Source organism: Duganella alba (assembly GCF_009674495.1).
In the GTDB taxonomy this organism is placed as follows: domain Bacteria; phylum Pseudomonadota; class Gammaproteobacteria; order Burkholderiales; family Burkholderiaceae_D; genus Rugamonas; species Rugamonas alba.
The window spans coordinates 1-81,784 of record NZ_WKJN01000029.1 but is presented as its reverse complement, the minus strand read 5'-3'; the positions used below and the strand labels follow the sequence as shown (position 1 = coordinate 81,784).

Genomic DNA, 81,784 nt, shown 5'->3' with positions numbered 1-81,784 from the left:
CCGCCCCCGGCGGACGCTCCAGCGCCTGCCGCCACACCAGGGCCGACGCCGGCGCAAGCTGCCGCACCGCCGGCGGACGCCAAGCCGCCGGTGACGCCGGCCACCCGCTCGTCGCCGATCACGCGCGCGGCGCTGCTGGCCTATCTGTTCCTGATCATCTACGCCAGCTGGTTCCCCTTCTCCGGCTGGCACAACCAGGGCCTGTCGCCGCTGATCTTCCTGGAAACGACCAGCATGCCGCGCTACTGGACCAAGTTCGACGCCATCACCAACGTGGTCGGCTACATCCCGCTCGGCACGCTGATCGTGTACGCGCTGTACCCGCGCATCAAAAACCTGTGGGCGCTGCTGATCGCCGCCGCCAGCGGCCTGCTGGTGTCCGGCACCATGGAGGCGGTGCAGACCTACCTGCCGACGCGCGTCTCCTCCAACCTGGACTTCTACACCAACGCGGTCGGCTGCGCCATCGGCGGCCTGATCGGCGTGCTGACCGTGCGCCGCCTGCTCGACCAGAGCCAGCTGCAGCGCCTGCGCCAGGCCTGGTTCGCGCCGCACGCCAGCCAGGGGCTGGTGCTGCTGGCGCTGTGGCCGCTGGCGCAGATCTATCCGCAGAACTTCCTGTACGGCCTGGGCCAGCTGCTGCCGATTTTGTCGGACTGGCTGTCGCAGCTGCTGGACATGGACATCGACCTGGCCGGCCTGATCCGCCCGGACGTCGACCTGACGGTGGAGCAATACTGGCTGTCGGAAACCATCATCACCGCCTGCGGCATGGTGGGCGCCGGCCTGACCCTGCTGTGCCTGCTGCGCAAGCCGGCGCCGCGCGGGCTGATGGTGGCGGCCATGATCGCCGCCTCGGTGCTGGTCAAGGGCCTGGCGACGGCGCTGCTGTTCTCGCCGGAAAACGCCTTTGTCTGGATCACGCCGGGCGCCGAGGGCGGCTTCCTGATCGGCGCCATCATGCTGGCCGGGCTGGCCTACGCGCCGCACGTGGCGCAGCGGCGGCTGGCGATCACCACCCTGCTGCTGGGCCTGGCCATCATCAATATCACGCCGGCCAACCCGTATTTCGTGGCCACTTTGCAAACATGGGTCCAGGGCAAGTTCCTGAACTTCAATGGCGCGGCGCAGTTCCTGTCGCTGCTGTGGCCGTTTTTTGCCGTCTGGTTCCTCTGGCTGCCGTCCCACAAGCTGAACGCGGCCAAGGTATCATAGCGGTTACGACTTTCAAGAGGCACGGCCATGAGCGATACCCCCTACTTCAAGCACCACGTGTTCTTCTGCATGAACAAGCGTGACGACGGCCGCAACAGCTGCGGCGACCACGGCGCCGAAGTCGCGCAAAAACACGCCAAGAAACGCTGCAAGCAACTCGACATCAACGGCCACGGCAAGGTCCGCATCAACCAGGCCGGCTGCCTGGACCGCTGCGAAGAAGGCCCGGTGCTGGTGGTCTACCCGGAAGGCACCTGGTACACCTATGTCGACACCAGCGATATCGATGAAATCATCGACAGCCACCTGGTCAACGGCCAGGTCGTCGAACGTCTGAAGATCTGAACCCCATGAACAAGAGCGAAAAATTCACCCTGGCCGGCGGCGCCGGCCAAATGGAAGGCGTCATCGACTATCCGGAGAGCGAGCCGCGCGGCGTGGCCCTGGTAGCGCACCCGCATCCGCTGTACGGCGGCACCATGGACAACAAGGTGGCGGTGACGCTGATGCGCACCTTCGTCGGCCTCGGCTACGTGGTGGCGCGCATCAACTTCCGCGGCGTCGGCCAGTCCGAAGGCGTGCACGACCACGGCCTCGGCGAAACCGACGACATGGCCATCGTGCACCACTGGATGACGGAAAAATATCCGGCACTGCCGGTGGCGCTGGCCGGGTTCTCCTTCGGCACCTTTGTGCAAACCCACCTGGCAAAGCGCCTGGCCGCCGCCGGCACGCCGGCCGAGCGCCTGGTGCTGGTCGGCGCCGCCGCCAAGAAATGGGAAATGGCCGACATCCCGGCCGACACCATCCTGATCCACGGCGAACAGGACGACACCATTCCGCTGCGCGACGTGCTGGACTGGCTGCGGCCGCAGGACATTCCGGTCATCGTCATCCCCGGCGCCGACCACTTCTTCCACCGCAAGCTCGGCCACATCAAGCGCTGGGTCATGCAGCTGTGGGGCCGTGGCGGCTTAACCGAAGCTGAAACGGACACCGCAAGCGCGGATTAAGCCACTATAATCATCGGGCTTTTAACTTTTACACCAGATCACATGAAGAAAATTATCGCGGCACTGGCCACCAGTGTGATGTTGATGACCTCGGCCGTGGCGCAAACGCTGCCGGCCCCGACCATCGCCGCCAAGTCCTGGCTGCTGCTGGACGCCACCAGCGGCCAGATCATCGCCTCGCAAGATCCGAACGCCCGCGTCGAACCGGCCTCGCTGACCAAGATCATGACCGCCTACGTGGTCTTCGGCGCGCTGCGCGACAAGAAGATCGACCTCAAGCAGATGGTCAACGTCTCCACCAAGGCCTGGAAAGTCGACACCAGCAGTTCGAAGATGTTCATCGATCCGGCCACGCCGGTCAGCATCAACGACCTGCTGTACGGCCTGATGGTGCAGTCGGGTAACGACGCCGCCGTCGCGCTGGCCGAAGCCGTTGCCGGCGACGAGGCCACCTTCGTGGTGCTGATGAACAAGGAAGCCCAGCGCCTGGGCCTGACCTCGACGCACTTCGCCAATCCGCACGGCCTGCCGTCGCCGGAAAACTACTCCACCGCGCAAGACCTGTCGGTGCTGGCCAAGCGCGTGATCCTGGACTATCCGGAGTTCTACAAGATCGACTCGGTGAAGACCTTCACCTACAACAAGATCACGCAGCCGAACCGCAACCGTCTGTTGTGGCTGGACCCGACCGTGGACGGCATGAAGACCGGCCACACCGAAGCGGCCGGCTACTGCATGATCGCCTCGGCGCACCGTCCGAACGGCGCCGGCGAACGCCGCCTGATCTCGGTGGTGCTGGGCACCTCGTCGGACCAGGTGCGCACGCAGGAAAGCCAGAAGCTGCTGAACTGGGGCTTCCAGAACTTCGATACCGTCAAGCTGTACTCCAAGGGCCAGGCGATCGCCACGCCGGAAATCTGGAAGGGGTCGAAGAACGCGGTCAAGATCGGCTTTGCCAACGACGTGATGGTGACCGTGCCGAAGGGCGTGGCAGGCAAGATGAAGCCGGCGCTGGAACGCAAGGACCCGCTGGTCGCGCCGCTGGCCGAGAACAGCCGCGTCGGCACCCTGAAGATGGTGGTCGATGGCAAGCCGATGCTGGAACTGCCGGTGGTGGCGCTGGAGACGGTCGAACAGGCCTCGATCTTCGGCCGCGCCTGGGATTCGATCCGTCTCTGGCTGAAATAACTCAGTCGGCGCCGGTGTGATGCATCGACTCCTGCGCCCACTTGAAGGCTGCCTGGCCCACCTCGGCCAGGCGGTCGATATCGATCTCCAGCGTTTCCGCAATCGCCAGCGCCTGCTCCACCTTGTCGCGCTGTAGCAGCAGCACCATGGTCAGATACGGGCTGTAGACGCTCTCATTGCCCAGCAATACCTCGCGGATGTCGTCCGACAGATGCATCTTGTCCACCAGATTGGCCATCGGCACCCCCAGCAGCACATCAAACAGCGACAGCAAGCCCACCAGGAACAATTCATCGCGCTTGGCCTGCGGCAGCGTGCTGCAGGTTTCCAGGAAACGCGCGCGGGTCAGCGCCACTTCCAGCAGCGACTCGTCGCGGTCCTTGTTGGCGCTGGTGCCCATGCGGAACATCGACACCGTCAGCCCGCGATACAGCTGGTTGCGGCCCAGCACCATGAACGCCTGCTGCAGACTGGTCACCTTGGTGGCCTGGCCGTTGACCGGCGCATTCGCCCATTGCAGCACCTGGTAGGTCATGCCGGGATCGCGCTTGGCCACCTCGATCATGGCCGGCAGCTCGGCGTCGGTGCGCAGCAGATTCAGCAGCTCGATCGAGGTCATGCGGCTTTGATCGATCTTGGCGTCCGGATCGACCTCGTCGCTGGTGGTCAGGAACTGGCCCATGAAATAGCTGGCGCCCCACGAGGCGCACATGCGTTGCTCGTCCCAGGATTCGACGCCGTCGACCACCAGCTTCAGTTCCGGATGGCGCAGGTGCAGCTGCTTGCAGAAGCCCTGCAGTTCGGTCAGCGGATGCTCGCCCAGGTGCAGCAGCGCCATGTCGGCCTGCGACAGCAGGTCGGCGTCCGCCTCGCCCAGCGTGAAGCCGTGCAGCGCGATGCTGGCGCCGGCGGCACGCAGTGCCGGCACGGCGGCGGCGGCTTCGCGGTCCAGCAGGAAAACGGTATGCGGCGCGGCCAACGGCAGGTGCAGGCCGGCGGCCACGGCGCCGGCGCCGATCGGCACCAGCGCGATGCGGCCCTGGGCGAACTCGGGCACCTGGGCCGCCACCAGCGCATCGACCAGTTCCGGCGCCGGCAGCGCGGCATTGAAACGGTAGCCGGCCAGCCGCTGCTGGCTGTCGACGATTTCGGCACGGGTGATGATAACGGATGGCTGGGGCGGCTGCTCCTCGGCAGCGGCAGGGGCGCCGGCGGGCGCCGGGGCGGGCGATGGGTCAGGTTCGGACTTCGACTTCAGAAACGATAAAAATCCCACGTTGATCTCTCCGGTTTCGGTCTGGCGTACCTGCCGATCATACTATAATTCTTGCCTCTTACTAACCTTGGAAAGCTTTCACATGACCGATCTCTCCTGCCCTTCCCTCGTCACCTACCAAGGCGGCCTGACGCTGTCGCGCATCGTGGCCGGCATGTGGCGCATGAATGAATGGAACCTGACGCCGCAGCAGCGCGTCGAGTGGATCGAGCAGGCGCTGGCCATGGGCGTCACCAGCTTCGACCACGCCGACATCTACGGCGGCTACGGCGTCGAAGCCACCTTCGGCGAAGCGCTGGCCTTGCAGCCTGCGCTGCGCGACAAGATGCAGATCGTCAGCAAATGCGGCATCAAGCTGGTCAACGAGGCGCGCCCGGAGCACACCATCCAGCACTATGACACCAGCGCCAGCCACATCATCGCCTCGGCCGAGAACTCGCTGCGCCAGCTGCGCACCGACCACCTGGACCTGCTGCTGATCCACCGTCCGGACCCGCTGATGAACTTTGACGAGATCGCCGGCGCCTTCCAGCAGTTGAAAAAAGACGGCAAGGTCAAGCACTTCGGCGTGTCCAACTTCGCCCGCCACCAGTTCGAAAGCCTGAACCGCCGCATTCCGCTGGCCACCAACCAGGTGGAATTCTCGCCGCTGTACGTGGCGCCGATGTTCGACGAAACCTTCGACGGCCTGCAGGATTTGGGCGTGGCGCCGATGATCTGGTCGCCATTGGGCGGCGGCCGCCTGTTCAGCAGCGACGACGCCACCGGCGTGCGCGTGCGCGCGGCGATCCAGAAGGTGGCCGACGAACTGCAACGTCCGTTCGGCAGCGTGGTGTTTGCGTGGATTATGCAGCTGCCGAGCCGCCCGGTGCCGTTGACCGGTTCGGGCCGCATCCAGGCGGTGAGGGAAGCGGTGGAAGCGACCCAGTTCAGCCTGAGCCGCAGCCAGTGGTTCGAGATCCTGCGCGCGGCACGCGGCCACGAAGTGGCGTGATCAGGTTTCGTCGTCGTACACGACCGGCGGGGCGACACCCGTCCAGCCGGTCTTCCACGCCGCGTTCAGCGCCAGCGTGCCGACGATGTAGACCAGGAAGAACAGCACGAAGTACGACACCTGCAGCCATGCCAGCAGGCCCAGGTTAATCAGCAGCACCACCAGCGCGCCCCAGCTTTTCTTCTGCTTGGAGCTGGGGAAGCGCACGGTCGACACCATCAGGCTGCCGACCACGAACAGCAGCAGCACCACCAGCGCGCCGTGCAGCACCGTCGACGACGGATTCGGCCACGCCACCACCACCGAGGCCACGCAGGCCGCGCCGGCCGTGATCGGCATGCCGACAAAATAGCGCGGATCGGTGCGTCCCACATTCACATTGAAGCGCGCCAGCCGCAACGCGCCGCACGCCACGAAGAAGAAACTGGCGATGCCGCCCATGCGCAGCAGCGTCGGATGGTCCGCGCCCAGCAGCTGGAAACCGTAGCAGTACAGCAGCAGGCCCGGCGCACAGCCGAAGTTCATCACGTCGGCGATGGAGTCGAGCTGCATGCCGAAATCGGAGGTGGTGTTGGTGGCGCGCGCCACCAGGCCGTCCAGCGCGTCGAACACGCCGGCCAGCACCAGCAGCACGGCGGCCAGGCGGTAGTCGCCGGGATCGCCGACAAAGGCGTTGTCGACGGAAATGACGATGCTGCCGAAACCGCAGGCGATCGACATCAGCGTGACCATGCTGGGCAAAGCAAACTTGGCGCGCTGCATGCGCGGATGGTGTAATGGCTTCAAAGCGGTGCAATTCTAAATAAAGGGCAAGCTTACCATTTTTAGCACATCCCTAACGCGTGCGGCGGTTTGGAAAACTGGCATAAAATCCCCGCATGGCTTGGGAGTGGATCATGGAGAAATGGCGGCTAGCGCTGGCAGGGCTGTTGATCGCGTCGTTACTGGCCGCCTGCGGTGGTGGTGGCGGCAGCGACAATGTCGCCGTTACCGGCCCGACCACCACCATGCCGCCGCTGACGCAGGAGCCGGGCGCGCCCACCATGACGGGCAGTACCGCCACCGACGGTTTCAACTGGATCAACTACCGGCGTGCGCAGCTGGGCCTGTCGGTGCTGTCGCGCAATGACCTGATCGCCAAGGCGGCGCAGGCGCATTCCGACTACCAGCGCCTGAACAACACCATCACCCACGAAGAGACGCCGGGACTGCCCGGCTTTACAGGCGTCGGTCTGGTCGACCGCCTGAACGCCGCCGGCTACACGCTGGTCAACCGCACCTTCGCCGCCGGCGAGGTCATTTCCGCCACCAGCAACAACTCCGGCTTCTACCAGGCCGAGGAACTGATCACCGCCATCTACCACCGCTTCGTCATTTTCGAGCCGATGTTCCGCGAGCTGGGCACGGGCGCCGCGACGGCCAGCGGCGGCACCACCTATTTCACCGCCGACTTCGGCGTGGTCGACAGCTACAGCGGGCTGGGCGCCGGCCGCTTCGTCACGTATCCAAAAGACAAGCAAACCAATGTCCCGGTCAACTTCTTCAGCGACAGCGAATCGCCCGACCCGGTGCCGGGCCAGAACGAGGTCGGCTATCCGATCAGCGTGCACGGCGACGGCTACGGCGGCAACGCCGGCGCCGTGGTGGTGCAGAGCTTCACCGTGGCGCCACATGGCGGTTCCGCGCTGAGTACGCGCTTACTCAGCTATGCCGCCGGCACCGCCGGCACCACCCGGACCGCGGCCGCCATCGTGCCGCTGGCGGCGCTCAAAAGCGCCACCACCTACGACGTCAGCTTCAGCGGCTCGGTGGGCGGCGCGGCGGTCAGCTACAGCTGGTCGTTCACCACCAAATAAAGCAAGAGATGTTGCACAATTTTAACTGTGCATTCGGCCGCGTCTGCTATCTTAGCGGGTAATACCTTCAGCAGAACAGCGCCCGATGACCTCGACTCCTCCCCTGACCACGTCGCCCGCAGGCGGCCATATCCTGCAAGTGGAAACCGGCTTGCAGCAGCTGATGGGCGACCGCGAGCTGTATCTGCAAATCCTGCGCCGCTTCCGCCAGCGCTATCCCGACAGCGGCTGCGAGGCGCGCAAGGCGCTGGCCGAGGGCGAACCGGGCCAGGCGCAGCACATCATCCACACGCTCAAGGGCGCGGCCGGCATGATCGGCGCGCAGCAGGTGTATCTGCTGGCGGCGCAGCTGGAGCCGCTGTGCGCCGGACCGGACCGCGTATGGTCGGCGCCGCTGGCGCAGCTGGAACTGGCGCTGCGCGCCCTGGTGCTGGCCATCGACGAGGTGCTGGACGGCGATCCGCAGCAGACGCTGGCGGCCAACGCGCAGGACGCTGCGGCGGCGATGCCCGAAACGCGCATGCTGTTGCTGCATCTGGTACGACTGCTGGATGAAGGCGATGGCGCGGCGATCGATGTGCTGGAGCAATCGGCCACGGTGCTGGCGGCAAGCCTGGGAGTGGAGGTATTTCAGGAAGTGACGGAAGCGGCGCACCAGTTCGATTTTGAAACGGCGCTGGCGACCTTGCAGGCGACGCTGGACTGACAGTCCTGCCGCGCTAGCGGGTGAATTCCTTCTCTTCGTCAAACGCGTCGGCGCATTCCTTGTCGCAAAAACGACGCACATTATCCAGCGGTTTTTCGCAATACCAGCACGATCCCTTGGGCGGCAGCATCTGGCGTGTGCGCGCCGGTGGGGCGGACGCCGCCGCGGCGGGCGGCGGCATGCCGGCGCCGTCATCCGGGACGCTTTCTTGTATCGGTTCCACGATCCCCTCCTTCCAGGCCAAGCACAGGTAAGTTGCAAGATTACTTCAGCGGAATTGCCACGGACATGAGATTTCTCAACGGTTGCCTGAAACCGCACAGCCGTTTGCGACGATCAATAATAGCAGGTTAAATGCGACGGCCACATCCACCACCCGCTCCAATATTTTCAATGAAAAAGGGCGAAGCGATAGTGCTGCAAGGCTGACCGCTGCCCTTATAATCGTGACACGATTATTCTTCCCACCAGGAAATCAAGCATGTCAGAACACGCAAGCTCCCCGGTTAGCCCCCCGTTGTCCGCGCGCGTGCTCGGGCTGGCCCAACTGGGACTGATCGTCCTCGACACCGAGCATCGCATCGTCATGTGGAACCAGTGGATGGCCAGCCGTTCGGGCAAATCCGCGCACCGCGTGCAGGGACAGGATCTGTTCGACCTGTACGGCGAACTGCGCGGCCAGCGGCTGGAGCAGGCGGTGCACAGCGCGATGCAGAGCAACCTGCCGCAGCAGCTGTCGCCGGCGCTCAATCCGTCGCCGTTTCCGCTCTATCCGGCCGGCACCTGGGGCGGCGAGCGCGTCGAGCAGGCGGTGTCGGTGACACCGTTCAACGAGGGCAAGGAGCGCTACTGCCTGATCGAAGTGAGCGACATCAGCACCATCGTCGGCCGCGAGCGCCAGCTGCGCAGCCAGGCCGAACAGCTGCGCGCGCAATCGTATGTGGACGGCCTGACCGGCATCGCCAACCGCCGCCACTTCGACGTCGCGCTGGACCGCGAGCTGCGGCGCGCGCTGCGCAACGAAGGCCAGCTGTCGCTGCTGCTGATGGACATCGACTCGTTCAAGGCCTACAACGACCACTTCGGTCACCAGCAGGGCGACGCCTGCCTGACGCTGGTGGCCGAAGCCTTCGCCGCCACGCTGCAACGGCCGGCCGACCTGGCGGCGCGCTACGGCGGCGAGGAATTCGGCGCGGTATTGCCGGACACCAGCAGCGAGCAGGCGGCGCAGGTGGCCGAAACCATCCGCGCGCGGATCGGCGCGCTGGCCATCACCCACTCGCCGGCGGCGACGCGGCCACACGTCACCATGAGCATCGGCGTGGCCACCTTCGACAAGGACAAGCTGGCCGATGCCGCCGCCATGCTGGCCGCCGCCGACAGTTGCCTGTATGCTGCGAAAAAAGCCGGGCGCGACTGCGTCATCGTCTATCGTCATCAACAGGAGAATGCAGCATGATGTTACGCAGTAGCTTGATCTTGGCGGCCGTGCTGGCCGCGCCGTATGCGGTGTCCGCGCCGCTGGCGTGCAGCGGCAAGGCGCCGTCCGGTGAACTGACGGCGACGCGCATCGCCGCCGCCAATCCCACCCGCAGCGAGCCAGGCCTGTACGAGGGACCGGTGTGGGTCAAGGACGCGCTGTACTTCTCCGACTTCACCTTCGGTCCTGGCTTCCCGTCGCGTATCATGAAGCTGGACGCCAGCGGCAAGGTCAGCGTGGCGATCGAGGACAGCGGCAGCAACGGCCTGGCGACGGACGGCCACGGCAACATCATCGCCGCCACGCACAAGTGGAAGTCGGTGTCGCTGTTCACGCTGGACGGCAAGCGCAGCGACCTGGTCAGCAAGTTCGACGGCAATGTCTTCAACTCGCCGAACGACATGGCGCTGGCGGCGGACGACACGCTGTACTTCAGCGATCCGGACTTTCAGCGCACCGCCGCGCCGGGCGGCCAGGACAAGACGCGCGTCTACCGTGTCGGCAACGATGGCAAGATCACGGTGGTGGATGACACGCTGCAAAATCCGAATGGCGTATCGCTGTCGCCGAACGGTGATGTGCTGTACGTGAACGGCATGGTGGGCGACCACGGCGTGCTGCGCGCTTACCCGATCGTCAACGGCCAGCCGCAGCAGGGCAAGGACCTGGTCAGTCCGCTGGGCATCCCGGACGGCATGGCGGTGGACTGCTACGGCAACATCTACGTGAGCGAGCACACCGACAAGCGGCTGCGCGTGTTCACGCCGGCGGGCAAGCACATCGCCACGATCAAGGTCGACGCCAACGTCACCAACGCCGCCTTCGGAGGCGCTGACGGCAAGACCCTCTACATCACCGGCGCCGGCGCCGTCTGGCAACTCAAACTCGACGTCACGGGCTCGCCGTACTAAGCAACAGTGCCGGCAAATAAATGTCGGCATCAATCTTTGGGAAATATATGCCCTGTCCGTAGGGACTGATCTGCGCATCGATCAGATCCTCCGGCTGCGCTTTTTCAAGGCCACGAATAGCTGGCGGCGCTACAGCGATATGCTGGCCATTCGACAACAGGATAATCAGCCGCGCGCTGGCGCTGTCGTATCGTACGGCGACAGCGGCTGGGAATTTGGCAAGCATCTCGGCACCACGCCGGTTGGCTGCTTCAAACTCGCTATCAGTAATGTCCATGAATCACCCTCCATTTCACGCACAGCGCAGCGACAGAGGGCCGCCAGGGCAATGCAAGTCTATCACTGCTTTGTGATCAGGACCGAGGAGATGCGCGTGTGCCGGGCGATGGTCGTTCAGATAAATAACAACTCGCACCCCGGAAATTGACATTAAAGTTGGCATGATGGTTTGCGCTCCAAACCGCCAATTTGTCACGCAAAAGGCTGGCGCCCTTTGCGTGAACTCAACCATTACTTGCCTATGCAGAAGCGGCTGAAGATGACGCCCAGCAGGTCGTCGGAGGAGAAGGCGCCCGTGATGCTCGACAGCTGGACTTGCGCCAGGCGCAGTTCTTCGGCGAACAGGTCCAGCGACTGGTCGTTTTGCGCGGCATGCTCGCCGGCGCGCGCCAGGTGGGCGCCGGCGTTTTTCAGGGCGATCAGGTGGCGTTCGCGCGCCAAGTACAGCGACTCGCCCGTCTGCTGCCAGCCGGCGATGCGCAGCAGTTCCTTGCGCAGCAAATCAATCCCGACGTGGTCGTGCGCCGACAGGTAGATGTGGGTGGCGTCTTCCATCACGTCCACCGCCGGCTTGTGGCCCGACAGATCGATCTTGTTCCAGATGCGCAGCACCGGCACGCCTTCCGGGAAGGCGGCGGTGATGTTTTCGTCCGAACGCGACGGGCCGTGGTCGGCATCCAGCAGGTGCAGGATGACGTCGGCCTTGGCCACTTCGCTCCAGGTGCGTTCGATGCCGATGCGCTCGACCACGTCGATCGCCTCTTCTGGCGCGCGGATGCCGGCGGTGTCGATGATGTTGAGCGGAATGCCTTCGATCTGGATGGTCTCGGTGACCTTGTCGCGCGTGGTGCCGGCAATCGGCGTGACGATGGCGACGTCGTTGCCGGCCAGCGCATTCAGCAGCGACGATTTGCCGACGTTCGGCTGGCCCACCAGCACCACGTTCAGCCCTTCGCGCAGCAGCGCGCCTTGCGCCGCCTGCCTGAACACCTGCTCCAGCGCTTCGACGATGCCTTTCAGCTGGCCGCGCGCGTCGGATTTTTCCAGGAAGTCGATTTCCTCTTCCGGGAAATCCAGCGTCGCTTCCACCAGCATGCGCAGGTTGGTGACGCTGCCCACCAGCGTGTTGACGGTTTTCGAGAACGCCCCCGACAGCGATTGCGACGCCGATTTGGCCGCCGCTTCGGTCGAGGCGTCGATCAGGTCGGCCACCGCTTCGGCCTGCGCCAGGTCGAGCTTGTCATTGAGGTAGGCGCGGCGCGTGAATTCGCCCGGCTCGGCCAGCCGCAGGCCCAGGTCTTCACCGGCCTCCAGCACGCGCGCCAGCAGCATTTGCAGCACCACCGGGCCGCCGTGGCCCTGCAGTTCCAGCACGTCTTCCCCGGTGTACGAGTTCGGGCCCTTGAACCAGATGGCGATGCCCTGGTCGATGATGCTGCCGTCGGCCTGCTTGAACGGGATGTAGGTGGCGTGGCGCGGCTTGAGCGCGTCGCCGCCGAACAGCGCGCCGATCAACGCTTGCAGGTTTTTGCCGGAGGCGCGCACGACGCCGATGCCGCCGCGTCCTGGTGCAGTGGCGATGGCGGCGATAGGGGAAGAGTCGATGTTCATATGACAGATTGTATTAGATAAAAAAAGCCCGCGTTCAACGCGGGCTTTAAAAGCAACAGCTTGCGGCAATTAAGCCTTGGCAGGCGCCGGCGTACCGAATTTCTTGGAAATCACATACTGTTGAGCAATCGACAGCACGTTGTTCACCACCCAGTACAGCACCAGGCCGGACGGGAAGAAGAAGAACATCACCGAGAACGCCAGCGGCATGAACAGCATCATCTTCGCTTGCATCGGATCGGCAGGCGCCGGATTCAGCTTGGTGGTGATGAACATCGAAATCGCGTACAGCACCGGCAGGATCGCATACGGGTCATGTTGCGCCAGATCGGTGATCCAGCCCATCCACGGCGCGCCGCGGATTTCCACCGCCGACTGCAGCACGTAGTACAGCGAGATGAACACCGGCATCTGCACCAGGATCGGCAGGCAGCCGCCCAGCGGATTGATCTTCTCCTGCTTGTACAGTTCCATCGTGGCCTGGTTCATCTTGGCCGGATCGCCCTTGTAGCGCTCGCGGATGGCTTGCATCTTCGGCGTCACCAGCTTGACCTTGGCCATGCTGCGGTAACCGGCAGCCGACAGCGGGAAGAACAGCAGCTTGATCAGGATGGTGAAGGCGATGATGGTCCAGCCCCAGTTGCCCAGCAGCGAGTGGATGTAGTTGATCACGGCGAACATCGGCTTGGCAATCATCGCCAGCCAGCCGTAGTCGCGCACCAGCACCAGACCCGGCGTGACCGGCTCCAGCAGCGCGTTTTCCTGCGGACCGGAGAACAGCTTGGCGTCGTTGCTGACGGTCGCGCCCGGCGCGATGGTGCCCAGCGGCTGCTTGATCGCTATGCCGTAAAGGTTGGTGCCGATCTCGGTCGTCTCGATATCGTGCATCAGCTTAGGTTGCGGCACGAAGGCCGAGACGAAGAAGTGCTGCGAGATGGCGATCCAGCCGTTGTCCGCCTTGATAGCGTGATCCTGTACCATCGGCTTGCCCGTTTCGCGGGCAGCTTTGGCTTCCTTGGCGATCGACTCGAACTTCAGCTTCTCGTAGTGCTTTTCTTCGGTGTACAGCGTCGGACCGGTGTAGCTGCTGTTGAAGAACGAATCGCCAGCCGGTTTGTTGCCATCGTGCGCCAGCTGCAGATACAGCTGCGGCGCCACCGGCGCGGTACCGGTATTGGTGACGTCGTGGCGTACATCGATGACATAGTCGCCACGCTTGAAGGTGAAGGTCTTGGTCAGCTTGACGCCGCCCGATTCCGATTCCAGCACCAGTTGGACCTGGTTCGCGTCGTTCAGCATGCGCGCGCCCGGCTTGGCCACAAAGCCGCTGTCGTGGTTAGGCAGGCCAGCGCCGATCAGGCCGGTACGCGCCAGGTAGGTCTTGCCCGTGCCGGCGTCCACGTCGAACAGCACCACGTTCTTGCTGTTGTCGCCTGGTTTGCACCACTCGAACAGGCCGCCGCAGCCGCCGAACCAGCCTGGGTGGCCGTTTTCCTTGTACTTCAGCAGTTCCAGGCGCTTGATGACGCCGCCCTGGGTGTCGATGTCGGCGCGGATCACGTCGGTGGTGATGGTGATGCGCTCGGCCTTGAACGGCACAGCGTCGGTCGCGGCGGCAGCGCCCGCTCCTGGCACGGCGCCGGCGGCGTTGGCCGCGGCGGGTGCGTCGGATTTCTTCGCGTCAGGCGCCTTGGCGGCCTGGGCCGGAGGCGGTGGCGCGAACATCGATGGCTTCCCGTTCGAGACTTGCCAATTGTTCCAGAGCAGGAACGTCGACACCACGAACACGATCCACAGGATGGTTTTACGATTGATATCCATTAGGTATTTTCAGGAGTGGTTGCAACCGCAAGCGGTCGTTGAAGAATTCGATTTGGCCGGCGGCACCGGGTCGACCCCGCCGTCGTTCCACGGATGGCAACGGCAGACGCGCTTGACGGCCAGCCAGCTGCCCTTGCCGGCGCCGTGGACCTGCAGCGCTTCCAGCGCATAGTTCGAGCAGGTCGGATAAAACCGGCAGCTCGGCGTCATCATCGGGCTGATGGCCAGTTGATAAAAGCGCAAGAGGAAGCGGAGCACGGTTTTCATGGCGACCTAGGTGGAGGCGGCGGCGATGAAGGCAAGGCCAATTTGGCCTGCGCGGCGAACAGACGCGTCAATTCCACCCGCAAGGCTGCCTTCAGCTTTGCAGTGGTGGCTGGTCCGTCCTTGCTGTTGACCGGCTTGGCCAGACGCACCACGCAATCGATGGCCGGCAGGCCGGTGGTGCGGAACAGCTCGCGGGTCACGCGCTTGATCGTGTTGCGGGTGACGGCGCGCGGCGCAAAGCGCTTGGCCACCACGACGCCCAGCCGCGCATGCGGCAGTTGGTTCAGACGGGTGTACAGCACGAAGTGCGCGCTTTTTTGGCTGGGGCGCAAACGAAAAACGGATGAAAATTCATCCGTTTTAACGATACGCCGAGCGCGCGCGAAGTCGTGTGAACCTTCGCCTGTCGAGCCGCTGTTGATGCAGCTGTCCACGCGATCAGCTAACAAGCTAATGGCTTATACAGCCAGACGCTTGCGGCCTTTGGCGCGGCGTGCGTTCAGCACTTGGCGGCCACCACGGGTAGCCATGCGTGCGCGGAAGCCGTGGGTACGCTTACGGCGTACAACGGAAGGTTGGTAAGTACGTTTCATGTTGGTCTCGCTTAAAGCAGAAAAAAATGCAAAATCGGGTCAGACGGCCCGTCAGTTTTTGGTGCCAATGACACTTCGCGCACCTATGCCAACGCTATCCGGCACAAGCTGGGTCCATCTCATCGCCCGCTAAATCCTCGCTACTCCATATCGCTATCCATGTGAAGAAACAAGGAATACGGGCGGGGAACCCTGAATTATCAGCATTTCGGCCCTGCTTGTCAACAACCAACTGCCGCGCCTTGCCTGCCCGGGCTTGCCAAAAGACAGAAAAAATCCTGACGCGCCTGTGGATAACTTTGGCGAGCGAGAGTAGAATAGCGCGTTACGTGTGAAAAACTTCGAAGTTGCCCACACCCTTATACAGTACGAATACAGATAGTCGATTCATGGAAAATTTCTGGCAGACCTGCTCCGCCCAGCTGGAGCTGGAGCTGACGCCGCAACAATTCAGCGCCTGGATTAAGCCGCTTATCCCCCTCGATTACGAGGCGGGCAAGCTGCGCGTGGCCGCACCCAACCGCTTCAAGCTGGACTGGGTGAAGACCCAGTTCGCCAGCCGCATCACGGCGCTGGCCTGCCAGTACTGGGAGCAGCCGACCGAGGTGCAGTTCGTGCTCGACCCGCGCCTGTCGGCGCCGAAAAAGGTCGCGACCACCGCGCCGGTGCCGGACGTCAACGGCGGCGCGCCGACCAACAACGCGCGCATGGCGGTCGACCCGGCGCCGTCGGTGCCGGAAATGCCGGCCTCGGCCCAGCCGCGCCGCGAGCAGAGCCGCATCAACACCGACCTGACCTTCGACAGCTTCGTGACCGGTAAGGCCAACCAGCTGGCGCGCGCCGCCGCCATCCAGGTGGCCAACAATCCGGGCGTGTCATACAACCCGCTGTTCTTCTACGGCGGCGTCGGCCTGGGCAAGACCCACTTGATCCACGCCATCGGCAACCAGGTGATGGCCGATCAGCCGGGCGCGCGCATCCGCTACATCCACGCCGAGCAATATGTGCGCGACGTGGTGACCGCTTACCAGCGCAAGGGTTTCGACGATTTCAAGCATTACTACCACTCGCTGGACATGCTGCTGATCGACGATATTCAATTCTTCGGCGGCAAGAGCCGCACGCAGGAAGAATTCTTCTACGCGTTTGAAGCGCTGATCGCCGCCAAGAAACAGATCATCATCACCTCGGACACCTATCCGAAGGAGATCACCGGCATGGACGACCGCCTGATCTCGCGCTTCGACTCCGGCCTGACGGTGGCGATCGAGCCGCCCGAGCTGGAAATGCGCGTGGCGATTCTGCTGAAAAAAGCCAAGCAGGAAGGCGTGACCTTCTCCGACGACGTCGCCTTCTTCGTGGCCAAGCACCTGCGCTCCAACGTGCGCGAGCTGGAAGGCGCGCTGCGCAAGATCCTGGCGTATTCGCGTTTCCACGGCAAGGACATCACGATCGACATCGTGAAGGAAGCGCTGAAAGACCTGCTGTCGGTGCAGAACCGCCAGATTTCGGTGGAAAACATCCAGAAAACCGTGGCCGACTTCTTCAACATCAAGGTGGCGGACATGTATTCGAAGCGCCGGCCGGCCAATATCGCCCGTCCGCGCCAGATCGCCATGTACCTGGCCAAGGAACTGACCCAGAAGAGTCTGCCGGAGATCGGCGAACTGTTCGGCGGCCGCGACCACACCACGGTGCTGCACGCGGTGCGCAAGATTGCCCTGGACCGTACCAAAAACCCCGAGTGCAACCACGAGCTGCACGTGCTGGAACAGACGCTGAAAGGCTAGCCTGCGACAGGGATTGGCTTTATCATTTAGTCAAACCTGTGCGGCTGCTCACAAGGCAAAAAGTACTGAAAACATCGTTAATTTTTTTTGAGGATAATCTATGCAATTGGTCAAAACCACCCGAGATACGCTACTCCGGCCACTGCAGATCGTGAGCGGTATTGTCGAGCGTCGGCACACTATGCCGATTCTGGCCAATATCCTCATCCGCAAAGAGGGCGAGAGCGTATCCTTCCTGTCGACCGACACCGAAGTACAGATCACCACCAACGCTGAAATCGGCTCCGGCGCCGACGTCACCGGCACCACCGTGGCCGCGCGCAAGCTGCTCGACATCCTGCGCGCGCTGCCGGAATCGGGCGACGTCACTATCACGCTGCAAAACAAGCGCCTGGCCGTACAGTCGGGCAAATCGCGCTTCGCGCTGCAAACCCTGGCGGCCGAGGAGTTCCCGACCGTGCAGCAGGCCGACAGCTACAGCGCCACCGTGACCCTGCCGCAGAAGACGCTCAAGCACCTGTTCAACATGGTGCACTTCTCGATGGCCCAGCAGGACATCCGCTACTACCTGAACGGCCTGCTGCTGGTGCTCGACGGCCAGAACGTCATCGCCGTGGCCACCGACGGCCACCGCCTGGCCTTCTGCCAGGTCGAGACCGAGCAGACCTTCGCGCGCCAGGAAGTGATCATCCCGCGCAAGACCATCATCGAACTGCAGCGCCTGCTGGAAGAAAACGACGAGCCGGTGCAGCTCGACATCGCCGCCAACCAGGTCAAGCTGACCTTTGCCGACATCGAGCTGATCTCGAAACTGGTGGAAGGCAAGTTCCCGGATTACACCCGCGTGATTCCAAAGGGCTACAAGAACGAATTCACGATCGGCCGCGATGAACTGCTGCGCTCGCTGCAACGCGCCGCCATCATGACCAGCGACAAATTCAAGGGCGTGCGCTGCATCATCACGCCGGGCAGCATGAAGATCAGCTCGACCAATGCCGACCAGGAAGAGGCGGTCGAGGAACTGGAAATCGACTACGGCGGCGACAGCGTCGACATCGGCTTCAACGTCACCTACCTGCTGGACGTGCTGAACAACCTGAAATGCGACCAGGTCAACGTCGCGCTCGGCGATTCGAACTCGTCGGCGCTGATCTCGATCCCGGAAAATGCCGACTTCAAGTACGTCGTCATGCCGATGCGCATTTAAGCCTGACCCGCTCAGCACCTTAGTAATCGATTTTAGAGAAAGCAGCACATGTCCGAAGAGAATGCAGTCCCCGCGGTAAAGAACGAAGAATACGGCGCCTCCTCGATCCAGATCCTGGAGGGTCTGGAAGCAGTCCGCAAACGTCCCGGCATGTACATCGGCGACACCTCGGACGGCACCGGTCTGCACCACCTGGTGTTCGAGGTGTTGGACAACTCGATCGACGAATCGCTGGCCGGCTATTGCACCGAGATCCACGTCACCATCCACTCCGACAACTCGATCTCGATCACCGACAACGGCCGCGGCATCCCGGTCGGCCTGAAGATGGACGACAAGCACGAGCCGAAACGCTCGGCGGCCGAAATCGTGCTGACCGAACTGCACGCCGGCGGCAAGTTCGACCAGAACTCGTACAAGGTCTCGGGCGGCCTGCACGGCGTGGGCGTGTCCTGCGTCAACGCCCTGTCCAAACTGCTGCGCGTGACCATCCGCCGCGACGGCAAGGTGCACCAGATGGAATTCGTGCGCGGCGTGGCCCAGAACCGCGAAATTGAAATGCGCGACGGCGTGGCCGTCTCGCCGATCAAGGTCATCGGCGAAACCGACAAGCGCGGCACCGACGTGCACTTCTGGGCCGACGAGGAAATCTTCACCCACGTCGAATTCCACTACGAAATCCTGGCCAAGCGTATCCGCGAACTGTCGTTCCTGAATAACGGCGTCAACATCAAGCTGACCGACCAGCGCACCGGCAAGGAAGAACTGTTCGCGTTCGAAGGCGGCACCCGCGGCTTCGTCGAATACATCAACAAGGCCAAGACCGTGCTGCACCCGACCGTGTTCCAGGCCACCGGCGAACGCCAGTCGGACCAGAACACCACCATCTCGGTCGACGTGTCGATGCAGTGGAACGACGCCTACAACGAGCAGGTGCTGTGCTTCACCAACAACATCCCGCAGCGTGACGGCGGCACCCACCTGACCGGCCTGCGCGCGGCGATGACCCGCGTCATCAACAAATACATCGACGAGAACGACTTCGCCAAGAAAGCCAAAGTGGAAATCTCCGGCGACGACATGCGCGAAGGCCTGACCTGCGTGCTGTCGGTGAAGGTGCCCGAGCCGAAATTCTCGTCGCAGACCAAGGACAAGCTGGTGTCGTCCGAAGTACGCGGCCCGGTCGAAGAGATCGTCGCCAAGACGCTGTCGGACTACCTGCAGGAAAAACCGAACGACGCCAAGATCATCTGCGGCAAGATCGTCGAAGCGGCGCGCGCGCGCGAAGCGGCCCGCAAGGCGCGCGACCTGACCCGCCGCAAAGGCGTGATGGACGGCCTGGGCCTGTCGTCGAAACTGGCCGACTGCCAGGAACGCGACCCGGCGCTGTGCGAACTGTACATCGTCGAGGGTGACTCCGCAGGCGGCTCGGCCAAGCAGGGCCGCGACCGCAAGTTCCAGGCCATTCTGCCGCTGCGCGGCAAGGTGCTGAACGTGGAAAAGGCGCGCTTTGAAAAAATGCTGTCGTCGGAACAGATCACCACGCTGATCGCCACGCTGGGCACCTCGATCGGCCCGGACGAATTCAACGTCGAAAAGCTGCGCTACCACCGCATCATCATCATGACCGATGCGGACGTTGACGGCGCCCACATCCGCACCCTGCTGCTGACGCTGTTCTACCGCCAGATGCCGGAACTGGTGGAACGCGGCCACATCTACATCGCCCAGCCGCCGCTGTACAAGGTCAAGGCCGGCCGCGACGAGCGCTACCTGAAGGACGACGCCGAAGAAGCGACCTACATGATGAACGTGGCGCTCAACACCGCCGTGCTGACGCCGCGCGAAGGCGGCGAGCCGATCCAGGGCGAAGCGCTGGGCGAACTGGTACGCCAGTTCAACCTGGCCAACGTCATCATGACGCGCCTGACCCGCGTGATCGACCGCGCCGCGCTGACCGCCATCATGACCGGCGTAACGCTGGACATGAGCACGCAGGAAGCGTCGGAAGCCTCGGCCCGCGCGCTGGAAGAGAACATCAACGACATCGCCGTCAAGGTGACGGTGCGTTCGGACGAGCTCAACGAGAAGCACTCCCTGTGGATCGAGCGTATGCACCACGGTAACATCAAGGTCAGCTCGATCGACGCCGACTTCGTGCTGAGCGCCGACTACCGCGTGCTGGCCGAAGCCGCCGCCACCTTCACCGGCCTGATCGGCGAAGGCGCCTACGTCCGCCGCGGCGAAGGCGAGCGCACCAAGGAATCGGCCGTGACCGACTTCCACCAGGCGATGCAGTGGCTGCGTGACGAATCGGAACGTGTGGTGTCCAAACAGCGCTACAAAGGTCTGGGCGAGATGAATCCGGAACAGCTGTGGGAAACCACCATGGACCCAACCGTGCGCCGTTTGCTGAAGGTGCAGATCGAGGATGCGATTGCTGCCGACCAGATCTTCACCACGCTGATGGGGGATGATGTGGAACCGCGCCGTGCATTCATTGAGACCAACGCGCTGCGGGCGGGGAATATCGACGTTTAATAAATTAAAAGCCTAAGCATTTAAATGCTTAGGCTTTTAGTACTATTTCCCTCGGGGATTACAAACCATTTATCTCATCGTTAAACAGATTATCTTGCCCTAAAATATCAACGATTTCTTTCAGACTCCGACGTTCGCCGCCAAAAAACTGTTTCATAATTTCCCTTCCTACAACTGCCCCGAGCAATGGCGGCACTGCATTTCCTACCTGACGAATGGGATGGCGCGAGGTTCCTGAAAATGCCCACCAGTCAGGAAAAGTCTGCATCCGAGCTGATTCACGAGGTGAAACCTCTCATGGTTCGACGGGATGAACATGCCCCTTTCCACCACCTTTGTCTGACCCAACAATAAAACTAAAAAGCGGTGTCAAATTACTCAATTTTCAATGGGAAAGCCTATTCCATAGGATTAAAAATTAATTAGCATGGATGCGAACTAGCTCTGGTTTGGCTCAACGGTGGGTACCCTAACTGGAGGTGGAGGCTCTAGGCCCACGATAGGCTTACGCTCGCGGCGACGAACCATTAAGCTACCGCGTGGTACACGCGGTAGGTGCGTTTGCAATTAAGTTCCCAACCCTCTCGACGTAGCGGCACATGCAAATGCCGGTAGCGTAACGGCGTTTCTACTGCGCCAGTGCAGCCAGGCGCTCAAGCAATGGCCCGTCGTCCAGCAGTGTCGATGCTTACTGGAACAACGATCTGGAGATGCTGATTAGCCTACGAGTCCGCGCCACACCTAACTCATGGATAGTCATCAAATGCGTCACAGAGCTAGCCGCTTTGCTTGGGGGCTAATCATTTTCGGCCAACGACATCCCTGAGTGCAGCGTTGTCTAGCATCGCATTTGCCAACAGCAGCTTGAGCATCGCGTTTTCTGACTCGACTTTCTTCACATCCACCGAACTTTGCTTTCCAGTTGTAGAACGTCGGCTCTTCAATACCGTATTCCCTACTACAGTCCGACATTTGGCACCGGCTTCGGCCCCCTCTTTGAATACCGTAATAATCTGCTCCTCTGTAAATCGCTTTTTCGTGTCCGCCTCCCAGTTGGCAGACTCTAGCTTAACATCGCGCTAAACTGGGGTAGCAGGTCAGATACCTTGGTTTGCGCTAAAGCCGCATTTGACTTATTCAGACCAAGCGACTGGCTCGGCCAAAATTTTTGTGCATTGATCTTCAGTCTTTCCAGTCGCGGAGGATCTGCACGAGGTCCTGTTTCGTCGCACGCTTGGCCTTCAGAATAGCTGTCAATTCTGCGAGACTTACTGGATAGTCGGCAAGCAGTTTAGGTAGTTCGTCGCCAGGCACAGTTCTCATCCAGACTGGATCAATACCGGATGGCTGTACCATAGTGGCTCTGAAGTCGCCTTTGACATTGAAATAGACGTGATAGGTGCTGTGCCCCTCATCCCAGCTCTTATCATAATAAAGGACTGTGCCTTGAGGCAGTAATGAGTAGCTGTTCTGATCCTTGCCTTCAATCAGCAGCGGTTCTTCAAGGCGATACGCTTTCTTTCCGTCCATTTTCATAGCTCCTTTTCCCCAAAGAAAGACTATCAGAAACACGACACTAAACAGGGCGAACATATACAGCAGAATTTTCCTTTTCATTTCGCGCCCTTTGCATAGCTTTGAACTTTTGATGGTGTGTATTTTTTTTCTTTCTCTAACATGAGCTGGACATCCGCAGGCATAAAAATATGTGACGGCCAGAACCCAAAGTTGGAGGTGCGTGCCGCGATTTTTTCAACCTCACTCATACCTCTTCCTTCATTGTAAGGCCCCGGATTAGCATCCAAGCCCGGTAAGGCCAAACGTGCACCAGACAGCGACATTGTCACGCAGTTATTGGTTATTGCATGATAGTTCTTTGGCAACTTAAATTCTTCTTCTTTGGGATGAGCCGCACGACGCTTTGTTGCTCCGGCCGTCAAGGATTCGTAGTGCGAAAAGATCTTATTTGCTTGCTCCTCTGTGACGTTATACGAGAAGCCTTTCGTGATACGCCCAGTAGCGTTCTCCCCGTCGATGTATGCAGCAAAGTCACTCCAAACTCTAAGGATACCTTCCCCTTCTGCACTATATTCCCCATTAGTTCTGCCATATCTGCCAAAGTCATATATCTTTTCTTGCTTAGCAGTGGTCACTCTTAGTGCCATGTGGCCGTAGGTATGCATGCCATCGGGAGCCTTGTAGGGGCCACCGATCAGCAGCTCAATCTTTGGAGACATCAACTGAATAGTCGTGTGCTTCTCAGCAGGGATGTTGATTCCCTCCTTGAGGCTCTGAGGTGTCTGTTCGGTTTTTGGCATTTGGTCCTCACTGAAACGCAATCAGGCACTAAGATCGCTAACCTGACCGAGTTCAGGGAACTCCAATTTGCAGTGACCTGAAACTATCGATTCAATTCGAGCGAAGCCCTGTTCATCAAGCGATCCTTGATGCTTTACACCATCTGCGTCGGTCAGTATGTAAGCCTCTCCACTTGCGGGAAGTTCTCCATTAATGAGCGTGACTTCCACCCATGTTTTGTCTACAAGTAGTTTTGACAATTCAGGGAATTCGCGACGAAGATCTGAAGAAGCGCATTGCGCTCCAAATGCTTCGTGAACGGTTGCGTGCATCTCGTGCTTTCCATTCGTGTAGCCCTTGATGCCTTGCGCGTCAATGACTAACTCGCTACCACCACCGTTTATACGGATTCCCTGCTGAGCCCGAAGATTTATCCAGTCGCTTGTGCTGATGATGTCGAATACCTTTTTCGCCAGGAGTTCTATTCCGTCATTTTGGGCTTGCGTCACTATCCGGCCGGATGCCGCAGTTATCTTCGTTCCGCCTTCATTCGAAAAAAGGCTGATGCTATTTGCAGAACGAAGTGAGATCTGCCCTGCCGCACTGACGCGAGCATGTGCCCCACTGATAATGTCCGCGCCCGTTGAAGCATCCAATAAAAAATTCTGCGCAGTTCCCAAGACCAATCCTTCCGGTCCAAAGACGCCCACAATTGGTACTGGCTGATCTTCCAAGCTAAGAAGTTTCTTTATCAAATCCGATGAACTAACGGAGTCACCATCATCATGGGCATGCGTCGAAGCAAAGTGTGAGAGTTGCTCGGCAATCTTTTGAAGTCTTTGCGCCACATTACTCATAGCGGCACGATCTAAATGCGTACCTTTAGTTGAAAGCTCCTCGGCAGTAATTAGAACGCCTTCCACTCCTCGCACAGCCACTGCGTGATCACTGCATAGCTCAGCCCCTTGCCCTCTCGGCTGGCCACCCCCATCGAACCTCGGCTTGGTTAAAAATCCGAGGTTCAACTGCGAGTTTCCATGGTCGCTGGATAGTTGTGCACTGATTTGTCCGTTAGTATCGTCTAACCCAAGCTGATTTCCACGTGTGCCATTTATCTCACGACTTTTTATCCCCGAAATGTAACGATTCCCGGGAAGGCTACCCTTGCTACTCAATCCCGGAGGTTGTGCTTCTTGGTTGTAGAGCTGGGCAACTATTACAGGCTTTTCGGGATCTCCGCCAAGGAAGCTAACCAAAACTTCGCTGCCCACACGAGGCAATCCAATCGCGCCACATTGCTGGAAAGCGCCGGGACCATTGCCGGCCCAATTGGAGGCTACACGTACCCAGGCAGAATCAGTTTCAGTATCTGATGCGCCTGCGCCGGCGGCTTCTTCGTGGTCCGTAGTGCGCGTTCCGGGGAAGCGGATTTTTACTCGGCCGAGTTGGTCGCAATGCACTTCCTCGCCTTCGGGGCCAACGACGATGGCGCTTTGCATTTGGACTTGGGGCAGGTCGGTGCGCGGGTCGTAGGCGGGGACGATGGTCACGCCGCGCCGCACTGCGGTGAACTGGATGTGCATGCGCAGCGGGCCGGTGGCTACTTTGTCGCTGACGTCCTGCTGCATCTGCAGTGCTTGCGCGCCTTGCATCCAGCGGCTGCGGGTAAACAGGCGTTCGACGCGTGCAGCGAGTGCTTTGGGCAGGTTGTTCTGCGCGGTGACCTGCAAGGCGGTGACGACGAAGTCGCGGTCCTCTGGCGCGTGTTCGTCCACTTCCGGATGCTCGGCGAGCGTGAAGTATTCACCGGCGCACAGGTCGCGCACGCTGCCTTCGCCGTGGAAGCATTTGGACTCGTAATCGTGGCGGTACATGCTTACCTGGCCCAGGCGGCACAGGTCTTCGTTATCGTCGCCGGCGTGCGGCATCATGACTTGGTAGTCGTCAAGCGTGGCGGCCAGTTCGTTGCCGCTGGGGCCTTGATCGACGCCGCTGCTGGCTTGCGCCATCATGAAGTCGCGCCCTTGGGTGTTGCGGTAGTCCCAGCTGTGGCGCGTCACCATGCCCGGTTGCAGGCTGCGTACCGCGCTCCAGGAAGTGATGGTGTCGCGTTCCTCGGTCGCAGCGTCGCGGTGGTAGCGGATGGTGCCGGCGGCATTCTGGCGCAGGCTGTCGGCGCTGTTGAACAGTACCAGCGTGTGTGAAGGCGCTTCGGCCTCGCCATCGGCATGGATGTACCAGCCGATGCCGCGCCGCTTAAGCAGGCGGCGGATGAAGGAGGCGTCCGATTCGTTGTGCTGCATGGTGAATTCGCGCTGGGGATAGGTGCGCTGGCCGAAGGCTTCATCGGTCTCGTGCTTGAAACAGGTGCCGAGGATGGCGCTTTTCTGCCGCCATTCGTTGAGGAGGCGCTGGACGATTTCCACTTCGTTCATGTTGCGGAACACGCGGGTGTTGGTGCGTTTTTCCAAAATCGCCAGCGCGTCGCGTAGCACCAGCTGGTAGCTGGCAAGGCCGCCGTCGCTGTCGCCGGAAGCGGCTTCGGTGACGATGCCGCATACACTGCGCAATTCGCCACGGTCAGTGACGAATTGCAGTGCTGCCGGCACGGCGATCATTTCTTTCAGCGGCAGGTGCACATTGGAGGAGACGCACAACACGCGGTATTCGATACCGCCGCACAGCGTCTCGGAGCCGAACACGCGCTGCGGCAGCAGCATGTCGTCGTTGATCCCGCCCGGCAGGTCGAGGCGCAGCCGCAAGGGCCGGTTGCTGGTGACCAGTTCCTTGGCCAGGCCCATGAAGCTGAAGAAGTCGTTGTCGCTTTCCACAATCTCTCCCCTTAGCTATGCAGCAGATACATCAACTCGTCGCTATCCTGCGTGGTCGGTGCGGTCAGCAGCCTTGTGTTCACGCCCAAACGGCTACCGGCATCGAGGCTGGCGCCGTGCGCATCGGCGGCGCGCAGGATCAGGTGTACTTCGTAGGACATGCCGACGCCGCAGTGCAGGCCGAGCATGGATGCCAGGCTGCATGCGCCGCTGCGCTCCGGCAGGAAGCATTCGTATGCTTGTTTGTCCATGGGGCCGATGCGCAGGCGCGCGCGCGCGTCGCAGCGGTAGGTGCGTGCTCCCAGCATGACGCCGCCGCCCAGCGAGACGTTGACTTGTCCGAGACTGGCCTGGTCTTCGGCGGGAAGCGTTTGCCATTCGCCGATCAGCTGCTCCACCGTGAACGGCACGCCGAAGTATTCGGTGTAGACGCCGGCCATCATTGGCGCAGGCACTGCGCGGCTGCGAATCTGCATGGCGTAGAAGGCCAGCGTTTCGCGTTCGATGCTGTGGTCTACCGGATGCACGCCGGCGAGCGCGGTCAACGCAGTTAAAAAGTCCTCGCTTTCATCGGGCCGATAGTGAGCCCAGGCTTGGTGGAACAAAGACAGCGGCCGATGCGACAGCACATCCAGGAAGGCGCGCGGGCCGCCGTCGTTGCGTTCACGCTCATGCCGGTTGATACGTTCCGAGTAATGCAACGGCAGCACGCCCTGGCTGCCCAGCATGCCCATGAACGCGGGCGTCACGCGCACGCTGGCATCATCGCTGCTGATGTTCTCCAGCTGGTTCGGCGGGAATCCCATCGCCAGCCGGTTGCGGAAGCGGATGCTGCCCGGCCGCCAGCGCTCGATCAGCCGCACCGCCTGAAAGAATTCAAAGCGCTGCGGATCGGCCAGCAGGTGGCTGATCACGCCAGTGTCAGAGCGCCGTTGCGAGGTGCGCATCGCAGCAACTCCTTTCCGGTGACGTGGGACAGCACGATCAGTCGCGTAAAGCTGTTCAGGTGCACGTGCAGTCCAAACAGGTGGTCGAGGATCTGCGCAAACGCGTGGATGCCGGTGCCGGCGTAGGCTTCCTCGTCAAGCGACACTTGAACCTCGATTCCGCGCAGGTAGGCATTGCCCTGCGCCTGCCGCAGCCACGCCGTTGCGGGACGATGCGACAGCGCGGTGACGCCGTCGATCATGCGCTGGGATACGGTGCTGTCCTGCTGGGCGTAGAGGCGCAGCATGGCGCTCAACGCAGGCAGGCCCTCCTGTGTCAGCGAGCGGTGGTTCAGCGCCAGGTGCGCGATCAGTCCCCACTGCCGGCCGCCTTCCGATGACAGGCGGTGCGATACGGTCGGCCGGCGCAGCATGCGGATCGGGAAGCTGCCGATGGCGCTTTCGGTGCTCAGGTCGCCCATTGCGCGTCCGTACTGCAAGCCGTGCGGCAGGTTGCGGTTGGTGCAGGTGAGGCGTATGGATGCGGTGCCGCTGTTCATGCGCAGTGGAGAGAACGCGCGGTCGACCAGCGACAGTGAGTATTCAAGGCCTGCGGTCATCAGTTCATCGCGCTGCGCCAGCCAGTAGCGACCTTTCCTGTCGCCGGCGTCGCCATGGCGCAGCGAGTAGTAGGGGAAGAATTCGGTCACCTCGCTGCCATCCGGCGACTTGCGCGATAGCTGCACGCTGTCGATGCTGTAGATCTCGCAGGCGCTGCCTGCTATCTCGTCCGGCATCAACGGGTAGCTGCTGCGGGTGTGGGTGATGCGGATCGGCGTGGCGGGATGTGGGAAAAGGTTGACGATGGGTGTGCAGCCCAGCAGCGTGTTATCCGCCGTCAGTGAACGCAGGATACGGGCGGCAGGCGTGTCTGGCCGCACATCGGACAGCACCAGCCGCAGGGTCAGGCGGTTGCAGCTTTCTGGCACGGCGAGTGCGGTCAGGTCGATATCGAAGAAGTCGAACTTTTCCGGAAAGGCGAAGTACTCGCTCAACAAGCGGTAGGCCGCATGTTCGGACGGCGCGGCGGGCAGCAATGCCTCGTTGTCCGCGAAACCCACCGGTGCGAGCGGTATGCGCTCCAGCATGCGCCACTGCTCGTCCGCTTCGATGCACGCGCAGGCGGTATGCATGAACAGCGCGTCACGCAGCGTGGCGCGCAGCGATGCTTCGCCGTCGATGAAGACCCGCAGCGTGGAAAGCCCCAGGGCGGCCAGCGAACGGCCGGCGGTGGTACTTTCAATCGTGAAGCAGATGGCGGAGCCGGCGTCCGGCGGCAGCGGTAGCGACGTCGGTGTCTGGATGTACGGCTCGAACCATGCGGCGCTGATCAGCACCGGCGCCACGGTGGCGTCATACACGGTGCGGAAACGACACGCCACCGCGCCCTGCCCCAGCGCCTTCATGGCCGCGCCGCGCGGCAGCACGTTCACGCTGCTGATTTCATTGGCCCTGGCGCCGCTGTAGTCGATGTGCGCGATCGAGCACGCGGGAATCGGCCGCAGATAGTGCGGGTACAGCATGCCAAGCAGCGCTTCGGTAAAGTGGGAGTAGCCGTCGTCAAGCAGTTTGGCCACGCGCGCGTTGAGGAACGCGGAGGCCTGGATCAATCGTTCGACATGGGGATCGGCGCAGCTTTCGCCGCGGATTTGCAGGCTGCCCGCCAGCTTGGGATAGCGTCCCGCAAACTCGGCGCCAGCGCGCCGCAGCATGCTTAACTCGCGTTCGTAGTAGGGCAGCAGTTTTTCCATCGTGGGCATCCATCGGGGAAGCGCGCAACCGAACAGGCTGCGCAAGTCCCCGATGATGTCACGATGAATACTTCAGTTTTTGACCTTGAACAACCTTACTTCGTCACGCGGTCCCAGCCTTCCTTCACCGCCAGCTTGAACTTGTCCCAGGTCGACTGCGGGTGCTGCGTCTCCCACTGCGAGCGCAGGTGCGGTTCCGCTTCATCCCACGGCTTGTCCTGGTAGCCGGGATTGCCGGCCATCGATTCGCCGTAGCGGTAGGCCGGTTCCACCTCCTGGTAGGTGCCGCCGGTGTAGGTCTTTTCCCAGTGCGAGCGGAAATGGTCGTCTTCGGCGTCGTCGTTACCGGTCAGGATGTTCATGCTGTCCTGGTTGATGCCGGCGTCCCGCGGATAGATGCGCATGCCGCTGCGCTGCACGGTGTTCTGGATGTCGGCCACCGCTTCGGCGGCCGGCGTCACCGTGCCGCTGGCCACGGAGCCGCGCTGCATCGATCCCGGCGCCAGCACCACCTGTTCGGAACGCGCGAACACCACCGCGTCCTCGCGCGGACGGATGCCGTGCTGCTCGGGTGCTGCCTGCTGCGAGCCGATGCTGGTCTGCTGCATGCCGACGCCGCTGCGCAGCACGTCCGCGCCCCAGCCGCTGGCGCGCCACATGGTTTCGCTCTCGTCGATGTCGATCGGGTTGAAGTCTTCGATGATGTCGGCGGCGCGTTCGGATTCCTCCAGCGTCGCGGTGTCCAGCGCCAGCACGGTGTGGCCGCGGTTCAGCGCTTCGGCATACACGTGCTGGTCGGCGTGGTCGCGGCCCAGCATGTCGCTGAACATTTTCTTGACGTTGCCGAGGATGGACGCGTCGTCGTCGATGCGCGCGGTGCCGGCTACGCTGCCGGAGTCGTGGATCTGGATGCTGTCGCGGTCAAAGCCGTTGTGCACCAGTTCGTCCCGGGCCAGGCTGGCTTCGGCGCGGGTTTCAAATACGGCTGTGAGGGTATGTTGCATGATGATCTCCTGTGTTTTAGACGCATGAGCTCGATGTTCACCTTAGTCTACGATGGTCCTGCGCGACCGAGCGCCCGTTTGCCGCGCAGAAAGAGTTACGCCGCCAGCGCCTGCTTCAGCGCCTGGTTGAAGGCCGGGATGTCGTCCGGCTTGCGGCTGGTGATGAGTTTGCCGTCGGCCACCACTTCGGCGTCGCGCCACTGGGCGCCGGCGTTTTGCAGGTCCAATTGCAGCGACGGCCAGCTGGTCATCTGCTTGCCCTTGACCAGGTCGGCGTCGATCAGCGTCCACGGGCCGTGGCAGATGGCGGCGATCGGCTTGTTCTCGCGGCCGAATTCGCGGATGAAGGTGATCGCTTCGGCATGCAGGCGCAGCGCGTCGGGATTGGCCACGCCGCCCGGCAGCACCAGCGCGTCGAATTCGCCGGGACGGGCGTCGCGCACGTTCAGCTCGACGGTGAACTGGTCGGCCGGATCGGCGTGGTTGAAGCCCTGCACCTGCTCGCCCTTTTGCTTGGTCGAAATCAACGTTACCTTGGCGCCCTGCTGTTCCAGGAAGGCGCGCGGGCCGGTGTACTCCACCTGCTCGACGCCGTCGGTCATCAGCACTGCAATGCGTTTGTCTTGCAATTCCTTGGTCATGACGATACTCCTTGCTTGTGATCGAGGAGTTACAGCGTGCCACAGGCGCTTGGGCCTGCATGTGCGGGGTCCAACATACAGCGGCTATAATAAGCCATGCCTTCCCGATCCCGCCTATTTTTTCTGCCCCTGCCGATGCTGTGCGCCGCCGCGCTGGCCGGCCCCGGCGAGCTGGTGATGCTGGCGCCCGTGGACCAGGCCATGCCGATCGCGCGCTTCCAGAACGGCGCCATCGCCGGCGGCATCGTCAAGGATTTCGGCGACGTGCTGGCGCAGCGGCTGGGTCGCCGCCCGGTCTACCTCAACGCGGACGTGCCGGAAGTGACGCCGGCGCTGACCGGCGGCCGCGCCGACGCCATGTGCTATGTGATGCCGTTCTGGATCGACGGCGACTACAACTGGAGCCCGCCGCTGTTCCCGGATGCCGAAATGATCGCCGCCCGCAGCGATGCGCCGCGCCTGCGCTCCCTCAAGGACTTGCGCGACCGCCAGGTCGGCACGGTGCTGGGCTACCGCTACCAGCGCGTGGAGCTGGTGCTGGGCGCGCGCTTCAAGCGCACCGACGCGCCGAGCATGGAGGCCAATATCCAGCAGATGGTGGCCGGCAAGGTGCCGTACACGATGATCAGCGAGGCCACGCTGAACTACCAGCACCGCATCAATCCCGGCATGAAGGTGCGCGGCGACCTGGTGTTCTCGGCCTACAAGGCGCAGTGCGCGTTCTCGCAGAAATCCGCCATCCCGTTCGATGAAGTCAGCCGGACGATCGATACGCTCATCAAGGATGGCAGTATCGATCAGATCCTGGCGCGCTACCGCTGACGGTCAGTGGGCGTCGGCGGACGGCGCTTTCGGCGGCGTCACCTTGCGCATCAGCGGCACCATCGCGAAGGCGATCACGAAGCACGCCATTACACACAGGAACACGTCGCCGAAGGTTTGCGTCTGCGCTTCGCGCATGGTCAGCGTCCATAGCTGGCGCAGCGCGCCGGCCTGCGCGCTGCCGGCGTCCACGCCCCACGCCAGCAGGCTGCTGCCGGCGCCGGACAGCATCTGCCCCATCGCTTCATTGCCGGCGTTGAGGTGCTCGGCCAGCCGCTGGAAGTGCAGGTTGGTGCGGTCGTTGATCAGCGTGGCGCAGGCGGCGATGCCGATGGCGCCGCCCAGGTTGCGCATCAGGTTGAACAGGCCGGAGGCCAGCTTCAGGCGCTCCGGCGCCAGCCCGCCCAAGGTCAGCGTGACGGTGGGCGCCACGGCGAACTGCTGGCCCATGCCGCGCAGGGCTTGCGGCAGCATCAGTTGGTCCGCGCCCCAGTCGTGCGTGATCGGCGCGAAGTTCCACATCGAGACGGCGAACATCGCCAGCCCCACCATCATCAGCCAGCGCAGGTCGACGCGGTTGGCCAGCCACGAATACAACGGAATCGACATGATCTGGAATACGCCGGTGGACAGCACGGCCAGGCCGATCTCCAGCGCGCTGAAGCCGCGCACGCGGCCGAGGAACAGCGGCGTCAGGTAAATGGTGGCGAAGATGCCGATGCCGGTGACGAAGGAAAAGAAGCAGCCCAGCGCGAAGTTGCGGTCCTTCAGCGCGCGCAGGTCGACGATGGGATGCGCATACGTCATGCTGCGCCAGATGAAGCCGATGCCGGTCAGGCCGGAGATCCAGGCGGTGGCCAGGATCACGTGGTCGCCGAACCAGTCCAGGCGCGGACCTTCTTCCAGCGTGTATTCCAGGCAGCCGAGGAACAGCGACATCAGCACGATGCCGAAGTAATCGGCGTCCTTGATCAGGTTCAGGTTGGGCCGGTCGATCTTCACCAGTATCGGCACCACCACGGCGACAAACACGCCCGGCACCAGGTTGATGAAGAACAGCCAGTGCCAGTTGAAATGGTCGGTGATCCAGCCGCCCACCGTGGGACCGAGCGTCGGCGCCAGCGAAGCCAGCGCGCCGACGGTGGCGGCGGCGATCACGCGCTGCTTGCCGGGAAAAAAATAGAACGCGGTGGTAAACACCATCGGGATCATCGAGCCGCCGATGAAGCCTTGCAGTGCGCGGAAGGCGATCATGCTGTTGATGTCCCACGCCATGCCGCACAACATGCTGGCGACGGTGAAGCCGGCGGCCGAGCCGGCGAACAGCCAGCGCGTGGAGAACACGCGCGACAGCCAGCCGGACATCGGGATGACGATGATCTCGGCGATCAGGTAGCTGGTCTGTATCCACACCGTTTCATCGGCGCCGGCGGACAGGCCGCCGCCGATGTCGCGCAGCGAGGCCGAAACGATCTGGATGTCCAGCAGCGCGATGAACATGCCGACGCACATGGTGGCGAAGGCCAGCACCTTCTGCTGCATGGTCAGCTGCGACGGCGCCCATGCTGCTGCGGCGGGCGGCGGGGCAACCTCGGCAAGCGCTGCGGAGGCGCCGCTGCTCATGGCTGTCCGTCCGCGCGGCGCACGTCGATCTCGGCGTTGACCGACAGGCCGGGACGCAGCGTACCCAGGGCGCCGTCGCGTTCATCGAGCACAATCCGCACCGGCACGCGCTGGACGATCTTGGTGAAGTTGCCGGTGGCGTTCTCCGGCGGCAGCACGCTGAATTGCGCGCCGGTGGCCGGCGCCAGGCTGGCCACGGTGCCATGGAAGACATGGCCGGGCATCACATCGGCCACGATGGTGGCGCGCTGGCCGGGCTGGAAGCGCGCCAGCTGGCCTTCCTTGAAGTTGGCGTCCACCCACAGGCCGCGCGCCGGCACGATGGACAACAACTGATTGCCGACCGTGGCATAAGCGCCTTCGCGCGCGCGGCGGTTGCCGACCACGCCGTCGATCGGCGCGCGCAGCACGGTGTACTCCACATTCAGGCGCGCCAGATCGCGTTCCGCCATCGCCTGCTCCAGCGCTGCCTGCGCCTGCTGCTTGCGGGTGCCGATCACGTCCAGCTCGCGCTGGGCGGCGGTCAGCTGCGCCTGCGCTTTCTGGTCGCCGGCCAGCGCCTGCTTGTATTCGGCGTCGGCCTTCTGCGAGCTTTGCAGCGATACGGCCGCCTTGGCGGACAGGTTCTGGTAGCGCGTCTGGTCATCGCGGGCGCGCGCCGTCTCGGCGCTGCTGGCGTTGACGCCGGCGCGGGCCTGGCCGATCACCGCATCCTGCAACTGGCGCGTGGCGTCCAGGTTGGCCAGCGTGGCCTGGGCGGCGGCCACCGCGCCTTCGGCCTTGGCCAGCGCGGCGCGGTAGTCGCGGTCATCGAGGCGGGCGATCACGTCGCCGGCATGCACCAGCTGGTTGTCGCTTACCTCTAGTCTGGCGATGTAGCCGGCCACTTTCGGCGCGATCACCGTCACGTTGCCGCCGATGTAGGCGTCGTCGGTGTCTTCCACGAAGCGGCCGGTGCTCCACCAGTGGTAGCCGAAGCCCACGGCGCCGATGGCGATGGCGGCGATGACTGCGCGCGTGATCAGGCGCTTGCGATTGGGAGTCGTGGTCATGTTCATTCTCCCTTGGCGGCGGCGCGCCGTTCCGCTGCGCGCTGCATGCGCAGGTGGGTGGATGCGGTGGCGGCGGGGCCGGCGGCGGTGAAGTGGCGCGCCAGGTCGATGGGCAGGCCGGTATTGGCGTCCATCAGCACCGGATCGGCTTCCTCGCCGGTCACGCTGTCGCGCAGGATGATGGCCTTGCCTTCCGGCGCGAAGTGCTTGTTGCCCCAGGCGAGCATGGCCAGCATCACCGGGCGGAAATCGCGGCCGATATCGGTCAGCAGATATTCATCGCGCGGCGGTTTTTCCGAATAACGGCGGCGTTCCAGCAGGCCGGCGTCCACCAGATCGTTCAGGCGGCGGGTCAGCATATTGGGTGCGATGCCCAGGCTTTTCTTGAAGCCGTCGAAGCGCGTCTCGCCGTAAAAGCATTCGCGCAGGATCATGATGCTCCACCACTCGCCCACCCGGTCCAGACTGCGCGCGATCGGGCATGGCATGGCGCTCAGATTCGTCTTAAGCATGGTTCTCGTCCTTCAAAAATTTATTGATTGCAGTCGTCATCAAAACAAGCATATACTTGTTAGTATCAACTTGCAACAGACTTTTTAAGGGAGTGCAAAATGGACAAGACAATGCGGCTGGCCAGCGCCGGTCTGCTGGCCCTGACCGCGCTGACGGGATGCGCGACCGGGCCGGCGTACCAGCGGCCGGATGCGTCGCTGGCGGCGGCCTATCACTCGTCGGGCGCGCTGGCCGAACGCCAGGCGACCTTGCCGGCGCCGGCGCTGGACGCATGGTGGAACGGCTTTGACGATCCGGCCCTGCAGCGCATCGTGGCGCGGGTGCTGGCGCAGAACCTGGACTTGGCGGCGGCAATGGCGCGCGTGGATCAGGCGCGGGCGGCGGCGCGCATGGCGGATGCGCGGTTGCTGCCGGAAGGCGGCGTATCGGCCAGCGTGGCGCATCAGCGGCAGTCGGTAAACAGCCCGATCGGCAAGATCGCCAGCAGCTTCCCCGGGTATAACCGTGAGCAGTCGATTTACGACGCGGGGCTGGGCGCCAGCTGGGAGCTGGATGTGGCGGGCGGTCTGCGCGATGGCGCACAGGCTGCCAGTGCGGAAGCGCAGGCCGCGGAGGCGGATCGGCTGGGCGTGCGGGTGTCGGTGACGGCGGAAGCGGCTGATGCCTACTTCCGCGTGCGTGGCGCACAGCGGCGCATCGCTCTGGCGCAGGAGCAGATTGCCAACAACGGGCGCTTGCTGGAACTGGTGCGTTTGCGTCTGGCGGATGGGCTGGCGTCCAGCCGCGAGTCGGCGCAGGCCGAGGCGCTGGTGGCGCAGGCTCGCGCCACCGTGCCGCCGCTGCGCATCGAGCTGGAGGTGCAGCTGAATCGGCTGGATGTGCTGATGGGCGCTGCGCCAGGCACGTATGCGGCGGAGCTGGCGACGACAGCCGCCGGCGCGTCGGTGGCTGCCGATGCGGCGACGCCGATCGCGGGTCAGCCGGACGCCATGGTTGGCGCGACACCGCCGGCGGGTGCTCGCGGCGAGAACGCCACGGTGGCGCCGGAGACGCGTGTGCCGGCAATCGAGCTGTCGCAAGGGCCGGCGGACCTGCTGCGCCGGCGGCCGGACGTGATTGCGGCCGAGCGCCGCCTGGCCGCATCCAACGCGCAGATCGGCGCGGCGATGTCGGAGTACTATCCGAAGGTCACGCTGTCCGCCCTGCTGGGCCTCAGCAGCCTTGGCGCCAACGGTCTGCTGAGCGCCGCCTCGCTGCAGCCACAGGTGGCGGCCGGCCTGCGCTGGCGACTGTTCGACTTCGGCCGCATCGACGCCGACGTCGCCCGCGCCAGGGGCGCCAACGCGGAGGCACTGGCCGCCTACCGCAAGGCCGTACTGCGTGCGGCGGAAGATGTGGAGAACGCCGTCATCACCCTCACGCAACTGGAAGCCCAGCATGCCGAACTGTCCGACGAAGTGGACGCCCACATCCGCGCCCGCGACGCCTCCGAACTGGCCTACAAGGGCGGCGCCGTCAGCCTGTACGAAGTGCTGGAAGAACAGCGCCAGCTGCTCGCCTCCCGCGACCAGATGGCACGCGTGAACGCGGACAACGCCCGCGCCGCCGTCGCCACCTTCCGCGCAGCGGGAGGCGGCTGGTAAGTCAGGCGCCCAGCGTATCGGCCCAGATGTTGTGAGCCCAGTTCATCGCATACTCGCCTTCCAGCGCGCTGGGGCCGGACGATACGCCGCCGGAGCCGGAGACCACCAGCAGCGTCTTCTTCGCCGCGTCATACGCGTGGACCGAGGCGACGTGTATCACGTCATGGTCGGAGACAAAGCTGTAGCAGGTGTTGGTCAGCATGGGATGCGCATCGGGCGCGCGGCCGCTGAGCAGGTCCACCACGGCCGCCGCGCACACCTTGGCGTGCTGGTTGGCCATGTGCGCGGACTTGGGCATCAGCGGCGCGACGGCGATGGCGTCGCCCAGCACGTGGATGTTCTTCGCCTGTGTCGATTCGAAAGTGAGGAAGTCCACGCCGCACCAGTGCGCATTGACGTTGGCCAGGCCGCTCCGCACGGCGATGCTGCCGGCGCGCTGCGGTGGGATTACGTTCAGCACATCGGCCTGCACCTTGTCGCCCAGTTCGGAGATGGCGGTGCGGGCGGCGGCGTCCACGTCGGCGGTACGGAAGGATGGCCGATAGTCGATGATGCCGGCGTAGCGCTCGCGCCATACCTTCTTGAACAGCGGGCCTTTGGAGACCACGTCGTCATTGGCGTCCAGGATCAGCACCTTGGACTTGGGCTTGTGGCGGCTGAAGTAGAAGGCTATCTGCGATGCGCGTTCGTAGGGACCGGGCGGGCAGCGGTATGGGGCCGGCGGGATGGTCATGGCGTAGACGCCGCCGTCCGGCATCGCTTCCAGTTGCGCGCGCAGGGCGACGGTTTGAGCGCCGGCTTTCCAGGCGTGGAGGATGGTGTCCTGCGCGCCGGGTTTGAGCATGCCGGGCAACTGGTCCCACATGAAGTCGACGCCGGGCGAGACGATCAGGCGGTCGTAGCTCAGCGTTTCGCCGCCGGCCAGCGCCAGCGTGCGTTTGTCGGCGTTGATGTTGGTGACGGTGTCGCGCACGATGCGCACGCCGTGCTTGTCGGCCAGCGCGTTGATGGACATGGTCAGGTCGCCGATCTGGCGCGAGCCGCCCAGCACGAGGTTGGAGAGTGGGCAGGAAATAAAGCTGGCGTTGGGTTCGATCAGCGTGACGGCGATGCTGTTGTCGCTCCACATGCGGATATAGCGGGCGGCCGTGGCGCCGCCGTAGCCGCCGCCGATGACCACCACTTGCGGTTTGGCCTGGCCGGTGATGGTGGTGCAGCCGGCGAGCAGCGCGCTGGCGCCGGCTGCCTGGATGAATTGGCGGCGCTTCATGGGCGGCCTCCGGATTTTTGTGCTGCGAAGTAGGCGGCCAGCAGTTCGAGCTGTTCGTCGGTGTAGCCTTTGGCGATTTGCGTCATGATGGTGGATTCGCGTTGGCCGGTTTTGAAGGCGTGCAGGGTGGCGGATAGCGTTTGCTGCGACTGACCGGCGAGGCGGGGGAGCGTGCTGCCTTGGGTGTTGCCGGCGGTGCCGTGGCAGGCGGCGCAGGTGGCGGCCAGGCGTGCGCCGGTGGTGGGTTCGGCCCGCGTTAAACCCGGCGCGGTGGTTAAGGCAACAATCATCATCATTCTCAACATGCTCATCTCCTTACTATGATTGAGACGTGGACCCGCAGCCCGGACGCGGGGGTCTGACCCTGGACGGGGTCAGCCCCCTTTTTGCCGCAGTGCGGGTTGGCGGCCTGCTAGGGCCGCACCCCTGGCGATTCTATTTGCATTCCTTGGTCGCGTATCGCGAGCCAGGCTTCCAGCTCCGTCAGTTCCTGCGCGCCGAAGCGGGGTACTTCGGCGCGGACGCCGCTCATACAGTTGCGCAGGCGCCGCTGCAACGATCCCATCGCCTGCCATTCCAACCGATAGATCGGATACGCGCTCGCATGCGCCTGTGGAATCGTGCTGCCCGCCAGGCGCTTGCCCCATTGCTGGTCGTGGCACTGCGCGCACGACAGATTCAGCTGACCGATGCGCTGGTTGTACAACCGCTCCCCGCGCGCAGCGGCGGCGCGGGTTTCCACATCCTGCGGCGGCGTCACCGGCATGCCGCGCGACTGCATCGCCACATAAGCCTCCAGCCCAAGCAGCTCCTCGCTTTCCAAACGCAACGGCGTGGCATGCAGCTTCCGCTCAACGCAGATGTTGATACGCTGGCCCAGATTCACCACCTTGCCGCTACCCGCATCGAATGCCGGAAAGCGCGCGGCCACGCCGCGCATACTGCTGCGCGCGTCGCCATGGCATGCAACGCAGGACGTATTCCACTGCGCCTCACCACCGGCGATCCACAACATGCCCGGATTCTGCGCATCATCGCGCTGCATGGCTTGCGTGGCGGCGCTCATGAATTCCGCGCCGGAGCGACGGTCGTCGGCGGCCATCGCGGAAGCGGCAACCATGGCGAGGACCAGCGCCAGCTTCATGATGCGCTCACCGTCAGATTCGCCTTCTCGCTGTGCGCAAAGCCGTTGTCGCCCTCCCAGGTGAATTCCAGCGTGCCGCTTTCCGTGGCGACCGTGAAGAAGGCGATGTAGGGATTGGCCGATATGGCCTGATGCAGCTCGGCGCCGAAGACCTGCTCGCCGTTGTAACGGCAAACGAACTTGCGGATGATGTCACGCGCCAGCAGCTTGCCATCCGCGCCGACGCGGTAGCCGGTTTCCATCGGATGGCCGATCAGCGCGCGGATCTCGATAATCTCACCGCGCTTCGCCGTGGCCGGCATGTGGATCAGTGCGCGGGCCATCAGGGCGCCTCACCTTCCACGCACGCCGCCAGCGCGACGATAACGTCCACACCGTGCGACCAGTAGCTGCCGTCGCTCATGCGCGCCAAGGCCATCAACCGCTGCGAAGTGGCGAGGCGGATGCGGGTGGAGACTTCCGCCTTGCCGGCGCGCGGTCCCAGCGTGAAAATCGCCACATCGGTTTGCGGATTGCGCTCGGTGAAGATGGCGATGGCGCGGACGTGATCCGCCGCGCTCATCGGGCTGTCGACGGTGATGGTGACGGGAACAGCATTGCCGTTGTCGATCAGCTGCGCGACGTCGAAGGTGACTTTGCCTTCCTGCGGTTTGGCGCCACCGGTGAAGGTGTTGATGGCGGCCGCCATTTCCGCCGGCGTGGCGGAGGCAGGACGCACCAGCGCCAGCAGCGTCAGGCCGAGCAGGTCGCGGCGTTTCATGGCGCGCTTTCCTTCAGCGTTTGCAGCCAGGCGATGACGTCTTCGATCTGCTGCGCGGTGAGAATGGTTTTGTTCTGGTAGCCGGAGGCTACGCGGTTCAGGCCTTCGGTCTTGTAGTAGGAGGGCATGATGGTCGATGGGTTGAAGTGGCTGGCGTCCACGATGCGTAGCCGAAGCTGGGCGGCGGTCCAACGCTGGCCGGCGCCTTGCAGGTCCGGTGCGAGGTTGCCTTGAAAGCGTTCTTCCGCAATGGGACCGGTGTGGCACAGCAGGCAAAGGCCAACCTGGCGATTGGCCACGATGGCGCGGCCGCGCACCGCATCGCCGGCCGTTGCGCCGGGCAGCGGTGCCGCGATGCCGTCGCCGGCCACGACGAACGGCTTAACAGCAGACGAAGCGACTGCGAACGCGCCGGGCAGCAGCGCGGCCAGGGCCAACGCCCTCGCTACGCCACTGCGCCTGCGCGCCTTCATGCTAGGCCTTCTTCACCAGATTGTGGTTCTTCAGCGGCAGATCGCGCACGCGCTTGCCGGTGGCGGCGAAGATCGCGTTCAGCACCGCAGGAGCGGCCACCGCAATCGTCGGCTCGCCCACGCCGCCCCAGAAGCCGCCGGACGGCATGATGATCGATTCCACTTTCGGCATCTCATCCAGCTTCATCACCTGGTAGGTGTCGAAGTTCTGCTGCTCCATCTGGCCATCCTTCAGCGTGCACTCGCCGTACAGCGATGCGGACAAGCCATAGACGAAGGAACCTTCCACCTGCGCCTCGATCTGCTGCGGATTCACCGCGTAGCCCGGATCGGTGGCGGCGACGATGCGGTGGATCTTCACCTTGCCGGTCTTACGATCCACCGACACTTCGGCGCATGCGGCCACGTAGCTGCCGAAGCCCATGGTCTGCGCCAGGCCGCGATACACGCCCTTCGGCGCCGGCTTGTTCCAGCCGATCTTCTCGGCCACCGCGTTCAGCACGGCCAGGTGCTTGGGATGATCGGCCATCATCTTGCGGCGGAAGGCCAGCGGGTCCTGCTTGGTCGCATGCGCCAGTTCGTCCATGAAGCATTCGAGGTAAATCGTATTCTGGTTCAGGTTCACGCCGCGCCAGAAACCAGCCGGCACCGGCGGATTGCGCATCGCATGGTCCACCAGCAGGTTGGGGAAGCTGTAGCCGATGGACGCTTCCGGTCCCGGCGCGTTCAAGCCCTGGAACACCACCGGGTCCTTGCCATCCTTGAGCGTGGAACCGAGCGACGCCAGGATCGACTGGCCGGCGATGCGCATGTGCAGCGCCGTCACATTGCCCTTGGCGTCCAGGCCAGCCGTCAGCTTGCACTGCGTGATCGGGTGGTAGCGGCCGTGCAGCATGTCTTCCTCGCGCGTCCAGATCAATTTGATCGGCGTGCCGGGGAATTCCTTGGCGATCTTCACCGTCTGCGTCACCCAGTCATGCGTGGCGCCGCGCCGCCCAAAGCCGCCGCCCAGGTGCATCTTGTAGACGTCGCACTTGGCGGCCGGCAGACCGGCTGCTTCCGCCGTGGCGGCCAGCGCGGCCTCGCCGTTCTGCGTCGGTGTCCACACTTCGCAGCGCTCCGACGTCCAGATCGCGGTGGCGTTCATGGTTTCCATGGTGGCGTGATTCAGCCACGGGAATGAATACACAGCCTCGATCTTGCGCGGGGCGCTGGCGATGGCCGCCTTGGCGTCGCCGTTCGAGTTGCCCACCACCGCTTCCGGCGCATCCAGTGCGGCCTTCAGCGTGGCGGCGATGTCCTTGCTGGACAGCTTGGCGTTCGGTCCCTTGTCCCATTCGATGTTCAACGCGTCGAGTGCGGACTTGGCGCGCCACCAGGTATCGGCCACTACCACCACGGCGCTGTCGCCCAGCTTGAATACCTTCTTCACGCCGGGACGTTTCTCGATGGTGGAAGCGTCGAAGCTCTTCACCGTGCCACCGAACACCGGGCAATCCTTGATGGCCGCATTCAGCATGCCCGGCATCCTGATGTCCATGCCGTAGATCTGCGCGCCGGTGGTCTTGTCGACCGTGTCGAGACGCGCCAGGCGCTTGCCGGCCAGCTTCCAGTCCTTCGGATCTTTCAGCGCGATGTCGGTCGGCGCGGTCAGCTTGGCGGCGGCATCGGCCACCTTGCCGTAGCTGACGGTGCGGCCGGATGGCGTGTGCGTGATGACGCTGGCTGCGGCCACGCATTCGGACGCCGACACCTTCCACGCATCGGCCGCGGCCTGGACCAGCATGGTGCGCGCGATGGCGCCACCCTTCCGCACATAGTCGTGCGACTCGCGCACGCCACGGCTGCCGCCGGTGGAGAAGCTGCCCCACACGCGCTTGCGCGCCAGGTTCTGTCCCGGCGATGGATATTCGGTGGTGACCTTGCTCCAGTCGGCGTCCAGTTCTTCCGCCACCAGCTGCGCCAGGCCGGTCAGCGTACCCTGCCCCATCTCGGAACGGGCGATGCGGATCACGATGCTGTCATCGGGCTTGATGACCACCCAGGCGTTGACTTCCGGCGTGGACTCGGCCGCGCCCTTGGCGATTGGCTTCTGCTCCGCAGCCATGGCCTCGAACGGAATATGGAAAGCGACGACCAGGCCGCCGGTCATCTTCAGGAAACCGCGGCGGGAAAGCGGCGCGTTCATGCCTTGCTCCCTTCGATGCGTTGAATCGCCAGGCCGGCGCTGGCCGGATCGCCGCCGCGCACCGCGACGTGGATCGCCTTGCGCACGCGGTTGTAGGTGCCACATCGACAGATATTGGTCATCGCCGCGTCGATGTCGGCGTCGGTGCATTTGGGCTTGTCGCGTATCAGCGCGGCGGCGGCCATGATCATGCCGGACTGGCAGAAGCCGCACTGCGGCACATCCAGCGCCGCCCATGCTTTTTGAATGGGATGCGAGCCGTCCTTGGACAGGCCCTCGATGGTGGTGATCTTCTGCGTGGCGGTGACGGCCGACGCCGGATAGACGCAGCTGCGGATTGGCTGGCCGTCGATATGCACGGTGCAGGCGCCGCATTGCGCCATGCCGCAGCCGTACTTGGTGCCGGTGAGTTCCAGCTGTTCGCGGATCACCCACAGCAGCGGTGTATCCGCCTCTGCTTCGTACTCTCTTACCTCGCCGTTGATGTTGAGCTTAGCCATCCAAATCTCCTGTTTGTAGGTTGCCAAAATCGACCGCTGGTCATACTACCACTATTTCACTCTCGGAAAATTTTGACTTGGATCAATGTTTTTAGTGCGGTGCATCAATAGACTTTCCTACGTTACTAAACGACGACAAAGAGGGAAGTAAAATGAGTAAGACCGTAACAGCAGCAGTACTGGCAGCCCTGACCCTGATCACCGGTAACGCCATGGCCGAAGAAAGCCCATGGCTGGTGCGTGTGCGTGCTGTGCATATCGATCCCGCCGACAAGTCCGACCCCGTGGGCGGCACCGGCGCCTCCGATCGCCTGACCGTCAGCAGCAAGACCATTCCGGAATTCGACGTCTCCTATTTCTTCACCAAGAACATCGCGACCGAACTGATCCTGACCTATCCGCAAAAGCATGACGTGTCGCTGGACGGCGCCAAGATCGGCACCATCAAGCACCTGCCGCCAACGCTGACGGTGCAGTACCACTTCGCGCCGGACGCCACCTTCCGTCCGTATGTGGGCGCGGGCGTGAACTACACCACCTTCTCCGGTGTGAACCTGCTGAACGGCGCGGCCAGCCTGGAACATGACAGCTTCGGCCTCGCGCTGCAAGCGGGCGCCGATGTGGCGATCGACAAAAACTGGTCGATCAACTTCGACGTGAAGAAACTGCAGCTGCGCAGCGACGTGTTCATCGGCGGCGCCAAGGCCAGCCGCGTGAAAGTCGATCCGGTGCTGGTCGGCGTCGGTATCGGCTACCGTTTCTGATGCAGTGAAGATTCCCGCAGGGCAGCTATAATGTTACAAAACAGATAGCTACCCTATGGGAACTCCATGCGCAAAATCCTGATCGTCCTGATGCCTTTGCTGTTGGCCGCGTGCGTCGACGACAGCGCCTCGTATTATGCGGACGGTCCGGTCGGCAACCATGCGCTGACCATCCATCGGGCGCAGAAGCATTTCTGGAGCAAGGAAGCCAGGGTGGAATTGATCATGCAGCGCCTGCCGGACTGCATGCGCCGCATCGACCTGACCGAGATGCCGGCCGATGAAGTGGAAATCGAATTGCTGTCCGGCGGCGACAACGTCTGGACGCTGCGCGCCGGCAGCGAGATGTGGCAGATCGAAACGCAAACCTGCACGCTGTATCCCGACGTCAAAGGCGACGGCGGTGAATTGATGGGCGTGTTCCGCGACGACGGCGGCAAGTTCGTCTACGAAGCCGCCGTCATCGAAACCGTTCCTGCCGATACCAAATAGCAAACCGGGGTCAGTGCCGACATTCGGACACGGCCTCAACCGCAGGCGGTTGAGGCCGTGTCCGAATGTCGGCACTGACCCCGGTTTTTTTTAGCGCACCAACGCCATCTGGCGTTTGACCGGACGCGGTGCGGCGCGCGGCGCCGGCGCGATGGCGACCGGCTGCGGCTGCGGTTCGCCGCCCAGCTTGAAGCGCGCGACCAGCGTGGCCAGCATCGCCGCCTGTTCCTGCATGCTGCCCGCCGCCGCCGCCGCCTGCTCCACCAGCGCGGCGTTCTGCTGCGTCACCGAATCCATCTCCGTGATCGCCATGTTGACGTGGCCGATGCCCGTGCTCTGCTCGCTCGATGCGTCGGTGATCGCCGACATGATCTGCGTCACACGCGAGACGCTGTCCACCACCTGGTTCATCGTCGTGCCCGCCTCCGCCACCAGCGCGCTGCCGGCGCCGATGCTGTCGACCGATGCGTTGATCAGTTCCTTGATTTCCTTGGCCGCCGCCGCCGAACGCTGCGCCAGGTTACGCACTTCCGACGCCACCACCGCGAAACCGCGGCCCTGCTCGCCGGCGCGCGCCGCTTCCACCGCCGCATTCAGGGCCAGAATATTGGTCTGGAAGGCGATGCCGTCGATCACGCTGATGATGTCCACGATCCGCGTCGCCGAGGCGTTGATGGTGTCCATCGTCTGCACCACCTGCGACACCACCTTGCCGCCGCGCGCCGCCACTTCCGACGCCGACTGCACCAGCTTGTTGGCCTGCAGCGCGTTGTCGGCGTTCTGCGTCACGGTCGAGGTCAGCTCCTCCATCGACGCCGCGGTTTCTTCCAGCGAGCTGGCCTGCGACTCGGTGCGCGCCGACAGGTCCATATTGCCGGAGGCGATCTCGCCCGAAGCGGTGGCGATGGTGTCGGCGCTGCGGCGGATCTCGCCGATGGTCTCGGCCAGCCGCTGCTGCATCACCTTCACCGAATGCAGGATGCTGGCCTGGTCCGTCGCGTGCGTCTTGATCACAATGCTGAGGTCGCCGTCGGCGATCTTCTGGGTGATTTCACCGACGTATTCCGGCGCGCCGCCGATGGTGTGCCGCAGGCTCTTGTTGACCATGCTGACGATCACCCACAGCAGGGCGCACACCGCGGCCAGCCAGCCGGCCGACTTCAGCAGCGAGGCCTGGAAGGCGGCGTCGATATCGTCGATGTAGACGCCGGTGGTGATGTCCCAGTTCCACGGCGCATAGTGCACCACGCGGCTCATTTTCGGCACCGGTTCGGTCGCGCCCGGACGCGACCAGTAATAGTTGACGAAGCCGCCGCCTTCCGGCTGGCCGCCGGCCGCCGCGATGGCGCGGTAGACGTAGGTGCCCTTCGGATCCTTGAGGTCGGCCAGGTCCTTGTTGTTGTTCTCGGGTTTGATCGGATGCATCAGCGACATGGTGCCGCTGCTGATGGTGAAGTAGCCATCCTTGGCGTAGCGCAGGTTCTTGATGACCTCCATGGCCTGCTTCTGCGCGTCCTCCTTGCTCAGCGTGCCGGCGGCGGCCTTGTCGCCGAACTGCTTGACGAGGTTGAGCGCCATGTCGTCGACATTGCGCAAGTCGTTGCTGCGCTCTTCGATGCGCACGTTACGGGTCTGGATGGTTTCAAACAGGAAGATTGCGGTGATGCACAGCAGGCTGCAAATCAGCGGCACCCACAATTTCTGCTGGAAGGACAATTTATTCATAGGGAGGTCTCCTATTGTCTTATGGAAACCAGAATACCCGCAAAGTTCCTTGCAGCGTGAAACAAATTTCATGCTTGTGGTTTATCCGCAAAAACCAAAAAGGGCGCAGCATTGAGCGCTGCGCCCTTCTTGCGGAAACGATGTTGCTTAGTGGGCAGTGTTGCCCTGCGCAGGCTTGGCGGCCAGTTGCGCTTTCACGTCAGCGCTCTTCGAACGTGGCGCCATGTAGGCGATGTCCTGATACGCTTCGTTGGTGTCCAGCAGGCCGGCCTTGCGGGCGGCGATGGTCTGCGCTTTCACCTGGGCGCGGGTGACGGTGCTTTTGCCGCTGTCGCGGAAGGTCTGGTCGAAGCTCGCTTCGCTGGTGTCGGCGGCGAAGCTGCTGCCGGCGGCGGCCAGCAGGGCGAGGGAGGCGAGGATGGCTTTGGTGTTCATGGTGATGCTCCTGGTAGGAAGTTCGATGGAGTCATCTTAGTATTAAAAATTCGGATAAAAAAGCGCGATTATCCGCAGAGAATGATCTGCTTATCCGATCGATCCATCTCGATAGAAATGTGTCCTTAAGCAACAAAAATGTGTCAAAATGGTGGCTTATTATTAACAATCCTTCACCCATATGAAATTGCTCCTGTCGACAACGCTTCTGGCACTCAGCGCGGGCACGGCCCACGCCACCGCGTTGCCCAAAATCGACGGCGCGGCGCTGCTGGAACAGATCACCACGCTGGCTTCGGACGAGTTCGAAGGCCGCGCGCCCGGCACGCAGGGCGAAGTGATGACCATCGAGTATTTGCAGCAGCAGTTCAGGAAACTGGGGCTGGAGCCCGGCAATCCGGACGGCACCTATCTGCAGGCGGTGCCGCTGGTCGGCATCTCCAGCCATCCGACGCTGAACTACGTCGACAAGGACGGCAAGCCGACCCAGCTGCGCTTCGGCGACGACTACATCGCCTGGACCGCGCGCGCCGACAAGCAGCTGGAGGTGGCCGATTCGGAACTGGTGTTCGTCGGCTACGGCGTGCAGGCGCCGGAATTCAAGTGGGACGACTACAAGGGCGCGGAGCTGAAGGGCAAGACCCTGGTCATGCTGATCAACGACCCGCCGCTGCCCGATCCCAAGCATCCCCGGCTGCTGGACCCGGCGGTCTTCGGCGGCAACGCCGTCACCTGGTACGGGCGCTGGAACTACAAGTTCGAGATGGCGGCGAAGATGGGCGCGGCGGCGGCGCTGATCGTGCACGAGAACAAGGCGGCCGGCTATCCGTATGAAGTGGTGGTCAACAGCTGGGGCCGGGAAAACTTCGCGCTCAAGGGCAAAACGCCCGAGGCCGATCTGCCGGCCATGGCCGGCTGGCTGCAACAGGAACGCGCGTGCGAGCTGTTCAAGGCGGCCGGCCTGGATTTCAAGGAGCTCAAGCAGGAGGCGCTATCGCGCAGCTTCAAGCCGCTGCCGCTGGGGATCAAGGTCAACCTGGCGACGCTGAACGCGACGCGCGAGGTGCTGTCGCACAACGTGGTGGCGCGCATCGCCGGTTCCGATCCGCAGTTGAAGAACGAGGTGGTCATCTACACGGCGCATTGGGACCATTTCGGCATCGACGAATCGCTGCCCGGTCCGCGCACGCAGCAGATCTTCCACGGCGCGGTGGACAACGCCAGCGGCGTGGCGGCGCTGCTGCAGATCGCCCGCGCCTACAAGGCGCTGCCGGCGGCGCCCAAGCGCACCATCCTGTTCGTGGCGACCACGGCGCAGGAGCGCGGACTGCTGGGCGCGCATTACTATGTGCGGCATCCGCTGTACCCGCTGGGCAAGACGGTCCTCAACATCAATATCGACGGCCTCAACATGTGGGGCCGCACGCGCGATGTCGAACTGAGCGGCATGGGCAAATCGACGGCGGATGAGCTGGTGACGGCGGCGGCGGCCAGGCAGGGGCGCGTGGTCAGGCCCGACAGCAACATCAGCTACGGCAGCTACTACCGTGGCGACCAGCTGGAGTTCGCGCGTGCCGGCGTGCCGACGATTTATCTGCGCAGCAGCGCCAGCAAGCTGTTGAGCTACACGGCGCATCAGTTCCACACCGTCAACGACGTCGTGCAGCCGAACTGGAACACCAGCGGCGCGGTGGACGACATCGCCCTGCTGTTCCAGGCCGGCTACCAGGCCGCGCAAGCCAAAGACGCGCCGAAGTGGAAAGACGGCGCCGAATTCCAGCGCCGCTAATCCGGGGTCAGGTCCCCCATTTCTACACGGGCTGTGCCGTAGCAGGCGCTACGGCACAGCCCGTGTAGAAATGGGGGACCTGACCCCGGATTTAGATAGCAGCTGCGAGGGCGCTGGTGTGCGGGCCGGGCGGGATGGCGGCCAGCTTGGGCGCGAGCTTTTGCAGCTGGCCCAGGTTGCGCTGCTGGTGGGCGTCGGCGCCGGCCGCCTTGACGTCGGCCAGCAGGCCTTGCGCGGCCTGCTCGATGCGCACCGTGTCCTGCGGCGCCAGGTCGATCACGCTGACCAGATACGTCACGCCCCATTGCAGCCGCGTCGCCAGCCCCACCGACGCTTGCCACGCCTTGCCATACCAGTCCAGCACGCCCGCCACATCGCTGCGGCGCTTGGCGCTGGCCGCCAGGCTCAGCATGAAGTAGTACGGTGAATGCGAACGCGGCAGTTCAGCCAGCAGCACTTGCTCGGCCTGCGCCGGCAGGCCGGCGTCGTTCAGCGCGCTGACCGCCGTGTTGACCAGCGTGTGGCGCTCATACGCATCGGCGGATGCGGCCAGCGCTTCTTCGACGCGCGCGCGCACCTGCTCCTGCAAGCCCTGCGTCGGCGCCAGCAGGCGCGCCAGGCGCATCTGCAGGCGCACGGCCATCAGGCGGTCCGGCGCGCTCAACCAGAAGTCGTCGGCCCACTGCGCCGCCACGCTGCCCATGGCGGCCACCAGTTCCTCGCGCCGGCTGGCGATCTTGATCAGGTTGATGCCGCTGTTGCTGAAGATGTCCATGTTGGAGCGCGCCAGCCGCGCGTCGGCCAACACCGCCAGCAGGCCGGCGGCATCGGCGCTGCCGGAGGCCAGTTCGGCGTGCAGGCGCAAGCGCACGGCGGCGTCGGCATCCGTGCTGGCGGCGGCCAGCGCCGACAGGGTCGGCGCCAGCGTGCGCGCGCCCAGCAGCTTGCCTTCGTCGGTGTCCCAGGAGTAGTGGCTCAACAGCGACCACTCGTCGGCGCTCAATGCGCGCGTGCCGGACAGGGCGGCATCCAGCGCCACCGCCGCCGAGGAGCCGGCCGCATGCACGGCCAGCGCGGCGTCGAAGGCGGCGACGAACAGTTCGCCATCCAGTTCGCACGGCAGGCGCGTGATTTCGCTGCCGTCCGGCGCGAACAGCACCAGCGTCGGGTAGCTGCGCAACTGGTACTGCGCGGCCAGCGCCTGGGCGCCGGCGCTGTCGCCATCGAGGTGATAGCTCAGTACGCCCGCAGCGCGCTGGATGAATTCATCGCGCGCGAAGATCTCGGATTTGACCCGGTTGCACGGCGGGCACCACACGGCGCCCCAGTACAGGAACAGCGGGCGCTGCTGCGCGCGGGCCAGTGCAAAGGCGGCGTCGAGGCCGCCGTTCAGCCATTCGATAGCCGCCATCGCGCTTAGTCCTTGGCCAGCGCCAGGAACTCGGTGCGCATCGCCAGGTTGGGCTGCAATTCGCCCAGCATGGCCGAGGTCACCGTTTCTTCGCCCGGCGTGCGGATGCCGCGGCTTTCCATGCACAGGTGGCGGCACTTGACGATCACGCCCACCGCTTTCGGTTCCAGCACGTCCATCAGCGCATTGGCGATCTGCATCGTCATGCGTTCCTGCACCTGCAGGCGCTTGGCGAAGCAGTCGACCAGGCGGGTCAGCTTGGACAGGCCGACGATCTTGCCGTTCGGAATGTAGCCGATGGTGGCCTTGCCGAAGAACGGCGCCAGGTGGTGCTCGCAATGGCTGTACACCGGGATGTTGCGCACGATGATGAATTCGTTGTACTGCTCGGCGCCGTCTTCAAACGCCTTCAACAGCTCGACCGGGTTCTGGTCGTAGCCGGAGGTCCAGTGCTTCCACGCCTTGGCAACGCGGGCCGGCGTTTCCAGCAGACCTGGACGGTCCGGGTCTTCGCCGATGCTGGCAATCAGGCGGCGCCAGTCGTTTTCCGTAAATTCTTGAGACATGATGAAACACCTTTTTTTGAAATTGCCCGACAGTATATAGAAAATGCCGGGACCGCACCGGGCCTCAGCCCGGCCGGTGGGCGTCGATCAGGCGCGCCGCGATCGACACCTTGACCGGCAGATCCGGCCATTCATCATCCGGCCCGAACCAGCGCGCATCGGCGATTTCGCTCTGGTCGATGCGGATCTCGCCGTCCAGATATTCCGCCGTGTAGGCGATCATCAGCGAGTGCGGGAACGGCCACGGCTGGCTGCCGAAGTATTTGAGGTTATGCACCTTCAGGCCGACCTCCTCGAACACTTCGCGGTGGATGGCTTCCTCGACCGACTCGCCGGCCTCCAGGAAACCGGCCAGCGCCGTGTAGCGCTTGTACGGCGAATTGGTGTGCATGGCCAGCAGCACCTGGTCGCCCTTGCGGATCAGCACCATCATGGCCGGCGAGATGCGCGGGTAGGCGCTGTGGCCGCAATGGGGGCACTTGAAGCAGCGCTCGCCTTCGAGCAGCTGCATGGCCGTCGCGCAGACGCCGCAATAGCGATGGGTGCGCGCCCACTCGACCAGCTGCGCCGCGCGCCCGGCCACGCCGAGGAAGCCGTCGTCGACCACGCCGAACAGCGCGCGCAGGCCGTGGTAGCCGAACTCCGGCCCCGGCAAGGTCGCCTCGTCCAGCCAGGTGGCCTGGTAATAGCGGCCTTCCCACAGCCCCAGCGCGTGGAGACGTTCCGGCGCCAGAGGCAGCCCCGCCAGGTCCGCCGCCGCCGGCAAACCCAGGATACTGTTGCGCAATAGCAACTCTCCGCGATGGAAGACAAATGTTAGCGCTTCGTCATGGTCCTGCGGACGTATCACGGGCTGAAATGTGGCGGGAGTTTGCAGCATGGCCGGGAAATAAGGGAGTAACGCGAAACCGCATCTTACATTGTTTCCTGATTACTTATTTTGCACCCGGCGATTTATGACTGGGAGATGACAAAGTGAGCGCTAAGTCATTGTTTTCAGGCGAAGAATTGACGGCTATTTAAGGCTTTGACTTCGTCTTGAAGTCGTTTGACGGTAATATATATTTCCGGCAGGGAGAATATACAACATGGCATCGAACATTTCTGAACTTACCACCGACCAAATCAAGGCATTGCAATCGGCGCAAATCGCCACGCTGACCACGGCGGACGTCGCCGCGCTCAGCACATTGCAGATGACGGTGCTCAGCACCGACCAGCTCAGCTGGATCGGCACCGCCCAGTTGCGCGCCTTGACCACGCCGGCCCTGCAGGCCATGAGCACGCTGCAGCTGAGTACAGGCTTGTCGACCAGGCAGGTGGCGGCCCTCACCACGGCGCAGTTCGCCAGCCTGAGCACCAACCAGCTCAGCGCCGGCCTGACCTCCAGCCAGTTCGGCGCCCTGACCTCGGCCCAGCTTGCCATGTTGACCCCAGCCAAAATCGCCGTGCTCGACACCGAAGACCTGGCCGCGATCAAGACCGCGCAGCTGGCGACCCTGAACGCCGACCAGGTGCGCGCCCTCGGCAGCAACCAGATCCTGGCCCTCACCTCGGCCCAGGTGGCCGCGCTGAAGACGCAGCAGATCGCCGCCCTGAGCACCAGCCAGATCGCCAGCTTCGCCAGCAACGACATCGGCGCCCTGAGCTCGCTGCAATTGAACGCGCTGGACGCCAGCCAGCTCGGCGCGCTGAGCGACTCCCAGCTTGCCGCGCTGAGCACGCTCCAGGCCAGCGCCCTGTCGACCACCCAGATCGGCCGCCTCGGCACCGAGCAGCTGGCCGCCCTCGGCACCAGCGGCCTGGCCGCGCTGAAAACGCAGCAGATCGCCGCGCTGACCACCCGCCAGTTCACCGCCCTCGACAGCAACCAGATCGTCGCCCTGACCACCGCCCAGGTGCAGGCGCTGACCTCGCTGCAACTGAGCCTGATGTCCAGCGACCAGCTGGGCGCCATGGAAAGCCAGGACTTCGCCGCGCTGAAAAGCCAGCAGCTGGCCGCCCTCGGCACCGCCACCACCGCGGTGCTGGGCACCAACCAGATCGTCTTGCTGAGTCCGGCGCAAATCGCCTCGCTGCCGACCGCGCAGGTGCGCGCCCTGTCGACCGACCAGATCGCCGCCCTCAGAACCGCCCAGGTCGCCGCGCTGACGACCCAGCAGGTACAGGCCCTGAGCAACGCCCAGCTGGCCGCGATCGAGACGGCCGACCTGGCCGCCATGACCACCGCGCAGATCAACGCCTTCGCCACCGCCCAGCTCAGCGCGCTGACCACCAGCCAGATCGTGGCGCTGCGCACCGCGCAGGCCAGCGCCCTGAGCTCGCAGCAACTGGCGGCGCTGTCCGCCGACCAGCTGGCCGCGCTGGAAACGGCCGACCTGGCCGCCCTGAAAACCAGCCAGCTCGGCGGCTTGAGCAGCGAAGCCATCGCCGCCTTCGGCACCGACCAGATCGCCGCGCTGGGCACCGCCCAGCTGGCCGCGTTCAGCACCCGCCAGCTGGCCGCCCTCGACAACGCCCAGATCGTCAGCCTGACCACAGCCCAGGCCGCAACGCTGACCACGCTGCAGATCGCCGCGCTGAGCACCGCACAACTGATGGCGCTGGAAACCCGCGACCTGGCCGCGCTCAAAAGCGCACAGATCGCCGCCCTGACCACCACCCAGCTGAGCGCGCTGGGCACCGAACAGTTCGGCAGCCTGAGCTCGCAGCAGGTGGCGGCCCTGACCACGCGCCAGATCGCCGCCCTGAACAGCACGCAAGTGCTGGCGCTGCAAGCGGCCGCGCTGGCCGGGCTGCAATCGCAGCAGGCCGCCGCGCTGGCCAGCGACAACATCAGCGCCTTCAGCGCCAGCCAGATCGGCGCCTTGAGCACCGCCGTGCTCAGCAGCCTGAGCACCAGCCAGTTCATCGCCCTGTCGACCGACCAGATCGTCGCGCTGAGCACCGCGCAAAGCAGCGCGCTGGCCACCCGCCAGATCGCCGCGCTGACCGCCGACCAGCTCGGCGCGCTGCAAACCCAGGACCTGGCCGCGTTCAAGACCCAGCAGATCGCCGCGCTGCGCACCGCGCAGATCGTCCTGCTCAACAGCGCCCAGCTGATCGGCCTCGGCTCGCAGCAGGTGGCGGCGCTCGGCACCGCGCAAGTGGCGGCGCTGCAGACCGACCAGATCGCCGTGCTGGAAACCCGCGACCTCGCGGCGCTGAGCTCGCAGCAAGCCGTGGCCCTCGGCAACAGCGCCCTGGCGGCCTTGACCACCGCCCAGTTTGCCGCGCTGACCAGCACCGTGCTGAGCAACCTCACCACCGCCCAGCTCGGCGCATTGACCACCGACCAGATCGTCGCGCTGACCACCGCGCAAAGCGCGCAACTGGCCACGCGCCAGATCGCCGCGCTGTCGAGCGACCAGCTGGCCGCCATGGAAACACGCGACCTGGCGGCCCTGCGCACGCAACAGGTCGCCGCCCTGACCACCAGCCAGATCACGCAGCTGGGCACGGAGCAGTTCGCCGCGCTGGCCAGCGTGCAGATCGCCAGCCTGACCACGCTGCAAGTGGCCGCCCTCAGCGCCGCCCAGCTGGCCGCGCTGTCGAGCGCCAGCCTGGCCGCCTTCCGCACCAGCCAGGTGCCGGCGCTGGGCACCGACGCCCTGGCCGCGCTGCCGACCGCGCAATTCGCCATGCTGACCACCACCCTGCTGAACGCGCTGAGCAATACGCAGCTGGCGGCGCTGACCACCGACCAGATCGTTGCCCTGAGCACGCTGCAGGCCAGCACGCTGGGCACGCGCGACATCGGCGCGCTGTCCACCGACCAGATCGCCGCGCTGGAAACGCGCGACTTCGCCGTGCTGAAAACCCAGCAGATCGTCGCCCTCAGCGCCGGCCAGGTCAGCGCCCTGACCACCGACCAGATCATCGCCCTGACCACCGCCCAGGCCAACGCGCTGACCGGCGTGCAGCTCAACGCCCTCACCACCGACCAGCTGCTGGCGATGGAAACCCAGGACTTCGCCGCGCTGCGCACCAGCCAGCTGCTGGGCCTGGGCACCAAGAGCATCGCCACGCTGACGCCGGCGCAGGTGGCGGCGCTCAAGGCCGACCAGATCGCCCAGCTGACCTCGGCCCAGATCCAGGTGCTCAACAGCGCCCAGATCGGCGCCCTGACCACGCTGCAAGTGGGCGCCTTCAGCACCGCGCAGATCGGCTTCCTGCTGGCCAGCCAGCTCGGCATGCTGAGCAACGCCGACTGGGCCGCGCTGAAGAGCAGCCAGCTCAACGCGCTCAACAGTGAGCAGCTGGCCGCCATCTCCAACACCCAGATCGCCGCGCTGACCACGCTGCAGGTGAGCCAGCTGGCCACCGCGCAACTGGCCGGGCTGTCGACCGAGCAGCTCAACGCGCTGGAAACGCAGGACCTGAACGCCTTTACCACCGCCCAGATCGGTTCGCTGGCGACCGCCACCGTGGCCGCGCTCGACCTGGCCCATGTGCGCGCCCTCAGCACGCGCCTGCTGGCCGCGCTCGGCACGGCGCAGGTGCAGGCGCTGGGCGCCGACAAGATCGCCGCGCTGACCACGCTGCAGGCCAGCAACCTCGGCACCGCGCAAGTGGCGGCGCTGACCAGCGAGCAGCTGCAGGCCCTGCAGACCGCCGACCTGGCCGCGCTGAAAACCCAGCAGCTCGCCGCGCTGTCCACCGAGCAGCTGGCCCTGCTCGGCAGCGACCAGATCGTGGCCCTCAGCACGCTGCAGTTCAGCAGCCTGAGCACGCGCCAGCTGGACGCCCTCGGCGCCGACCAGCTGCTGGCCATCGAAACCCGCGACCTGGCGGCCCTGCGCACGGCGCAGATCGCCAGCCTGAGCAGCGACAGCCTCAACGCGCTCAGCGCCACGCAAGTGCAGGCGCTGACCACCGCGCAGCTGCAGGCCCTGACCAGCAGCCAGCTGCAACACCTGGCGCTCGGCCAGATCGCCGCACTGAGCAGCGCGCAAGTGCTGAGCCTGGGCACGGCGCAGATCCCGCTGCTCGGCAGCGACCAGTTGGCCGCGCTGGGCGCCACCCTGCTGGGCCAGCTCAAGACCCAGCAGATCGCCGCGCTGCGCAGCAACCAGCTGGCCGCGCTCGATGCGGCGCAGATCGCCGCGCTGTCGACGCTGCAGGTCAGCAACCTCAGCACGCAGCAGGTCGCCGGCCTCGGCAGCGACTTCCTGAACGCGCTGGAAAGCTGCGACCTGGCGGCGCTGAAGACGCAGCAGATCGCCGCGCTTGGCACGGCCCAGATCGCCAGCCTGAGCAACGCCCAGGCCGAAGCCCTGACCACGCTGCAGGCCGCCAGCCTGAGCAGCGCGCAACTGGCGGCGTTCGGCGCCGCCCAGCTGCAGACCTTCTCCAGCGCCGACATCGCCGCGCTGAAAACCGCGCAAATCGCCGCGCTGGGCGCCAGTCTGGTCGGCGCCCTGCTGAGCGACCAGTTCCGCGCGCTGACCACGGCGCAGCTGGGCGCACTCTCGTCCAGCCAGTTCCAGGCGCTCGGCAGCGAACAGATCATCGCCCTGACCACCTTGCAGGCGGCCAACCTCGGCACCGCGCAAGTGCAGGCGCTCAGCGCCAGCCAGCTGGCCGCGCTGGCGACCGACGACCTGGCGGCAATGAAAACCGCGCAGATCAACGCCCTGCAAACCAGCCAGATCGCGCTGTTGAGCAATGCCCAGATCGCCGCGCTGAGCACGCTGCAAGTGGCCAACCTGAACACACTGCAAGTGGGCGCGCTGAGCAGCGACCAGATCCGCGCGCTGCAAACCCAGGACCTGGCCGCGCTGAAGACCGCGCAGCTGCAGGCGCTGGCCAGCGACCAGCTGGACGCGCTCGCCACCGACCAGTTGCAGGCCCTGACGGCGGCCCAGCTGGCCTCGCTGAGCACGGCCAAATTCCAGGCGCTGCTGACCGAACAGATCGCCGCGCTGACCACCAAACAGGTGAACGGCCTGGCCACCGCGCAGATCGCCAGCCTCGGCAGCGGCCAGCTGGCCGCGCTCAACACCGACGACATGGCGGCCCTGCGCACCGCCCAGCTGGCCGCGCTGAGCACCGCCCAGGTGACGCTGCTGGGCACCGGCCAGATCGTCGCTCTGAGCAGCAGCCAGGTGGCGGCGCTGTCGACCGCCCAGCTGTCCGCGCTGAGCTCGGACCAGGTCGGCGCGCTGAGCACCGACGACTTCGCCGCGCTGAGCGTGGCCCAGCTTGGCGCGCTCGGTTCGCTGAGCAACCTCGGCACCGACCAGATCCAGGCCCTCACCACGGCCCAGATCGCCGGCCTGAGCGCCGCCCAGATCGCCGCGTTGAGCACCGACCAGATCGTCGCCCTGAGCACCCGCCAGATCGGCGCCGTCAGCACCGCCGGCGTCGCCGCGCTGACCAGCGACCAGCTGGCGGCGCTGGAACTGGCCGACCTGGCCGCCATGAAAACCGCGCAGCTTGCCGCGCTCGGCACCGGCCAGGTGGCCCTGCTGAGCACCGACCAGATCCACGCGCTGACCGCGCTGCAGGTCGGCAGCCTGTCGACCCAGCAGACCGCCGCCTTCAGCCTGGCCCAGGTGCAGGCGCTCAGCAGCGATGACGTCGCCGCCCTGCGCACGGTGCAGATCAGCATCCTCAGCAACGCCCAGCTGCAGGCGCTCGGCGCCGACCAGGTGCAGGCGCTGACCGTGATCCAGATGAACGCGCTGGGCACCGACCAGTTGCAGGCCATGACCTCGGACCAGATCATCGCCCTGACCACGGCGCAATTTGCCGTGCTCGGCACGCGCCAGGTGGCGGCGCTGAGCAGCGACCAGCTGGGTGCGATCGAACTGGTCGACCTGGCCGCGCTGCGCTCGGCGCAGATCGCCGTGCTCGGCACCGACCAGATCCGCGCGCTGACGGCCGACCGCGTCGCCGCGCTGACCAGCGCCCAGGCGCAGGCGCTCGGCAGCGACCAGCTGCGGGCGCTGACCTCGGACCAGCTGCAGGCGCTGACCACGGCCGACCTGGTGGCGCTGCGCACCGCCCAGATCGCCGCCCTGACCACCAGCCAGCTCAACGCGCTGCTGGACGTCCAGCTGCAAAGCTTCGGCGCCGTCCAGCTCGGCGCGCTCGGCAGCACCCAGCTGCAAGCCCTGGGCAGCGACCAGATCATCCAGCTGACCACGCAGCAGTTCGGCCTGCTGGGCACGGCGCAGATCGCCCTGCTCACCAGCGCCCAGCTGGGCGCCATCGAGTACGAAGACCTGGCGGCCCTGACCAGCGCCCAGATCCTCGCCCTCGGCACCAGCCAGATCCAGGCGCTGACGCTGGACCGCGTCGCCGCCCTGACCACGCAGCAGGTGCAGGCCCTGGCCAGCCGCCAGTTGGCCGTGTTCAGCAGCGACCAGCTGCAGTCGCTGACCACCGACGCGCTGCAGGCGCTGACCACCGCGCAGGTCGCCACGCTGGGCACCGGCCAGCTGGTGACGCTGACCGAGGACCAGTTGCAGCACCTGACCAGCGACCAGATCGAGGCCTTGAGCTCGGCGCAGGCGCAAGCCCTGACCAGCGACCAGATCGGCCTGCTGACCTCGCAACAGGTCGACCACCTCAGCACGCGCGCCCTGAACGCCCTGACCAGCAGCCAGATCGCCGCCATCAGCACCGACAACTTCGCCACGCTGTCGAGCAGCCAGATCGGCGCGCTCAACGCCGCCCAGTTCGGCGCCATCACGGCGGCCCAGATGACCGCCCTGACCAGCGCCCAGGCCATGGGCCTGGCGACCGCGCAGATCGCCGCCCTGTCGAGCGAGCAGCTCGACGCGCTCGACAGCGCCGACTTCAGCGCCCTGACCACGGCGCAGATCGCCGCCATCACCACCCGCAACATCGCGGCGCTGACGCTCGGCCTGGTCGGCGCGCTGACCAGCACGCAACTGGCCAGCCTCGGCACCGACCAGATCGGCGCCTTGCAGACCGAGCACATCGCGGCGCTCAGCAGCGCCCAGATCGTCACGCTGAGCGCGGCCCAGATCGGCGCCCTGCGCACCGACCAGGTCAGCGCCTTGAGCACCGATGATTTCGTCGCGCTGCGCAGCAACCAGCTGACCGCGCTCACGACGGCGCAGTTCGCCGCGCTGACCAGCGACCAGCTCAACGCCCTGTCGAGCGCGGCCTTCACCGGCCTGACCACCACCATGATCACGGCGCTGACCAGCGACCAGGTCGCGCAACTCAGCACAGCCCAGGTGGGCGCGCTGACCGCCACCCAGGCGCTGGTGCTCAGCACCGCCCAGCTGGCCGCCCTGAATACCGACCAGGTCGGCATGATCAACACGGCCGCCCTGCGCAGCCTGCAGTCCGACCAGATCGGCGCGCTGGGCACCGACCAGATCGTTGCCCTGAGCACGCGCCAGGTGCGCGCCCTCGGCAGCGCCCAGCTGAGCGCCCTGCTGACCAGCCAGATCGCCGCGCTGGAGACGGTCGACCTGGCGGCGCTGACCACCGCCCAGCTCACCGTGCTCAACACCGACCAGTTGCACGCCCTGGGCACCGACCAGCTGGCGTCGCTGTCGACCGCGCAGATCGGCAGCCTCGGCACCGACCAGCTCAGCGCCGGCCTCGGCACCGACCAGATCGTCGCGCTGACCACCGCGCAGGTGCAGGCGCTGGCCACCCGGCAGGTGGCGGCCCTGACCACCGAGCAGATCGCCGCGCTGGAAACGGCCGACCTGGCCGTGTTCAGCACGCGCCAGATCGCCGCCCTCACCACCGACCAGGTCGGCGCGCTGACCACCGACCAGCTGAACAGCCTGACCACGGCCGAGCTGGCCGCCCTGAGCACCAGCCAGCTGCTGGCCGGCCTCACCACCGACCAGCTGGCGGCGCTCGACAGCGCCCACCTCGACGCCTTGACCACCCTGCAGCTGGCCTACGGCCTCGGCACCGACGCCATCGCCGCCCTCACCACCGACCAGCTGGCCGGCCTGCGCACCGCGCAGACGGCCAGCCTCGGCACGCTGCAGATCGCCGCCCTGAGCAGCGACCAGATCGTGGCGCTGACCAGCGACCAGGCCGCCACCCTCACCACCCAGCAGGTGGCCGCGCTCACCAGCGACCAGCTGGCCGCGCTGGAGACGGTCGACCTCAACGCCCTGAGCACGCGCCAGCTCAATGCGCTGACCGTCGCGCAGCTGGCCTCGCTGGGCGCGCCGCAACTCAACGCCCTCACCGTCGCCCAGTTCGCCGCCCTGGGCACCAGCCAGCTGGCCAACGGCCTGACCACCGCCCAGCTGGCCGCGCTTGACGGCAGCCACATCGGCGCCTTCACCACCGCCCAGCTGGCCTACGGCCTGAACCTGGACAGCCTGGCCGCGCTGACCAGCGAGCAGATGCAGGCGCTGCGCACGGCGCAGATCGCCGCGCTGACCACGCTGCAGGTGAGCGTGCTCAGCACCGACCAGATCGCCGCCCTCGCCAGCGAGCAGATCACCGGCTTCGCCACCGCGCAGATGACCATCCTCAGCGCGGCCCAGCTGGCCGCCTTCAGCACCGCGCAAATCGCCGCGCTCGACACCCAGGACCTGGCCGCGCTCAGCGCGCCGCAGTTCACCGGCCTGTCGACCGCGCAGACCATGGCGCTGACCACCGACCAGGTGCGCGGCCTCAAGACGGCGCAGATCGCCGCCATCGACGGCGTGCAGATCGGCGTCTTCGGCAGCGACCAGCTGCAGGCGCTCAGCACCCAGCAGGCCGCCGCGCTCAGCATCGCGGCCGTGACGGCGCTGTCGACCGCCCAGCTGGGCGTGTTGAGCACCGCCGACATCGCCGCCTTCGGCACCCAGCAGATCGCCAGCCTGCAGGTCGGCCAGGTGACCAGCCTGAACACCGACCAGGTCCAGGCGCTGACCAGCGCCCAGCTCGGCGCCCTCACGGCCGACCAGCTGTACGCCCTCGGCAGCGGCCAGATCGCCGCCCTGCGCACCACGCAGATCGGCTACCTGGGCACGGCGCAGCTGGCGGCGCTGACCACGCCGCAAGTGCAGGCGCTGGGCAGCGACCAGGTCGCCGCGATCAAGCTGAGCCAGGTGCCGGCGCTGACCATCGACCAGATCGGCGTGCTGGGCTCCGACCAGCTGCGCGCCCTGACCACGGCGCAGGTCGGCGTGCTGACCAGCACCCAGCTGGTGGCGCTGACCAGCCAGCAGGCCGGCGCGCTGACCACCACCCAGATGGCGGCGCTCAAGAACGCCCAGATCGCCACGCTGGACGCCACCCAGCTGTACGGCTTCAGCACCGACCAGCTCGGCGCATGGAGCACCAGCCAGCTGGGCGCGCTGACGGCCACCCAGATCGGCTACCTGTCGACCGACCAGATCGGCGGCCTGAGCAACACCCAGGTGGCCGGCCTGAAAACCAGCCAGCTGCAAGCCTTCAGCAACAACCAGATCAAGGCGCTGACGGCGGCGCAGATGCCGGCGCTGGGCACCACGGTGCTGGGCGCGCTGAGCGTGTCGCAGGCCGACGCCCTGACCGCGACCCAGATCGCCTCGATGTCGATCGCCCAGCGCATGGCGCTGAACGCGTCGTCGGTCAACTACGCCACGCCGCTGATCCTCGATCTCGACGGCAACGGCGTGCGCACCCAAAGCATCGCGGCCGGCGTCCAGTTCGACATCCGCGGCGACGGCCAGAAAGTCAGCACCGGCTGGGTCGACACCCACGACGGCCTGCTGGCCCTGGACCGCAACGGCGACGGCGTCATCAACGACGGCAGCGAACTGTTCGGCAGCGCCACCACCTTGGCCGACGGCAGCAAGGCCAAGGACGGCTACGCCGCGCTGGCCGCGCTCGACACCGACGGCGACGGCCAGATCACCAGCGCCGACGCCGCCTTTGGCGCGCTGCGCGTGTGGGTGGACGCCAACGCCGACGGCATCAGCCAGGCCGACGAACTGAAGACGCTGGCGCAGCTGGGCATCGCCGCCATCAGCACCGGCGCCCGCAGCACGCTGACCGAGCAGAACGGCAACCTGATCGGCCTGACGTCGAGCTACACCCGCACCGACGGCAGCGTGCACCAGAGCGCCGACGCCTGGTTCCTGGCCGACAAGGCAACGTCCACTGCCTCGCTGCAACAGCAAGTGAGCAGCCTGAGCAACGCCATCGCCAGCTATGCCAGCGCCCCGGCGGCGCCAGCGCCCGCGCTGCCGCTGACAGCCAAGCCGGCGGCCGAGGCCGCGCCGGCGCTGGCTGCGGCGTTGCAGCACTACCGCCAGACGCAGGGCCTGCAAGGCGCGGCCGCCGCGCTGAGCGGCAAGCAACCGTTCGAGGAGCACGGCAACCAGTGGTTTGCCGTCCCGAAACGTTAACCCCAACCGGGGTCAGTGCCGACATTCGGACACGAACCCAACCGTAGCAGCTGCTACGGTTGGGTTCGTGTCCGAATGTCGGCACTGACCCCGGTTTGCTAACCGCGCGGGAACGACGACGTCGCTGCCTATCCGGTAAGCAAACACCGTTTTACAGTCTTGCTCCAGAGCCAAAAGTTGCCCCTTAGCGTGCGGCAAAAAGGTATGATAGGGCTCGGATTGATACAACTTTATGCTCTGCTATGACCTCTCAAGCACCTGTAGCACCCGCCGCCACCGATAACAGCCCGCTGGGCTCCGTCATGGCCCTGGCCGTCAAGGGCCAGCTGTCCATCGCCGACCTGTTCGGCGCCGCCGCCGTGCTGCAGGAAAGCGGCCAGTTGCCCGCCGCGATCGCGCTGTACCGCGCCTGGATCGACCACGCGCAATCGCCGCTGGTCTACGCCGCCTGCTTCAACCTGGCCGTGGTGCTGTCCAACAGCGGCGACGACGTCGCCGCCGAGGCCGTGCTGCACAAGGCCATCGCCCAGAATCCGAACTTTGTCGAAGCGCGCCTCAACCTCGGCACGCTGCTGGAACGCACCGGCCGCCCGGACCAGGCGCTGGCCATGTGGCGCGCCATCCTGACCGATCCGATCGAGCCCGACGTCAAGAGCAACCGCACGCTGTACCTGCAGACGCTGAACAACCTCGGCCGCCTGCTGGAAATCCAGAAGCGCTATCCGGACGCCGAAGCCATGCTGGCCACCAGCCTGCGCGTCGATCCGCAGCAGGCCAACGTGATGACCCACTGGGTCCACCTGCGCCAGAAGCAGTGCGAATGGCCGGTCTACCACGGCCTGGAGAACGTCTCGGTCGCCACCATGATGGAAGGCACCTCGGCGCTGGCCATGCTCAGCGCCTCGGCCGATCCGGCCCAGCAGCTGGCCGCCGCCAAGCGCTTCGTCAGCGAGAAGATCAACGCCGCCGTGGCGCCGCTCACCGGCCAGCACGGCTACGGCCACCAGCGCCTGCGCATCGGCTACCTGTCGTCCGACTTCTGCTCGCACGCGGTGTCGATCCTGACCGCCGAGCTGTACGAGCTGCACGACCGCAGCAAGTTCGAGGTCTACGCCTTCAGCTGGAGCCGCGAGGACGGCTCGCCGATCCGCGCCCGCGTGGTCAAGGCCATGGACCACTACATCCGCATCGACCAGCTCAACGACGAGCAGGCCGCGCGCGCCATCCGCGCCCACGAGATCGACATCCTGGTCGACCTGCACGGCCTGACCCTGGGCGCGCGGCCGCAGATCCTGGCCTACCGCCCGGCGCCGGTGCAGCTGACCTATCTCGGCTTCCCCGGCAGCACCGGCCTGCCCGGCGTCGACTACGTGATCGCCGACGAGTTCCTGATCACGCCGGAGATGACCGCGCACTTCAGCGAAAAGCCGCTGTACCTGCCCGACACCTTCCAGATCAACGACCGCCAGCGCGCCATCGCGCCGACCCCGACCCGCGCCTCGGTCAACCTGCCGGACGAGGCCTTCGTGTTCTGCTCGTTCAACAACAACTTCAAGTTCACGCCGGACCTGTTCAGCACCTGGATGAACATCCTGCGCCGCGTGCCGCACTCGGTGCTGTGGCTGGTGGCCGACTATCCGGAAGTGCGCGAGAACCTGTACCGCTACGCCGAACAGGCCGGCATCGACCGCCAGCGCATCATCTTCAACGGCCGCGCCGTGCCGGCCGAGTACCTGGCGCGCTACCAGCTGGCCGACCTGTTCCTCGACACCTTCCCGTTCAACGCCGGCACCACCGCCAGCGACGCCCTGTGGGCCGGCCTGCCGCTGCTGACCTGCGCCGGCCAGACCTTCTCGTCGCGCATGGCCGGCAGCCTGCTGCGCGCGGTCGACCTGCCGCAGCTGATCACCTACAACTTCGCCGACTACGAGGACAAGGCGGTCGAGCTGGCCAACCATCCGCAGCGCATCGCCGCCATGAAGCGCCAGCTGAGCGCCAACCGCCTGACCTGCGCGCTGTTCGACAGCCCGCGCTTCGTGCGCAACATGGAGGCGGCGCTGCAGAAGGTGGCCAAGCCGGCCGCGCCGCGCCTGGCCGCGCCGGAACATGCGGTGCGGCCGCAGGAGCCGTCGCAGCCGGCCGAGCCGGTGCGCATCGACCAGATCCCGATCGTCACCGTGTCGTACAACACGCCCGACCTGATCGAGGGCCTGCTGCGCACGCTGCGCCAGTTCTACCGCAACCGCGTGTACGTCATCGACGGCTCCAATCCGGACGTGGCCGAAACCATCCGCGCCGTCACCGCCGGCTACGACAACGTCGAGTTCATCCCGTTCGGCTACAACATCCACCACGGCCCCGGCATGGCCTGGGCCATCGGCCACCTCGGCCTGTCGGGCGAGGTGCTGTTCCTCGATTCCGACGTCGAGGTGCTGAAGCCCGGCTTCCTCGAATCGCTGCACGCCGCGCTGCGGCCCGGCATGTACGGCGTCGGCTGCGTGCTGCGCGTCGACGAACTCGGCAACGACCGCCCGCAGGATGGCGCCGTGCCCTACCTGTACCCGGCCTGCATGCTGACCAATATCGAGGTGGTGCGCCAGTGGCCGCTGCCGATCAAGCACGGCGCGCCGATGATCCCGACCATGCTGGCGCTGCACGCGGCCGACGCCGGCCACCTGATCGCCAGCCTCGACTGGGTCGAGGAAGACTTCGCCCGCCAGCCCAAGCGCCACTACCTCAAGCACGACTGGCAGGGCACGGTGATCCGCACCGGCGGCTACCACTACGACCTGCCGAGCGCCACCACCACGGTCAACACCGACCTGCTGCACTTCATGCCGGCGGCGGCGCGCAAGATCGTCGAGATCGGCTGCGGCGACGGCGCCTTCGCCAAGGCCTACAAGCAGCGCAACCCGATCTGCAACTACACCGGCGTCGAGACCGATCCGGCGCGCGCGCAGGCGGCCCGGCCGCACTGCGACTTCGTGTTCAACACCGACCTCGAACACGCCGGCCCCGACTTCTGGGACCATGTGCGCCACGCCGACACCTGGGTGTTCGACGAAACGCTGGAGCAGATGGACGATCCGTGGCGCATGCTGCAAAAGATCCGCGCCAACATCGCCCCCGGCGGCAAGCTGGTGCTCACCATCCGCAACTTCCAGCACTGGAGCCTGCAGGCGCGCCTGAACGCCGGCGACCTGCGCTACGGCACCCAGGGCCTGGAACTGTCGCGCAAGCGCCTGTTCACCCGCGGCGCGGCGCTGGAGATGTTGCAGAGCGCCGGCTTCCAGATCAGCGGCGGCAGCGCCCGCATCAACGACGAGCCGGCGCGCGAGAAATACCTGCCGGCGATCCGCCTGATGGCCGGCGCCAGCGGCATCGATCCGGTGGTCGCGGTCGAGGACGCGCTGCCGTGGCAGTACCTGGTCATCGCGGTGGCCGCCTAATATTGTCAGGAGTTTGGCAGCATGAGTCTTCCCTTAGTCAGCATCGTCATCCCGTCCTACAAGGCGGCCCATTTTGAAATCTGCCTGCGCTCGGCGCTGGGCCAGAGCTATCCGAACCTCGAGATCCTGGTCAGCGACAACTGCCCCACCGAGGCCATCCACGACATCTGCAAGAAATACGCGCCGCACGTGACCTACCAGCGCAACAGCGCGATCCGCGAGCAGAACGTGCTGTCGTCGCTGTTCGGCGCCAAGGGCGAATACATCAAGCCGCTGTTCGACGACGACGTGCTGCATCCGTTCTGCATCGAGCGCATGGTGGCGGCGATCCAGATGGAGCCCGAGGTCGAACTGGTGTTCTCGGCCTCGCAGGTGATCAGCATCCAGAACCAGCCGACCGAGACGCGGCGGCCGTTCCAGGCCTCCGGCAGCCTCGAGGGCCGCGGCATGGTGCGCAGCATGGTACTGAGCATGAGCAACTTCGTCGGCGAGTTCAGCACCATCCTGTTCCGCCGCCGGCGCCTGTGGGAAATCGGCACCCGCCTGTTCCACTTCCACCGCCACGACTGCTCGCTGGGCCTGGCCGACATGGCGGCCTACTTCAACCTGGCCGGCGACCGCAAGGTGTTCTACGTCGACGAGGAGCTGTCGTACTTCCGCTATGACGCCCAGCTGGAGTCCAACAGCAATCCGCGCAACAACCCGAATCTCGGCTACTGCTTCTCCGACTATGTCGACCTGCTGCTCGAATGCGCCGACCTCGGCATCGTCACGCCGCAGGAGCTGGTCGCCATGCAGCCGCGCATCGACGCCGCCGCCGTGCGCTTCGGCCAGGTGTTCCCGATGTTTGTGCGCTCGCAGCAGCGCTATCACGCGGTGCTGGCGGCGCAGCCGGCGGGAGCGGCGCCGTGATCGACCAGTGCCGGCTGATCGACCTGCCGCCGCGCCATGACCAGCGCGGCAACCTGTCGGTGGTCGAGGGCGGCATCGACGTGCCGTTCGACATCCGCCGCGTGTACTACCTGTACGACGTGCCGGGCGGCGCCGCCCGCGCCGGCCACGGCCACCTCGAGCTGCAGCAGCTGTTCATCGCCATGTCCGGCAGCTTCGACGTCATCGTCGACGACGGCCAGCAGCGCCGCAAATTCCAGCTCAACCGCTCCTACTACGGCCTCTACGTGCCGGGCCGGATGTGGCGCGAGGTGGAAAACTTTTCCTCGGGCGCGGTGTGCCTGGTGCTGGCCTCGACCTTGTACGAGCCGGCCGACTACTACCATGACTACCAGGACTTCGTCGCGGCGGCGCAGCGGCACCGCCCCTGAACGCCCCTTTCCCTTACCCATAGGTTCCGTATGTCTTTTCCCCTCGTCAGCATCGTCATCCCGTCCTACAAGCCGGGCTATTTCGAACAGTGCCTGCGCTCGGCCATCGGCCAGACCTATCCGAACATCGAGATCCTGGTCAGCGACAACTGCCCGACCGAGGCCATCCGCGAGATCTGCGCCCGCTATCCGCAGGTGATCTACCAGCGCAGCAGCGCCACCCGCGCCAGCAACATCCTGGCCGCGCTGTACGGCGCCAAGGGCGAGTTCGTCAAGCCGCTGTTCGACGACGACATCCTGCACCCGTTCTGCGTCGAGCGCATGGTGGCGGCGATGCACACCGTGCCCGACGCCGAACTGGTGTTCTCGGCCTCGGCCGTCATCGACAAGGACAACGCGGTGGTGCGCCAGCGCCGGCCGTATCCGCAGAACGGCGTCATGAGCGGCCTCGACCTGTACCGCACCCTGGCGCTGGTGGCCAACGTGGTGGGCGAGTTCACCAGCATCATGGTGCGCCGCCAGCGCCTGTGGGAGCTCGGCACGCGCCAGGTCTTCGCGCTGGCCGACTATGACTTCATCCACGGCCTGTGCGACGTCGCCTTCTACTGCCGCATGGCCCATGGCCGGCGCGCCTACTACATCGGCGAGGAACTGAGCTATTTCCGGCTCGACATGCGGCTCGAGTCGAACTCCAATCCGGCCACCAGCCTCGACTACGGCGGCTACCTGTCGGACGGCCTGGAAATCTGGCGCGCCGCCCACATCGAGGGCGTGATCAGCACCGAGGAACTGCTGGGCACGCGCGCACGGGCGCTGGAGACCTTCCAGCAGCACCAGCAGTACGAGGAGATGCGCGTGGCCTACCAGCGCTATGTCGACTACCTGGCGACGCTGGGCGCGGCGCCGCAGCCGGCCTAGGCGCCGCGCAGCAGCTCGCTGAACTCGCGGTAGTCGCGGATGTAGTCGGCGGCGTCGTACAGCTCGGAGGCGAACACCAGCAGCACGGCGTCGGCCGAGTACTTGTACTGCACGCCCCAGGTCAGCGGCGGCAGGTAGATGCCGGTGTCGGCCGACTCCAGCAGCACCTCGCCGCGGGTCTGGCCATCGTCCACCATCACCGCCACGCTGCCCTTGACGCAGACCAGGAACTGGTGGCAGCGGTGGTGCGCGTGCTCGCCGCGGGTCTTGTCGCTGGGCACGTTCATCACCAGGAAATAGCGCTTCGGCGCAAACGGAATCTCGTCGACGAAGTCGCCCACCGACAGGTCGCCGCGCGGGTCCTGCAGGTACTTGAAGCGGTGCAGCGTGACGCCGCCCACGCCGAGCGCCACGATGGCCGGCGCGGCCGGGAAGCTGGCCTGGCGGTGCCACTGCGCGCCCGCCGGCGGCGGCAGCTTTTCGACATAGCCGGTGATGCGCGCCGGCGCCCCCGACACCATGGCATACGGCGGCACGTTGTGCGCCACCACGGCGCCGGCGTCCACCTGCGCGCCCTGGCCGATGCGCACGCCGGCCAGCAGCGTGGCGCCGGCGCCGATCACGCACGCCTCCTCCAGCACGATGCCGCAATCGCCGCACGCGGCCGGCGCCAGCGTCACGCCGGGACCGACCACCACGCCGGCGCCGACCTGCGCGCCCGGCCACAGCTGGCTCATGCCCTGCACGGCGGCGCCGTCGCCCACGCTGGCGCCCGCATAGACCACCACATAGTCGCCCAGCCGGGCGCTGGCGCTGACGCTGGCGCCGGGATGGACGATGGCCGTTTCTGCACACTGCATGCCTGCTCTCCGCTTGATGATCTGTTGCCGCAAGTATAGCTGATGCACCTGCCGGCCAAGCAACTATCGACTATTGTGTCGCCCGGGGAAATGGGTCATCATGCAGTTCCCAGCAACTGCCAGCGCATGCCTCCGATTCCATCATGAATGTTCCCTTCCTCGACCTCAAAGCCATCAACCTGCGCCAGGAAAGCGCCCTGCAGGCGGCGTTCCAGCGCGTGCTGCAATCCGGCTGGTACGTCCTGGGCCGCGAGCTGGAGCAGTTTGAAGCGGAGTTCGCCGCCTTCTGCGGCAGCCGCCAGACGGTCGGCGTGGCCAACGGCCTCGACGCGATCATGCTGGCGCTGAAGGCGTACGGCGTCGGTCCCGGCGACGAAGTCATCGTCCCCAGCAACACCTACATCGCCACCTGGCTGGCGGTCAGCCAGTGCGGCGCGCGGCCGGTGCCGGTCGAGCCGGTGGCAGCCACCTACAACATCGATCCGGCGCGCGTGGCGGCCGCCATCACGCCGCGCACCCGCGCCATCATCGCGGTCCACCTGTACGGCCAGCCGGCCGACATGGACCCGCTCAACGCGCTGGCGCGCCAGCACGGCCTGAAGGTGATCGAGGACGCGGCCCAGGCCCACGGCGCGCGCTACCGCGGCGTCAGCACCGGCCACCTCGGCGACGCCGCCGCCTTCAGCTTCTATCCGGGCAAGAACCTCGGCGCCCTCGGCGACGGCGGCGCCGTCACCACCGACGACGACGCCATCGCCGCGCAGCTGCGCGTGCTGCGCAACTACGGCTCGCGGCAGAAATACCACAACGAGGTGGCCGGCTTCAACTCGCGCCTCGACGAGCTGCAGGCGGCGCTGCTGCGCGTCAAGCTCGCCACGCTGGCGCAGGACAACCAGCAGCGCGCCGCCATCGCCGCCCTCTACCTGCGCGAGCTGGCCGACGTGCCGGGCCTGGTGCTGCCGCAGGTGCCGGCGTGGGCCGATCCGGTGTGGCATGTGTTCGTGGTGCGCCATGCGCAGCGCGACGCCCTGGCGCAGCGGCTGGCCGCGGCCGGCATCGGCACCATCGTCCATTATCCGGTGCCGCCGCACCTGCAGCCGGCGTATGCCGAACTGGGCTTCCAGGCCGGCCAGTTCCCGATCGCCGAAGCGATCCACCGCGAGGTGCTGAGCCTGCCGATGGGACCGACCATGACCGCCGACGACGCCGCCGCCGTGGTGCGCGCCGTGCGCGCGGCCTGCAGCGAAAGCGCGGCATGAGCGCCCGCATCCATCCGCTGGCCGACGTGCAGTCGGCCGCCATCGGCGCCGACACCCAGGTGTGGCAATTCACCGTGGTGCTGGGCGGCGCCCGCATCGGCGCCGCGTGCAACATCAACGCCCACTGCTTCATTGAAAACGATGTGGTGCTGGGCGACCAGGTCACGGTCAAGTGCGGCAACTACCTGTGGGACGGGCTGCGCGTGGGCGACCGCGCCTTCATCGGCCCCAACGTCACCTTCACCAACGACCGCATGCCGCGCTCGAAGCGCTATCCGGACGCCTTCCCGCAGACGGTGGTGGAGGCCGGCGCCTCGATCGGCGGCGGCGCCACCATTTTGCCCGGCGTGACCATCGGCGCCGGCGCCATGGTCGGCGCCGGCGCGGTGGTGACGCGCTCGGTGCCGCCGCTGGCGGTGGTGGCCGGCAACCCGGCGCGCATCCTGCGCTACCTGACGCCGGACGCCTGACGCCGCGCGGCGGTCGAACTTAGAAGTACGACAGGTCGTAATGCAGGTCGGCGCCGGCCAGCAGCGCCTGGCGCGCCAGGCGCGTCTCCATATTGCGCGCCGGATAGCGCTGATACAGCTCCAGCATCACCTGCACCACCAGGCCCTCGTTGGAATTGCCGCGGCGCATATTCTGCGGCGCATCCGGCTCGGTCTTGTGGATCACCACGCCGTCGGTGGCCAGGTGCGTCAGGGTCCGGCCGTTGAGCACGTTGAGCAGGAAGTCCCAGTCCTCGTAGATGATCATGTCCGGGTTGTTGGTGACGCCCTGCAGCACGTCGCGGCGGTAGGCGATGCAGCTGTTGGGAATGCGGTTGCGGACGTAGACGCTGTCGTCGGTGACGTCAGCGATCGACACCTTGTGGGTCGGTCCCAGCAGCTCGGGCGGCGACACCGCGCGGTTCTCGAACTGCACCTGCAGGTCGCAGAACAGCAGCTCGGGACGGTCGATCTCCAGCCGCGCCTTGAGCTTGGCCAGGTGGTCGGGATCGAAGGTGTCGTCGTCGTCGAGGAAGATGATGTACTCGCCGTCGGCGATGGCCTGGCCCATGTCGCGGCTCGGCGCCGGTCCCGGGCGGCCGCTGCAGCGCAGCACATAGTCGAAGCGGCCGGCGAACTGCGCCAGGTGGTTGTATGGCGGCAGGTAGGTGGCCGTGTCGGACACGATTACCAGCTTGAAATCCTGGCAGGTCTGGGCCAGCAGCGACTCCAGCGTGCGCTGCAGCAACTGGGGACGTTCATGGGTGGGAATAATGATGGTAAACACGTGGCCAGGCTCCGGCAATAAGGTTAATCACAACACACTAATCAGGGTTCGCGGATCGCTTCATCCATCGCGCGCGTCAGCGGGTACAGCAGGTAGGACATCACGGTGCGCTTGCCCACCACGATCTCGGCCGACACCGTCATGCCGGGCAGCAGGCGCGCGCCGGGCGGCAGCTTGGCCAGCTGGCCGCTGTAGGGAATCCGGCTCAGGTAGTAGGCGTCGAGCCCGCCGCCGCTCTTGTCGGCGGTGTCGCGCTTGAACGAATCCTGGCTGATGGTGCGCACGCGGCCGTCCAGCATGCCGTGCTTCATGAACGAGAAGGCGTCGACCTTCAGGTGCACCGCCGCGTCCTGCTTGATGTAGCCGATGTCGACCGAGTCGATCTGCACCTCGGCCTCCAGCTGGGCGCCCAGCGGCACCAGGGTGAACAGCGGCTCGGCCTCGCGCACCACGGAACCGACCGACAGCTTGCCGATCTCCAGCACCACGCCGTCGGCCGGCGCCACCATCTGGATCAGCTTGAGACGCTTGTCGGCCTTGGTCAGCTGCTCGTTGATGCCGTCGCGGTCGCGCGTCGCGCTCAGCAGGTCTTCCATGGTCTTCTGGCGCCAGTTCTTGTCGAACGCCGAGCGCTCGGCCTCGGCCGAGGCCAGCTCGCTGGCCAGCTCGACCGCCTTGTTGCGCTGCATGTCCATGTCGCGCTCGACCTCGAGGCGGCGGTCGCGCGCCTCCAGCAGGTGCATCTTGGCGCCGAACTGCTCGGCCATCAGCTGCTCCTGCATGGCTTCCACTTCGCGCAACGACTTGACGCGCTCGGCCAGGATCACCTGGTCGTGCTTGTTGGTCAGCAGGCTGGCCCGAAGGCGCGCGATGTTCTGGTCCATCTTGGTCTTTTGCGCGGCGAAGTTGGCCTGGCGCTCGTTCGACAGCTGCGCCTGCAGCTTGGCGTCGGCGCTGCTGCGGTCGAGCATGCCGGGCGTGCCGCTGCTCAGTTCAGCGCGCAGGCTGGCGGTCTGGTTGTCCAGGCTTTCCAGCCGGCTGCGCAGCTGGCCCTGGTCGGCGGCGCTGAAGGTCGGGTCCAGCAGGGCCAGCACCTGGCCCTTCTTGACCACCTGGCCGACGCGCACTTCGATGCTCTGGATGATCGAGGTCTCGAGCGGCTGCACCACGATGTTCGGCAGCGGATTGACCAGCTTGCCATGGGCGACGACGATCTGGTCGATCGACGACAGGCTGGCCCAGACGATGAACGAGACGAAGGCCAGCAGCATCACGTGCAGCGTGATGCGCACCGAGCGCGGCAGCGGGCCGCGCTCGATGGCGTCGGCGTCCGGCAGGAACTCGACTTCGGTTTGGTCCTGGCCGCGGCCAGTTACAGGTGACTTGTTTGCTGGTTCCATAAGTGCTGGTAGGTTTCGCTGCGGGTAAGCAATTCTTCATGGCGGCCGGCATCGACCAGACGGCCCTGCTGCATCACCATGATCTTGTCGGCGTCGACCAGGGTCGACAGGCGGTGCGAAATCATCACCACCGTGCGGCCGACCGCGATTTTCGACAGGTTGCTGATGAAGATGGCTTCCGATTCCGGGTCCAGCGCCGACGCCGCCTCGTCGAGGATCAGGATGCGCGGACGCGCCACCAGGGTGCGGGCGATCGACAGGCGCTGCTTCTGGCCGCCCGACAGGTTGGCGGCGTTCTCTTCGAGCACGGTGTCGTAGCCCTGCGGCAGGCGCTCGATGAACTCGTCGGCGCCGGCCGCCTGCGCGGCCGCCACCAGTTCCTCAAAGCTGGCGTCGGGCTTGGTGACCGACAGGTTTTCGCGCACCGTGCCGCGGAACAGGAAGTTTTCCTGCAGCACCACGCCGATCTGGCGCCGCAGGTGCGACAGCTCGATCTCGCGGGCGTCGATGCCGTCAAAGCGGACGATGCCTTCCTGGACCGGATACAGACCCTGGATCAGCTTGGTCAAGGTGGTCTTGCCGGAGCCGCTGCGGCCGACGATGCCGACCACCGTGCCCTGCTCGATGGTGAAGCTGGCCTTGTCGAGCGCCAGCGCCTGCGCGCCCGGATAGCGGAAGGTGACGGCGTCGAACCGGATCTCGCCTTCGAGCACCGGCCGCAGGCCGTTGGCGCCGGCGCGGCCTTCCGGCGCGCGGTTCATGACCTCGCCCAGCATGCGCACCGACAGCGCGGTTTCCTGGTATTCATTGACCAGGCCGACCAGCGAGATCAGCGGCTGGGTGACGCGGCCCGACAGCATCTGGAAGGCGATCAGCGCGCCAACCGACAGCGTGTTGTCGAACACGTCGGCGGCGCCGACCACGATGATCAGCACCGGCAGCAGCTTGCCGAGGAAGTCGGTGACGGCGTTGCCGGCGATCGAAATCTGGCCGACGCGGAAGTGCATGGTGATCGCTTCGGCCGAGCGCTGGTCCCACACGCGGCGCTGCGACGGCTCGATCGCCAGCGCCTTGACGGTGCGCATGCCGTGGATGGTTTCCACCAGCATGCCCTGGCGCTGGCCCTCGGCGGCGTACAGCGCCTGCAGGCGGCGGTTGAAGGTCGGCACCATGGTCAGCACCACGCCGGCGATCAGCGCGGCGAAGAACAGCACCAGCGAGGCCAGCTTGACCGAGTAGCTGAACAGCACCGGAATGAACACCAGCAGCGCGATGACGTCGAGCGCGGTGAAGAACAGCCGCCCGGTGAGGAAGTTGCGGATTTTTTCCAGCTGCTGCATGTGGCGCGTGACCACGCCGGCGCTGGTGGTCTCGAAGAAGTCGATCGGCAGCGACAGCAGGTGGCCGAACACGCGCCGCGTCAGGCGCATGTCGATCTTGTTGCTGGCCGCCAGCGTCAGGGTCTGGCGCAGGAAACCAAAGGTGGCGTCGAACAGCAGCGCCATGACGATGCCGACCGCCAGCACCTGCAGCGTGGTCACGCTGCGGTGGGTCAGCACCTTGTCGATCACCAGCTGGAAGAAGATCGGCGAGGCCAGCGCCAGCAGCTGCATGGCGATGGCGGCGATGAAGATGTCGCGGAACGCCGCTTTCTGCTTGAGGATTTCGGGGATGAACCAGCGCAGGCCGAACGGCTGGTTCGGATCGCTGAGCTTGTGCTGGCGTTTGATGAACAGCACGTCGCCGCGCCAGCGCTGCTCGAAGTCGTTGCGCGCCACCAGCACCACCGCCGCGTTGGCGCTGGCCGGGTTGAGCACGGCCACATGGTCCTGGCCGCCGAGCTCGCCCGCCTTGACGCCGACCACGATCACCGAGTTGCCGTCGACCAGGCGCGCCATCAGCGGGAACACGCCGCCCTGGGCCATCAGGCGGCTCCAGGTCAGCTGGTCGGACTTGGCTTTCAAGCCGATATCGGCGGCGATGCGCAACAGTTCCCCGACGCCCGGCTCCTGCGCGCGCAGCGCGTAATCGTCGATCAGGCGCTCCGGATTAATCTGCAAACCATGGTGCTGGGCGATGGCAGTCAGGCACTGGATCGCGGTATGAGGAAATTTATCTTGCATAGGCTCGGATAGGGTAAACGCCGGGACCGCGCTGGCACTGACGCGGGAACTTTCCAGCCCTCGGATTCTACCCCAGCAAGGGCGTCCCACGGGCCTTTTTGTTGTTTGGAAGCACAAGCCGGTTTACCCGCCTGTTCCCCCGATGGCGGCGAAAAAAAACGGCAGGCCCGCAGGCCTGCCGTCTTGGTGGATGCTAGACAGCGCTTACTTGGCTGCCAGCAGGCCGTGTTGCTGGCCACCTTGCAGCGCTTTCAGGCGCAGCGAGTCCTCGGTCGCCGCCGCATGGGTGCTGGCGGTGAGCTTGTTCTCGTAGCTGCCGATGGCGCTGGCCAGCGACGCCACCGCGGCGTTGACGCTGGATGGAACCTCCAGCTTGCCGCTGGCGGCCGGCGCGGCCGGTGCCGTGTAGCTCGACAGAGCCGAGCTCAGGCTGGCTACCGAACCGCTCAGGCTGGCGCCGGTGGTGCCGGCGCTGAACCAGACGTCGGCTGCCGCGTGGCTGGCGCCGTCGGCCGTCTCGTAGGTCGAGGTCAGACCGACGATGTTGCCGTTGTTCAGCGACGGGTTGTGCTTGGCGTCCAGGTTCAGCTTGGTGATGTTCAGATCGGCCAGCGATTTGAGTTCATCCGCCTGGCTGACACCGTCCGCGTTGGCATCGACCCACACTTGCAGTTTCGAGAACTGGGCATCCTTGGCATCGATCACGCCGTCGCCGTTGGTGTCGAGTTCGGACAGCGCGGCGTAGCCGTTGGCGGCCTTGCTGCCGTTGCCCAGCGTGGTGCCCGAGCCGAACAGTTCGCTACCGTCGTTGATGGTGCCATCGCCGTTGCGGTCCAGGACCAGCAGGCCGTCACCGCCGGTGATCCAGCCGGTGCTGACCTTGGTGCCGTTGGCCAGCATGTCGAACTGCACCCCAGCTTGCGAGCTCAGCGTCTGGATGCCGTCGCCGTTCAGGTCCAGCGTCAGCGGGGTGAAGGTCGACAGCGCGGCGATCTGGTCGCTACTCAGTGCCTGCACCTGGGCCTGGGTCAGCGCGTGGATCTGCGCCGTGGTGAACGAATGCACCTGGTTGGTGGTCAGCGCATGGATCTGATCGGTGGTCAGACGCGAGAACTGGGCGGTGCTCAGCGCGGCCATCGAGGTGGTGGTCAGCGCGGCCAGGTCTTCCGTCGAGATCGCCTGAACGTTGTTGGTCGACAGGGCGCGGACTTGCGCCGTGGTCAGCGCGTTGAGCTGCTCGGTCGACAGCACCGAGATCTGCTCGGTGGTCAGGCCGGCCGCCATCACCGCGGTGCTCAATACCGCCAGTTGACCGGTGCCCAGCGCCTTGATCTGCTCGGTGCTCAACACGGCGACCTGGGCGGTGCGCAGGGCGGCAATCGACGTCGCTTTCAGCGCGCCGAGGTCCTCGGACTCGAGCGCCACCATGTTGGTGGTGCTCAGGGCGGCGACCTGGGCCGAGCTCAGCACGGCTGCCTGGTTGGTGCTCAGCGCCACCGTCTGTTCGGTGGTCAGGCCACTCACCTGGGCCGTGGTCAGGATCGCGACGTTGCTGGTCGACAGCACGTGGATCTGCTCGGTGGTCAGGGCGCGCACCTGGACGGTGCTCAGGGCGGCCACCGACGCGGTGGACAGCGCGTTCAGGTCTTCGGTCTGCAACGCAGCGATCGCGTCGGTGGTCAGCGCCGCCACTTGACGGCTGCTCAACACGGATGCCTGGTTGGTGGTCAGCGCCACCACCTGCTCGGTGCTCAGTGCCTTGATGGCGGCGGTGCTCAGCGCCGAAGCCTGGCTGGTCGTCAGCTTGCTGATCTGATCAGTGGTCAGGCCGCTGATCTGCGCCGCCTTCAGCGCGGAGATGCCGGCGGTGGTGATGCTGCTGATGTCTTCGGTGCCGATCGCGGCCAGGTTCTCGGTCGACAGCACGCTGATCTGTGCGGAAGTCAGGCCGGCGAACTGGTTCGAGGTCATGGCCACGATCTGCTCGGTGGTCAGGCCCTGGGCGACGTCGGCGGTGCTCATCACGGCGAACTGGTTGCTGCTCAGGCCGACGATCTGGTTGGTGGTCAGGGCAGCGACCTGGTTGCTGCTCAGGGCGGCGAACGAGGCGGTTTTCAGTGCGGCCAGGTCTTCGGTTTCCAGGGCGGCAACGGCTTCGGTGCCCAGCGCGCGGACCTGTGCGCTGCTCAGCGAGTTGGCCTGGCCGGTGGTCAGGGCCTTGATCTGCTCGCTGGTCAGCGACTTGATCTGGTTGCTGTTCAGGCCGCTGATGGCCGCGGTCTTCAGTGCGGCGAAGTCCTCGGTTTGCAGGGCGGCGATGGTGTCGCTGGTCAGCGCATTGACTTGCGCGCTGCTCAGTACGCCAGCCTGTTCGGTGGTCAGCGCCACCACCTGTTCGCTGCTCAGGGCCTTGACGGCGGCGGTGCTCAGGGCGGAGGCCTGGCCGGTCGTCAGTTTGCTGATCTGCTCGGTGGTCAGGCCGCTGATCTGTGCCGCCTTCAGCGCGGAGATGCCAGCGGTGGTGATGCTGCTGATGTCTTCGGTGCCGATCACTGCCAGGTTCTCGGTCGACAGCACGCTGATCTGTGCGGAGGTCAGGCCGGCGAACTGGTTCGAGGTCATGGCCACGATCTGCTCGGTGGTCAGGCCCAAGGCGACGTCGGCGGTGCTCATGGCGGCGAACTGGGAGCTGCTCAGGCCGACGATCTGGTTGGTGGTCAGGGCCGCCACCTGGTTGCTGCTCAGGGCGGCGAACGAGGCGGTTTTCAGTGCGGCCAGGTCTTCGGTTTCCAGGGCGGCAACGGCGTCGGTGCCCAGCGCGCGGACCTGCGCGCTGCTCAGCGAGTTGGCCTGGCCGGTGGTCAGGGCCTTGATCTGTTCGCTGGTCAGCGACTTGATCTGGTTGCTGTTCAGGCCGGCGATGGCCGAGGTCTTCAGTGCGGCGAAGTCTTCGGTTTGCAGGGCGGCGATGGTGTCGCTGGTCAGCGCGTTGACTTGCGCGCTGGTCAGTACGCCAGCCTGTTCGGTGGTCAGCGCCACGACCTGCTCGGTGCTCAGGGCCTTGACGGCGGCGGTGCTCAGGGCGGCGGCCTGGCCGGTCGACAGTTTGCTGATCTGCTCGGTGGTCAGACCGCTGACCTGCGCGCCTTTCAGGGCGGCGATGCCGGCGGTGGTGATGCCAACCATGTCGACCGCGTCAATCGCGGCCAGGTTCTCGGTCGACAGCGAGCTGATCTGCGCGGTGGTCAGGCCGGTGAACTGGTTCGAGGTCATGGCCTTGACCTGTTCGGTGGTCAGGCCCTGGGCGACGTCGGCGGTGCTCATGGCGGCGAACTGGGCGCTGGTCAGGCCGACGATCTGGTTGGTGGTCAGGGCCGCCACCTGGTTGCTGCTCAGGGCGGCGAACGAGGCGGTTTTCAGTGCGGCCAGGTCTTCGGTTTCCAGGGCGCCGATGGCCTCGGTGCCCAGCGCGCGGACCTGGGCGCTGCTCAGCGAGTTGGCCTGGCTGGTGGTCAGGGCCTTGATCTGATCGCTGGTCAGCGACTTGATCTGGTTGCTGTTCAGGCCGCCGATGGCCGCGGTCTTCAGTGCGGCGAAATCTTCGGTTTCCAGGGCGGCGATGGTGTCGCTGGTCAGCGCGTTGACTTGCGCGCTGGTCAGGGCGCCAGCCTGTTCGGTGGTCAGCGCCACGACCTGCTCGGTGCTCAGGGCCTTGACGGCGGCGGTGCTCAGGGCGGCGGCCTGGCCGGTCGACAGTTTGCTGATCTGTTCGGTGGTCAGACCGCTGACCTGCGCGCCTTTCAGGGCGGCGATGCCGGCGGTGGTGATGCCGACCATGTCGACCGCGTCAATCGCGGCCAGGTTCTCGGTCGACAGCGCGCTGATTTGCGCGGTGGTCAGGCCGGTGAACTGGTTCGAGGTCATGGCCACGATCTGCTCGGTGGTCAGACCCTGGGCGACGTCGGCGGTGCTCATGGCGGCGAACTGGGAGCTGCTCAGGGCGACGATCTGGTTGGTGGTCAGGGCCGCCACCTGGTTGCTGCTCAGGGCGGCGAACGAGGCGGTTTTCAGTGCGGCCAGGTCTTCGGTTTCCAGGGCGGCAACGGCGTCGGTGCCCAGCGCGCGGACTTGGGCGCTGCTCAGCGAGTTGGCCTGGCTGGTGGTCAGGGCCTTGATCTGCTCGCTGGTCAGCGACTTGATCTGGTTGCTGTTCAGGCCGGCGATGGCCGAGGTCTTCAGTGCGGCGAAGTCTTCGGTTTGCAGGGCGGCGATGGTGTCGCTGGTCAGCGCGTTGACTTGCGCGCTGGTCAGGGCGCCAGCCTGTTCGGTGGTCAGCGCCACGACCTGCTCGGTGCTCAGGGCCTTGACGGCGGCGGTGCTCAGGGCGGCGGCTTGGCCGGCCGACAGTTTGCTGATCTGCTCGGTGGTCAGACCGCTGACCTGCGCGCCTTTCAGGGCGGCGATGCCGGCGGTGGTGATGCCGACCATGTCGACCGCGTCAATCGCGGCCAGGTTCTCGGTCGACAGCGCGCTGATCTGCGCGGTGGTCAGGCCGGTGAACTGGTTCGAGGTCATGGCCTTGACCTGTTCGGTGGTCAGGCCTTGGGCGACGTCGGCGGTGCTCATGGCGGCGAACTGGGAGCTGCTCAGGGCGACGATCTGGTTGGTGGTCAGGGCCGCCACCTGGTTGCTGCTCAGGGCGGCGAACGAGGCGGTTTTCAGTGCGGCCAGGTCTTCGGTTTCCAGGGCGGCAACGGCGTCGGTGCCCAGCGCGCGGACCTGGGCGCTGCTCAGCGAGTTGGCCTGGCTGGTGGTCAGGGCCTTGATCTGCTCGCTGGTCAGCGACTTGATCTGGTTGCTGTTCAGGCCGGCGATGGCCGCGGTTTTCAGTGCGGCGAAGTCTTCGGTTTCCAGGGCGGCGATGGTGTCGCTGGTCAGCGCGTTGACTTGTGCGCTGTTCAGGGCGCCAGCTTGTTCGGTGGTCAGCGCCACGACCTGCTCGGTGCTCAGGGCCTTGACGGCGGCGGTGCTGATGGCGGCGGCCTGGCCGGCCGACAGTTTGCTGATCTGCTCGGTGGTCAGACCGCTGACCTGCGCGCCTTTCAGGGCGGCGATGCCGGCGGTGGTGATGCCGACCATGTCGACCGCGTCAATCGCGGCCAGGTTCTCGGTCGACAGCGAGCTGATTTGCGCGGTGGTCAGGCCGGTGAACTGGTTCGAGGTCATGGCCTTGACCTGTTCGGTGGTCAGGCCCTGGGCGACGTCGGCGGTGCTCATGGCAGCGAACTGGGCGCTGGTCAGGCCGACGATCTGGTTGGTGGTCAGGGCAGCGACCTGGTTGCTGCTCAGGGCGGCGAACGAAGCGGTTTTCAGTGCGGCCAGGTCTTCGGTTTCCAGGGCGGCAACGGCGTCGGTGCCCAGCGCGCGGACTTGGGCGCTGCTCAGCGAGTTGGCCTGGCCGGTGGTCAGCGCTTTGATCTGTTCGCTGGTCAGGGCCTGCATCTGGTTGCTGTTGATGCCGGCGATGGTCGCGGTCTTCAGTGCGGCGAAGTCTTCGGTTTGCAGGGCGGCGATGGTGTCGCTGGTCAGCGCGTTGACTTGCGCGCTGGTCAGGGCGCCGGCCTGTTCGGTGGTCAGCGCCACGACCTGCTCGGTGCTCAGGGCCTTGACGGCGGCGGTGCTGATGGCGGCGGCTTGACCGGCCGACAGCTTGCTGATCTGCTCGGTGGTCAGACCGCTGACCTGGGCGGCCTTCAGCGCGGCGATGCCGGCGGTGGTGATGCCGACCATGTCGACCGCGTCAATCGCGGCCAGGTTCTCGGTCGACAGCGAGCTGACCTGTGCGGTGGTCAGGCTGGTGAACTGGTTCGAGGTCATGGCCTTGACCTGTTCGGTGGTCAGGCCCTGGGCGACGTCGGCGGTGCTCATGGCAGCGAACTGGGCGCTGGTCAGGCCGACGATCTGGCTGGTGGTCAGGGCCGCCACCTGGTTGCTGCTCAGGGCGGCGAACGAGGCGGTTTTCAGTGCGGCCAGGTCTTCGGTTTCCAGGGCGGCGACGGCTTCGGTGCCCAGCGCGCGGACTTGGGCGCTGCTCAGCGAGTTGGCCTGGCCGGTGGTCAGGGCTTTGACCTGTTCGGTGGTCAGGGATTTGATCTGGTTGGTGCTCAGGCCGATGAGGGCGGCAGTCTTGAGTGCGGCGAAGTCTTCGGTTTGCAGGGCGGCGATCGAATCGCTGGTCAGCGCGCCCACCTGGCGGCTGGTCAGTACGCCCGCCTGGTTGGAGGTCAGCGCAGCGACTTGTTCGGTGGTCAGCGTCTTGACCTGACCGGTGGTCAGGCCGACCACGCCAGTGATGCTCAGCGCGGCAACGCTGTCGCTGCTCAACACCGTCACGTTGTTGGTCGAAATGGCACCCACCTGGGCCGAGCTCAGTACCTGGAACTGATTGGTGGTCAACGCCGCCATCTGTTCGGAGCTGAGCGCCGCGATATCAGCGGTCGAGATGGTCACGACCTGGCTCGTGCTCAGACCCGCGATCTGATTGGTGGACATATTGGTAATGACGCTCATTGCATTTCTCCTAGAAGGGCGCTGATTCGATTTTGCTGTCCGAAAACATCTGGTGCACGGCCCTACCGTTGCATCCGCGTCTTCCGCCAGTGGCATATTTGCCGTTTGACTACGTATTGGGTTGCTGCATACCGCACGCACAAAACTGCGCTCGTACAATTCTTAACGACAACAACTTTATCAACTTGAGTAAACCCAAGAAGATTTATTGCTTAACTCCAACTCAACATTGCTGAGGATTCAGCCGCCTGAAGTGCAGCGGAAATCAGCCTGCCTGATTACAAGGCGACCGCAGCCGATCTTCCACTAAGTAAACTTGTTCCCTTGAGGAAAAAAATTTACGCATTTTTACAGCGGCTGACCGCACTCCGCGCAAACCTTTGAAATCATTCATGATTTTGTAGCGACAAACGGCAGAACGGGCTGAAAAATCGGGCTTGGAGGGCTAGTATAGCTTAAAAAATTTCCATAAGGAACTTATTTTCCAGCCTGTCGCCCCGCCGCCACGCTTGAATAACAATGTTCCACGAACATCAAGCATGTTTACTTATCTATATTTTAAAATATAAACACATGTTGCAAAATGGAAATTTCGCGGCGACGACGCCAGGGTGACCTGATCAGCCGTGACTTTGCCTCATCGATATGACAAGATGATGACGGACGGCAATTTTTAAGGCGCGGGGGACGGCTGGCGGCGGCGCCACAGCACCGTTGCGGTGGCGGCCAGCAGTGCCAGCGCGAACAGGTTGACAACCACGGTGGCGGTCTTGAATTGCATCACCATGCCAAGGCTGATGCCGGCCTTGATGCCGAGCACGGCGCTGCCGTCGTGCGGGAAATAGCTCAACAGCTGCACCACATAATAGAGGGCGCCGCCCCACAGCCCGGCGCGGGCGCGCCGCAGCGACAGCAGCCCGGACACGAAACCCAGCAACGCCGCGCCATACAGCCAGGCGGAACTGTCCTGCGGCGCCGTGCCGAGCAGGCCAAAGCTGACCGCCAGCGCCAGTCCGCTGTTGAGCAACAACACCCGCGCCAGCCATTTTTCCACTGCCTGCATCATCTGATTATCCAAAACGCGATTGATAGTCGCTGGGCGCGACGCCCAGCTGCGCGGCAAACGCGCGCCGCAGATTGTACTCGCTGCCGAAGCCGCTCTGGCGGGCCGCCTGCTTGACCGTCATGCCGGCCTGCTCCAGCAGCGCGCAGGCCGCCTCCATGCGCAGCCGCAGCAGCAGTTGCGCCGGCGTCAGGCCGGACTGCTGTTGCAGGCGCCGGTGCAGCGTGCGCACCGACACGGCCAGCGCCGCCGCCATCTGTTCGACATCCAGCTGCTGTTGCAGGCGCGGCCGCAGCCAGGCGGTCAGCAGGCCGTGCACGCCCTGCGGATCGGCCTGCGCCAGCAGCTCGGCGCTGAACTGGCGCTGGCCGCCGGGGCGCTTGTAGAACACCACCAGCCGCTTGGCCGCCGCCAGGCCGGCGCCGCGGCCCAGGTCTTCCTCGACCAGCGCCAGCGCCAGGTCGATGCCGGCCGCGATGCCGGCCGAGGTGTAAATCGCGCCGTCTCTAATATAGAGGGCGTCGTCCTGCACCGCGACGGCGGGGAACTGCGCCTGCAGCGCGGCGGCGTCCTGCCAGTGGGTGACGGCGCGGCGGCCGTCCAGCAAGCCGGCGTGGGCCAGCACGAAGGCGCCGGAGCATACCGAACAGCAGCGCGCCAGATGCGTGGCCGCGCGCGCCACCCAGTCGGTCACGGCCGGCGCCAGCGCCGGGCTGCCCGCCATCCCGTTCTCCACGCCGC

The 81,784-nt window shown here is 65.1% G+C and carries 63 protein-coding genes and 1 pseudogene; 24 read left to right on the top strand and 40 right to left on the bottom strand.

Going from position 1 to position 81,784, the window contains the following annotated elements; translation table 11 throughout:
- Nucleotides 1-90: 90 nt before the first annotated feature.
- The 4 genes from GJ695_RS23330 to GJ695_RS23315 are packed head-to-tail and all read left to right on the top strand — an operon-like array spanning nucleotide 91 to nucleotide 3,416.
- Nucleotides 91-1,215, top strand: coding sequence for a VanZ family protein (locus tag GJ695_RS23330; protein WP_166455327.1), 1,125 nt, complete (start codon nucleotides 91-93; stop codon nucleotides 1,213-1,215).
- A gap of 27 nt (nucleotides 1,216-1,242) precedes the next feature.
- On the top strand, nucleotides 1,243-1,560 hold the full coding sequence (locus GJ695_RS23325) for a (2Fe-2S) ferredoxin domain-containing protein (protein ID WP_110845716.1): 318 nt from the start codon (nucleotides 1,243-1,245) through the stop codon (nucleotides 1,558-1,560).
- Nucleotides 1,561-1,565: 5 nt separating this feature from the next.
- Nucleotides 1,566-2,228: an alpha/beta hydrolase gene (locus tag GJ695_RS23320; protein WP_154369021.1), complete on the top strand. Its 663-nt coding sequence runs from the start codon at nucleotides 1,566-1,568 to the stop codon at nucleotides 2,226-2,228.
- 42 nt (nucleotides 2,229-2,270) lie between these two features.
- Entirely contained in the window at nucleotides 2,271-3,416 is a 1,146-nt protein-coding gene (locus tag GJ695_RS23315; protein ID WP_154369019.1) for a D-alanyl-D-alanine carboxypeptidase family protein, read from the top strand.
- 1 nt (nucleotide 3,417) lies between these two features.
- On the opposite strand, the gene GJ695_RS23310 is transcribed toward GJ695_RS23315, so the two are convergent.
- Entirely contained in the window at nucleotides 3,418-4,692 is a 1,275-nt protein-coding gene (locus GJ695_RS23310; RefSeq protein ID WP_371866591.1) for an EAL and HDOD domain-containing protein, read from the bottom strand.
- Between the two features lie 82 nt (nucleotides 4,693-4,774).
- Between GJ695_RS23310 and GJ695_RS23305 the strand changes: the two genes are divergently transcribed.
- Nucleotides 4,775-5,686, top strand: a complete 912-nt coding sequence (locus GJ695_RS23305) for an aldo/keto reductase (protein ID WP_154369017.1) — start codon at nucleotides 4,775-4,777, stop codon at nucleotides 5,684-5,686.
- On the opposite strand, the gene pssA is transcribed toward GJ695_RS23305, so the two are convergent.
- Nucleotides 5,687-6,448, bottom strand: a complete 762-nt coding sequence (gene pssA / locus GJ695_RS23300) for a CDP-diacylglycerol--serine O-phosphatidyltransferase (RefSeq protein ID WP_154369027.1) — start codon at nucleotides 6,446-6,448, stop codon at nucleotides 5,687-5,689.
- Nucleotides 6,449-6,582: 134 nt separating this feature from the next.
- Here pssA and GJ695_RS23295 point away from each other — a divergent pair, with 134 nt between their 5' ends.
- Nucleotides 6,583-7,542 (top strand): CAP domain-containing protein, encoded by a 960-nt coding sequence (locus GJ695_RS23295; protein WP_229260633.1) that lies wholly within the window; start codon nucleotides 6,583-6,585, stop codon nucleotides 7,540-7,542.
- A gap of 85 nt (nucleotides 7,543-7,627) precedes the next feature.
- Complete coding sequence (locus GJ695_RS23290; protein WP_154369013.1) at nucleotides 7,628-8,248, top strand: Hpt domain-containing protein; 621 nt, start codon at nucleotides 7,628-7,630, stop codon at nucleotides 8,246-8,248.
- Nucleotides 8,249-8,261: 13 nt separating this feature from the next.
- Here the strand turns inward: GJ695_RS23290 and GJ695_RS23285 are convergent, their stop codons facing one another.
- The gene (locus tag GJ695_RS23285; RefSeq protein ID WP_154369010.1) at nucleotides 8,262-8,471 is read right to left on the bottom strand and encodes a hypothetical protein; all 210 of its coding nucleotides are present in this window, start codon (nucleotides 8,469-8,471) and stop codon (nucleotides 8,262-8,264) included.
- Between the two features lie 258 nt (nucleotides 8,472-8,729).
- Between GJ695_RS23285 and GJ695_RS23280 the strand changes: the two genes are divergently transcribed.
- Both GJ695_RS23280 and GJ695_RS23275 read left to right on the top strand, forming a co-directional pair.
- Nucleotides 8,730-9,707 (top strand): sensor domain-containing diguanylate cyclase, encoded by a 978-nt coding sequence (locus GJ695_RS23280; protein WP_154369008.1) that lies wholly within the window; start codon nucleotides 8,730-8,732, stop codon nucleotides 9,705-9,707.
- Nucleotides 9,704-10,639: an SMP-30/gluconolactonase/LRE family protein gene (locus GJ695_RS23275; protein WP_154369006.1), complete on the top strand. Its 936-nt coding sequence runs from the start codon at nucleotides 9,704-9,706 to the stop codon at nucleotides 10,637-10,639. The genes GJ695_RS23280 and GJ695_RS23275 overlap by 4 nt, the downstream gene beginning before the upstream one ends.
- Here the strand turns inward: GJ695_RS23275 and GJ695_RS23270 are convergent.
- From GJ695_RS23270 to rpmH, 6 genes are all read right to left on the bottom strand, one after another.
- Nucleotides 10,620-10,916 (bottom strand): DUF2442 domain-containing protein, encoded by a 297-nt coding sequence (locus tag GJ695_RS23270; RefSeq protein WP_154369004.1) that lies wholly within the window; start codon nucleotides 10,914-10,916, stop codon nucleotides 10,620-10,622. The two genes, GJ695_RS23275 and GJ695_RS23270, sit on opposite strands and share 20 nt — an antisense overlap.
- Before the next feature lie 233 nt (nucleotides 10,917-11,149).
- Nucleotides 11,150-12,529 carry a tRNA uridine-5-carboxymethylaminomethyl(34) synthesis GTPase MnmE gene (gene mnmE, locus GJ695_RS23265; RefSeq protein WP_154369003.1) on the bottom strand — a complete coding sequence of 460 codons (1,380 nt, stop codon included), beginning with the start codon at nucleotides 12,527-12,529 and terminating at the stop codon, nucleotides 11,150-11,152.
- 69 nt (nucleotides 12,530-12,598) lie between these two features.
- Nucleotides 12,599-14,350 carry a membrane protein insertase YidC gene (yidC, locus tag GJ695_RS23260; RefSeq protein ID WP_154369000.1) on the bottom strand — a complete coding sequence of 584 codons (1,752 nt, stop codon included), beginning with the start codon at nucleotides 14,348-14,350 and terminating at the stop codon, nucleotides 12,599-12,601.
- A gap of 9 nt (nucleotides 14,351-14,359) precedes the next feature.
- Nucleotides 14,360-14,617, bottom strand: coding sequence for a membrane protein insertion efficiency factor YidD (yidD, locus tag GJ695_RS23255; protein ID WP_154368997.1), 258 nt, complete (start codon nucleotides 14,615-14,617; stop codon nucleotides 14,360-14,362).
- On the bottom strand, nucleotides 14,614-15,039 hold the full coding sequence (gene rnpA, locus GJ695_RS23250) for a ribonuclease P protein component (protein WP_166455325.1): 426 nt from the start codon (nucleotides 15,037-15,039) through the stop codon (nucleotides 14,614-14,616). Before rnpA ends, yidD begins: the two co-directional genes overlap by 4 nt.
- Before the next feature lie 36 nt (nucleotides 15,040-15,075).
- Complete coding sequence (gene rpmH, locus GJ695_RS23245) at nucleotides 15,076-15,210, bottom strand: 50S ribosomal protein L34 (protein ID WP_040378179.1); 135 nt, start codon at nucleotides 15,208-15,210, stop codon at nucleotides 15,076-15,078.
- A gap of 389 nt (nucleotides 15,211-15,599) precedes the next feature.
- On the opposite strand from rpmH, the gene dnaA reads away from it, so the two are divergent.
- The 3 genes from dnaA to gyrB all read left to right on the top strand — a co-directional run bounded on the left by dnaA (nucleotide 15,600) and on the right by gyrB (nucleotide 20,748).
- Complete coding sequence (gene dnaA, locus GJ695_RS23240) at nucleotides 15,600-17,000, top strand: chromosomal replication initiator protein DnaA (RefSeq protein ID WP_154368995.1); 1,401 nt, start codon at nucleotides 15,600-15,602, stop codon at nucleotides 16,998-17,000.
- A 100-nt stretch (nucleotides 17,001-17,100) separates the two neighbouring features.
- The gene (gene dnaN, locus GJ695_RS23235; protein ID WP_154361343.1) at nucleotides 17,101-18,207 is read left to right on the top strand and encodes a DNA polymerase III subunit beta; all 1,107 of its coding nucleotides are present in this window, start codon (nucleotides 17,101-17,103) and stop codon (nucleotides 18,205-18,207) included.
- 48 nt (nucleotides 18,208-18,255) lie between these two features.
- The gene (gyrB, locus tag GJ695_RS23230; protein WP_154368993.1) at nucleotides 18,256-20,748 is read left to right on the top strand and encodes a DNA topoisomerase (ATP-hydrolyzing) subunit B; all 2,493 of its coding nucleotides are present in this window, start codon (nucleotides 18,256-18,258) and stop codon (nucleotides 20,746-20,748) included.
- 58 nt (nucleotides 20,749-20,806) lie between these two features.
- On the opposite strand, the pseudogene GJ695_RS23225 reads toward gyrB, so the two are convergent.
- The 8 genes and pseudogenes from GJ695_RS23225 to GJ695_RS23190 form a co-directional block, all read right to left on the bottom strand.
- Nucleotides 20,807-21,025: pseudogene (locus tag GJ695_RS23225) on the bottom strand (DNA cytosine methyltransferase); the annotation flags it as partial.
- A 905-nt stretch (nucleotides 21,026-21,930) separates the two neighbouring features.
- Nucleotides 21,931-22,341 carry a hypothetical protein gene (locus GJ695_RS23220; RefSeq protein ID WP_154368989.1) on the bottom strand — a complete coding sequence of 137 codons (411 nt, stop codon included), beginning with the start codon at nucleotides 22,339-22,341 and terminating at the stop codon, nucleotides 21,931-21,933.
- A 20-nt stretch (nucleotides 22,342-22,361) separates the two neighbouring features.
- Entirely contained in the window at nucleotides 22,362-23,066 is a 705-nt protein-coding gene (locus GJ695_RS23215; protein WP_154368987.1) for a hypothetical protein, read from the bottom strand.
- Between the two features lie 21 nt (nucleotides 23,067-23,087).
- A complete protein-coding gene (locus GJ695_RS23210; RefSeq protein ID WP_154368985.1) occupies nucleotides 23,088-25,877 on the bottom strand; it encodes a type VI secretion system Vgr family protein in 2,790 nt (929 codons plus the stop codon).
- A gap of 11 nt (nucleotides 25,878-25,888) precedes the next feature.
- Nucleotides 25,889-26,824, bottom strand: coding sequence for a type VI secretion system baseplate subunit TssG (tssG, locus tag GJ695_RS23205; protein WP_154368983.1), 936 nt, complete (start codon nucleotides 26,822-26,824; stop codon nucleotides 25,889-25,891).
- The gene (tssF, locus tag GJ695_RS23200) at nucleotides 26,788-28,614 is read right to left on the bottom strand and encodes a type VI secretion system baseplate subunit TssF (RefSeq protein WP_154368981.1); all 1,827 of its coding nucleotides are present in this window, start codon (nucleotides 28,612-28,614) and stop codon (nucleotides 26,788-26,790) included. Before tssF ends, tssG begins: the two co-directional genes overlap by 37 nt.
- 95 nt (nucleotides 28,615-28,709) lie before the next feature.
- Nucleotides 28,710-29,618, bottom strand: a complete 909-nt coding sequence (locus GJ695_RS23195) for a hypothetical protein (protein ID WP_154368979.1) — start codon at nucleotides 29,616-29,618, stop codon at nucleotides 28,710-28,712.
- Between the two features lie 95 nt (nucleotides 29,619-29,713).
- Complete coding sequence (locus GJ695_RS23190) at nucleotides 29,714-30,259, bottom strand: type 1 glutamine amidotransferase domain-containing protein (protein WP_154368977.1); 546 nt, start codon at nucleotides 30,257-30,259, stop codon at nucleotides 29,714-29,716.
- Nucleotides 30,260-30,355: 96 nt separating this feature from the next.
- Here GJ695_RS23190 and GJ695_RS23185 point away from each other — a divergent pair, with 96 nt between their 5' ends.
- Nucleotides 30,356-31,081, top strand: coding sequence for a substrate-binding periplasmic protein (locus tag GJ695_RS23185; protein WP_154368975.1), 726 nt, complete (start codon nucleotides 30,356-30,358; stop codon nucleotides 31,079-31,081).
- A 3-nt stretch (nucleotides 31,082-31,084) separates the two neighbouring features.
- On the opposite strand, the gene GJ695_RS23180 is transcribed toward GJ695_RS23185, so the two are convergent.
- Genes GJ695_RS23180 through GJ695_RS23170 form a run of 3 tightly spaced genes read right to left on the bottom strand, consistent with a single transcriptional unit; the run spans nucleotide 31,085 to nucleotide 34,268 of the window.
- Complete coding sequence (locus tag GJ695_RS23180) at nucleotides 31,085-32,704, bottom strand: DHA2 family efflux MFS transporter permease subunit (RefSeq protein ID WP_208023454.1); 1,620 nt, start codon at nucleotides 32,702-32,704, stop codon at nucleotides 31,085-31,087.
- A complete protein-coding gene (locus tag GJ695_RS23175) occupies nucleotides 32,701-33,756 on the bottom strand; it encodes an HlyD family secretion protein (protein ID WP_229260632.1) in 1,056 nt (351 codons plus the stop codon). Before GJ695_RS23175 ends, GJ695_RS23180 begins: the two co-directional genes overlap by 4 nt.
- Before the next feature lie 2 nt (nucleotides 33,757-33,758).
- Nucleotides 33,759-34,268, bottom strand: coding sequence for a winged helix-turn-helix transcriptional regulator (locus GJ695_RS23170; RefSeq protein WP_154368971.1), 510 nt, complete (start codon nucleotides 34,266-34,268; stop codon nucleotides 33,759-33,761).
- 99 nt (nucleotides 34,269-34,367) lie between these two features.
- Between GJ695_RS23170 and GJ695_RS23165 the strand changes: the two genes are divergently transcribed.
- A complete protein-coding gene (locus GJ695_RS23165; RefSeq protein WP_229260631.1) occupies nucleotides 34,368-35,912 on the top strand; it encodes a TolC family protein in 1,545 nt (514 codons plus the stop codon).
- A gap of 1 nt (nucleotide 35,913) precedes the next feature.
- Here the strand turns inward: GJ695_RS23165 and GJ695_RS23160 are convergent, their stop codons facing one another.
- From GJ695_RS23160 to GJ695_RS23125, 8 genes are all read right to left on the bottom strand, one after another.
- On the bottom strand, nucleotides 35,914-37,182 hold the full coding sequence (locus tag GJ695_RS23160; protein ID WP_154368969.1) for an NAD(P)/FAD-dependent oxidoreductase: 1,269 nt from the start codon (nucleotides 37,180-37,182) through the stop codon (nucleotides 35,914-35,916).
- Nucleotides 37,179-37,487 (bottom strand): c-type cytochrome, encoded by a 309-nt coding sequence (locus GJ695_RS23155; protein ID WP_154368967.1) that lies wholly within the window; start codon nucleotides 37,485-37,487, stop codon nucleotides 37,179-37,181. Before GJ695_RS23155 ends, GJ695_RS23160 begins: the two co-directional genes overlap by 4 nt.
- 107 nt (nucleotides 37,488-37,594) lie before the next feature.
- Nucleotides 37,595-38,326 carry a sulfur oxidation c-type cytochrome SoxA gene (gene soxA, locus GJ695_RS23150; RefSeq protein ID WP_154368965.1) on the bottom strand — a complete coding sequence of 244 codons (732 nt, stop codon included), beginning with the start codon at nucleotides 38,324-38,326 and terminating at the stop codon, nucleotides 37,595-37,597.
- Nucleotides 38,323-38,649, bottom strand: coding sequence for a thiosulfate oxidation carrier complex protein SoxZ (gene soxZ, locus GJ695_RS23145; protein WP_154368963.1), 327 nt, complete (start codon nucleotides 38,647-38,649; stop codon nucleotides 38,323-38,325). The genes soxA and soxZ overlap by 4 nt, the downstream gene beginning before the upstream one ends.
- A complete protein-coding gene (locus GJ695_RS23140; RefSeq protein ID WP_154368961.1) occupies nucleotides 38,649-39,086 on the bottom strand; it encodes a SoxY-related AACIE arm protein in 438 nt (145 codons plus the stop codon). Before GJ695_RS23140 ends, soxZ begins: the two co-directional genes overlap by 1 nt.
- Nucleotides 39,083-39,559 (bottom strand): sulfur oxidation c-type cytochrome SoxX, encoded by a 477-nt coding sequence (gene soxX / locus GJ695_RS23135; protein ID WP_154368959.1) that lies wholly within the window; start codon nucleotides 39,557-39,559, stop codon nucleotides 39,083-39,085. The genes GJ695_RS23140 and soxX overlap by 4 nt, the downstream gene beginning before the upstream one ends.
- 1 nt (nucleotide 39,560) lies before the next feature.
- Nucleotides 39,561-41,747, bottom strand: a complete 2,187-nt coding sequence (locus GJ695_RS23130) for a xanthine dehydrogenase family protein molybdopterin-binding subunit (RefSeq protein ID WP_154368957.1) — start codon at nucleotides 41,745-41,747, stop codon at nucleotides 39,561-39,563.
- Nucleotides 41,744-42,247 carry a (2Fe-2S)-binding protein gene (locus tag GJ695_RS23125; protein WP_154368955.1) on the bottom strand — a complete coding sequence of 168 codons (504 nt, stop codon included), beginning with the start codon at nucleotides 42,245-42,247 and terminating at the stop codon, nucleotides 41,744-41,746. Before GJ695_RS23125 ends, GJ695_RS23130 begins: the two co-directional genes overlap by 4 nt.
- Before the next feature lie 152 nt (nucleotides 42,248-42,399).
- Between GJ695_RS23125 and GJ695_RS23120 the strand changes: the two genes are divergently transcribed.
- Together GJ695_RS23120 and GJ695_RS23115 are read left to right on the top strand one after the other, a co-directional pair.
- Nucleotides 42,400-43,011, top strand: a complete 612-nt coding sequence (locus GJ695_RS23120; RefSeq protein WP_154368953.1) for an OmpW/AlkL family protein — start codon at nucleotides 42,400-42,402, stop codon at nucleotides 43,009-43,011.
- 66 nt (nucleotides 43,012-43,077) lie between these two features.
- On the top strand, nucleotides 43,078-43,503 hold the full coding sequence (locus GJ695_RS23115) for a YdgH/BhsA/McbA family protein (protein WP_154368951.1): 426 nt from the start codon (nucleotides 43,078-43,080) through the stop codon (nucleotides 43,501-43,503).
- 90 nt (nucleotides 43,504-43,593) lie between these two features.
- Here GJ695_RS23115 and GJ695_RS23110 read toward each other — a convergent pair whose 3' ends face one another.
- Both GJ695_RS23110 and GJ695_RS23105 read right to left on the bottom strand, forming a co-directional pair.
- Nucleotides 43,594-45,228: a methyl-accepting chemotaxis protein gene (locus tag GJ695_RS23110; protein WP_154368949.1), complete on the bottom strand. Its 1,635-nt coding sequence runs from the start codon at nucleotides 45,226-45,228 to the stop codon at nucleotides 43,594-43,596.
- A gap of 147 nt (nucleotides 45,229-45,375) precedes the next feature.
- The gene (locus tag GJ695_RS23105; RefSeq protein WP_154368947.1) at nucleotides 45,376-45,663 is read right to left on the bottom strand and encodes a DUF4148 domain-containing protein; all 288 of its coding nucleotides are present in this window, start codon (nucleotides 45,661-45,663) and stop codon (nucleotides 45,376-45,378) included.
- Nucleotides 45,664-45,844: 181 nt separating this feature from the next.
- Here GJ695_RS23105 and GJ695_RS23100 point away from each other — a divergent pair, with 181 nt between their 5' ends.
- A complete protein-coding gene (locus tag GJ695_RS23100) occupies nucleotides 45,845-47,452 on the top strand; it encodes a M28 family peptidase (protein WP_154368945.1) in 1,608 nt (535 codons plus the stop codon).
- A gap of 91 nt (nucleotides 47,453-47,543) precedes the next feature.
- Here the strand turns inward: GJ695_RS23100 and GJ695_RS23095 are convergent, their stop codons facing one another.
- From GJ695_RS23095 to nudC, 3 genes are all read right to left on the bottom strand, one after another.
- Nucleotides 47,544-48,863, bottom strand: coding sequence for a thioredoxin family protein (locus GJ695_RS23095; protein WP_154368943.1), 1,320 nt, complete (start codon nucleotides 48,861-48,863; stop codon nucleotides 47,544-47,546).
- A 5-nt stretch (nucleotides 48,864-48,868) separates the two neighbouring features.
- Nucleotides 48,869-49,429 (bottom strand): GTP cyclohydrolase I FolE, encoded by a 561-nt coding sequence (folE, locus tag GJ695_RS23090; RefSeq protein ID WP_154368940.1) that lies wholly within the window; start codon nucleotides 49,427-49,429, stop codon nucleotides 48,869-48,871.
- 64 nt (nucleotides 49,430-49,493) lie between these two features.
- Nucleotides 49,494-50,309: an NAD(+) diphosphatase gene (gene nudC / locus GJ695_RS23085; protein ID WP_154368938.1), complete on the bottom strand. Its 816-nt coding sequence runs from the start codon at nucleotides 50,307-50,309 to the stop codon at nucleotides 49,494-49,496.
- A 208-nt stretch (nucleotides 50,310-50,517) separates the two neighbouring features.
- On the opposite strand from nudC, the gene GJ695_RS23080 reads away from it, so the two are divergent.
- The 5 genes from GJ695_RS23080 to GJ695_RS23060 all read left to right on the top strand — a co-directional run bounded on the left by GJ695_RS23080 (nucleotide 50,518) and on the right by GJ695_RS23060 (nucleotide 66,493).
- Entirely contained in the window at nucleotides 50,518-60,804 is a 10,287-nt protein-coding gene (locus GJ695_RS23080; RefSeq protein WP_154368936.1) for an SPM autocatalytic domain-containing protein, read from the top strand.
- Between the two features lie 242 nt (nucleotides 60,805-61,046).
- Entirely contained in the window at nucleotides 61,047-64,253 is a 3,207-nt protein-coding gene (locus GJ695_RS23075; RefSeq protein ID WP_154368934.1) for an O-linked N-acetylglucosamine transferase family protein, read from the top strand.
- Nucleotides 64,254-64,274: 21 nt separating this feature from the next.
- Nucleotides 64,275-65,165, top strand: a complete 891-nt coding sequence (locus GJ695_RS23070; RefSeq protein ID WP_208023452.1) for a glycosyltransferase family 2 protein — start codon at nucleotides 64,275-64,277, stop codon at nucleotides 65,163-65,165.
- Nucleotides 65,162-65,575, top strand: coding sequence for a sugar 3,4-ketoisomerase (locus tag GJ695_RS23065; RefSeq protein WP_371866590.1), 414 nt, complete (start codon nucleotides 65,162-65,164; stop codon nucleotides 65,573-65,575). The genes GJ695_RS23070 and GJ695_RS23065 overlap by 4 nt, the downstream gene beginning before the upstream one ends.
- 30 nt (nucleotides 65,576-65,605) lie before the next feature.
- The gene (locus tag GJ695_RS23060) at nucleotides 65,606-66,493 is read left to right on the top strand and encodes a glycosyltransferase (protein WP_154368929.1); all 888 of its coding nucleotides are present in this window, start codon (nucleotides 65,606-65,608) and stop codon (nucleotides 66,491-66,493) included.
- Here GJ695_RS23060 and GJ695_RS23055 read toward each other — a convergent pair.
- A complete protein-coding gene (locus GJ695_RS23055) occupies nucleotides 66,490-67,353 on the bottom strand; it encodes a WxcM-like domain-containing protein (RefSeq protein WP_154368928.1) in 864 nt (287 codons plus the stop codon). The genes GJ695_RS23060 and GJ695_RS23055 overlap by 4 nt on opposite strands.
- Before the next feature lie 143 nt (nucleotides 67,354-67,496).
- Here GJ695_RS23055 and GJ695_RS23050 point away from each other — a divergent pair, with 143 nt between their 5' ends.
- Together GJ695_RS23050 and GJ695_RS23045 are read left to right on the top strand one after the other, a co-directional pair.
- Nucleotides 67,497-68,612: a DegT/DnrJ/EryC1/StrS family aminotransferase gene (locus GJ695_RS23050; protein ID WP_154368926.1), complete on the top strand. Its 1,116-nt coding sequence runs from the start codon at nucleotides 67,497-67,499 to the stop codon at nucleotides 68,610-68,612.
- The gene (locus tag GJ695_RS23045; protein WP_154368924.1) at nucleotides 68,609-69,082 is read left to right on the top strand and encodes an acyltransferase; all 474 of its coding nucleotides are present in this window, start codon (nucleotides 68,609-68,611) and stop codon (nucleotides 69,080-69,082) included. Before GJ695_RS23050 ends, GJ695_RS23045 begins: the two co-directional genes overlap by 4 nt.
- A gap of 19 nt (nucleotides 69,083-69,101) precedes the next feature.
- Here GJ695_RS23045 and GJ695_RS23040 read toward each other — a convergent pair whose 3' ends face one another.
- The 6 genes from GJ695_RS23040 to GJ695_RS23015 all read right to left on the bottom strand — a co-directional run.
- The gene (locus tag GJ695_RS23040) at nucleotides 69,102-69,887 is read right to left on the bottom strand and encodes a glycosyltransferase family 2 protein (protein WP_166455366.1); all 786 of its coding nucleotides are present in this window, start codon (nucleotides 69,885-69,887) and stop codon (nucleotides 69,102-69,104) included.
- Between the two features lie 41 nt (nucleotides 69,888-69,928).
- Entirely contained in the window at nucleotides 69,929-71,287 is a 1,359-nt protein-coding gene (locus tag GJ695_RS23035; protein WP_154368920.1) for an HlyD family type I secretion periplasmic adaptor subunit, read from the bottom strand.
- Nucleotides 71,260-73,410 carry a peptidase domain-containing ABC transporter gene (locus GJ695_RS23030; RefSeq protein ID WP_154368918.1) on the bottom strand — a complete coding sequence of 717 codons (2,151 nt, stop codon included), beginning with the start codon at nucleotides 73,408-73,410 and terminating at the stop codon, nucleotides 71,260-71,262. The genes GJ695_RS23035 and GJ695_RS23030 overlap by 28 nt, the downstream gene beginning before the upstream one ends.
- 204 nt (nucleotides 73,411-73,614) lie before the next feature.
- Nucleotides 73,615-79,980, bottom strand: a complete 6,366-nt coding sequence (locus GJ695_RS23025; protein ID WP_154368916.1) for an SPM autocatalytic domain-containing protein — start codon at nucleotides 79,978-79,980, stop codon at nucleotides 73,615-73,617.
- A 673-nt stretch (nucleotides 79,981-80,653) separates the two neighbouring features.
- Nucleotides 80,654-81,046: a hypothetical protein gene (locus GJ695_RS23020; protein WP_154368914.1), complete on the bottom strand. Its 393-nt coding sequence runs from the start codon at nucleotides 81,044-81,046 to the stop codon at nucleotides 80,654-80,656.
- Between the two features lie 4 nt (nucleotides 81,047-81,050).
- Nucleotides 81,051-81,784: GlxA family transcriptional regulator (locus GJ695_RS23015; protein WP_154368912.1), on the bottom strand; the 734-nt coding region annotated here is incomplete at its 5' end.

What these genes read in the sequence shown, in the direction of transcription:
- GJ695_RS23325 (WP_110845716.1), top strand. Translation starts at nt 1,243, where the DNA reads ATGAGCGATACCCCCTACTTCAAGCACCACGTGTTCTTCTGCATGAAC.
- GJ695_RS23320 (WP_154369021.1), top strand. Translation starts at nt 1,566, where the DNA reads ATGAACAAGAGCGAAAAATTCACCCTGGCCGGCGGCGCCGGCCAAATG.
- GJ695_RS23315 (WP_154369019.1), top strand. Translation starts at nt 2,271, where the DNA reads ATGAAGAAAATTATCGCGGCACTGGCCACCAGTGTGATGTTGATGACC.
- GJ695_RS23305 (WP_154369017.1), top strand. Translation starts at nt 4,775, where the DNA reads ATGACCGATCTCTCCTGCCCTTCCCTCGTCACCTACCAAGGCGGCCTG.
- pssA (WP_154369027.1), bottom strand. Translation starts at nt 6,448, where the DNA reads ATGCAGCGCGCCAAGTTTGCTTTGCCCAGCATGGTCACGCTGATGTCG.
- GJ695_RS23295 (WP_229260633.1), top strand. Translation starts at nt 6,583, where the DNA reads ATGGAGAAATGGCGGCTAGCGCTGGCAGGGCTGTTGATCGCGTCGTTA.
- GJ695_RS23290 (WP_154369013.1), top strand. Translation starts at nt 7,628, where the DNA reads ATGACCTCGACTCCTCCCCTGACCACGTCGCCCGCAGGCGGCCATATC.
- GJ695_RS23280 (WP_154369008.1), top strand. Translation starts at nt 8,730, where the DNA reads ATGTCAGAACACGCAAGCTCCCCGGTTAGCCCCCCGTTGTCCGCGCGC.
- GJ695_RS23275 (WP_154369006.1), top strand. Translation starts at nt 9,704, where the DNA reads ATGATGTTACGCAGTAGCTTGATCTTGGCGGCCGTGCTGGCCGCGCCG.
- GJ695_RS23270 (WP_154369004.1), bottom strand. Translation starts at nt 10,916, where the DNA reads ATGGACATTACTGATAGCGAGTTTGAAGCAGCCAACCGGCGTGGTGCC.
- mnmE (WP_154369003.1), bottom strand. Translation starts at nt 12,529, where the DNA reads ATGAACATCGACTCTTCCCCTATCGCCGCCATCGCCACTGCACCAGGA.
- yidC (WP_154369000.1), bottom strand. Translation starts at nt 14,350, where the DNA reads ATGGATATCAATCGTAAAACCATCCTGTGGATCGTGTTCGTGGTGTCG.
- yidD (WP_154368997.1), bottom strand. Translation starts at nt 14,617, where the DNA reads ATGAAAACCGTGCTCCGCTTCCTCTTGCGCTTTTATCAACTGGCCATC.
- rpmH (WP_040378179.1), bottom strand. Translation starts at nt 15,210, where the DNA reads ATGAAACGTACTTACCAACCTTCCGTTGTACGCCGTAAGCGTACCCAC.
- dnaA (WP_154368995.1), top strand. Translation starts at nt 15,600, where the DNA reads ATGGAAAATTTCTGGCAGACCTGCTCCGCCCAGCTGGAGCTGGAGCTG.
- dnaN (WP_154361343.1), top strand. Translation starts at nt 17,101, where the DNA reads ATGCAATTGGTCAAAACCACCCGAGATACGCTACTCCGGCCACTGCAG.
- gyrB (WP_154368993.1), top strand. Translation starts at nt 18,256, where the DNA reads ATGTCCGAAGAGAATGCAGTCCCCGCGGTAAAGAACGAAGAATACGGC.
- GJ695_RS23220 (WP_154368989.1), bottom strand. Translation starts at nt 22,341, where the DNA reads ATGTTCGCCCTGTTTAGTGTCGTGTTTCTGATAGTCTTTCTTTGGGGA.
- GJ695_RS23215 (WP_154368987.1), bottom strand. Translation starts at nt 23,066, where the DNA reads ATGCCAAAAACCGAACAGACACCTCAGAGCCTCAAGGAGGGAATCAAC.
- tssG (WP_154368983.1), bottom strand. Translation starts at nt 26,824, where the DNA reads ATGCGCACCTCGCAACGGCGCTCTGACACTGGCGTGATCAGCCACCTG.
- tssF (WP_154368981.1), bottom strand. Translation starts at nt 28,614, where the DNA reads ATGGAAAAACTGCTGCCCTACTACGAACGCGAGTTAAGCATGCTGCGG.
- GJ695_RS23195 (WP_154368979.1), bottom strand. Translation starts at nt 29,618, where the DNA reads ATGCAACATACCCTCACAGCCGTATTTGAAACCCGCGCCGAAGCCAGC.
- GJ695_RS23190 (WP_154368977.1), bottom strand. Translation starts at nt 30,259, where the DNA reads ATGACCAAGGAATTGCAAGACAAACGCATTGCAGTGCTGATGACCGAC.
- GJ695_RS23185 (WP_154368975.1), top strand. Translation starts at nt 30,356, where the DNA reads ATGCCTTCCCGATCCCGCCTATTTTTTCTGCCCCTGCCGATGCTGTGC.
- GJ695_RS23180 (WP_208023454.1), bottom strand. Translation starts at nt 32,704, where the DNA reads ATGAGCAGCGGCGCCTCCGCAGCGCTTGCCGAGGTTGCCCCGCCGCCC.
- GJ695_RS23175 (WP_229260632.1), bottom strand. Translation starts at nt 33,756, where the DNA reads ATGACCACGACTCCCAATCGCAAGCGCCTGATCACGCGCGCAGTCATC.
- GJ695_RS23170 (WP_154368971.1), bottom strand. Translation starts at nt 34,268, where the DNA reads ATGCTTAAGACGAATCTGAGCGCCATGCCATGCCCGATCGCGCGCAGT.
- GJ695_RS23165 (WP_229260631.1), top strand. Translation starts at nt 34,368, where the DNA reads ATGGACAAGACAATGCGGCTGGCCAGCGCCGGTCTGCTGGCCCTGACC.
- GJ695_RS23160 (WP_154368969.1), bottom strand. Translation starts at nt 37,182, where the DNA reads ATGAAGCGCCGCCAATTCATCCAGGCAGCCGGCGCCAGCGCGCTGCTC.
- GJ695_RS23155 (WP_154368967.1), bottom strand. Translation starts at nt 37,487, where the DNA reads ATGTTGAGAATGATGATGATTGTTGCCTTAACCACCGCGCCGGGTTTA.
- soxA (WP_154368965.1), bottom strand. Translation starts at nt 38,326, where the DNA reads ATGAAGCTGGCGCTGGTCCTCGCCATGGTTGCCGCTTCCGCGATGGCC.
- soxZ (WP_154368963.1), bottom strand. Translation starts at nt 38,649, where the DNA reads ATGGCCCGCGCACTGATCCACATGCCGGCCACGGCGAAGCGCGGTGAG.
- GJ695_RS23140 (WP_154368961.1), bottom strand. Translation starts at nt 39,086, where the DNA reads ATGAAACGCCGCGACCTGCTCGGCCTGACGCTGCTGGCGCTGGTGCGT.
- soxX (WP_154368959.1), bottom strand. Translation starts at nt 39,559, where the DNA reads ATGAAGGCGCGCAGGCGCAGTGGCGTAGCGAGGGCGTTGGCCCTGGCC.
- GJ695_RS23130 (WP_154368957.1), bottom strand. Translation starts at nt 41,747, where the DNA reads ATGAACGCGCCGCTTTCCCGCCGCGGTTTCCTGAAGATGACCGGCGGC.
- GJ695_RS23125 (WP_154368955.1), bottom strand. Translation starts at nt 42,247, where the DNA reads ATGGCTAAGCTCAACATCAACGGCGAGGTAAGAGAGTACGAAGCAGAG.
- GJ695_RS23120 (WP_154368953.1), top strand. Translation starts at nt 42,400, where the DNA reads ATGAGTAAGACCGTAACAGCAGCAGTACTGGCAGCCCTGACCCTGATC.
- GJ695_RS23115 (WP_154368951.1), top strand. Translation starts at nt 43,078, where the DNA reads ATGCGCAAAATCCTGATCGTCCTGATGCCTTTGCTGTTGGCCGCGTGC.
- GJ695_RS23110 (WP_154368949.1), bottom strand. Translation starts at nt 45,228, where the DNA reads ATGAATAAATTGTCCTTCCAGCAGAAATTGTGGGTGCCGCTGATTTGC.
- GJ695_RS23105 (WP_154368947.1), bottom strand. Translation starts at nt 45,663, where the DNA reads ATGAACACCAAAGCCATCCTCGCCTCCCTCGCCCTGCTGGCCGCCGCC.
- GJ695_RS23100 (WP_154368945.1), top strand. Translation starts at nt 45,845, where the DNA reads ATGAAATTGCTCCTGTCGACAACGCTTCTGGCACTCAGCGCGGGCACG.
- GJ695_RS23095 (WP_154368943.1), bottom strand. Translation starts at nt 48,863, where the DNA reads ATGGCGGCTATCGAATGGCTGAACGGCGGCCTCGACGCCGCCTTTGCA.
- folE (WP_154368940.1), bottom strand. Translation starts at nt 49,429, where the DNA reads ATGTCTCAAGAATTTACGGAAAACGACTGGCGCCGCCTGATTGCCAGC.
- nudC (WP_154368938.1), bottom strand. Translation starts at nt 50,309, where the DNA reads ATGCTGCAAACTCCCGCCACATTTCAGCCCGTGATACGTCCGCAGGAC.
- GJ695_RS23080 (WP_154368936.1), top strand. Translation starts at nt 50,518, where the DNA reads ATGGCATCGAACATTTCTGAACTTACCACCGACCAAATCAAGGCATTG.
- GJ695_RS23075 (WP_154368934.1), top strand. Translation starts at nt 61,047, where the DNA reads ATGACCTCTCAAGCACCTGTAGCACCCGCCGCCACCGATAACAGCCCG.
- GJ695_RS23070 (WP_208023452.1), top strand. Translation starts at nt 64,275, where the DNA reads ATGAGTCTTCCCTTAGTCAGCATCGTCATCCCGTCCTACAAGGCGGCC.
- GJ695_RS23060 (WP_154368929.1), top strand. Translation starts at nt 65,606, where the DNA reads ATGTCTTTTCCCCTCGTCAGCATCGTCATCCCGTCCTACAAGCCGGGC.
- GJ695_RS23055 (WP_154368928.1), bottom strand. Translation starts at nt 67,353, where the DNA reads ATGCAGTGTGCAGAAACGGCCATCGTCCATCCCGGCGCCAGCGTCAGC.
- GJ695_RS23050 (WP_154368926.1), top strand. Translation starts at nt 67,497, where the DNA reads ATGAATGTTCCCTTCCTCGACCTCAAAGCCATCAACCTGCGCCAGGAA.
- GJ695_RS23045 (WP_154368924.1), top strand. Translation starts at nt 68,609, where the DNA reads ATGAGCGCCCGCATCCATCCGCTGGCCGACGTGCAGTCGGCCGCCATC.
- GJ695_RS23035 (WP_154368920.1), bottom strand. Translation starts at nt 71,287, where the DNA reads ATGGAACCAGCAAACAAGTCACCTGTAACTGGCCGCGGCCAGGACCAA.
- GJ695_RS23030 (WP_154368918.1), bottom strand. Translation starts at nt 73,410, where the DNA reads ATGCAAGATAAATTTCCTCATACCGCGATCCAGTGCCTGACTGCCATC.
- GJ695_RS23025 (WP_154368916.1), bottom strand. Translation starts at nt 79,980, where the DNA reads ATGAGCGTCATTACCAATATGTCCACCAATCAGATCGCGGGTCTGAGC.
- GJ695_RS23020 (WP_154368914.1), bottom strand. Translation starts at nt 81,046, where the DNA reads ATGATGCAGGCAGTGGAAAAATGGCTGGCGCGGGTGTTGTTGCTCAAC.